We start from the raw sequence: 85,029 nt of genomic DNA, 5'->3' as shown, positions 1-85,029 counted from the left end.
TGGATCTGGTCGATTATTCCGAGGCTCGGTTCAACGAGATCGTCGCCGAGTACCGTGAATTCGCCGAGAAGCTCGACGCGAAGGACATCCGCTTCGTGCCGATGTCGGCGCTGGAGGGCGATAACGTCGTCAACCGCAGCGAGCATTTGTCGTGGTACGTCGTTGATGGCCAACCAGGTCCCGCGTTGCTTGAACTGCTGGAAACGGTCGAGGTGGCCCACGATTCGAACCTCTCAGACCTGCGCCTGCCGGTGCAGAACGTCAACCGCCCGAACCTCGACTTCCGTGGCTACTGCGGCACGCTGGAAGCGGGCATCCTGCGGCCGGGGCAAACGGTCAAGGCGTTGCCGTCGGGCAAGCAGTCGACCGTCGAGCGAATCGTGACCTACGACGGCGATCTCGAGGAGGCCTACCCCGGGCAGGCGATCACCGTGACGCTGACGGACGAGATCGATATCTCTCGCGGCGACTGGCTGGTCGCAGCGGACGCCGAAGTCGCTCAGTCGAGCGCGTTGGAGGCGGATATCGTCTGGATGCACGACACCGCCCTGGAGCCAGGGCGGCTCTACGACTTCAAGCTGGCGACGCGTGAAGTTTCCGGGCGTATTAGCGTCGACTATCAGATCGACGTCAACACGCTCGAGCACCTGCCGGTTGAGGATCAGGACTCGGGGACACTGCCCCTCAATGCCATCGGTCGCTGCCGGGTGGAACTGACCGCGAGCGTACCGCTGGATGACTACCGCAAGAGCCCGGGTACCGGTGCCTTTATCGTGATTGACCGCCTGACCAACGTGACCGTGGGGGCGGGTCTGATTCGCGGCGCGGCCGACGGGAGTGTGACCGATGGCGAAGTCGATTGGCAGGCCTTCGAAATCGAATTCAATGCCTTGATTCGAAAACATTTTCCGCACTGGGAAGCCAAGGATGTGCGAACGCTGTTGAAAGGCTAAGCGCGACGAGGGGCGTGCCACCCGGCGCGCTTTTCCGATTGCCGTACCTGATTGCCGCACCCGAGTATCGGGTGCGGCTTTTTATTAACGTCAGATTAATTAACCTGTTAACAATAGTGTCTCCCATTGCTATAGTCGCTGCGCCTTGACGGCTGCCAGGGAAGCCGGAATCGCCAGACGATCGCGGTCGCCGCAGGTCGTGGGCGTGGTGATGCAGGGAGCACCCCGGGGCACATGACAAACTCGGGAACCGGTGCAGTTCGGCGGGCTGAAAATGTCATCGCCGATCACGGGCTTATTTTGTGCAGCCCGGATCGGCAGGTTCATTGGCTTTGTCCGCATGGATGTTGTTTGCAGGAACAGAAAAATGAAAGTTTCGCCACGGTTACCTCGTGTTCTCTCTGTCATCGGTCTGGGAGTGCTGGGCAGCTACGCTGCCACCGCCAGCGCCGAGATCAATTTGGTCACACCCGACACGGGCAGCAGCTCGGCCTGGGATCAGTTCGAAGTGCAGTTCGGTGGCAGCATTCGCGCCCAGTACCTGAACCGGGTCGGCGGCGCCGATGACCACAGCTATCAGCATCGCGGCTATGACGGCGGCACGCGCTTTCGTCTGCACGTCAACTATCGGGTCGACGAAGACCTCAAGCTCCTGAGCTACGCCGAGCTGGGCGTTGATACGGCTCATGTCCTCGGTATGGACGGACACTATCAGGATGGTCACAAGACGACCGACCGGCGTCAGGTCTATGCCGGTTTCGACAGCCAACGTTATGGCCGGCTGACGTTCGGTAAGCAGAACAGCGTCTACTACGACACGGTGGGCGTGCAGACCGACCAGTGGGACTACGACCTGAAAGCGCAGGCTTCCGGCGTGGGCATCGACGGTAACTACGATGGCTCCTACCGGACGCGCAAGAGTGCCAAGTACATCTACACCTACGGTGATGCTGAGTTTTTCGCAGGCTGGGTCTTCCCCGACGACGACCTGCATCTCGACAACGATCTGGATTACCGTCGCAAGAGTGGTGGTTCGCTGGGCGTCGCCTACTCGCTGACGCCGGATCTGACGCTGACTGCGGCCTATGCCAACACGGACGCCGAGATCAAGGGGCAGGGCGATCACGAGTCCTATCGTCAGCAGACCACGGGAACGGCGATCACCTGGGCGCCGGGTGCCTGGTATCTGTCACTTGGCGGTGGCTACTACACGGATTTCGTGCCTGCCGATGACGATAGCGTCGACGACTACTTCGCCAGCGACGCCTATGGTGTCGAGTATCTGGTCAAGTACACGCTGCCGGTCGAGGGGGTGCTGGTGCGCAACGTTCAGCCCTATGTCGCCGGCGATCGCGTGAAACTCGAGGGCAATGCCGACGAGCAGCGCAACCATCAGGTGGTGGGCCTGACGACCAATTTTGCCCACGGTTTCCGCCTTGATCTGGAAAGGATCTTTGCCAATACCTCGGATGACGAGGCGGATGGTTTCCTGGCCAGGGCGCGCTACGACTTCTGACGAGACGACCGCCGAGCCGTTCGCTGCGAACGGCGGTTGGGTCTGTTGTCGTGACCGTTTCCTGACTACGCTGAAACGATAACGTCGGCTCCGTGATGCCTTTGCATCCGGAGCCGATTCCGGTTTTGGCCGCGCTCGTGCCGCGGCGTATGATGTCGCTCTCGTCGTCCCGGCGATGGCGCTCGAAAGGACAGGCTCATGCAACAGGTTAACTGGCAGCTAGATGGCATCGTCACCCAGCTTCGCGGGATGCGCGAGACGTGGCGCGCCCAGAACGGGCGGGAAAAGGAGAAGGGGTGCCGTGAGCTGCCTTCGCGGCATCGCATCCGGGATACGCTGGATCAACTGAGCGGAGCGATCTTTCCTATGCGCCTGGGGCCCTCGGATCTGCGCAAGGAGAGCGAGGATTTTTATGTCGGCCACACCCTCGACCGCGCCCTCAATGCGCTGCATGAAGAAGTCCTGCTTGAGCTGCGCTACATGGCGAGGCTGAGTGATCAGGCGAGCGCTGAAGGGCCCGCCGATCACGAAGCGACCGCCACGCAGATCATCCAGGCCTTTGCCGATAACATTCCCGCGCTGCGGCGTACGCTGGATGGCGACGTGATGGCCGCCTATTACGGCGATCCGGCGGCGCGCAGCGTCGACGAAGTGCTGCTCTGCTATCCCGGGGTGCATGCCGTGATCTATCACCGCATCGCTCACTACTTCTATCGCGCCGGTGCCGGGCTTGTCGCGCGTATCATTTCCGAGCTGGCCCATTCCGATACGGGGATCGACATTCACCCTGGTGCGCGCATCGGTGACGGCTTCTTCATCGATCACGGCACCGGCGTGGTGATTGGCGAAACCGCGATCATCGGCAACCGTGTGCGCCTCTATCAGGCGGTGACCTTGGGGGCCAAGCGCTTCCCCGCGGACGAGAAGGGACATCTGGAAAAAGGGCTGCCGCGTCACCCGATCGTCGAGGACGACGTGGTCATCTATGCCGGTGCGACCATTCTCGGACGCATTACCGTCGGGCAGGGTTCAGTGATCGGCGGTAACGTCTGGCTCACCTGCAGCGTGCCGGCCGAGAGCAATATCACGCAGGCCAACATCCAGTCCGGCCCTTGCCCCTAACCCGACGGGTGCGGCGGTGCCACTCTGCTCAGCGCGCGGGCTTGCGCGCGATCAGCGTGGCGCGGCGCGGCGCAGGGTGGCCCTCCACTGTCTTCGATCGATCCTCGGGGTCGAGGAAGTCGGCCAGCGAATGGAAGGTCATCCAGTCGGTGGCGCGCTGCTCGTCCAGCGAGGTGACGGTTTCGTCGACGCAGCGGATCGCCTCGAAGCCGCAGCGCTCGAGCCAGTGGGCGAGCGCTTTCGATGAGGGCAGGAAGTAGACATTGGGCATGCTGGCGTATCGCTCGCCCGGCATGAACACCGTCTGCGCGTCGCCTTCCACCACCAGGGTTTCCAGAACCAGCTCACCGCCCGGTCTCAGGGTGTCCTTCAGCTGCAGCAGATGCTCCAGCGGCGAGGCACGATGATAGAGCACGCCCATCGAGAAGACGGTATCGAACGCGGCGAGGCGGGCGGGAACGTCTTCGATGCCGACCGGCAGAAAGTGCGTGCGATAGTCATCGGCAGCGCCGACGAAATGGCGCACGGCCTGGAACTGGCAGTAGAAGCGCGGCGACGGATCGATCACCAGCACGAAGGCGGCGCCGGCGCCTGCCATGCGCCAGGCGTGGTAGCCGTTGCCACCGCCGACATCGAGTACTCGGCGCCCTGCCAGCGGTGACAGATGAGGTGCAACACGTTGCCACTTCCAGTCGGAGTGCCATTCGGTGTCGATGGTGAGATCGCCGAGACGGTAGGGTCCCTTGCGCCACGGCATCAGGATCCGCAGCAGATTCTCGCAGCGGCGGCGATCGGCGTCATCGAACGCGAGGTCGACCGAGACATGATCGGCGTCCAGGGTAACCTGGCGCTCCGGCGGTAGCGCCGGCAGTTTGCCGACGGCTTTCTCCCACGCCGGCAGGTCGCCATGGCGCTGGCGATCAAGACCTCGGGCAAGCTGTTCGGGCAGCGCGGCAAGCCAGCGGGTCAGGCCCTGCTCGAGAAAGGCCAGATAGAGGCGGTGCTCGGCGTCTTTCAGTGGATCGGCAACACGTTCAGTCATGAGTTGCGCTTGCCTTGTCCTTGAACGCGACCATCGAGGCGAAATTGAGATACTGGAACCAGGTCGTGATGCGGGTGAATCCCGCCGTCTCCAGCCGAGCCCGATGGGCATCCAGCGTATCCGGCACCAGTACGTTCTCGAGTGCGTTGCGCTTCTGGCTGATCTCCATGTCGCTGTAGCCGTTGGCGCGCTTGAAGTCGTGATAGCGCTCCACCAGCCAGGCGTTTTCCTGTTCGTCGGGAGCGACGATCTTTTCGGAAAGCACCAGAATGCCGCCCGGCTCCAGCGCCTTGTAGAGCTCGGCGATGACCGCGTCGCGTTCGGTCGGCGGCAGAAACTGCAGGGTGAAGTTGAGCACGATCATGCCGCTGGTGCGATACTCGATCTGCCGGATGTCCCCCTCGAGAAATTGCAGGTGGTGTTCTGGACTTTCGCTGGCAGCGGTTTCCCGCGCGCGCGCCAGCATGGCTGGCGAGAGATCCACGCCGGTTAGCGCAAACGCCTCGGGCGGCAGGCGCCCGGCCAGTGCCAGGCCGACAGCGCCGAGCGAGCAGCCCAGGTCGTAGACGTGGGCCCCGTGGCGCAGATGGCGCTCCGCAAGCAGGCCCAGCATGCCCAGGATCTGGCCGTAGCCGGGAATCGAGCGACGCACCATATCCGGGAAACAGGCCACCACCTGTTCGTCGAAGGAGAAGCTGGCCACACGATCGAGGGGTGTCGAAAAGATGGCGTCACGGTAAGATGCGTCAATCATTGCCGGTAGACCGTTCACTTTGGGAATGCGTGGAGCGAGCGGCACCGATGGCTCGCCGATGGCCTAGTGTACGTTTTGCGCGCAGCCGCTGCACGCGGCGGGCGCTCGTTCGCGGCGGCCCGGCCCTCGCTTCGCGAGACAAGGAGAGTAGAGAATGTCGATACGTGAGACCCAGGCATGGAAAGCGCTCGAGGATCAGCTCGAGAGCGGCATGCGGGACATTCACCTGAAGACGCTGTTCCAGGAGAAAGCGTCGCGCTTCGAGGACTTTTCACTGCATGCGGCGGGCATTCAGCTCGACCTGTCCAAGCAGCGCTGGACGCCCGAGGTCCGTGACAACCTGTTGGCTCTCGCCCGCGAGGCCGGCGTGCCCGAGGGGATCCAGCGGCTACTGAACGGCGAGCGCGTCAACCGCACCGAGGATCGCCCGGCGCTGCATACGGCGCTGCGGTTGCCGCGCGACGCCAAGCTCGAGGTCGAAGGCGTGGATGTGGTCGACGCGGTCCATACCACGCTCGACAAGATGGAGACTCTGGTCGACAAGCTGCTCGAGGGGCAGTGGCGAGGCGCGACCGGTAAGCCGATCACCGACGTGGTCAACCTGGGTGTCGGCGGTTCCGATCTTGGCCCGCTGATGGTGACCTCGGCACTGCCCGATTTCGAGGCCAATAGCGCACACGAGATCGCGACGCACTTCGCGTCGACCATGGATGGCTCGCAGCTGGCCGATTTTCTGGGCTGGCTCAATCCTGAAACCACGCTGTTCATCCTGTCCTCGAAGTCTTTCGGCACCATCGACACGCTCTCCAACGCCTCGACCGCGCTGGATTGGCTCGCCAAGCGACTTGGCGGCGACGAGAATCTGATCAAGCGTTTTCATTTCGTCGGGGTCTCGACCAAGCCCGACAAGATGACCGAGTGGGGTATCGATCCGGCCAACCAGCTGCTGTTCTGGGACTGGGTCGGCGGCCGCTACTCGCTGTGGAGTGCAATCGGGCTGCCGATCGCCATCCGGGTCGGCATGGACAACTTCCGTCGTCTGCTCGCCGGCGCCCACGCCATGGACGAACATTTCCGCACGGCGCCGCTCGAGGAAAACCTGCCGGTCCAGCTGGCGCTGATCGGCATCTGGAACGTCAACTTCCTCGATATCCGTTCGCACGCGGTGCTGCCCTATGACGGCCGCCTTAAGCACTTGCCGGGCTACTTCCAGCAGCTGGAGATGGAGTCCAACGGCAAGTCGGTCACCAACGACGAAGCCGTGGTCGACTACTCTACCTGCCCGGTGATCTGGGGCGAAATCGGGCCCAACGGTCAGCACGCGTTCTACCAGCTCCTGCACCAGGGAACGCAGCCCGTGGCCTGCGATTTCCTCGCACCGGTCAATCGCTACAACAATGTCGAGGACGAGCACTTCCGCGGCGACCTGATGGCGCAGCATCGGCTGGCGCTGGCCAACTGCTTCGCCCAGTCACGGGTGCTGATGCTGGGAGACGACGCGGTCAAGTCCGACACCACGCCGCCGGGCTATAAGCGCTATCGCGGCAACCAGCCGTCCAGCACCATGCTGTTCGACAGCCTCAATCCGGCGACTCTCGGTGCGCTGATCGCGCTCTACGAGCACAAGGTGTTCGTCCAGGGTGTCATCTGGGATATCGACTCCTTCGATCAGTGGGGCGTCGAGCTCGGCAAGCAGATCGCGACCGAAACCGAGGAGATCATCGCCACGCAGCAAGGACTCGACTCGCTGGATGATTCGAGCCGTGGCCTGATCGAGTCGATCTGGCGTGGCCAGCGCGACGCCTGAGCGCCGCCGGATTTTCGATATGGCGATCGACGCCCATGAGCCGCCCCGCGAGCCTGTCGAGGGGCTGCTCTACCTGCATGGTTTCAACAGCGGCAGCGCTTCCCCCAAGGCGCAATTGATCCGCGAGGCCTGCGCGACACTGGCCGCAGCGCGCGGGCAACCGCTGCGCTGCCTGACGCCACATCTTTCGCATCGCCCGAAGCAAGCGCTGGCGCAGGCCTCGGAGGCGCTGAGCGAGCTGGGTGACAACACGCTGCTGGTCGGCAGTTCGATGGGCGGTTTTCTCGCGACCTGTCTGGCCGAAGAGCATGCGCTGCCGGCGGTGCTGATCAATCCGGCGGTCAAGCCGGCACGCTTCGTGGCCGATTACCTGGGACAGACCCTGGTCAATGACTACACCGGCGAGTCGTTCATGATCGAGTCGGCGCATCACGCCGAACTGACGGCGATGCAGTGGTGCCGGATACTGCACCCCGAGCGGTATCTGCTGCTGTTGGGTAGTGCCGACGAGACGCTCGACTGCCGCGACGCTCTGCGTACCTATGCCGGTTGCCGAACGCTGATCCATCCCGGCGGGGATCACGGTTTCAGCGAACTGGCGCGATACCTGCCGGCGTTATTCGCTCACGGTGGCTGGCAGTGGTCGTCTTGAGGTGAGTCTCCACCGTCTACTATCCACTGTCTGACGAAAGGGTCTGCGACAAATTAGCGAACACTGGAAATTTGACCAGTGTTATCATGGCGCTCGACACCCTCGGCAACGAACCGACGACGTAGCGATTTCGATCCTGCATTCACGGCGAGATTCTGCATGACGCAATACAGTGCCAGCTCCATCGAGGTGCTTTCCGGCCTCGATCCGGTCCGCAAGCGGCCGGGCATGTACACCGACACCTCACGCCCCAACCATCTGGCGCAGGAGGTCATCGATAACAGCGTCGACGAGGCGCTGGCCGGTTACGCGCACGAAATTCGCGTGACCCTGCGCGAGGATGGCGGCATCGAAGTGACCGATGACGGTCGCGGCATGCCGATCGACATCCATCCGGAACATGGCGTCAGCGGGGTGGAGCTGATCCTCACGCGGCTGCACGCCGGCGGCAAGTTTTCCCAGTCGAGCTATCGCTTCTCCGGCGGGTTGCACGGGGTCGGTGTGTCGGTGGTCAATGCACTGTCGACACGCCTGGAGGTGGAAGTCTGCCGCGACGGAAGTCGTCATGGCATCGCCTTCGAGAAGGGCGATAAGGTCGAGGAGCTGTCGGTCATCGGCAGCTGCGCCAAGCGCGCGACCGGGACCGTGGTGCGCTTCTGGCCGGAAGCCGACTATTTCGATAGTGCCAAGCTCTCGCTGCCGAGGCTCAAGCACCTGTTGCGCGCCAAGGCAGTGCTCTGCCCGGGACTTAAGGTGTCGCTCAAGGAGAGCGACGGCAACGAGAGTGTCTGGCAGTACGAAGACGGCCTGCGCGACTATCTGGCCCAAGCTACCGATGGTTTCGAGGTCCTGCCGGCCGCACCGTTCACGGGCCATTTCGCCGACGAGGAGCAGGCGGTCGATTGGGCGATCCAGTGGCTGCCCGAGGGCGGCGAGCCGTTGATGGAGTCCTACGTCAACTTGATTCCGACGCCGCTCGGCGGCACCCACGTCAATGGCTTTCGCAGCGGCCTGTTGGATGCCCTGCGCGAATTTTGCGAATACCGCAACCTGCTGCCTCGCGGGATCAAGCTGACGCCGGATGACCTGTGGGAGCGTGTCTCCTTCGTGCTGTCCGTGAAGATGCTCGATCCGCAGTTCGCCGGGCAGACCAAGGAGCGTCTCTCCTCCCGTACAGTTGCCGGCTTCGTCTCCGGTGTGGTCAAGGATGCCTTCTCGCTATGGTTGAACCATCACACCGACCAGGCCGAGGCGCTGGCCGAGGTGGTGATCAACGCCGCGCAGCGGCGTCAGAAAAGCGCCAAGAAGGTGGCGCGCAAGAAGGTCACGGCGGGTCCCGCCCTACCGGGCAAGCTGGCGGACTGCTCGGGCCAGGATCCGGTCGCCAGCGAGCTTTTCCTCGTCGAAGGGGATTCCGCCGGCGGCAGTGCCAAGCAGGCGCGCAACCGCGAGACCCAGGCGATCCTGCCCCTGCGCGGCAAGATCTTGAATACCTGGGAGGTCGAGTCCGGCGATATCTACAGCTCGCAGGAGGTGCATGACATTGCCGTGGCGATCGGGCTGGATCCCGGCAGCGACGACCTCTCCAAGCTGCGTTACCACAAGATCTGCATTCTCGCCGATGCCGACTCCGATGGCCTGCACATCGCGACACTACTTTGTGCGTTGTTCGTGCGCCATTTTCCGGCGTTGGTCGACGCCGGGCATGTCTTCGTCGCCATGCCGCCGCTTTACCGTATCGATCTCGGCAAGGAGGTCTTTTACGCCCTCGACGAGAGCGAGAAGGCCGCCACGCTCAAGCGGCTCGAGGGCAAGCGCGGTACACCCAACGTGCAGCGCTTCAAGGGGCTGGGTGAAATGAGCCCGCTGCAGCTGCGCGAGACCACCATGGCACCGGATACCCGACGTCTGGTGCAGCTCACCCGTGAGCTCGACGACGGCACGCTGGAGATGATGGATATGCTGCTGGCGCGCAAGCGAGCGAGCGATCGGAAGAGTTGGTTGGAAGATTACGGCAATCTCGCCGAGATTGAGGTCTGACATGCCTGCGCTCGGCCCATACGGCGTTGAACGATGAGCGTCGAATGCTCATTGACACCCCAGTCAACTGAGCTTCGCCGCTCATCGTCCGCCTTGTCTGAGCCGCGCTCGGCGATGCCCTAGACGTTGCGATGTTGCCCATCGCGATGAGATTGCGCTGCTAAAAGGGATTCGCCGTTACAGTCTTGCTCGAAGCTCGAAGCTCGAAGCTCGAAGCTCGAAGCTCGAAGCTCGAAGCTCGAAGCTCGAAGCTCGAAGCTCGAAGCTCGAAGCTCGAAGCTCGAAGCTTAAAGGTCTAACGAGGGCGCTGCCCTCGGCGATTCCACAATCGTGAATAAGGTCAAAATCGTATGACCATGGATATTCAGGTGGCGGAAGGCGACGTCGAACGCCTTTCGCTCAAGGAGTACACCGAGAAGGCGTATCTCGACTATTCGATGTACGTCATTCTCGATCGCGCGTTGCCGCACATCGGCGACGGCATGAAACCGGTGCAGCGGCGTATCGTCTATGCGATGCGCGAGCTGTCGCTGACGGCGAACGCCAAGTACAAGAAGTCGGCGCGTACCGTCGGCGATGTGCTGGGTAAATTTCACCCTCACGGCGATAGCGCCTGCTACGAGGCGATGGTGCTGATGGCGCAGCCGTTCAGCTACCGCTATCCGCTGGTCGACGGCCAGGGCAATTGGGGCAGCCCGGACGATCCTAAATCGTTCGCGGCGATGCGCTATACCGAGGCACGTCTTTCCCGTTTCTCCGAAACACTGCTGGCCGAGCTGGGGCAGGGGACCGTCGACTGGACGCCGAACTTCGATGGCACCATGAACGAACCGGCGGTGCTGCCGTCGCGGCTACCGCATGTGCTGCTCAACGGCGGTACCGGTATCGCGGTGGGCATGGCGACCGATATCCCGCCGCACAATGTGGTCGAGGTGGTCGAGGCCACCTGCCAGCTGCTGCGACAGCCCGATGCCAGCGTCGCCGACCTGATGCAGCATGTGCCGGCGCCGGATTTTCCCACCGAGGCGGAGATCATTTCGCCGGCATCCGACCTGCGCAAGCTCTACGAGAGTGGCCGTGGGTCGGTCAAGCTGCGCGGACGCTACGTGCGCGAAGAGGGCAATATTGTCATCACCGCGCTGCCCTATCAGGTCAGCGGGGCCAAGGTCCTCGAGCAGATCGCCGCGCAGATGCAGGCCAAGAAGCTGCCGATGGTCGCCGACCTGCGCGACGAGTCGACCCACGAAACGCCGACGCGGCTGGTGATCGAGCCGCGCTCAAACCGTATCGATGTCGAAGGATTGATGGCGCATCTGTTCGCCACCACCGATCTCGAGAAGAACGTGCGCGTCAACCTCAACGTCATCGCGCTCGACGGTCGGCCGCGAGTCATGCCGCTCAACGACATGCTGGGCGAGTGGCTGCGCTTCCGGCGTGCCACGGTACGTCGGCGGACCGAGCACCGGCTCGCCAAGGTCGAGGACCGGTTGCATCTCCTCGAGGGTTTGCTGATCGCCTACCTCAATATCGACGAGGTGATTCGTATCATTCGCGAGGAGGATGAGCCCAAGCCGGCCCTTATGAGCGCGTTCGGCATTACCGAGCGCCAGGCGGAAGCGATTCTCGAACTACGCCTGCGCCACCTGGCGAAGCTCGAGGAGATGAAGATACGCGGCGAGCAGGACGAGCTCGAGGCGGAGCGCAAGCATCTCAAGGAGCTGCTCGGCAACGATGCGGCCATGACCGACCTGATCGAGAAGGAGCTGCGCGAGGCGGCGAACGCCTACGGCGATGAGCGGCGTTCGCCGCTGGTGGAGCGCGGCGAGGCCAAGGCGCTTTCCGAGGTCGAGCTGGTCGGCGCCGACCCGGTGACCGTGGTGCTCTCGGAGAAGGGCTGGATCCGAGCCGCTCGCGGCCATGACATCGATCCCGCCGGGCTGTCCTACAAGGCCGGCGACGGCTTCCATCTGGCGGCCCGCGGCAAGACCAACCAACCGCTGGTGCTGCTCGACGACGGCGGTCGCAGCTATACCCTGACGGCTCACAACCTGCCCTCTGCGCGTGGGCAGGGCGAGCCCGTCACCGGACGGATCAATCCGCCGGCGGGGGCGAGCATGGTCGGTGTCATGCTCGATCTGCCGGCAGCACGTTACCTGCTCGCCAGCGACGGTGGCTACGGTTTCGTCGTCAGGGTCGAGGACTTGCTCGGCAAGAACAAGGCCGGCAAGGCGGTGCTCTCGGTACCCAAGGGGTGCAACGTGATGCCGCCGAAGGCAATACCGGAAGGCGATGACGTTCGCGTTGCCGTGGTCTCCAACGAGGGGCGCCTGCTGGTATTCGCGCTGTCCCAGCTGCCTGAAATGGCCAAGGGCAAGGGCAACAAGATGATCGATATTCCCGGGACGCGGGCGGCCAATCGCGAGGAGTTCGTACGCGATCTGGTGCTATTGCCGGAGGGGGCTTCATTGATCGTGCATGCGGGCAAGCGCAAGCAGACGCTCAAGGCTGCCGATCTGGGCTACTACACGGGCGAGCGTGGCCGGCGAGGCAGCAAGCTGGCGCGTGGCTTTCAGAAGGTCGATCGACTCGAGGTCGAATCCTGATACGGCGAGACCGTCGCGCGGTCCGACACACGACGATCCGAGACACCACCCGATGCCAGGCCTTGCCTGGCATCAATGATGATTAACGACTGGGGGCGCCGGATGCGCCCCGGCGGGGACAATATGTCACGACGATTCGTGGTAAGGGCGACCGGGCCGGCCAGGCCGGGGCAATTGGCGGCACTGGCGACGGCACTGACGAGTGCCGACGTCACGCTGCTGGACATGAGCCAGCATGTCACCTTCGGCGAACTGACGCTGGAAGCGCTGGTGCAGAGTGGCGACGGCGTCGATGTGACCTCGCTGCTCTGCGGTGCCGGCGATGCCTGCGGGCTCGACTGCCGCGTCGAGCCGCTGTCGGAGGCCCCCCGGGTACCGGCCGCCGAGACGCCTTCGCGCTGGATTCTCACGCTGATGGGCGCTTCGATCTCCGCCGAAGTGGTGGCGGAAGTCGGGGCGTTGACCGCCGAGCAGGGGCTGATCGTCGAACGCGTGAAGCGGCTCTCCGGGGAGGAAACCACGCAGTCCGTCGCCGGCGTCTGTTTCGAATGGCGTCTGTGCGGCGATGTTCTGGATAGCGTGGCGCTGCGGGAGCGTGTGCTGGCGCTGAGCGAACGCTACGCGATCGACATGGCGCTGCAGCCGGCGACGGTTTGGCGCCGTCAGGCACGACTGGTCTGCTTCGACATGGATTCGACGCTGATCCAGGCGGAGGTGATCGATGAGCTGGCGCGGCGTCACGGCGTCTATCACGAAGTCGCCGAGGTGACCGCACGCGCCATGCGCGGTGAGCTCGATTTTCAGCAGAGCTTCCGCGAGCGCATGCGTAAGCTGGAAGGCCTGGATGAATCGGTGCTGGAAGAGATCGCCCAGTCGCTGCCGCTGATGCCCGGCGTGGAGTCGTTGATGGCACATCTCAAGCGGCTCGGCTATCGCACGGCGATCCTCTCCGGCGGGTTCACCTATTTTGCACGCCACCTGCAGGCAAGGCTGGGGTTCGACGAGATCCACGCCAACGAGTTGGTGATCCGCGACGGCAAGGTGACCGGCGAGGTGGCCGAACCGATCGTCGATGCCGAGCGCAAGGCGATGATGCTGGCCCGGATCGCGGAGAGAGAGGGCTGGGAGATGGCCCAGACGATTGCGGTCGGCGATGGCGCCAACGATCTCAAGATGCTGGCGGCGGCCGGTATGGGCGTCGCCTTCCACGCCAAGCCGCTGGTGCGTCGCCAGGCGCGACAGTCGGTGTCGGTCATGGGATTGGATGGGTTGCTCTACTTGCTCGGGTATAGCGCCGCGGAACTGGCCGAGGTCATGGCAGCTGATTAAGTTTTGTTCGCTTTCCAGGTAACATAAAGTTACTTTTAGACGATCGCCCGTATTTCACGCTATCGAGAGCCTGTCATGTCCGAGTCCGCCACCGCAGAGTCTGCCCCAGCCGAGTCCGACGCGACTGATGTCTACCACGCCAAGGCCAAGTGGGAGTGGCTGGAGCCCTTGTGTCTGGATGGTGGCGTCAACCTGGCTTTCTCGCTCGATGACGAGGCCTCCTGGCCGATCGTGCTCAACGAGGTCGAGCGGGATCGCTCGTTAGTCGTTGATGTCTCGGCCGTGCCGGCGTTGGCCGAGCCGTTGGCGCGAGGTGATGCGTTTCATCTGATCGGCCATGTCAGCGGAGCGATGGTCCGCACGGCGCCACTCGAGGTGATTGAGCGGCTGGCGGGGCGAGACGGGCGTGTTCGATTTCTGTGCAGCTATCCCGAGTATGTGAGCACGACCCATCGACGCGGCACCTTTCGGGCCGCGGTGCGTCCGGAAATGGGTGTCGTGGCGTCGCTGACCATGTCGTCGGCGCCCAATGCCGTGCCGGTCGAGGTACGCAATCTCTCGCTCGGCGGTTGTCTGCTGGCCATGCGACTGGCCGATGCGCTGGCGCTGGAGACCGATCAGGCTTTCGAGCGGCTTGACCTGCAGTTCCCCAATCGGCAGGCGCTCTCGCTACGCGGCCGGATTCGGCACGTGCGTACCGACGAAGGGTGGACGCTGGCACTGGCCGGCTGCGAATTCGACGAGCAGGCGATCGATGGCGACCGCCAGCTCTGGTACTGCGTCAAGGAGATCGAGCGTGAGGGGGCTCGCAGCGCGCTCACCGAGGATCGGCCGTTGGCGCCTTCCGGGCTGTTCCGTTCCCCTGAGGGCAAGCGTCCGGTACCGGCCAAGGGCCTTGCCGAATCCACCGATCTCCCGATTGGCAATGCTACAGCTCGCCGGCTGCAGAAGGTCGCCGATTACCTCAATGCGCAGATACTGCAACTGCAGAACGGCGGTGGTATCGCCGCCACGCTGCTGTCCCGGCAGGCCGACGTGCTGTTGACGCTCGGTGAACAAAGTGCCGATGGGCTGCTCTACGCCCTCGGTTATCTGGAGCGCGAGCCGGCATTGGTACAGCACATGCTGCGTGTCGCCGCGCGCGCTAGCGTGCTGGCGCGATCGCAGGGTGTCGACAAGGAGGCACTGAAAGCGATCACCGCGAGCGCTCTGGTGCATGATCTCGGCAAGGCGCTGCTGCCGACGGCGGTGCTGGCGAGTCCGCAGCCACTCACCTCAGCGCAGCGTCAGCAATTGGCTGGCCACGTTGCGACCGTCCTCGAGGCGCTGACCGCGTGCCGCTGGCTCGATACGGGCATCGCCGGTGAGGTGGTCGGGCAGATCAATGAGCGCTTGGACGGAAGCGGTTATCCGCAGGCCGCGACCGAAGGCGATATCGGCGATATCGGTCGCATGATGGCGGTGGTGGACGTGATCGATGCACTGACCCAGCCACGCCCGGACCGTCCTGCGTGGTCGCTGGTCGAGGCCTACCGTCACGTGCTGGGTGCGCCGGCCTGCTTCGACAACGCCTGGGCCCAGCGCTATATCCGCCGATTCGGTCTGGCGCCTGTCGGTGCTCTGGTGCGCTATTCGAGCGGTGCCCTGGCCTGGGTGCAGCACCTGGACGATCAGGGGCGGCCGTCGCAGGTCCATATGGTGCTCAATGCCAACAGCCCTCAGCGGCACCTCGATCAGGTGCTGGCGAAGAGTGATCTGGCGCAGCTCGGCCGCCTCGAGGGGCCGGTCATGCCGGCAGAGTATGGCCTGGCGCGCGTCTGAGGTACCACCGTACGCCATCGTCGCCGTGCCGACTTTTCGTGTCTGTGCTCCGCCGCGGTCGAGGCGTTCTTTCTACCGAAGGCGCCCCCGTGCGCTTATCGCGCGTGGCGTGCTTGTGTCGGCGTGAGACCGAAACACCGTCGAAAGGCGGTCGCGAAGTTGGCGGGATCGCTGTACCCCGCCAGCTCGGCAGCGATGTTCACGCTGGCACCTTGACGTAACGCCTGTTCGGCCGCTCGCAGACGTCGAATCCTCAGATGTTTCTGGAGCGAACGCCCGAAGCGCGCCTGACACAGGCGTTGCAGCGTGCTGATGCTCATTCCCAGGGTTGCCGATATCTCGCCGAGCTCCAGGCGGTCTGCCTTGCCGCTGTCGACAAATGCCCACAGGCGATCGGCCTGACGACCGCTCGGCGACGGCCTGCCCCCACCATGCAGAGCTCGCAAACCTTCTCCGGCCATCGTTAGCGCCAGCCCTTCGCGCTGTAGCCGATTGCTCCAATCCTCCGGATAGGACGGTCCGTCGAGCAGGCCGTCGGCCAGGCTCAGCAGCGCTTGGCTCGGCTGCCAGGCGATCGGTTCCAGATGCGCCGGTCGCTGCATGAAATCCCGCTCGATATCCTGCGATGCCATCCACTGCGGCGACAGCGTCAGGGTCAGGCTGCGCTCGCGCGTGTTGGCCCGTGCCTGTCGTTCGAAGGGTTCGGCCTCGGCCAAGTTGACCAGCAGGGCCGTGGGGCGTTGGCTTTCGAAAGGCAGGCGTCGTGTGCCGAAATGCACTTCCGGGGGACCGCTGAGCATCAGGATGATCTTGAGTCCTGGCGTCATCTCGGCCCGATTGCACATCGTCTGACGATTATGGATCGCCGCGTGCCGCAGCGTCAGGCCGTCGCGGAAGCGTTCAACGCCGAAATTTCCGCTGAGTAGCGCACGTCTCGAGTCGCCCTCGATTCGGTAATGGTGTCCGAGGTGGTGGGCGTGACGATGTAGGGTAGCGCGGTCAATGTCGGTATCGGTGGTGGAAGATAGTGGCTCGGACATTGGAATGGCGTGTTTTGCACCGGTTTCTGAACGTTTTGCAAAGGAGTGAAGCCTTGCGATCTGGAATAATGCGTGGCGCCGGAGTTGATTGCAACTCATTCTCATTATCATAAAGGCGCAGCGATCTATCGCGCCACGCAAGGGACACCCCGCATGACTGTTTCCTCTCCGCGGCAGGGTTGGTCTGCCGCGCTCGGCGTCGGCTTATCGATTGCCGCATTGCCCGTCTACGCACAAGCCACCAATGCCGAACTCGAGACCTTGACCGTCACCGGCAATCGCCTCTACGAGATGCTGCCATCGGAGACGACTGGCGGCTATTCGGTCGATTCGGCCACGGTCGGCACGAAGACACCTGCCGCGCTGCGCGATATTCCGCAGTCGATCAGTGTGGTGACGCGCGATGCTATCGAGGACCAGAACCTGCGGACGCTCGATGAGCTAGGGCGGCGGACGCCCGGCATGCGCGTGCTCAGCAACGATAACGGACGCTCGTCGATCTACGCGCGCGGTTATGAATACGACGAGGCGAATATCGATGGTCTGCCGGCACCGATGACCAGCATCAACGGCTCGGTACCGTCATTGGCGGCCTTTGACCGGGTCGAGATCATGCGTGGGCCTTCCGGGTTGTTCAATAGCACCAGCGAGATGGGAGGTATCGTCAATCTGGTGCGAAAGCGTCCGACGTACGACTTTCAGGGCCATACGACGGGTAGTATCGGTACTCGCGGCGAACGTCGGCTGGCGACCGATCTCTCGGGGCCGATCGATGCCGAGGGACGGATACGCGGTCGACTGGTGGTAGATCGTACCGAACACGCCGAGCTCGTCGATCACAATGACAACGAGCAGAACGACTTTTACGCGGCGCTCGATATCGATCTCGATGAGTCGACCACGCTCGGGCTCGGCTTTCTGCGCAATACCAAGGATATCGTGGTCAACAACGGCCAGCCGGTCGGCAGCGACGGTGAGTTGCGCTACGGCCGTCGCACGGCGTTCTATGGCGCGGACTGGAATGACTTCGAGAGTCGGTCCAACGACTGGATCGCCGAATTGACGCATCGTTTCGACAACGGCGGTTACGGGCGGCTGGCGGCGCGCTATTCCGACCGTAACGCCCGCTACAACTATGTCTTCGGCGGCAGCGCGCTGGATGATGACGATACGATGGCGGTGGCAGGAACCGGCAGTCGTGTCGATCAGCGCGCACTTTCGGTCGATGCCAGCTATAGCCAGCCGTTTGAGGTGCTGGGCAACGTCAGCGAGTTCGTCGTCGGCACCGATTACAAGCGCTACGATACCGAGATAGCCTCGGGCCGCTCGCGCGATGTCGCTGGCGAAAGAGTGACGCTTGAGGCGCTGAATGATCTGGCCTACGTCGACATTCTTGATGTCGCGCGTGCCTCGGGACGAGGTTACAGCCATACGGAGACCCGCCTGGAGGAGACCGGCCTTTACGCCAAGCTGACGCTGCGCCCCTGGCAGCCGCTGGCGCTGATCGTTGGCAGCCGTCTTAGCCACTACGATGTCGCTCTCGACGACAAGACGGAGGGTAGCCGCCAGACGCGAAGCGACAACGAATTGACGCCTTACGCGGGCGTGGTGCTGGATCTCGACGCTCACCACTCGCTCTACGCCAGCTACTCGCAGGTGTTCAAGCCGCAGACCGAGTACGGCGAGGATGGCGATCTGATCGAGCCGCGCGAAGGGGAACAGTATGAGGTCGGCGTCAAAGGGAGCTATTTCGGCGGTGACCTCAATGCGCGGATCAGCGCCTTCCGTCTGTATGACGAGAATCGTGCGGCGACGCCGGACGATACCGGCGCCTCCTATGTGGTGCCCGTCGGCAAGATGCGGATTCAAGGCGCCGAGCTCGAGGTGACGGGTAGCCTGACCGATCAATGGGAGCTGATCGCAGGCTACACCTATCTGGAGACGGAAGTGCAGGACGCGTCGACGACCCGCGACGACGGTGTCTTCCTGCTGATGCCGAAGAATACCCTCAATCTATGGACGCAGTACGCCTTTACCCAAGGGGCGCTGGCCGGGGTGCATGTGGGGGGCGGCATGACGGCCATGAGCGATTTCAACTCATCCAATGCCGTCGAGGCGCCGGGCTACGCAGTAGTCGATGCGATGATCGGTTATGACTTTTCGTCCGAGGTTAGCGGCCAGCTCAATTTCAATAACCTGTTTGACCGCGACTACTACAATCGCGTCGGCGGCACGAATACCTTCAACATGGTGGGCGCGCCGGCCAGCGTGGTGGCCTCGCTGCGCTATGACTTCTAGCCACATGCGCGCTTTGACAGTCGGCTGCCTGCTATCGGTAGCCGTCTGTTTTTCCATCGCTGTTTCCTCAACCGCTTTTTTCGCAACCGCCTTGGCTCAGGAGCCGACGATGGAGAACGACCCGGTCACGCTACCCGGGAGTCAACAGTGGCAGAGGCACGCCGAGGCGACCGGCCGCGACTATCTCATTCAGGTCAGCGTGCCCGATGCGCCGGTGCCGGCTAACGGCTATCCAGTGCTCTATGTGCTCGACGGCAATGCACGCTTCCCGCTCGCGGTGGCGGCGCGCGAGGCATTGACGCTGGAAAGCCCGCAGGGCGGTGTCGCGCCGTGGCTTATTGTGGGGATCGGCTATCCGGAGACACTACGCTTCGACGGTGCGGCACGTAGCGAGGACTACACACCGTCAGGAGAGGGGTTACCGATGAAGGATGCGCGTGGCCGGCCTCAGGGCGGCGCTGATCGCTTTCTCGAGTTCATCGAGGATGAGCTGAAGCCCGAGCTCGCCCAACGCTTTGCCGTGGACCGCTCGCGCAGTGCGCTCCTCGGCCACTCCTACGGTGGGCTGTTCGCGCTTCATGTGGCGCTGACCCACCCACGAAGCTTCAGTGACTATATCGCCGTCAGTCCCTCGCTCTGGTGGGGGGACAGCTACCTCTTTCGAGAGTTGGGGGAGAGGGACCGGGCGAGGGGCGAGGCGAGTCCGGCTCTACGCCTGCTGATCGGCGTCGGCGACCGGGAAATCTCGCGTCGACCGACTGCGCTTGCCACCGACACCGGCGAGTCGGCGATCCCCGCCATGCGCGACAACGCCGTTCGCATGGCCGACGCCTTGATGGATCGCTTCCCCCGCTGGCAGATCGTGTCGACGCGTTTTGCGGGCGCCGGGCATGGCGATGTGATGTGGCCCGCCATGCAAGCCGTTTGGCCCTTTCTTGACAAAAAGGAACAGGGCGATCGCGGAGCGCAGGCCGATTCTGGGCCACACTGAAACACGGACTACCGATTTCAGGAGGACCGGATGACAGCGTTTTCAGAGGCTTCGCGCTCGCCAGGGTTCATGCCGCCGCACGTGCTGGAGCGTATCGTGTCGCACGGCAATACGCGTCTGCAGCAGTGTGCGCGAACGACGCTGCAGGCGGATGCCCAGTTTCGTCTGCGTTCGGCGGTCCCCGCCGCCGCGCGACCCGCAGACAGCCATCGTCCCGGTGAGCCGGCGCGCTACATCTACGACGCCAATCAGCAGCAGCTGCTGCCAGGCGACCTGGTACGCCGCGAGGACGAGCCGGAGACGGGGGATACCGCGGTCGATGAAGCTTACCAGTGGCTCGGTGCCACGCACCGTTTCTACTGGCAGGTGTTCCGGCGAGACTCGATCGACGGCGAGGGCATGGCACTGCTGGGTACGGTTCATTACGGGGAAGCCTACGACAATGCGTTCTGGAATGGCGCGCAGATGGTCTTTGGTGACGGCGATGGAGAACTGTTCGAGCGCTTTACGGCGGCGCTGGACGTGGTCGCGCACGAGCTGACCCACGGCGTGATCGAGCGCGACGCCGGACTGATCTATGCCGATCAATCCGGGGCGCTCAACGAATCGCTGGCGGACGTCTTCGGCACGCTGGTCAAGCAGCATCACTTCGAGCAGCGGGTCGACGAAGCGGACTGGCTGATCGGCGAGGGCCTGTTGACGGCGCGGGTCAACGGGCGGGCGCTGCGCTCGATGGCCGAGCCGGGCACCGCCTATGACGATCCGGTCCTCGGGCGCGACCCCCAGCCCGGCCATATGGATGACTTCGCGCGCACCTCGTCGGATAACGGCGGCGTGCATATCAACTCCGGCATACCCAATCGGGCCTTCTACCTCGCGGCGACGCGTCTGGAGGGATATGCCTGGGAGCAGGCCGGGGTGGTCTGGTACGACGCCCTGACCGACGACTCGCTCCAGCGCGATACCGATTTCGCCGCCTTTGCTCGTCTGACTATCGCGCATGCCGGCGAGCGCTACGGCCGCGGTGGCGAGGTCGAACGCGCCGTGGCTAGTGCCTGGCGGGATGTTGGAGTGACGGCGTGAGCAGCTCGGGCTGTCCGCCTCTCGCACCAGACGCCGTGCTGGCCGTGAGCCGCGACGGCGGTTTTGCCGCGATGCCGGGCTTGAATCGAGAGCGGCGAATCGACTGCCGGACGTTGAGCCCCGCGCAGCGTCAGCGGTTGCAGGCGGTGCTGGCCGAGGTCGAGCGACAGAGCGGGCAGGAGTGTGCGCCCGGCGCCGATCGCCGTGTCTTCCGCGTTGTCCTGCTGAGTGCCGCCGGTCAACCGGATTGGGAGCGTGAGCTTGACGAGAGCCTGACCCCAAAGCAGGTGATTGGCCTCTGGAAGCTGGGCATGGCGGCGCTGGAGTCGTGAGCGTGGCTACGCCTACGGCAAACAAGCGAGCACTGACTTACCGGTAGCGTCAGTCAAACGGGAATTTTTTGCTTGGCCGAGGAACTTTGGCCAGATAGTAGACTCTCAATCAGTAGCCCAGGAAGGGCACACAGCGTAGGCCGGGCCCGTATTGGGTCCGGCTTCTTTTTGGTCGGTCGCCTGGAGACGTGGATATCGACGCGTGCCGGCCGGCCCGGTACGGGGCGGGAGGCGTTTCTGTGTGAGAGGGCGACGATGGCTGCAGATTGCCAATCGGTGGCGGTGGGCGTGGCTTGCCGCGCTGGTGGTGCCGATGCTGATTGCGTTGCTCGGGCGCCCGCTGCTAGCGCCATTAGACGGTGTCGAGACGGCGGAACAGCGGCTGCAGACGGCCTTCGAAACCCGCCAGGAGGGGTTTTGGGTCGAGGCGTCGGCCCAGGTGGTCCAATTGCTGCCCGATGATCGGGAGGGCAGCCGCCATCAGCGCCTGATCGTGGCGCTCGATAGCGGCCAGACCCTGCTGATCGCGCACAATATCGATCTGGCGCCGCGGGTGCCCGAGCTCTCGCGTGGCGATGAGATCCGATTCCGGGGAGAGTATGTCTGGAACGCTCGAGGCGGCGTTATCCACTGGACCCATCACGACCCCGACGGCAGGTATCCGGGCGGATGGCTATCGTTTCAGGGCCGTCGCTACCGTTGAGGAGCGGGGCGGCCGTGCCTGGCATGAGGTAGGCGCCTGGCATGGGGCAGCCGTTGAAATCGTCTGGCGGCGTCATGCCGGCGAAGTCAGCCGCGGACGTAACCTCGTTGTCGGCGCTTCAGCGAGGGCTTGTCGGCGTGCCAGCGTTTGGTGAGCCACCACATGCCCAGTCCGTCCAGGGTGTCGCGCAGTAGCTGCAGGGGCAGTTGACGTAGGGCGGGACGAGGCGCCTGCCGCGACGGCCGGCGATTGACGTAAAGGGTGCCGACGCGCCCGCCAGTGCGACGGATCAGCATCGGCAGGAAATGCTGCACACGGTTAACGGCGGGCAGGGTGGCAAGGACATCACGCCGTATCAGGCGCATGCCGTAGGTGCCGCTTCGGCGAGATTCGAGTCCGAACCGACGAGCCACGCGCAGCAGGCTGGCGCGCCAGCGACAGCGCGGATCGAGCGGCACGCCCTGTACCAGGGTCAGTCCGTACTGGCGGGCCTCGCAGAGCATGTCAGGCAGGTCATGCGGGTCATCGCGTCCATAGGCGTCGAGTCTGGCAACCCATTCGCCATTGACGAGCGCCACCGCTTGTCGGAGGGCTGCGTCATCGCCGATCGGCGTCGGTTGACGATAGAGACGCACACGAGGATCGGCCGCCGCCAGCGCGTGCAGCCGCTGGCCGTTGGCCGTCTCCGTGGCATCGTCGATGATCACGATATCCAGTGTCTCGGCGTGGGGCAGGGCACGAGACGCCTCGTCGATCACTGCCGGCACTCGGTGGTGGCGGTCGCTGACGATGAGGACGATCGATAGCTTGGGTAGTGCGAGCATGATGATATCCCGTGATTCCGCTTTGCGGACTTTTCATGGCCTATCCGGAGCCGTCACTATGGCAGTCATTCCTTAACGCTGACTTAGTCGCCGGGCGGTGGCGTGTTTCAGGACGTCAAGTATCAGAACATCGCGTATCAGACAGCCGTGGTTCGGGGGCTCGCTTTCCAGACAGTCGTGCCCTGGAGCCGCGTTATGTCGAATGCTCATTGGCTGACGTCGAGCGCATAGGTGGCTGACCGCAGTGAGCAGTATCGGTGCGACGTATGACAGTCGCGTGGCACCGTTGAGGGAACCTTTGTGCCCCTGAGCTGTAGAGTCAGGGACAGATATTCCGGGCCCGAGTTCGCCAGGGTTGGCGAGAACGAGAGAGAGAATCATGAGGGTGATGCTGGTTGAGGATGACCCGCTTCTGGGTGAAGGGGTCGTGGATGTGCTGCGACGAGAGCAGATGGTAGTGGAGTGGCTGACCGAAGGCCGCGGCGTGCGCGAGGCGCTCGATGAGGCGACCTTCGATGCGCTGATTCTGGATCTGGGGCTACCGGATATCGACGGTTTCGAGGTGCTCAAGCAGCTGCGGGAAAGCGAGAGTCGCATTCCCGTGCTGGTGCTGACGGCGCGCGATGACGTCGACAATCGCATTCGCGGACTGGACGGCGGCGCCGATGATTATCTGGTCAAACCCTTTGATACCGGCGAACTGCTGGCACGGCTGAGGGCGCTGGTACGGCGTAGCGCGGGGCGTGCCTCGCCGCTGGTCAGTTGCGGGGCGCTGACGCTGGACCCAGCTGCCCACGAGATTCGCGTCGACGGCGAGATCGTGGCGTTGGGGCGGCGCGAGCATGACCTGTTGGCCTACCTGATGACTCATCCGGGGCAGGTCTTCTCCAGGGATCAATTGGTCGAGGTGCTTTACGGCTGGGAAGCCGAGGTCGAAAGTAACGTCATCGAGGTCCACGTGCATCACCTGCGACGTAAGTTCGGCAGTGACGTCGTCGCCACCGTTCGCAACGTGGGCTACCGGCTGGGAGCGCTCGGTTGATCTCGATTCGCCGTTATCTGCGGCGGGTCCTGCTGATCTCGGTCACCTCGATCACCGCCATCGCCGCACTGTGGAGCTATCACGACACGCGCGATCAGATCAACGAGCTGTTCGATGCCGAGCTGGCGCAGACGACGCGCACGATGGTCGCGCTCTACTTCGAGTATCGCGGCGATCGCGGGCGAGATCCGGCACAGTTGATCCGGGATCTGCAGCTCGAGCCTGCCATCGTACCCGACAATGCCACCGATTCCCCCACCGCGCTCGGTCATCCCTACGAGAAGAAGTTAGCGTTCCAAATATGGGACGACGCGGGCAATCCGCTGCTGGGCATGCAGATGCCGGGCGTGCTGGACACGCCGACGCGGCAGCGTGGCTACCGCTATATCCGCAGCCAGTCGCACGACTGGCGGGTGTTCACACTCTACGACGAAGCGCATGGCGTCTGGGCCAGCTCGGCCCAGCGCGACGACGTGCGTGACGAACTGACCTGGCAGATCGCGTTGCGCAACCTGATGCCCCCGGTGATCGGCGTGCTGCTGGTAGCGCTGCTGATCCCGTTCGTGATCGCGCGGGGCTTCTCCCCGCTGCTGCGGATCAGCCGCCAGATCGCCTCGCGGCGGCCCAGCTATCTCGAGCCGATCGATGCGCGTCAGGCGCCCGAGGAGATCCGCGGCCTGGTCGAGGCGCTGAACGGCCTCTTCGCGCGGCTGGCGGAGACGCTGGAGAAGGAGCGTCGTTTCACGGCCAACGCGGCGCACGAACTGCGTACGCCATTGGCCGCGGTCAAGGTGCACGCGCAGAACCTGATCAGCGATACCGCAGAGGCCCGTTCGCAACGCGGCGCGCATTCGATCATCGATGGTGTCGATCGCATGACGCGCGTGGTCGAGCAGTTGCTGACGCTGTCACGACTCGAGAGTGGCCAACATATCGACCCCCAGACCGTCGACCTCGCCCGGCTGGGGCAGGAGCTCAAGCGCGACATGCAGCCGTTGAGCGAGCAGCGAGATCTTCACTTTCAGCTGGAACTGGGCGACCAGCGCGAAGTGAAGATTCACGAAAACGGGCTCTACGTGCTGCTGCGAAACCTGCTCGACAACGCCATGCGCTACACGCCGCCGGGTGGAGAGGTGCGTCTGCGCATGCGGCTCGAGGCCGACTGCCTGCAGCTCGAGGTCGCCGACAGCGGGCCCGGTATCCCCGAGACCGAGCGAGAACGGGTGTTCGAGCGCTTCGTACGCCTGGCCGGGCAGAAGACCAGCGGCTCGGGGCTCGGACTTGCCATCGTGCGCGAACTGGTCGAGCGACTCGGCGGCGAGATCCGGCTCGAGACGACCTCGCTACCGGTTGCCAGCGGGCTTAGCGTCCACGTGTCGCTGCCGCGGCGCTGAGCGACGGCTGTCAGCCCGCCTTCACAGCGGCGTCTTGCTCGCCTCGCCGGGGATTTCGCGGACCAGCCTCGGCATCAGAAAGCCCGCTAGCCGTTGGCGCAGCGCCTGGACCAGCGTACGCGCCTCGCGGTCGTCGACATCGAAGTGCGCGGCACCGGCTACCGGGTCCAGCACGTGCAGGTAGTAGGGCAGGATGCCGGCTTCGAATAGCCGCTCCGATAGCGTGGCTAGTGTCTCCACGTCGTCGTTGATGCCTCGCAGTAGCACGCTCTGGTTGAGTAGCGTGGCGCCGGCGGCCTGGAGGCGTGAGCAGGCGGCCTCGACCGCGGCGTCGATCTCCCGGGCGTGGTTGATATGCAGCACCACCACGCGCTGTAGTCGCGTGCTGCCGAGCCACGCCAGCAGGGCCGTATCGACGCGGTCGGGAATCACCACCGGCAGGCGAGTGTGGATCCGCAGCCGCTTCAGATGGGGAATCGCGTCCAGCTGTTCGACCAGCCACGCCAGACGTCGGTCCGACGAGGCGAGGGGATCACCGCCGGAGAGAATGACCTCGTGGATCGTTTCGTCTTGGCGCAGGTAATCGAGGGTGGCATCCCACTCGCGTAGGGAGGGCGCGTTCTCGGCGTAGGGAAAGTGGCGCCGGAAGCAGTAGCGGCAGTTGATCGCGCAGGTCGGACTGGCGATCAGCAGCACCCGGTTGGCGTACTTGTGGATCAGGCCCGGGCGCGGGGCATGCTCGCGCTCTTGCAGCGGATCGTCGATGAAACCGGCAACGGCACGGGCCTCGTCGCCCAGCGGCAGAACCTGACGCAGCAACGGATCGGCTGGGTCCCCCGCGCGGATGCGTGACAGATACGCTTCGGGGACGCGCACCTCGAACAGGTCATGCCCCTGCTCGGCACCGGGCAGGAGCGCCGGGTCCAGGCCGAGTCGATGGCAGAGCGTCGCGGGATCGCGAATCGACTCGCTCAGCTGGCGCTGCCAGCGGGCGCCGGACCCACCGGCTTCGACCTCTTCGCGATGCACAGCGATCGGGGTTCGGGTTATCATGCGGACCACTCGAAATCTGGGCGCCTGCCTTGCAGCAGTGCGCGGATCGGAATTTGCGTCGCGGGCGGCCCGCGAACGGTTATCAGTGAGGAATCATGGCGAACTATTCTACCAACGAATTCAAGGGTGGCCTGAAAGTGATGCTGGATGGCGATCCCTGCAACATTCTCGAGAACGAGTACGTCAAGCCGGGCAAGGGCCAGGCCTTCAACCGCGTCAAGCTGCGCAACCTGATTACCGGCCGCGTCTGGGAACGTACCTTCAAGTCGGGGGAGTCGCTCGAGGGTGCCGACGTCATGGACCTCGACATGGAATACGTCTACACCGACGGTGACATGTGGCACTTCATGAAGACCGACGGCTCCTTCGAGCAGTACGCGGTCGACAAGAAGGCGATCGGCGATGTGGAGAAGTGGCTCAAGGAGCAGGCGGTCTACACCGTGACGCTGTGGAACGACAACGCCATTGCCGTCAGCCCGCCCAACTTCCTCGAGCTGGAAGTGGTCGAGACCGATCCCGGCCTCAAGGGCGATACCGCCCAGGGTGGTTCCAAGCCGGCCACGCTCTCCTCCGGTGCCGTGGTTCGCGTGCCGCTGTTCATCAACCAGGGTGAAGTGCTAAAGGTCGATACGCGCACCGGCGAGTACGTGTCTCGCGCCTGATGCTCTCTTCGGCTCGGATCCCATGATTCGGGTCGTCGGTTCAGCGTGATCGCCGCCTGGCGACGGGGTCCAGCCCCGTCGCCGGAGTTGATGGTTACCTGACGTCAAGATGTTCCGGTCACGTCTGAGACTGGGCCTCGTTGAGGCGCTTGTCACAGGTTTCGACCAGGGTTCTCGCTAAGCGCCGTGCGTCCTCGATCCGGCGCAGGCGAACGGCCTCAAGCAGGTCTCGGTGCAGCGCCAGTGTCATTTCGATTTCGGTATCGTCGCGTCGATACGAGTTCTCGAAAAAGGTGCGTTGCACGCTCTCCAGGACACTTCCCATACGACTCATGACCCGATTACCACTGGCTCTGGCCAGCGTTCGATGGAACTCGATATCCGCCTGATTGAAAACCTCGGCGTCATGTCGATGTGCTTCCATCGTCTCCAGCGCGTTTTCCAGTTCGCCGAGATCCCGTAGGCTGGCTCGCGAGGCGGCATGAGCGGCAATCGCCGGCTCGATCAGCAGGCGGACTTCGAACCCTTCTCGCTGAAGTTCACGTTCGCTGTCCCCCTGACATGCCCACGCCCAGACGTCCTCGTCCAGCCAATCCCAGCTTGCCGTTTCCCGGATCACCGCCCCCGAGGCGGGGCGAATCTCGACCAACCCTCTGGCGACCAGAGCCTGTAGCGCTGCGCGCACCGTCGTGCGCGACACGCAGAATTGCTGGGCGAGCGCGTTCTCTCCCGGTAGGCCGGAGGCAAATTCCCCCCTGGCAATACGGCCTCCCAATTCGTGTTGCAGCGCTACGGCCTTCATATGTTTCCCCTTATGCCAGCCCATCCTGCATCGCGCTACCCGGGGGGTACATGCCCCCGGCGAGCTCTGCCTCATTCGATGGTCGTATATCTTGTAATACAGGTTGTAAGACATGGTATTACCAGATGCCGAAGGCGCCTATTAGACTCTGGTGTAACCGGTCAGGCATGCCGCGCTCGGCGATACAGCGAATTGTGAGTGGAACGAGAAGCGAGGCGCAATATGGGTTGGAGACGACAGCTGGACCGGTGGGGGCTGCCAGCTCCTCTTTTCTGGGGCTACGTGGCGGTGCTGATTTTCATGATCGGCGATGGCGTGGAATCCAACTACCTGGCCCCCTACATGGCCGGCAATGGCTTCACCCTGGATACGGCGGCCACCATCATCAGTTTCTACGGCATCACGGTAACGCTGGGTTCGTGGTTGGCGGGGGCGCTCTCCTCGCTATGGGGCCCGCGGCGAGTCATGTTGCTGGGTGGCGTCATCTGGGTCGTCTTCGAGGTGCTGTTTCTGCTGGTAGCGCTACCCGCTGAGAGTTTCGCGCTGAGTTTCCTGACCTATGGCCTGCGAGGGATTGCCTATCCCATGTTCGCCTATGCCTTTCTGGTCTGGATTCAGGCAGCGACGCCGGCCGGTCAGCGCGGCGCGGCGACCGGCTGGTTCTGGCTGGTGTTCACTGGCGGTCTGCCGACGCTGGGTTCAGCCGTGGCAATCGTCTCCATTGCAGTGATCGGCGAATATCCCACCTTCTGGCTGTCGCTGGCGTTGGTGATCAGCGGCTTCGCGATCGGGATGCTGGCGGTCAGAGAGCGCACCGGCTTTCAGCCACTGGTGGCGCGCGGTGATATGAGCATGGGCCGCGCGTTGCTGGGGGGAATCGACATCCTGGGCCGGAGGCCGCGCGTTGCGGTGGCGGGCGTGGTGCGCATCATCAACACCACGCCCTACTTCGGCTTTTTCATCTTCCTGCCCGGGTTCTTCACCGAGCAGATGGGCTTTTCGCAGTCCGGCTATCTCGGGCTGATCACCATCATGGGCCTGGTCGGGATGAGCTTCAATCCGGTCATCGGCAATCTCAGCGACCGGATCGGCTGGCGTCGCATTCTCACCTTCGTGGGCGGTCTCGGTTCTGCCGTCACCATGCTGCTGATGTACTTCGTACCGCAGTGGAGCGGCGGCAACTATCTGCTCAGCCTGGTCTTTGCCTGTCTTTACGGCATCACGCTCTGCGGCTATGTACCGGCAGCCGCGTTGATCGCCTCGCTCTGTGACGAGGAGGACAAGGGCAATGCGCTGGCGATCTACTGCCTCAGTGCCGGACTCTCCACGTTCATCGGTCCCGTGCTCTATCGCCTGCTCAACAACGTGATGGGCATGGATGGCGTGGTCTGGATCTATGCCGCGCTCTACGTCGTCAGCGCCATCCTCTCCTGGTTCTTCCTGGTGACGCCTGAAGATCCCGGCGAGCGCAGCCGTGCGGGCGCCAGCCGAACGGGAACGAACGGGCGCGAGGAAGCTAGCCGTAACCGTGAAAGCCAGGCAGCGGGGGAACAGGCATGAGTGATTACGATTACATCGTCGTCGGTGGCGGCAGTTCGGCCTGCGTGATGGCGGCCCGCCTGATTCGGGACTCCTCCGCCCGGGTGCTGATGCTCGAGGCCGGCAAGTCGAAGACCCATCCGCTGATGGACCTGCCGGCCGGCTACATGAAGTTCCTGGAGAAGGACGCCTACCTGACGATGCACGAAACGCGACCGCAGCCCTCGCTGGGCGGGCGCGGCCCGACGGTACCGCAGGCTCGCGTGCTGGGCGGTGGCGGGGCGGTCAACGCCATGGTCTACCTGCGGGGGCACGAAGCCGACTACGCCGACTGGAACCAGGCGGTCGCCGGCAGCGACATCGACTGGTCCTACGCCACCTTGCGCCCGCACTTCGTGTCCCAGGAGGACAACGACCATCTCGGCGGCGACGAGCATGGCGTGGCCGGCCCCTTGAAGGTCTCGCATCTGGGGCACTTCAGTCCCATGAGTCGCGCCTACGTCAAGGCGCTGCAGGGCATGGGCATTCCCTATACGCCGGATTTCAATGCCGGACGGCCGGGCGGCGTCGGCTTCATGCAGCACACGATCGACTGGCGGACCCGGCAGCGCTGCGGCGCCTATCAGGCATTTCTCGAGCCCGTCATGCACGACCCCCGTCTCACGGTCGAAACCGGGGCGCGGGTCAATCGGCTGATACTGGCGCAGGGGCGTGTCGTCGGCGTCGAGTACGAGCGTGACGGCAAGATTCTCGAAGTCCGCGCGACGCGGGAAGTGCTGCTGGCCGCCGGCGCCTATCAGACGCCGAAACTGCTGATGCTGTCGGGTATCGGGCCAACGGCCGCGCTCGCCGATCACGGCATCGAATGCCACGTACCGCTCGAGGGGGTGGGGGCCAATCTTCAGGACCACTACGAAGTGCCGGTCGTGGCGCGCACCCGCGGCGTGTTCGGCTATTACGGTCAGGATCGTGGCCTGAAGATGCTGAAGGCGGGCCTGCAGTATCTGCTGTTTCGCTCCGGCCCGGTGACCACCACGGGGGTCGAGACCTGTGCCTTTTTCGACCCGGCCGATGGCGGTGATCTCCCCTCCATTCAGATGTTCTGCGTGCCGACGGTCTATCTCGACCGCGATGTCATGGGGACCGATCCCGGCCATGGGGTGACGATCAACTCGTTGCTGCTGCGGCCCGCCTCGCGAGGCCGCGTGGCCCTGGCCTCGCGTGATCCGGCGGCGGCGCCAATCGTCGATACCGGTATCTATCGCGAGCCCGAGGATCTGCGTCGAACCATTGCCGGCTTCCGCTTTGCTCGCCGGGTACTGTCACAGGCGCCGGTCGCGGCGATGGTCGAGCAGGAGATCTTCCCCGGGGCCGAGGTCGAAAGCGATGACGCGATCGCCGAGCACTGCCGTCGGACGGTCAAGACCGGCTATCATCCCGTCGGCACCTGCCGCATGGGGCGTGCCGACGATCCGATGGCGGTCATCGGGGCCAATCTGCGGGTCCATGGTGTCGAGGGCCTTCGCGTGATCGATGCGTCGATGATGCCCAACATCGTTCGCGGCAATACCAACGCCGCCGTCATGGCGGTGGCCGACCGGGCCGCCGATCTCGTGCTGGCCGACCTGGCCAGGGCGGAGCCCCATGCCGAGAAGGAGATAGCGCATGTCTGAACGACTCACCACATTACGCGAACGGCTGCGCGACTGGCGGCTCGACGGCGTGCTGCTCTCGTCGCGGGAGTCCGTCGCCTGGCTGACCCAAGGGGCGACCTATCATGTCGTCGAACGTTCGGCGGTGGGGGTGGCCAGCCTGCTGGTCACCCCCGAGCAGGTCTATCTCGTCGCCCCGGACAACGAGATCGACCGCTTGCGCGAGGAGGAGCCGCATCCGTTCGAGGTCGTGGCCGCCACCTACGCCTGGTACGAGACGGCCGACGTGGCACTGGCAAGGCTAGGGTTCGATGGATCGGCTTCACGGCTCGGTAGCGATCTGCCAATGACCGGCGCCACCTGTATCGCGGAACACCTGCTGCCGCTGCGATTCGAACTCGACGCGCTCGAGCGAGAGCGGCTGTCCCGGCTCGGGCAGGACGCCGCCGGCATTGTCGAGACGATCGCCGCGAACCTGCGTCCCGGCGAGCGCGAGATCGATATCGAAGCGCGAATCCTGCACGACTGTCTCGAGGCCGGCATTCGGCCGGTCTGCACGCTGGTGGCCTTCGACGCGCGCATCGATCGCTATCCGCACCCCATCCCGACCGACGCTCGGCTTTCGCAGCGGGCGTTGCTGACCCTCGGCGCCGAACGCGACGGCTTGAATGTCAGCCTGACGCGGATGGTGCGCTTCGGCGAGGTGGAAGCCGCGCTGCTGGCGCGCTATCGTCAGGCCGCCGCCATTCATGCCGAGACCCTGGCAGCGGTTCGCCCCGGGCTGTCCTGGGAGGCGCTGTTCGCGACGATCAGTGAGGCCTACGAGCGCCAGGGTCATACCCAGGGTTGGCGGCGTCACCACCAGGGCGGGCCAGCGGGCTATGGTTGTCGTGATTTGATCCTGACGCCGACGGCTCGAGGGCAGTCGGTCGCCCATCAGGCATTTGCCTTCAATCCCACGCTGCCGGGCGTCAAGAGCGAGGATACCCTGCTGCTCGACGGCGGCGGCGGGCGTCTGGTGACGCGCACCGGCGACTGGCCGACGCTCGAGTTCGACGCCGGCGGTCGGACCTGGTCGCTGGCCGGCTGGCTGGCAAGAGAGTGAGCGTGTCGATCATCGTCATCGAAGCGGAGAGAATATGAGACTCAAGCAACGCACCGCGTTGATTACCGGCGGCGCCAGCGGCATCGGGCTGGCGACGGCCGAGCTTTTTCTGGCCGAGGGCGCGGAGGTGGCGCTGCTGGATCGTGATCGCGCGGCGTTGACTCGTGAGTGTGCGCGCCTCGAGCGGGAGAGCGGCCGGCGTGTCACCGGCGTCGAAGCGGACGTCGCCGAGGCAACGGCGGTCGCGGGCGCCGTTGCCGACGCCGAGGCGGCACTGGGGCGGGTCGATATCGTGATCCATGCCGCTGGCGTCAACGTCTTCGCCGACCCCCTCGACACCGACAGCGCCACCTGGCGCCGCTGTCTGGCGATCAATCTGGAGGGCGCCTGGCACGTGATTCAGGCGGTGCTGCCGGGCATGCTCGAACGCGAGTACGGGCATATCGTCAATATCGCTTCCGTCCATGGCCACAAGATCATTCCCGGCGCCTTTCCCTATCCTGTCGCCAAGCACGGCCTGATCGGGCTGACCCGCTCACTGGGGATCGAATACGCGGCGCGCGGCATCCGCGTCAACTCGATCTCGCCCGGCTTGATCCGCACGCCGGCGGCCCAGGCCTGGCTGGATGGGCTGAGCGAGGAGGCGCGCCACGAGCAGGCCATGCTGCTGCCGTGTCAGCGTATCGGCGAGCCGGAGGAAGTCGCCAACACCGCGCTCTTTCTGGCCAGCGACGAGGCCCGATTCATCAACGCCACCGATATCCTCGTCGACGGCGGGCGCAGCCAGGTCTACCACGCGTGAAAGCCATCGACGAACCGATCGACTGGCTGCCCAGCGCCTCGCTCGAGACTTTGCGCCAGCGGGCGCGGCTGATCGCCGAGATCCGGGCCTTCTTCGCGCGGCGTGACGTGCTCGAGGTCGAAACGCCGATTCTCGGCCACGGTGGCTCCACCGATCCGCATCTCGATTCGCTCGCGCTCGAGGCGACGACGCCTGATGGACGCGAGCGGCTGTGGCTGCAGACCTCGCCGGAATTTCCCATGAAGCGGCTGCTCGCGGCCGGTAGTGGCCCGATCTTTCAGCTGGCGCGCAGCTTTCGCGACGGCGAGGTCGGACGGCGTCACAATCTCGAATTCACCATGCTCGAGTGGTATCGGCCGGGCTGGTCGCTGACTGCGCTGATCGAGGAGTGCGAGGCGCTGATTCGCCTCGTCCTGCCCGCCGACCCCGGGCCGCTGCGGCGGCGGCGCTATCGCGAGCTGTTTCGCGAGGCGCTGTCGCTCGACCCCTTCACTGCGCCGTTGCCGACGCTGCGGGCGCGGGCCTTTGACGCTAGCGGCATGGCCATGGATGACGCCGATCGCGACACCTGTCTCGACCTGCTGATGAGCCTGGTCATCGAGCCCGATCTCGGTCGCGAGGGGCTCGATGTGGTCATCGACTATCCGGCGTCGCAGGCGGCGCTGGCGCGCAAGCGTCAGGATTCTGAAGACGGGGTCGAGGTCGCGGCGCGCTTCGAGATCTATCTTCACGGGCTGGAACTTGCAAACGGCTATGACGAGCTGACCGACGCCGAGGAGCAGGCCTCGCGCTTCGCCGCCGATAACCGACAGCGCGCGGCGCTGGGAAAGCCGATCGTCGATGTCGACCGACGCCTGGTCGCGGCGCTCGATCACGGCATGCCGGCCGGCAGTGGTGTCGCGCTGGGCGTCGACCGGCTGATTCAGCTGGCGCTGGGCAAGGCGAGTCTCGCCGAGGTGATCGCGTTTCCGACACCGCGCTGCTGACGGCGCTACAGCGCGATCGGTTTCTCCGGCCCGAAGGGCCATAGGCGAGTGATATCGTCCAGTAGCTGGCGTGCAGCGGGGGCGAGCGGCCGGTTTTGACGCACGATGACGTGGCTCTCCGCCTCGCGGAAGATGGGGTGATCGATCTCCAGCGCCACCAGCTGCTGGCGGCGGATCTCGTGCAGCAGGGCCACGTGACCGATAAAGGTCACGCCATTGCCGGAGCTCACGTACTGCTTGAGCGTCGCCAGTGAGTTGCTGATCAGGCTCGCGTGGAAGTGGCGCTTGCTCATGGTCTCGACCGCATCGATCAGCTGGCGTATGCCGAAGCCGTGTCCGACCAGGCCGAGTGGCCAGGCCAGCACGTCCTCCAGGGCCAGCGGCTGCGGACGCCGGGTCAGCGGATGCTGCGGGTGGACGATGGCGCAGAGCGGCTGGCGTGCGCTGGCGACAGCCTCGATGCCCGGCGTCAGGCGTGGGGCGTAGGCAATACCGATATGGGCCTGGCCTTCGTAGACCTGGCGGACTACCTCGTTGACGGCAACCAGATTGAGCTCGACGGTCAGTTGCGGGTGATGGGCGCAGAAGTCGTTCATCACGCCGCTCATCAGGCGGTCGCTGTAGCCTTCGCTGACGGCGAGACTGATATGCCCGCGCTGCAGGCCATCCAGCGCCGCGAGCTGGCCAAAGAGAGTTTGCTCGGCGACATCGCGCTCGCGATGAAAGTCCATCAACAGTCGCCCGGCTTCGGTGGCCCGTACGCCGCGACCGTGACGCTCCAGCAGCGGAGTGCCCAAGGCCTGCTCGAGCTGGCGGATCTGGCGGCTGATCACCGACGGCTCGATATCCAGTCGATCCGAGGCGGCGCGGATCGAGCCGGCGTCTATCGCCTCATGGAAATAGTGCAGCCAGCGCGTATTCAGCGGTGCGCTGCCTCGGGGACACTCCTGCGTCATGCCGTGCGCTCCCTGCCTTGTTGTCGATCTTGTCATTGTGGGGCGAGACGCGCGCAAAGCGGTCTCGCTGTCCGTCTTGGGCGTCTACCTGCTGGACGTCGACCCGGGTGGCCTGGCGTGATCGCCAGAGCGGATCGTCATCGACCGTCAGCAATCATCATCGTCACAGTGTTGCTTTGAAGGCAACACTTAAGATGCATCGAGTCCATTGTTTCCCCGTCAAGCTGGCTTACTCTCGAGAGAGCGAACGGTCTGTGAGCGGAAACTAATAAATGGCGCCTTGCTGCGCCGGCAACAATCCTTCCGTCCGGGTCCGGCGCGCTCATCACAATCATAAGATCGACAATGAGGTTTGCGCATGACGACTCTCTTTTCGCGTCGTTTTTCCGCCACGCGTCGCCGTCTGCTCGGCGGTGTGGCGGCGGCAACACTCCTTTCCACGACCTGTGGCGCCGTCTCGACCCTGGCCGCGATGCCGGCCGACGCCAGCACGATTCGTGCCGTCATGCATTCCGGGTTACGGGTGCTCGATCCGATCACCACCACCGCGCATATCACCCGCGATCACGGCTATATGATCTGGGACACGCTGCTGGGCATGGACGACCAGTTCCAGCCGCAGCCGCAGATGGCCGACTGGTCGGTTTCCGACGATGGCATGGTCTATACCTTCACGCTGCGCGAGGGTCTCGAGTGGCACGATGGTGGCCAGGTGACGGCTGCCGATGCGGTCGCCTCCTTCCGGCGCTGGGCGGATCGCGACGGTGGCGGCCAGATGCTGCTGGATCATGTCGATAGCGTCGAGGCCACCGACGAGCGCACCATGACATTGACGCTCTCGTCGCCGTTCGCCTATGTACTCGAACTGATGGCCAAGCCGTCATCGGTACCGCTGTTCGTGATGCCGGAACGTATCGCCAGCAAATCGCCGGACGAGACGCTGACGGTTGAGGACCAGATCGGTTCCGGTCCCTTTACCTTCGTCGCCGATGAGTACGATCCAGGTAACCGGGTGGTCTACGAGAAGTTCGCCGATTACGTGCCGCGCGAGGAGCCGGCCAGCTGGACGGCCGGCGGCAAGGTGGTCGATGTCGATCGCGTCGAGTGGATCAACATGAGCGACGCCCAGACCGCGCTCAATGCGCTCAATTCGGGCGAGATCGACTTCCTCGAGTCGCCGTCGGTGGATCTGCTGCCGGTCCTGCAGGCCAATCCGGATCTCACCGTCGAGAAGATCAACGAGCTTGGCAGCCAGACCATTGGCCGCTTCAACTTCCTTTACCCGCCATTCGACGACCCCGAGATTCGGCGCGCGGCACTGACGGCGATGAACCAGACCGACGTGCTGGCTTCGCTGATCGGCAATCCCGAGTTCTATACCACCTGTGATTCGATGTACGGCTGCCAGACGCCGCTGGCCACCGAGGCTGGGGCGCCGGAGACACTGGCGACCGGCGGCGGTACCGAAGCCGCCAGCGAGATGCTCGAGGCCGCCGGCTACGACGGCACGCCGGTCGTGATGATGCAGCCCACGGATGCGCCCACCGTCAGCCCCCAGCCGGTGATCGCCGCGCAGCTGCTGCGTCAGGCCGGCTTCCAGGTCGACCTGCAGCCGATGGATTGGCAGACCCTGGTGACGCGCCGCGCCAGCCAGCAGCCGCCGGGCGAGGGGGGCTGGAATATGTTCTTCACCAACTGGTACATCCCGGAAGTGTGGAATCCGCTGGTCAGCCCGATGCTCAATGGGCGCGGGGCGGACGGCGGCTGGTTTGGCTGGCCCGATGACGCCGAGCTCGAATCCATGCGCGAAGCGTTTGCCAAGGCCGAAAGCGACGAGGATCGCAAGGCGATTGCCGAACGCATTCAGGCGCATGCCTTCGAACAGGTGACCTACATCCCGCTGGGCGAGTACTCGATTCCGGCCGCCTGGAACAATGATCTCTCCGGCATCCTGCATTCGCCGGTCCCGGTGTTCTGGAATATCACCAAGGCCGAATGAGTCGCGGCACGGCGCACGACGCCTCGTCTGCGCCGTGCCGATGGTGGCTCGGTGGTCTCGAACTGTCGAACACCTGACGCTTTTGAACACCGGATTCTTGCGAATCTCTGGCACTTGGGGACCCGGAGCCTGCGTCGCCGAAGGCTCGGGTTCGCGCACAGGAGCATAGCCATGTTCAGCTACTGTCTGCGTCGATGTCTGGCGGCGGTGCCCGTCATGATCGTGGTCGCGCTATTCGTCTTTCTGCTGCTGCGGCTCTCGCCGGGCGATCCGGCAGCGATCATCGCCGGTGACATGGCAACGCCGGCACAGCTCGAGCGTATCCGTGCCTCGCTGGGGCTGGATCAGCCGCTCTACTTGCAGTTCTTCCAATGGACCGGCGCGCTGCTTCGTGGCGATTTCGGCACGTCGCTGATGTCCAACCTGCCGGTGACCCAACTGATGGCGCAGCGCCTGGAGCCGACGATCAGTCTTGCCCTTTTCAGCATCGTGCTGTCGGTAGTGATCGCCGTGCCGATGGGGGTGGTTGCGGCCTGGAAGCACGGCAGCCTGATCGACAAGGCGGTAATGTCGCTCTCGGTGCTCGGCTTTTCGGTGCCGGTCTTCGTCATCGGCTACCTGCTGATCAAGCTCTTCGCGATCGATCTCGGCTGGCTGCCCGTGCAGGGCTTCAGTCGCCTCTCCGAGTCGGGCTTTCTGCCTTTCCTCCAGCACGCCATCCTGCCGGCAACGATGCTGTCGACGATCTATATCGCGCTGATCGCGCGGATGACTCGCGCCAGCATGCTCGATGTGCTCGGCGAGGACTTCATTCGCACGGCACACGCCAAGGGCGCCAGCGAGAAGCGCGTGCTGTTCAAGCACGCGCTGCGTAACGCCGGGGTACCTATCCTCGAGGTCATCGGCACCGGTTTCGCTCTAATGATCACCGGGGTCGTGGTGACCGAGAGCGTTTTCAACATCCCCGGGCTGGGGCGTCTGACCGTGGACGCGATCCTGTCGCGAGACTACCCGGTGATCCAGGGTCTGATTCTGGTGACCAGCGGCGTCTACGTGCTGATCAACCTGGCGATCGATCTCTCCTACGCACTGCTCGATCCGAGGATTCGCTACCAATGAGCCCGATCTCTTCTTCCGCGCCACTGATCGGCGCGCGGCGGCTGCGACTGTGGCCCGCGCACCGTCCCGGCTGGGCCATTATCGTGGCCGGTGTCTGTCTGGCACTGATCGCGATGGCCGCCGTCCTCGCCCCGTGGCTGGCACCGCACGATCCGCTGCAGATGTCCCCGGCCTCACGGCTGCAGCCTGCCAATGACACCTACTGGCTGGGTAGCGATGCCTACGGACGCGATCTGCTGTCCCGCGTGCTCTACGGTGCCCGGGTATCGCTGACGGTGGGTATCGGCAGTGCGCTGATCGCTGTCGTGATCGGCTTGCCGCTGGGTATTCTGGCCGGCTTCTTTCGCGGGTTGGATGCCGTGGTCATGCGCGTGATGGATGGCCTGATGGCGATCCCCAACGTGTTGCTGGCGATCGCCATTGTCTCGCTCACCAGTGCCAATCTGTGGACCGTCATGGCGGCCATCACCATTCCCGAGATTCCCCGCGTGGTGAGGCTGGTTCGCTCGGTCGTGCTGTCGGCGCGCGAGGAGCCCTATGTCGAGGCGGCGATATCGCTCGGCAGCAGCCTGTCGACGGTGATGTGGCGACATCTGATGCCCAACACGCTGGCGCCGCTGATCGTGATGGCCACCTATATCTGTGCCTCGGCGATCCTGACCGAGGCGATCCTGTCGTTCCTCGGCGCCGGTCTCGGCACCGAGACGCCGACCTGGGGCAATATCATGTCCGAAGGGCGAACCTATTTTCTGATCAAGCCGTCGTTGATCTTCTGGCCGGGGCTGATGCTGTCGCTGTGCATTCTGTCGATCAACCTGCTGGGCGATGCCGCGCGCGACCGTCTCGATCCCCGGCTCAACAAGCGCGGAGGTGAACGATGACCGCCATGCAGGCCATGCCGCCGTCCCCGACTGCGCCCGCCGAGACCGTTCTCGAGCTCCGCGAGCTGGTCGTGCGGACTCAATCCAGCCCTGCCAAGACCATTCTCAAGGGGATCAGCTTCGATATCGCGGCGGGCGAAACGCTGTGTCTGGTCGGGGAGTCCGGTTCGGGAAAATCGGTCACTTCGCTCGCGATCATGGGGCTACTGCCGAAGGGCATCCTCGAGGTAGCCCGCGGCGAGATCCATCTCGAGCGTCAGGCGCTGTTGTCGGCCACGTCACGCCAGCTCCGCGATCTTCGCGCCCAGCGCGTGGCGATGATCTTCCAGGAGCCGATGACGGCGCTCAACCCGCTGATGCGCGTCGGCGAGCAGATCGAGGAAGTGCTGGTCATGCATCAACGCGGACTCTCGAGCGGCCAACGCCGCGAGCGCGTGCTCGACATGCTCGATCAGGTTCAGCTGCCGGATATCGAGCGCGTCTACGAGAGCTGGCCGCACCAGCTCTCCGGTGGCCAGCGTCAACGGATCATGATCGCCATGGCGCTGATTCTGGAGCCGCGACTGCTGATCGCCGACGAACCCACGACGGCGCTGGATGTCACCACGCAGCAGCAGATCCTCAAACTGATCAAGGCACTGCAGCAGCGCCACGGGACATCGGTGCTGTTCATCACCCACGACATGGGAGTAGTCGCGGATATCGCCGACCGAGTCTGTGTCATGCGCCATGGCGAGGTGGTCGAGACACAACCGATCGAGGCGCTGCTGCGTCATCCGCGCACCGACTACACGCGTCAGCTGCTGCAGGCGGTGCCCAGTCTACGGCCGCGACCCGCGCGCGAGGTGATGAGCCCGGAGGTGGTGCTCGAGGCGATCGAGCTGGAGATGCGCTATGGCGGGACTTCCCGCTGGCAGCGGCTGCGGGGCCAGTCCGGGACAGGCAAGCTGGCCGCGCACGATATCAGTTTCGCGCTGCGACGCGGGCGAACGCTGGGCATCGTTGGCGAAAGCGGCTCCGGCAAGTCCACCGTGGCACGCTGCGTGATGCGCATGATTGCGCCAACCGGTGGCGGCGTGAGGGTCTTGGGCAAGGACATCGCCAGTCTCGGCCGGGCTGCGCTCAAGCCGCATCGCAAGCGCATCCAGATGATCTTTCAAGATCCGTTCCGGTCGCTCAATCCCCGTCTGACGGTGGGCGCCAGCCTGATCGAAGGACCGGTCAACTACGGTACGCCGAAGGCGGAGGCGCTGACTCGTGCCGCAGAGCTACTGGCACTGGTCGGGCTACCCGAGGATGCGCTGGAACGCTATCCGCATCAGTTTTCCGGGGGCCAGCGGCAGCGCATCGCGATTGCGCGAGCACTGGCCATGGAGCCCGACGTACTGGTCGCCGACGAGGCGGTCTCCGCGCTCGACGTGTCGGTGCAGACGCAGGTGCTGGCGCTCCTTGCGGATATTCAGCAGCGGCTGGGTGTCGCGGTGCTGTTCATTACCCATGACCTGCGGGTCGCCGCCCAGATCTGCGACGAGGTGATGGTGATGCAGCAGGGCGAGATCGTCGAATACGGCCCGGCCGGCGAGGTGCTGGGCGCGCCGAAGCATGCCTATACCCAGTCGCTGATGCTGGCGGCGCCCGGGCGCCACTGGGATTTCGCGGGTTTCAAACCGCTCGATGAGGTCTACCGGGCCGAGCGTCCGGGTGTGAGTCTGGCGCGCTGACGCCAGCCGGATTGCCCGTCTCCGTCCTGTGTTGTCCTCGGCCTACGCGTCACGACGTTATCGCATCATCTAGAAGGAATGCTTCATGTCTTTACCCCGCATCGCTGTCGGTGGCTTTCTTCACGAAACCAACACCTTTGCGCCGAGCCCGGCGACGCTCGAGGATTTCCAGCGGGGTAGTGGCACGCCTCCGCTGACCGAGGGCAGGGCGATCTTCAGTGCCGTGGCGCAGAGCAACATCGGGCTCTGCGGTTTCATCGAGGCGCCCGAAGCGCAATCTTGGACGCTGGCTCCGACGCTCTGGACGACCGCTAGCCCCTCCGCCCACGTCACCGAGCATGCCTTCGAGTGCATCGCCTCGCGGCTGCTGGCCGCCATCGAAGCTGTCATGCCGTTGGATGGCGTCTATCTCGATCTTCACGGCGCCATGGTCGCCGAACACCTGGATGACGGCGAGGGCGAGCTGCTCCGTCGCGTACGGGTGCTGGTCGGCCCCGGCGTGCCTATCGTGGTGACGCTCGATCTGCACGGCAACGTCACGCCGTTGATGGTCGAGCAGGCCGATATGCTGATCGCCTATCGCACTTACCCGCACGTCGATATGGCCGAGACCGGCGCGCGCTGCGCCACTGCCATGGCATGGCTGCTGGAAAGCGGCATCCGCCCGGCCAAGGCCTTTCGCCAGCTCGACTACCTGATGCCGATCGCCTGGCAGTGCACGGCGGAGGAGCCGTGCCGTTCCCTCTATGCCGAAGTGGCGGCGATGGAGAGCGAAGCGCTGCCGTCGGTCTCGTTCTTGACCGGCTTTCCGGCGGCGGATTTCGTCGACTGCGGGCCCAGCGTCATCGTCTATGGCCTTGACCAGACCCGCGCCGACGCGGCTGCCGCTGCGCTGGTCGCGCGCATCGCGGCCCAGGAGTCGGCGTTTGCCGGCCGGGTCTATACGCCGGAAGAGGGCGTGCGCGAGGCCATGCGCCTGGCGACGGGCGCCTCGAAGCCGGTGGTGATCGCCGATACCCAGGACAATCCCGGCGCCGGGGGCAATGCCGACACCATGGGCATGCTGAAGGCACTGGTGGCGTGCGGCGCCCGGCGTGCCGCTCTCGGCAACGTTTTCGATCCCGATGCGGCTGGCGCGGCGCACGCCGCCGGCGTCGGCGCGACGATCCATGTCGCGCTGGGCGGGCGTTCCGCCATCCCCGGCGACTCGCCGCTAGAGGCCGACTTTGTGGTCGAGTCGCTCTCCGACGGATGCTTTATCGCGCCCGGGCCCTACTTCGGCGGCGGGCGGCTCGACATGGGGCCATCGGCCTGTCTGCGGGTCGGCGACGTGCGCGTCGTCGTGGTCAGTCGCAAGGCGCAGATGGCGGATCAGGCCATGTATCGCTCGGTCGGTATCGAGCCGCTCGAGCAGGCCATCCTGGTCAACAAGAGCTCGGTTCACTTTCGCGCCGACTTCGCACCGATCGCCGAGGCGATTCTGGTCTGCGCCGCGCCCGGCCCGATGGCGGTCGATCCTGCCGTACTGCCGTGGAAGCATTTGCGCCCCGGCCTGCGAACGTCACCGCTAGGTCAGCCGTTCGCGCCTGCGGCCGAGCCCGCCTGACTTGTCCGTCTGACTTTTCTGTCGATGACCTCATCCTCCACCTTTGCTCGGAGTCACCATGACGACACTGCCACGTATCGACGCGTTCACCGATGAGATGATCGAGATTCGCCACGACATTCACGCCCATCCCGAGATCGGCTTCGAGGAGCAGCGCACGTCCGGCATCGTTGCCGACTATCTGCGCCGACTCGGACTCGAGGTTCACACCGGCATCGGCGGCACGGGAGTGATCGGTATCGTCGACGGGCAGCATGGGCCGGGCAAGACGCTTGGCCTGCGCGCCGACATGGATGCGCTGCCTATGGACGAGGAGACCGGGTTGTCGTTTGCCTCCCTGAATCCCGGGCGTTTCCACGGCTGCGGGCATGATGGCCATACCACCATGCTGCTCGGGGCGGCGCGTTATCTCGCCGAGACGCGCGATTTCGCCGGGCGCGTGGTGTTGATTTTTCAGCCGGCCGAGGAAGGCCTCGGTGGCGCTCGTCGCATGATCGCCGAGGGGCTGTTCACGCGGTTCCCGTGCGACGAGATCTACGCGCTGCACAATGCACCGTATCTCGGTCACGGTCAGATTCGTGTCATGAGCGGCAAGGCAATGGCCGGCGCGGAGTTCTTCGATATCACCATTCGCGGCCGCGGTAGCCACGGCGCACAGCCCAACAATGCCCGCGATCCTATCGTCGTGGCGACCCAGCTTTCCCAGGCGATACAGAGTATCGTCAGCCGCAATGCCGATCCGCTGGATGCCGCGGTGGTATCGATCACCCAGCTGCACTCGGGGTCTGCCTACAATGTCATTCCGCAATCGGCGACGCTCTCCGGCACCATTCGGACCTTCGATGACAATGTCGCGGCGCTGATCCATGGGCGGATTCGCGAACTGGCGGAAGGGCTGGCGGTGGCCTTCGGCGTCGAGATCGAGGTCGATATCCGCAATATCTTTTCGGTGCTCGACAACGACCCGGTACAGACCGACGCGCTGGCGGCGGCGGCCAGGGATATCGTCGGCGAAACCAACGTCGCCGATCTGGAGCGCCCGGCAATGGGCAGCGAGGATTTCGCCGACATGCTCAAGGTCGTGCCCGGCTCCTACTGTTGGGTCGGGCATGCTGGCGATGTCCCGGTGCATAATCCGGCGTTCGTGCTCGACGACGGTATCCTGCCGGTCGGTGCCAGCCTGCTGGCGCGGGTGGCCGAGCGGCGTCTGAACGAGCTGGCGGACTGAACGAGTTGATGAAGGACGCAGTGATGCGCTGACGGCAGCGCTAACCGGCCGGCGGAAGAGACGCGTGCAAGGCTTAGCCCTCGACCTTGCCGCGTAGGCGTTTCTTCTGGCCGTGCTTGGTTTTCTGGTCGGCCCGTTTGCGCTTGGCGCTACGGGAGGGCTGGGGCGCGCGGCGCGGCTTGTCCCCGTAGAGGACCGGCTTGATGAGCTCCTTGAGCCTGGCCAGTGCGGCCTCGCGGTTGAGCTCCTGCGTGCGGTGCTCCTGCGACTTGATCACCACGACGCCGTCACGGGTGATGCGCTTGTCGCGCAGTGCCAGCAGCTTCTCCTTGAAGCCGGGATGCAGGCTGGAGGCGCGGATATCGAAGCGCAAATGAATCGCCGAGGAGACCTTGTTGACGTTCTGCCCGCCGGCACCCTGGGCGCGCACGGCGTGCAGTTCGATCTCGTGGTCGGGGATCGAAACGTTGCGGGAAATATCCAGCGCCATGGTGGCTCCGAGGGGTCAGTGGGTGTCGGCGCCGCCGGGCAGGGCGCCCAGCGTCTGGCCCATGCGAATCGGGCTGCCTTCCGGGTCGAAGTTGCCAAAGGCAGTTTCGCGGCCGAAGCACATGACCACGGTGGAGCCAAGCTTGAAGCGGCCCATCTCCTGACCTTTCTCGATCACGACGCGTTCATCGAAGCGGGTGGTCTGTACCTGGCCGCTCAACGGCGTGATCTGCCCGGCCCACACGGTCTCGATGGCAGCGACGATCATCGCGCCGACCAGCACCATCGCCAGCGGCCCGTGTTCGGTGTCGAAGAGGCAGACCAGGCGTTCGTTACGCGCGAACAGGCCGGGCACATGGTTGGCCGTCGCGCTGTTGACCGAAAAGAGCCGGCCCGGCACGTAGGTCATTTCGCGCAGTGTTCCGGTCACCGGCATATGCACCCGATGATAGTCCTTGGGTGACAGGTAGACCGTGGCGAAACTACCCTGACGGAAAGGGGCCGCGCGAGCCGTATCGCCGCCGAGCAGCGTGTGCAGGGAGTAGGTCTGTCCCTTGGCCTGGATCAGCGTGCCGTGCTCGATACGACCGTAGCGCGAAAGCACGCCGTCGGCGGGAGAGACAAGCTGCTCGCCGATCGGGCGCGCGTCCGGCTTTAACGCCCGAGTGAAGAAGTCATTGAAGCAGGCATAGGCGGCGGGGTCGGGCTGCAGCGCTTCGTCCATGTTCACCCCGTAGCTTTGGATGAAGCGCTGGATGAAGAGATCCTTGACCCACGGTACGCGGCTCTCGGCAACCTTGCCGATCAGCCGCGAGATCGCGTGCTGGGGCAGCGGATATTGGATTCTGGCGAACAGTTCCTGGCGATCCACGATGATGTCGGTTCCCGAAAGTGTGAAAGAGGGTGAAGCGGGCGGACAAGGTAGCGGTACCGGCCAGGCCGCGCAATAGCGTTGGTGGCCGCCTGGCACCGCGAGTCGGCGGGCCCGGCGGCGGACCGGTACGTGACCCTCAGGTTTCGACCGGCGTATCGTCGTGGTTGCCCCACTCCTTCCAGGAACCGGGGTAGGCGCGAACCTTCTCGAAGCCCAGCGCCTTGGCGGCCAGCCAGGTCAAGCCGCTGCGGTGATGGCTCTGGCAGTGGGTGGCGATCTCCTTGTCCGGTGTCAGGCCGCGCGCCTCGAGTTCGGAGATGAGCTCGGCGTAGTCCCGCAGGCGCAGCTCGCGCTGGCGGTCCATGACATCGAGCCAGTCGAAGTTGACTGCGCCGGGGATATGGCCGCGTTTGCGGTTGTCGCCCTTGGTGCCTTCGTACTCCTCCCGCGAACGCGCATCCCAGACGGCGAGCGTCGGGTCATCCAGGCGGGCCAGCAGCTCCTCGCGACGGATCTGTGCCTCGGGATTGAGGTAGGCCGCTTCATACTGGCTGGGAACGGGGGGCTTGGCATCGGTCTCGACGGGCTGGCCGTCGGCGCGCCAGGCATGAATACCGCCGTTGAGGTAGGAGTAGCGGCGATGGCCGATCAGTTCCAGCGTCCACAACAGGCGGCCGGCCCAGCCACCCCCTTCATCGTCGTAGGCGACAACATGGGTATCCGGTGTCAGGCCCAGCTCGGAGAAAAGCGCGCTCAGGGCGGTCTCCGACGGCACGTCGTTGGGGACATCGCCGCTGCCGGCCAACAGCCGCCGGTGATCGAGATAGATTGCGCCGGGCACGTGGCCGTCGCCATAGCTTTCCGGCTTGAGCGGTACGTCGACGATCAGCAGCTTCGGGTCGCCGAGGTGGTCGGCTAGCGTTGCCGAATCGATAATCAGCGGCAGGCTGGGCATTTCCGAACTCATGGCATTGGCTCCTGAAGGCGTGCAAACGTTGAGTGTCCGTGATGATGGCATAGTGCTGCGCTGCTGGCAGCCCGTACCGATGTCGACACCACGGGCGCCTCGTCGCGTACCCGATCCAGAGCGCGGCGTTCGCGGCGAGAATTGGCGGCCGGGTGGCGGCGTCGGGCGATCGATTTCGCTATACTGCGCGCCGCTCTCGACGGGGCCTATCGACGCGGAAGCGTCATGACGCCGGATCCGCATCGGTATGTCGCGTCTTTTCATAACCCGTTATTTTGTATACAAAGGGTGTTGGGTGCCGTATCGCCCGACATCACCAATAACAATCACGATGTTCAGGAGATGGCTGCGTGCTTGAAAAACTGTTTTCCCTGCGCTCGCTGAATACCACCCCGAAGACCGAGGTGCTGGCTGGCGTCGCAACGTTCCTGGCGGCGATGTACATCATCGTGGTCAACCCGTCGATCCTGTCCAACGCGGGGGTGCCCTTTGCTGGCGCGCTGACCGCGACGGTCCTGATCAGCTGCTTTGGCAGCGTGATGATGGGGTTCTATGCGCGCAATCCGGTGCTGGTCGCGCCGGGTATGGGCATCAACGCGCTGTTTACCTATACGATGGTGCTGGGCGCGGGAATTCCCTGGCAGACGGCGCTGGGCTGCGTGTTCTGGTCCGGCGTGCTGTTCGGCATTCTGGCGCTGTTCAACGTCCGCCGCTACGTCGTGGACGCCATTCCGGCGACGCTGCGTCACGCCATCGCCTGTGGTATCGGCCTGTTCATCACCGTCATCGGGCTGGTCAACGCCGGCATGCTGGTCTCCAATCCGGCCACGGTGGTCGGTCTTGGCGAGATGACGCCGACACTGGTCACCTTTCTGATCGGGCTGGGGATCACCGCGGTGCTGGTGGCCAAGCGCCTTCAGGGCGCCCTGATTCTGGGCATCGTCGCGACCACGCTGCTGGCCGTGCCGATCGGCCGCCTGTGGGGTGATGCCAGCGCCATGTCGCCGACCGGCTCGGCCACGCTGGTCAACTTTCAGGGAATCTTCGCCTGGCCGGACTTCAGCGCCATGGGGCAGGTCGACTTCCTGGGTGCACTGTCGATCGCCTATTGGCCTTTCATCTTCGTGATCCTGTTCACCACCTTCTTCGATGCCATGTCGACATTCATCGGGGTGTGCCAGGCGGGCAACCTGCTCGACGAGAACGGCGAACCGCGCAACATCCGGCGTTCGATGATGGTCGACGCGGCGTCGGCACTGGTCTCCGCGCCCCTGGGGACCAGCCCGGCCAACGCCTATGTCGAATCCGCCGCCGGTATCAGTCAGGGCGGTCGTTCCGGGCTGGTGGCGGTGGTCGCCGGCCTACTGTTCCTGCCGTTCCTGTTCCTGTCGCCGCTGCTGGCGCTGGTACCGGCGATCGCCACCGCGCCGGCACTGATCATGGTCGGCGTGTTCATGCTGTCACCGATCCGCACGATCGACTGGCAACAGTACGACGACGCCATTCCCGCTTTCGTGGCGATGCTGCTGATTCCGCTGACCTATTCGATCACCCACGGCGTAGTGTTCGGTTTCCTGACCTATGTCGTGGTCAAGGTCGGCGTCGGCAAGTCGCGCGAGGTGCGTCCGGCGATGTGGGTGCTGTTTTTCCTGTCGATCCTGATGCTGTTCGAGGGCTGACCCGGTCGGCCGGCACTCGACTAGATAGCTGTCTAGCATGAACCATCCGCTCGCCGCGTTTCGACGCGGCGAGCGGGTTTTCAGGTCAAGCTTTCGTCGGGCTGGTAGGGTTGCCGGCCCCCAGAGGGCGGGCCAGTGTCGGGCCGAGAGACGGGCGTATCCGGTGAGAGGGACGAGAGGTTTTCAGGTGTTGGCGACGTCGTCCCGAATGCGCTGAAAGCTGGCGAAACGTGCAGGATGGATATCGCCCTGTTCGACGGCCTCGAGCAGGGCGCAGCCGGGCTCTTCGCGGTGGCGACAGTCGCGGAAGCGACAGCGGCCGATGAACGGACGGAATTCGATGAAGCCCTCGGCAATCTGCTGTTCGTCGAGATGCCAGAGCCCGAATTCCCGAATGCCCGGTGAATCGATCAGGTCGCCTTCGCGAGGCGCGCCGGGTTCGCCCTGGCGCGGCAGCGGATAGAGCCGAGCGGTGGTGGTGGTGTGCTTGCCCTTGCGGGATTCCGTCGATAGCGCACCGATGCGCAGGGTCTCTTCCGGCAGCAGGCGGTCGATCAGCGATGACTTGCCGACGCCGCTCTGGCCGACGAAGACGGAGGTCCGCTCGTGCAGCTGGGCATGCAGGGCCACGAGGCCATGATCGATGCGGGCGGAGGCTTCGATCAGCGGGTAGTCCAGCGCGGTGTAGCGCGCGAGCAGCTCGCGCAGTTCGCCGCCCTCGTCCGGCAGCAGGTCGCTCTTGTTGAGCACCAGCACCGGGGCAATCCCGGTGTTCTCGGCGGCGACCAGGTAGCGGTCGATGAGATTGGGGTGGGGCACCGGCTCGGCGGCAATGACGATCAGGATCTGATCGATATTGGCAGCCACCGGGCGCATCTGGCCGCGGGCGTCCGGGCGTTCGAGCACGCTGTCGCGCTGTCCGCGGGCGACCACCACGCCGCTGCCGTCGTCGGCTTCGCGCCAGATCACGTGATCGCCGGTGACCAGCCCCTCGAGATTGGCCCGCAGGTGGCAGCGATGGCGGGTGAAGGCGTCGGTGTCGGCGGCGGGCGCCTCGACCTCCAGCGTGCGGCCGAAATGCGCCGCGACGCGACCGGCGCGTTCGGGACCGTACGTGCCAGCATCGAGCTGCTCGGCATCGCGCTGTGCCCGGCGTCCCGCGCGCTCGGCACGTTCGGCCTGGATCTTCTCGACGCGCCAGCGCTGTTGCCGTGTCAGTTTACGTCGGCTCATGGTCGGCGTTTGCCCATCCTTCGTGCCTCGGGGTGTAGAATGGCGGCATTGTAGCCCTACTGACCCGTCGTGTCCGCCCGCATGGCCGCACGACCCCCAACTGGAGTTCCTCATGTCGGCCCCTTCCGAACGCCCCGCTTCCGAACAGGCCTCAACCGAGGCCGTCGCCGAGCCGTCGCCACGCAGCGATCTGCTCGTCTGGATCGACCTGGAAATGACCGGACTCGATCCGGATCGCGAGCGGATCATCGAGGTTGCCACGCTGATCACCGACGGTGAACTCAACCTGATTGCCGAGGGGCCGGTGCTGGCCGTGCGCCAGCCGGATGCGCTGCTCGACGGCATGGACGCGTGGAACCAGAAAACGCACGGCGAATCGGGGCTGATCGAGCGCGTACGCCACAGTGAGGTCGACACCGCCGAGGCGGAGCGACGCACGCTCGCGTTTCTGGCGGCGCATGTGGCACCGGGGTCGTCGCCGGTCTGCGGCAACAGCGTGCATCAGGACCGGCGCTTCATGGAGCGCGAGATGCCGGCGCTGAACGATTTTTTCCACTACCGCAATCTCGACGTGTCGACCCTCAAGGAGTTGGCCAAGCGCTGGAATCCCGCCGCGGCGAGCGGCTTCACCAAGCGCAATACCCACCAGGCGCTTGATGATATCCGCGAGTCGCTGGCGGAGCTGAAGCACTATCGCGACACCTTCCTGAAGCTGGCGTAGTCGGTTACACGACGCGCCCGAAACCGAGCCGATACGTTCGGGGGCGGGAAGCGGCGCCTGTCGGTCGCTCAGGCGCTGGCGATGCGCGCCGCGCGCTTGGCGGCCTGCTCCGCCAGCGCCCAGCGCACGTGTTCGCGCACCAGGTCGGAAGGGTAGGCTAGGCGCGCGCGCAGCGCGTGCTCGACGCGCTCGCTCCACGGCGCATTGCCGAGACCGATGGCCAGATTGCGCAGCCAGCGCTCGTAGCCGATGCGGCGAATCGGGCTGCCTGCCGTGCGCTGGAGGAACTCCGGTTCGCTCCAGGCAAAGAGGTCGAGCAGTTCGGCGCGGTCGAGGTCGTGGCGCGGCGCGAAGTCCGCCTCCTGGCTGACCCGGGTGAAGCGCGTGAACGGGCAGAATAGCTGACAGTCGTCGCAGCCATAGACGCGGTTGCCCATGGCGCGACGAAACTCCTCGGGGATGCTGCCGTGCAGTTCGATGGTGAGATAGGAGATGCAGCGGCGGGCATCGATGATCTTGTCGTCGACGATGGCATCGGTCGGGCAGGCCGTCTGGCAGCTCGAGCAGGAGCCGCAGTGTTCGCGCTCGAAGGGCGGGTCCACCGGCAGCGGCAGGTCGGTATAGAGCTCGCCGAGGAAGAACAGCGAGCCGGCCTTGGGATTGAGCAGCATGGCGTTCTTGCCGAACCAGCCCAGCCCCGCCTTCTGCGCCAGCGCCCGCTCCATCACGGGGGCGGAGTCGACGAAGGCGCGATAGCCGATATCGCCGACTGCCTGTTCGATGCGCCGCGCGAGCTGATCCAGCCGCTTGCGGATCAGCTTGTGGTAGTCGCGCCCCAAGGCATAGCGTGAAACGTAGGCCTTCTGCGGCTGTCCCAGCGTGCGGGTGGTCTCGACTTCCGGCGGCAGATAGTCCATCCGCGCGCTGATCACCCGCAGGGTGCCCGGCACCAGCTCTGCGGGTCGGGTGCGCTTGGTGCCGTGGCGGGCCATGTAGGCCATCTCGCCGTGGTGGCCCGTGTCCAGCCAGCGCTGCAGATAGCGTTCGTGGGTCGCCAGGTCGGTGTCGGTAATGCCGACGTCCTGGAAACCCAGTTCGCGCCCCCACTGCTTGATTTGCTGGGCGAGTGTGTCGAGGTCTATCGATGTTGGCTCGGACATACGCGGGTCATGCAAGGATAAGAGGGCTGACAACCGATAAGGCGGACACGTCATGCGGAAACGGGCCGATGAAGCCGTAGATGACCCGATCGGGTGCGCTACCCTACACCACAATCTCGTTGACGGCACGGGGCAACCGACAATCCCGCCGGCCGCCACGTCAAACCGCCACCTTTTGCAGGAGCCAAGATGAACACCTCGTTCTCTCGCCATCCACTGTACCTCGCCGAGCAGGTCCGCGACATGGATCGCCGACTGATGACTCAGGAAGGGGACGGCTTTGCGCTGATGCAGCGAGCGGGTCAGGCGGCCTATGACGCGCTGCGGGCACGCTGGCCGCAGGCACGTCATCTCTGTGTTCTCTGCGGTGGCGGCAACAATGGCGGTGATGGCTATATCGTGGCAGCGCTGGCCGCGGCCGAGGGGCTAGCGGTCGATCTGGTGGCACTGAAGCCGGTCGAGGCGCTGAAAGGTAATGCTCGCCGCGCCGCGATGATGGCGCTGGCCTCGGGCCTGGAGCCGGTGGCGTGGGCATCCTCGCTCGAACTGGCGGGCGACGTGATCGTCGATGCCATGCTGGGCACCGGTGCCACGGGGGCGCCGCTTGAGCCGTTCGCCGCGGCGATCGCTCGTCTCAACGAGCCGGTGTCGAGCCTGCGTCCTGTCGCCGACGTCGCCAATGCCAGCGAGGCGAGACGGCCGGTGTTGGCGATCGACGTGCCGTCGGGTGTCGACGTCGACACCGGGCACGTCGAGGTCGACGCGGTGCGGGCGACGCTGACCGTGACCTTCATCGGCGACAAGTTCGGCCTGCATACCGGTGCTGCACTCGATTACGTGGGCGACGTGGTGTCCTGTGCGCTCGGGGCGACGCCGGCGGCATGGCCGGACCTCGAGCCGGTCGCCTGGCTGCAGTCGCGATGGGAGATTGCCCATGCCTTGCCGCCGCGACGGCCCAGCAGTCACAAGGGCAGCCAGGGACACGTGCTGGTGATTGCCGGGGCACCGGGCATGGGCGGGGCGGCGCTGATGACCAGTGAAATGGTGGCTCGAGTCGGTGCGGGCAAGGTGAGTCTTGCCACCGATGTGAGCCACGTGTCAGCGAGCCTGACGCGTTTTCCGGAAGTCATGGCGCGAGGCGTTCGTGGCACCGCGGACTTGGCGGCGCTGGTCGATGCCGCCGACACGCTAGCTGTAGGACCCGGGCTCGGCACCGGTGCCTGGGGCCAGGCGGTGCTCGCCTGCGCGCTGAAGGCGGGCAAGCCCTGCGTGGTCGATGCGGATGCCCTCAACTTGCTGGTCGATCACTGGCCGACGCTGCAACGCGACGACTGGGTGTTGACGCCGCATCCCGGCGAGGCCGCGCGGTTACTCGGCTGGCAGACCGCCGAGGTGCAGCGCGACCGGCGCGGGGCGGTGATCGAACTGCAGCGTCGCCGTGGCGGGACCGTGGTGCTCAAGGGGGGCGGTTCGCTGGTCTACGACGGCGACCGGATGGCGCTGTGCCCGTTCGGCAACCCCGGCATGGCGAGCGGCGGCATGGGAGATGCGCTGACCGGTATCATCGCCGGGCTGATGGGGCAGGTCGAATCGCCGGCTCAGGCCGCGCGCACCGGTGTGCTGATTCATGCGCTGGCGGCCGACATGGCGGCCGGCGACGGGGGCGAGCGTGGTCTGCTGGCAAGCGATCTGGCATCCTATGCGCGACGTTTGGCCAACCCTTGAATATTGAAGCCTCATGCCGATCTTTCTTCATGACGAAGCCGCCCAGGTCGAACTGGGTGCACAGCTCGCGCGCGCGCTAGGCGGCAGCGGACAGGTCCACCTGATCGGCGATCTCGGGGCCGGCAAGACAACTCTGGCTCGCGGCGTGCTGCGCGCCTTCGGCCACACCGGTGCGGTCAAGAGCCCGACCTACACCCTGGTCGAGCCTTACGAACTGGGTGCGGTGCGTGTCTACCACTTCGATCTCTACCGGCTCGGCGATGCGGAGGAACTCGAGTTCATTGGCGCCCGCGATATGCTGGGTGACGATGCCTTGAGTCTGATCGAGTGGCCCAGCCGGGGGGACGGTTGGCTGCCGACGCCCGACCTGGAGCTCTACCTGGCCCTGGCCGGGACGGGGCGACGCGCCATGGCGGTTGCCCATACGCCCAAGGGGCGCGAAGCGCTGGCCGGATTGCCGGCCGACCTGAGTCACAAGGATGATGAATGTTGACAGAAGTGGAAGCCGTGCCTGCGGATGGCACCGACAAGCCTGATGGCCTGCGTTGCCTGGGCATCTGGATGCTGATGGCCAGTCTGATGCGTGCGCTACTGGCCGGCTGGCGGCGGCAGGCCCTGCTGGCTCTGACCGCGCTTGTGGCCATCGTTGCCTCGGCCAGCGCGCAGGCAGTCGAGGTGGATAACATGCGGCTATGGTCGGCGCCGGACCATGTCCGGCTGGTGTTCGACATGTCCGGGCCGGTGAATGCCAACGTCTTTACGCTGGCCGATCCGGATCGAGTCGTCATCGATCTCGATGGCACCGATCTCGATTTCGATATCGGCCAGCTCGATCTCGACGACAGCGCCATCGATCAGGTGCGCACCGGTGTTCGAGAGAGTGGCGGTCTGCGCGTGGTGCTGGACGTCAATCGCCGCGTGGCGCCCCAGAGTTTCACGCTGGCGCCCAATGAGCAGTACAGCGACCGCTTCGTGGTCGATCTGAACTATCCCGGCGAGAGCGCCGTGAGCGATCCGATCGATCCGATCGAAGCGATGGTTCGCGATCAGGAGATGGCGGCGCAGCGTGCCCAGGCTGAAGCCTCGGCCACCGGTCAGGCGCCCGACCCGCAGGAGGCCAGGGTCGCCGCGCAGCCGCATCCCAAACGAGACATCATCGTGGCCGTGGACGCCGGCCATGGCGGCGAGGATCCCGGAGCGACTGGCCCCAGCGGCACTCGCGAGAAGGACGTGGTGCTCGATATCGCGCGCAAGCTCAAGGCGCGTTTCGACCAGACGCCTGGTTTCAAGGCGATCATGACCCGGGATGGCGACTACTATGTCGGCTTGCGCCAGCGCACCCTGATCGCGCGACAGCAGAAGGCAGATTTCTTCGTCTCCATTCACGCCGACGCCGTGCGCAGCAGCCAGCCTTACGGCAGCTCAGTGTATGCGCTGTCGCAGGGCGGTGCCTCGTCGGAGACGGCGCGCTGGCTGGCCGCCACGGAGAACGAGTCTGACCTGATTGGCGGGGTCGACGGTAATCTGAGTCTCGATGACAAGGACGAAGTGCTGCGGGGAGTGCTGCTCGACCTGACCATGACAGCGACCATGAACGATTCGCTCGCCACCGGTGGCCAGGTACTCGACCAGCTTGGCCGGATCAACAAGTTGCACAAGTCGAGCGTGGAACAGGCCGGTTTCGTGGTCCTGAAGTCGCCGGATATCCCTTCGCTGCTGGTGGAGACCGGGTTTATATCCAACCCGCGCGAGGAGGCGCAACTACGTTCTTCCTCGCATCAGGCCGAGCTGGCGCAGGCGGTCTATTCCGGTGTGGTAGCGCATTTCCGCCAGCACCCGCCGCCCACCAGCCTGCTGGCGTGGCAGCGAGATCAGGGGCGGGGTGGGGCAAGCAACGAATATCGGGTGCAGTCCGGCGATACCCTGTCTCAGGTGGCTGCCAGCCATGACATCACGATGCAGGCATTGAAACAGGCCAACGGTCTGGATAGCGATATCCTGCGCGTCGGCCAGGTGCTGACCATTCCATGAACACGAGCGCCGTCGGGTGGCATGTCGGCAGCGAACGGGAGGCGATGATGGCCGAGTCTTCAAGGATACACATCCTCGATCCCCGGTTGGCCAACCAGATTGCCGCCGGCGAGGTGGTCGAGCGGCCGGCCTCGGTGGTCAAGGAGATCGTCGAGAACGCCATCGATGCCGGCAGCCGGCGAATCGAGGTCGAGCTGGAAGCGGGTGGTACCCGTCTGATCCGGGTTCGCGATGACGGGCATGGCATCGACGAGAGCGACTTGCCGCTGGCGTTGTCGCGGCACGCGACCAGCAAGATCGCTTCACTCGAGGATCTGGAGGACGTCGCCAGCCTCGGCTTTCGCGGCGAGGCGCTCGCCTCGATCAGCTCGGTGTCGCGACTGGAATTGATCTCGAACATAGGCGAGTCGCCCGCCGAGGGCTGGCGCGTCGTCGCCGAAGGGCGTCAGATGGCGCCGCGCGTCACGCCGGCGCCGCATCCGCGTGGCACGTCGGTGCTGGTTCGCGACCTATTCTTCAACACGCCGGCACGGCGAAAGTTCCTGCGCACGGAAAAGACCGAATTCGGTCATGTGGAGGAGGCTTTTCGCCGGCTGGCGCTGTCGCGCTTCGATATCACCTGGCTGTTGCGCCACAACCAGAAGGTGGTGCACCAGCTTCCGGGTGTCGGCGAGGATCAGGCGGGCCACGAGCGGCGGATCGCGGCGCTGCTCGGCAAGCGCTTTCTCGAAGAAGCGCTGCATCTCGACCTGGAAGCGACGGGACTGCGTCTATGGGGTTGGGTGGGGTTGCCCACTCACTCGCGCGCCCAGGCCGACCAGCAGTACTTCTTCGTCAACGGGCGTATCGTTCGCGACCGCCTGGTCGCACATGCCATTCGCCAGGCCTATCGGGATGTGCTGTTCCACGGTCGCCACCCGGTCTTCGTGCTCTACCTGGAGCTCGATCCGCGCGTCGTGGATGTCAATGTCCACCCCACCAAGCACGAAGTGCGCTTTCGCGACGGTCGGCTGGTGCACGACTTCCTCTTTTCCAGCCTGCATCGCGCGCTGGCAGAGGTGAAACCCAATGCCGGCACGCCATCCGAGGAGGGCGAGGCCGCCGCGACCGCTGCCGTCGAAGCGGAACGCCCGGCGGGGTCGCCGGCGCCGGACTGGCAGCAGCAGCGCATGGCCCTGGCCGAGCAGCAAGAGGCACCTGCTGCGGGGGGCGGCTATTCGGGATCGCCCGCCGGCGGGCAGGCGCGGCCGCCGGCGCAGCGCATTCGTGAATTCATGGCCGGTTACCGGGCGCTGCATCCCGACCATGAGCAGACACTCCTCACGCCGCGGGAGGGCGGGGTCTCCAGCCCGGGCGGCGAGGCGGCGGCAACGGCGCGCCGGGAGCAGCCCGCCGCACCGGTGACTACCTTGCCGGAGGGCGACGAGACGCAGGCGCCGCCGCTGGGGTACGCCGTCGCGCAATTGCATGGCGTCTACATCCTGTCGCAGACCGAACGGGGCATGGTGATCGTCGACATGCACGCGGCGCATGAGCGCATCGTCTACGAACGCATGAAGCAGCAGGTTCATGCTGGCGCGCTCGATGCCCAGCCATTGCTGGTGCCCGTTTCGCTGGCCGTGAGCGCGGGCGAGGCGGAGACGGCCGAGCAGGAGCGGGAGGCGTTTCTGCGTCTCGGCGTCGAGCTCGATGCGGCCGGGCCGGAGACGCTACTGATTCGGCAGGTGCCAGCGCTGCTCGCCGATGCCGACATCGAGCCGCTGGTGCGCGATATGCTGGCTGATCTGGAACGCTTTGGCCGCTCCAACCGGCTGGAGGCGCAGATCAACGAGTTGCTCGGTACCATGGCCTGTCACGGCAGCGTGCGTGCCAATCGGCAGCTCACGCTGCCCGAGATGAACGCGCTGCTGCGCGACATGGAACGCACTGAGCGCAGCGGCCAGTGTAACCATGGTCGTCCAACCTGGACCGAGCTCTCGATGTCGCAGCTCGACAAGCTGTTCCTGCGCGGGCAGTGAGGCAGTCTGACGGTCCCCGGCGCGCGAAACCGCCAATCACCCTATGCCACGAGCCCCGACGCGGCTCGCCATCACCTCCCGGGAGAGGCTCGCTTGACTCAGGACACCCGCCCGCTGGCGGTCATGCTGCTAGGCCCGACGGCCTCTGGCAAGACGGATAGCGCGATCGAACTGCATGAGCGTTTCGGCTTCGAGCTGATCAGTATCGATTCCGCGATGGTCTATCGCGGCATGGATATCGGTACTGCCAAACCGACCGCGAGCGAGCTCGCGCGAGCGCCCCATCGATTGATCGACATCCGTGATCCCGCTGAAACCTATACGGCGGCGGATTTCCACCACGACGCGCTCACCGAAATGACCCGTATCACCGAGTGCGGCAAAACGCCGCTGCTGGTCGGCGGCACCATGATGTATGCCAAGCGCCTGGTCGACGGTGTCGCCGAGATGCCTGCGGCCGACCCGATGACGCGCGAGCGGCTTCGCCTGCAGGGCGAAACACGCGGCTATGAGGCGCTCCACGCGGATCTCGAGCGGATCGACCCGCAAGCGGCAGCAGCGATCCACCCGCGCAATCGCCAGCGCCTGATCCGCGCGCTGGAGGTCTTTGAGCTGAGCGGGATCCCGCTCAGCGAGCACTGGCGCCGCCAGCCGTCACAAAACTTTCCCTGGCGACTGCTGTCCATAGCACTCGCACCCGCCGATCGTCAGATATTGCACGCGCGCATCGCGCAGCGTTTCGACGCCATGCTCGCGGAGGGTTTCGTGGAAGAGGTGGCCGCGCTGAAAGAGCGTGGGGACCTGATCGCGGATCTGCCCTCGATGCGCAGTGTCGGTTACCGGCAGGTGTGGGAGTATCTCGAGGGTGCCTGCGATTTCGCGACCCTGCGCGAGCGGGGCATCGCGGCGACGCGCCAGCTGGCCAAACGTCAGCTGACCTGGCTGCGGCGCTGGCCGGATCTGCATCGCGTCGACGCCTGTGCGGCAGATGCGCGGGCACAGATCGCGAAAATCGTGCGTGACCCCGGGAGTTAGCGTAAAATGTTGGGCTTAGTCACGAGGGTCGCAGGTGACAGCACATGTCACCGCATGATGCCGAATCAGAACGACTTGTCGCCCAACTAAAACAGCAACATTCATAACATTATTAGGGAGAGCAACATGTCCAAAGGACAGTCCCTTCAGGATCCGTACCTGAACATTCTGCGCAAGGAGCGCATCCCGGTTTCCATTTTTCTTGTCAACGGCATCAAGTTGCAGGGCCAGATCGAGTCTTTCGATCAGTTTGTCATCCTGCTGCGCAATACCGTGAGTCAGATGGTTTACAAGCACGCCATTTCGACGGTCGTGCCGTCCCGTAACGTCCGGTTGCCGCCTCAGGACCCCAATGCTGCAGCACCCGGGCTCGAGAACTGAATCGAGAGGTTGTGATTGTTTTTCGAACGTCCCGACGCCGGCGAAACGGCGATTCTGGTCCATGTGGACTTTCAGGACGAGCAGGAGCGCGAGGATCCAGGTGAACTGCTGGAGCTGGTGCGCTCTGCCGGGGCGGAGCCGGCGACCCTGATTCAGGGTAGCCGGCGCCGTCCCGACCCTCGCTCCTTCATTGGCAGTGGCAAGCTCGACGAGGTCAAGACCGCCCTCGAGACGCACCACGCCGAACTGGTTATTTTCAATCATGCCCTGTCTCCTTCTCAGGAGCGCAATCTCGAGCGCACGCTGAAATGCCGCGTGCTCGATCGCACGGGCCTGATTCTCGATATCTTCGCGCAGCGCGCCCGAACTCACGAAGGCAAGCTCCAGGTCGAGCTGGCTCAGCTCGAGTACATGTCGACACGTCTGGTGCGCGGCTGGACCCACCTCGAGCGTCAGAAGGGCGGTATCGGTCTTCGCGGTCCGGGTGAAACCCAGCTCGAAACCGACCGACGCTTGCTGCGTGGTCGCATCAAATCGATTCACAAGCGGCTCGACAAGGTGCGCAAGCAGCGCGACCAGAATCGGCGAGCCAGGGCGCGCGCCGAGGTGCCGAGCGTCTCGCTGGTGGGCTACACCAACGCCGGCAAGTCGACGCTGTTCAATGCCATCACCGCTGCTGAGGTCTACGCCGCCGATCAGCTCTTTGCCACGCTGGACCCGACGCTGCGCCGTCTTGAGGTGCCGGATGTCGGTGAAGTCGTGCTGGCGGATACGGTCGGCTTCATTCGCCATCTGCCGCACAAGCTGGTCGAGGCTTTCCAGGCAACGCTGCAGGAAGCCACTGAAGCGAGTCTGATCGTGCATGTGATCGACGCTGCCGATCCGGATCGCGAGCTCAACGTGGCGCAGGTCGACAGCGTGCTGTCCGAGATCGACGCCGACGACGTGCCGCGACTGCTGGTGATGAACAAGATCGATCTGATGGGGTCGTCGCCGCGCATCGAGCGTGACGAGCAGGGGCGGCCGCAGGTCGTCTGGCTCTCGGCGCGTCAGGGCGAAGGGCTCGAGCTCTTGCGCGAAGCGCTTGGTGAGTGGCTGGCGGAGGATATCCTCGATATCCGCTTGACGCTGACGCCGGAGCAAGGTCGACTACGAGCGGCACTACACGAATTACAAGCGGTTCGCGACGAGGCGTTCGACGAGCGAGGCCGTTCCTGTCTGGAGATTCGCTTGCCCCGACGGGAGTTTATGCAGATGATGGCCCGCCTGGGCGAACGCGCCGAGGACTATTTGCCCGCTTCAGAACAGACGCCGGTCGCCGACTGGGAACAGGTCTGAGGCGAGAAGACATTCGCAGGGGAGCTTCGCGATCCGCTCGACGGGTCCGAATGACGCGGGGCAGAAACGATTCGCCATCAGGCCGACCATCGTCTCCGCACGCCAGCGCAGTGCTGCCACGGCGGCTCGTGCTCCCAATGCTCGACGCAACGCTTTGACTGCATCAGTGGAGACTAGGTATGGCTTGGAACGAGCCAGGTGGTGGCAACAACCAGCAGGATCCGTGGAGCGGTGGAGGGGGCCGCCGCCCCAACGGTAATGGTGGTAATAACGGCAACGGCAACGGCAATCAGGGACCGCCGGACCTCGATGAGGCGTTGAAAAAGTTTCAGGACAAGATCAATCGGGTGCTCGGCGGGCGCGGCAAGCGCGGCGGATCCGGTGGCGGTCGCAACGATGGCGGCGGCGGCAAGCGCAATCCCTTCGTGCTGCCGGTGCTGGTGCTGATCGTGGCGGCGGTCATCTGGGCGGCCTCCGGCTTCCATCTGATCGACCAGTCCGAGCGTGGCGTGGTGTTCCGCTTCGGCAAGTACACCTCGACGCTCAACCCCGGCCTGCACTGGAATCCGCCGATCGTGGATCAGGTCGAGAACGTCAACGTGACCAGCATCCGTTCTGCCAACCAGAGCGACTCGATGTTGACCAGCGACGAGAACATCGTGCGCGTCAGCGTCTCGGCCCAGTACGTGGTCAACGACGCGCATGCGTTTCTGGTCAACGTCAACCAGCCGGAGCTGACGCTGCAGAACGCCATGGATTCCGCGCTGCGTCAGGAAGTCGGCAACATGCCCCTGCAGGAGATTCTGACGACCGGACGTGACCGTCTGGGGCAGCGTGTCTTCGACCGTCTCGGCGCCTATATGGATGCCTATGGCACAGGCCTGCGCCTGCAGACGATCAACGTCGAGTCGACGTCGCCGCCGGATCGCGTCCAGGACGCCTTCGACGACGTTATCCGTGCGCGCGAAGAACGCCAGCGTTCGATCAACCAGGCCAATGCCTACCGCCAGGCGGTGGTGCTGGAAGCGCAGGGTCAGAAGCAGCGCCTGCTCGAGGAGGCTGACGGCTACAAGGCTGCGACCGTCTCCGACGCGACCGGTCAAACCAATCGCTTCAACTCGCTGCTGGGTGAATATCAGCAGGCGCCGGAAGTGACGCGCCAGCGTCTCTATCTGGATACCGTCAGCCAGGTGCTGAGCCGCACGCCCAAGGCGCTGGTCGATCTCGGGGACAGTGACGCCGTCACGGTGCTTCCGCTCAACCAGATGCAGGCGGGAGGTAGCGGCAGCAGCGGTAGCTCGTCCTCGATGAGCATGCAGCAGCTTGAACAGATTTCACGGCAGGTGGTCGATCACATGAACAGCAGCTCGCAGCAGCAGTCGCGGAGTTCCAGCCTGCGGGAGGGCCGTTAATGTTTAACAACAGAGCCCTGATCGGCGTCATCGTCCTGGCGCTGCTGGCATGGTTCGCCAGCGCCAGTTTCTATGTCGTCAACGAGACCGAGCGCGCGATCAAGCTACGCTTCGGCGAGGTGATCGAGAACGATATCGGCCCCGGTCTGCACTTCAAGCTGCCGGTGTTCAACACCGTGCGCATCTTCGACGTGCGCGTCCAGACCGTCGATTCCAGCGCTACGCGCTATCTGACGGCGGACTCCAAGGCCGTCATTGTCGACTCCTTCGTCAAGTGGAAGATCGCCGATCCGCGTCAGTTCTACGAAGCGACCCGTGGCAATATTCAGGTCGCCGAAAACCTGATCGCGCCGCGGACCGACGAAGCCCTGCGCAACAAGTTCGGCCAAACCGAGATGTCCGACATCATCCAGGAGCGCATTGCCGCCGAGAGCGACAATCAGCAGCTGGTGGGCGAGGACAAGGGGGCGGACACGGTCGAAGGCGCGCGCGAGGAACTGATGGTCGAGCCGGTGGAGCAGCTTGACGCGGCGATGCGCGACGAGCTCGGGGTGCATATCCTCGATATCCGCGTGAAGCGCATCGAACTGCCGACCGAGGTCACGCAGGCGGTCTATGAACGCATGAACTCCGAGCGCGAGCAGGCGGCGCGGACCTATCGCGCCGAGGGCTCGCAGCAGGCCGAGGCGATTCGCGCCGATGCCGATCGCCAGCGTCAGGAGATTCTAGCCAGCGGCCGTCAGGAAGCGGAGACCACACGCGGTGAGGGTGACGCGCAGGCCGCCCAGATCTACGCCAGCGCGTACCAGGCGGATCCCGAGTTCTTCCGCTTCTATCGCGCGATGCAGGCCTACCGCGAAAGCTTCAGCGGCGAGGGCAAGGATCTGCTGGTGCTGAGTCCGGAAAGCAGCGAGTTCTTCCGCTATCTGGGCGATCCGACGCCAGAAGCGGGAGCCTCCCCGCGCTGACACCCTGAAAACCACTGCCCGCGGGATTTCCCCGCGGGCATTTCGTGGTACCATCTTATCGCCGGGTCTTGCCCGGCTTTTTTGTGCGACACGGGCTGGCAGCCAGGCCAGACCGGTCGGCAAGGCCTTTTCCGGGATGGCGGGTGTCTCTCGCCACCGATGATTACCGACTTACCGCTTGGCAGGACAGGCTCATGACGATCGCTGACCGCTGGTTGCTTCCCGACGGCATGGACGAAGTGTTGCCGCCGCAGGCAACCCGGATGGAGGAGTTGCGTCGGACGCTGCTCGACCTGTACGACCGCTGGGGCTATGACCTTGTCATGCCGCCGCCGGTGGAATTTCTCGACTCACTGTTGACCGGCACCGGTACCGACCTCGATCTGCAGACATTCAAGCTGACCGATCAACTGACCGGACGCATGATGGGTGCCAGCGCCGACGTGACGCCGCAGGTCGCCCGCATGGATGCTCACTCGCTCAAGCGTCAGGGCCCGGTTCGCCTGTGCTACTGCACGACGGTGCTGCGCGCGCAGGCGGACAAGCATCAGGGTGGCCGCAGCCCGATGCAGGTTGGCGTCGAGCTGTTCGGGCACGCCGGACTCGAGGCTGATATCGAGGTGCTGCGTCTGGCGCTCTCGAGTCTCGAAGCGGCCGGAGCCCGTGAGCTGCATCTCGCGCTCAGCCATATCGCGATCTACCGCGAGCTGATCCGTGCAGCGGACTGTGGCGACGAGGTCGAGCGCGCGCTGTTCGAGGCGATCGAGCGCAAGGCGTTCACGCGGGTCGATGAACTGGTGGCGGCGCATATCGCCGATCCCGCGCTGGCGCGCATGCTGGCCGAACTGCCACGCCTGCACGGCGGCGCCGAGATTCTCGAGCACGCCCGTCTGGCGCTGGCGGAAGCGCCGGCGGCGGTACACGCGGCGCTGGACCAGCTGGTGCGCCTGCATCGTGGTGTGGTCAGCGAGCATCCCGAAGTGTCGATCTACTTCGATCTGGCCGAGCTGAGAGGCTACCAGTACCACACGGGGATGGTGTTTGCGGCCTACGTGCCGGGCTATGGCCAGGCGCTGAGCAAGGGTGGTCGTTACGACGATACCGGTCAGGCTTTTGGCCGTGCCCGACCTGCCACCGGATTTTCCATGGATCTCAAGCAGCTGGCCACGCTGGCGGAGCGTGAGCCGCCGGTGAACGGGATCTGGGCGCCCGGGGATGAGGATGTCGCCCTGAGCGAGGCGATCAACCGTTTGCGCGGGCAGGGCGAACGAGTGATCCAGGCGTTGCCCGGGCAGCATACCGGCCCCGGCGCGCACCGCTGCGACCGCCACCTGGTCTGGCGCGAGGGAGAGTGGCAAACCGAGCCGCTGAATTGAGGCGACGGTGGCTGCGAGCCAGCGCCGCCAGGGTAATTTGATCGCGACGAACTGATCGAGAGACGAGAGCAATGGGCAAGAACGTAGTCGTATTGGGTACCCAGTGGGGCGACGAGGGGAAAGGCAAGGTCGTCGACCTGCTGACCGAGTCCGCGGCCGCCGTGGTGCGCTTCCAGGGCGGGCACAATGCCGGTCACACGTTGGTCATCGACGGCCAGAAGACCGTCCTGCACCTGATTCCTTCCGGCGTCCTGCGCGAGGACAAGACCTGTGTCATCGGCAATGGCGTCGTGCTGTCGCCCGAGGCCCTGATCGACGAGATCCAGACACTCGAGGCGAAGGGCGTGCCGGTTCGTGAACGCCTGCGCCTGTCTCCGGCCTGTCCGCTGATCCTGCCGTATCACGTACGCCTCGATCAGGCGCGCGAGAAGGCTCGCGGCGTGGCCAAGATCGGTACGACCGGTCGTGGCATCGGTCCTGCCTACGAGGACAAGGTCGCGCGTCGTGGCCTACGCCTCGGCGACATGCTGCATCGCGAGCGCTTCGCGTCCAAGCTGGGCGAGGTTCTGGACTACCACAACTTCGTGCTCACGCGGTATCACGGCGAGACGGCTGTCGATTTCCAGGAAGTTCTGGATCAGGCCATGGCCTTTGCCGAAGAGTTGCGTCCGATGGTGTGCGACACCGTTTCTCTGGTGCACGACATTCGCAAGGCCGACGACAATATTCTGTTCGAAGGCGCGCAGGGTTCGCTGCTCGATATCGACCACGGTACCTACCCCTACGTCACCAGCTCGAACACCACGGCCGGCGGCACGGCCACCGGTTCCGGCGTCGGCCCGCTCTACCTGGACTACGTGCTCGGTATCACCAAGGCCTATACCACGCGTGTCGGTTCCGGCCCGTTCCCGACCGAGCTGTTCGACGAGTTCGGTCGTCACCTGGCCGAGAAGGGCCACGAATTCGGCGCGACCACCGGGCGTGCCCGGCGCTGTGGCTGGTTCGACGCGGTGGCGCTGCGCCACGCGGTGCAGATCAACTCGGTATCGGGTATCTGCCTGACCAAGCTCGACGTGCTGGATGGTCTGGAAAACATCCGTGTCTGCGTCGGCTATCGCAGCAAGGATGGCGAAACCATCGACAACCCGGTCGACTCGGAAGGCTACGAAGTGATCGAGCCGGTCTACCATGACTTGCCGGGCTGGAGCGAATCGACCATCGGGATCCGTAGCGCCGACGCGCTGCCGGCGAACGCACGTGCCTACATTGCTTTCCTGGAAAAGGAAGTGGGGACGCCGATCGATATTATCTCGACGGGGCCGGACCGCAACGAGACGATCGTGCTGCGTAATCCCTTCGACTGAGTCGTTCCGCCAGACGGTTTGTCAGCAAGCCGAACCGAGAAAACCCCGCTGTCGAAACAGCGGGGTTTTTTATTAGCTGAACAACTGACCGGATTGTATCCGCACTCGCCGGTTGCACGCGGGAAACGTGGCTTCTGTGAAGGCCCGAATTATCAGGGATCGTGCGTCACTGCAGGGATAGCGCTACACTTCCGGGATCGTACGTCACTTCAGGGATAACACGTCACAAGGTTGCCGCCGGCACTGGCGTCCTCACCCGTTGCCCAGCGCCATCACCGTTTCGGCGGGGCGGGCTTCCGCGGCCAGCCAGTTTGCGATCAGGTGGTTCGCCAGGGCCTGTCGTTCCCCCAGCAAGTCATGGCGTCGGGCGGCGGCCAGGTTGGCCAGCGCGATCTCCGGCGCAAAAGCGTGCAGCTCATCGTAGGGCCAGTTTTCGGGCGCCGCTGCGTGTTCGGCGACCCAGCGATAGGCGGCGGCCAATCGCTCGCGGGCGTTGCCCTCGGGCCAGTCGAGATCCATGGCCGCCGCTTCATCGAGCAGTATCGACCAGGCCTCGAGGTTGAAGTTGACGTAGTGCCAGGGGCGGGTGCGTTCCAGCTCGAGCGGCTGGCGACCGTCTGGCCCGAACTGCGCGTCCAGCCTCTGGCTGGCGCGCTGCAACTGTTCCTGCGCCAGTTTCGGGCGGTCCAGAAAGCGCGCGAAGGCGACGACCTGAGCGTCGTACCAGGTGCCGTGATTGTTGGACTCGTCAGCCTCGTCGCGGCCATTGTCGCTGCGTTGCAGCCAGTCCAGGTAATCCGCATACCAGCTATGTAGTCCGGCTAGCGTCGTCGGCGTCATCGCGTCAGCGGGCGTCAGCCGCTCGATCGCCGCCGCCAGATCGATCAGCAGACGACTTTCGATAATGCCAATGCCGCGCCCGTCGACCCGCCCGGGGATCGCCTGGGCGTAGCGCAGGTTGGGGTTCATGCGGGTCTCGGGGTCGAGAAACCAGTGCTCGAGTTGTGCCACGGCGCGGTCGGCGTAGTGTGGGTCCCCGCTGAGCCGGTAGCCCCACGCTAGCGCATCGACGGTATCGATGAAGTCGATCAGCCGTTGCTTGTCCGTGGCGTCGCCGCGAGTCGCCGGATTGTATTCACCATCGCGGCGCTCGTAGGGCAGGCCATCCGGGCGATCGGGATCCGGCCACCAGTAGGGGGCGAAGCTGAAGTAGTCGTGCGGGTCGCCGCTGGCGGCCAGCCGAGTCTTGTCGACCACGCTATCAAGCGGCGTCGCCAACGCGTCACGCGCCTCGAGCAACAGACGCGCGCTGGCGCCCAGCTCGGCCGCGTTGACTATGGCGCTTTTTGCCATCGCCAGGTCGCCGCCGTTTGCCGTGTCCCCGGCCGCCAGGGCCGGGAATTGGGCGAAGAGTCCCAGGGTCAGCAACAACCAGACGCGGGATCGTGCTGCCCGGCGTCTGGCGGCGGCGCGCCCGCTGCGGTCTCCGAGCATCAAGAAGACGCTCCTTCGCTGGCCGCTTCGGCGACTGCCGGGTCTTCGAGCAGGTCCTGCAGGGTGTCGATGGCGGTCTCGCTGTTACCTTCCATCACGCCGTCGAGCCAGACCATGGCCTGCTGCTGATTGACATACTCGATGCCACGCGCCTGCAGATACGCCTGCGCCATGGAGAGGCGAGCGGACTGGTGTCCCTGGCGTGCCGCCTCGACCAGCAGCTCGGCGCCTTTGTGAGGGTCCCGCGGCAGCACTTCACCACTGAGGTAGGCACGGCCCAGTGCGGCTTCGGCGCCGGCGTGACCGGTCTCGGCGGCTTCGGTCAGCAGCCGTTTCCCTCGCTCGACATCCTGGCTCACGCCACTGTCGCCCTGCAGGTAGGCGGAGCCGAGTGCTGCCTTGGCGGAAACATTGCCGCGATCGGCCGCACGTGTCAGCCATGTCAGACCCTGATCGGTATCGCGGTCGACGCCGTTGCCTTCGAGATAGGCCTTGCCGAGTACGCGCTGGGCGTTGTCATCGCCGCTTTCGGCCGCGCGTGTCAGATAGCGAATACCGCGGTCGGGATTGGCGCTGACACCATGACCGTAGAGGTAGGCCTCGCCAAGCGTGACCCCGGCGGAGCCATGGCCCGCGTTAGCTGCCTGGGTTAGCAGACGTACGCCGCGCTGCGGGTCGGCCGGCACACCGCGGCCGTTCAGCAGCATCTCGCCAAAATCGGCCTGAGCGCCGATATGACCGGCATTGGCGGCGCGCTCGAGATAGTCTGCCGCGCGTGAGGGGTTGGCATTCACGCCCAGGCCATCGGCATACATGCGGCCGAGCGATGCCATGGCGGAGGGGTGGCCGGCATCGGCTGCCCGAGTCAGCCACTGTCTGGCGCTGGCGTAGTTGGCACGCACGCCGCGGCCGTACAGATAGGCACGACCGAGATCGGTCATCGCGGGTACCTCGCCCATGCGCGCGGCGCGGATCAGGTCATCGATGTTGCCCTGTTCACCGCTGGCCCGGTAGGTGCGTGCGAGCGCCTGACGGGCGGAAGGATGGCCTGCCTGCGCGGCGCGTTGCAGCCAACGTTCGGAGCGGGCTAGATCGGGGGCGACACCGACACCTTCACGATAGGCGCGGCCGAGCACGACCATGGCGTAGTCGTCGCCCTGATCGGCGGCTTCCTCAAGCAGGCTGATACCTTGGCCGCTGCCACCGGGAATCGTGCCCTCAAGATAGCCCTGACCGAGCCGTGTCTTCGATGTGGTATCGCTCGGATCCTGCTCGATGGCGCGGGTCAGCCACTGTTTCGCCTTGGTTGGATCCTGCTGCAGGACGGTGCCGTCCAGGTAAGCCGTGCCGAGTGTGCGGGCCGCGCCGCTCTGTTGCTGGTTGGCAGCATCGGTCAGCAACGCTACACCGTGTACCGGATCGGCGGCGACACCCTCGCCCTTGAGATAGCTTTCGCCGAGACGGACCGTAGCGTAAGGGTGCCCGAGACGATTCGCGCGCTCGAGATAGTCGATACCGCGCTGCGGCTGCGGTGGCACCTGCTCGCCGTCCAGATAGAGGTTACCTAGCAGGGCCATGGCGTAGGCGTCGTTGTGCTCGGCAGCCTGCTCCAGCAGCTGGACGCCACGGGCGGAGTCCTGTTCCAGGACGTCGCCCTCGACATAGGCGTTGCCGAGCGTGCGCGAGGCATCCACCTGTCCGCGTTCCGTAGCGCGCGAGAGCCAGCGCTTGGCAAGCGTCGCGTCCGGCGCGACCTGGCCCTGGCCGAGGTAGGCCTGGCCGAGCCAGTAGGCGGCGTCGGCATTGCCGGCTTCCGCTGCCGTTTCGAGCAGCGCCAGCCCACGTGACGGGTCGGATTTCTCGATCAGTAGGTGACCGGCGGCGGCCTGGGCGTCGGGTTCGCCGCTGTCGGCGGCGCGCGACAGCCATTGCTCCTGACGTGCCGGCTGCGGCAGCAGGCCATCGTCTGCATACAGTCGTGCCAGTGCCAGCATGGCACCAACATCGCCGTTCTCGGCACGAGTGGTCATAACCCGGGCGTAGCGTTCGGCGTAGTCGTGGGCTCGCGTCGTATCGGTCTCGAACGCGCCACCCGGCGCGTAATTGTCGGCCAGGGCGCGCAGCGCGCGTGGTTCATTGGCGGAGGCGGCCTGCTCGAGCTGGTCGCGCGCCGCCTCCACGTCTCGCGAAACACCGTCAGCGGCGAGCTGCATTTCGGCCAGCTCGATACGCGCGCTGGGGTTGCCGTCGTGGTCGACGGCCTGCTGGAACAGGTTCCAGGCCAAGGCGGGGTCGCGTTCGACGCCGTCGCCGGCACGATAGAGACGACCCAGCTTGAGCGAGGCGTTGTCGAGCCCGCTGAATTCGTAGGGAACGGCCAGGCGGTAGTAGTGAGCGGCGAGTTGCGGATCGCGCGGTACGCCCTTGGCTTCGTCGTAGATGCTGCCTAGCTCGTAGTTTGCCTCGGGATGCGTCTGGGCCATCGGTTTGAGCAGCTCGATGGCTTTCAGTGCCTGGCCGGAGGCTTCCAGTTCACGGATATAATCCATCCGGTTCCAGTCGCTCGAGGGCATCGACTCGACATAGTGATGCGCAAACAGCTCGCGATCTTCGGGATCGATCGGTTGCTGCAGTTGGCTACCTGATGTGGCACAGGCACTCAGGATCGCGGCGGACGCCAATCCCAGCAGGAAGCGTGGCGCGATTGACGCGAACGTCTTGGCCGTCGACCGTGTTTGGGTTGTTGGGTGACGCTTGGTCTTCGACAGCGTTTCGGGTGTCGAGAATGTCTGGGTCGTCATGGGTATCTCTCCTGTCGGTATGGCCCGCGTCTTCCTTGGGGCGGGCCGGTATCAGGGATCCTGCGTATCCGCCTTCAGTGCCGTTCGATACCGGCGAGCCGGTCCGGCTCGGCGTCGGGAATGGCTCGGCGTTGCGCGCCCGGGTCCATGAAATAGAAGGTGGCGTAGCCACCCGCACTGCGATTGTCGAGTGGCCGCCGCGGACGCACGTACTCGGACAGCCGCAGATCGTCGCGGTGGCGTAGATAGATCTCCATCCATGCCAGGTATTGGGCGTCATCAAGGAAACCGCGGTACTGGGCATGTGTGGCGAGGTCGCCCAATGCCGCCGGATCCTCGAAAGTATCGAGGACGAACTGCACGGCGTCGTCGATGGTGTGACCGTGGCGCTCGAGCGCGAACAGGTCGTAGCCCTGGCGATAGGCCACCTGCATGATGTTGACGAGATAGATCAGGGCATAGTTCTGGTAGTGGCTTGCTCGTCGGCCTCTAGCCATCTCCAGCGGAAAGGCGCCTTCTGGGGTCATGTCGCTCAGCGCCGAGTAGACGGCACTGACGCCGAACTGGAAAAGCTCGTCATCTTTTGTCAGCACACCGATCATCGAGGCGTAGAGCGCACGACGGTAGAAGTGGTTGTTGCAGCAATCGCCCTTGCCGCCGCGGATCGACGAGTGGGTCCACGCCAGGCGGTTGAGCCAGCGGTCAATGCGCTCGATCGCCTGGGGTCGATCGTCAACCGCCGGCCGCGCGATGGAGTAGGCGAAGGCGGCGGCAAAGATCAGCGACTCCGTCGAATACCAGGCCTGCGGATCGTGACGCGAGTAGTAGAAGCTGGCGATGGCATCCTGGCGCGCCCATTTATCCAGGAATCGGACGAGGCAGTCGGCGTAATAGCCATCGCCGCTGGCCACATAGGCACCGGCCAGGTTGGTCACGGCGTCCTCGAACTCGAACAGCGGCACCGAGGCCAATTCCCAGGCTTCCGGGGACGGGTAGTACCCCGGGATGCGAATGACGCCGTCCAGCGGCGGCTTGGCCAGCATCTGGCGGCAGCTGGGACCGCGGGCCAGCTGGGCGCTACGGTTCAGCAGAATATCGTTGTCCGTCTTGTCGAGCAGCGCCATGCGGGCCTCCACATCGAAGTAGGAGGCGTCGGGCGCGGTAACAACATACGATGACAGGTCCAACTGCTGACGCTGTTCGTAGGTCATGGCGTGCGCCGGCATCGCCAGCCCGAGCAACATGGCGCTTAGCAGAGGCGCCATGCCGTCGCGTGAGAGGCTTTTGCGCGACGCGATTGTGCGTAGGCGGCCGACCTTGGTTCGCGGCGGTATCGGGCGCGTGGCGCGCCGTGGCGCGACCGGCCCCGTGCTAAGGGCGCCTAGCGTCCTGCGAATCGGATTGCGCAGTGCGCCGCCGAAACCCGGGCGACGCGGCCGCGATCGTAGTTTGGTTTTTTCGTTCCCTGACATGCGTTTCTCCCTGCGTTCTTCTAGCTGCCTGACGCTGTACGGCTTGGTGAAGCCCTCCTTCTTAATACTCCGCGAGCTCGCGCGGCACGCCATCTTCGCTGGGTTTCGGCTCCGGCAGCGCGCGTTCCTGCGCGTCGGGATCCATGAAATAGAGCGTGGCGTAACCGCCGGCGCTACGGTTGTCGATCGGCCGTTTCTGGCTCACGTAGCGTGAAATGCGCGCGTCGTCGCGGTGATCTAGGTAGATCTCCATCCACGCCAGGTACTGCTCGTCGTCGAGGAAACCGCGATACTGGTTATGCGTGGCCAGATCACCGAGCGCGGCCGGATCGTCGAAGGTATCCAGCGCGAACTGCACACCCTCATTGATGGTGTGGCCGTTGTACTCCAGCTCGAACAGGTCGTAGCCCTGTCGGTAGGCGACCTGCATGATGTTGACGAGGTAGAGCAGGGCGTAGTTCTGGTAGTGGCTGGCGCGGCGGCCGCGAGCCATTTCGCGGGGCAGGGCGCCATTGGGCAGCATGTCGCTCAGCGCCGAGTAGATAGCACTGACACCGAACTGGAACAGCTCGTCGTCGTCGGTGAGCACGCCGATCATGCTGGCGTAGAGCGCACGCCGGTAGAAGTGGTTGTTGCAGCAACTGTTTTCGCCGCCGCGGATCGATGAGTGCCGGTGCGCGAGCTGGTTGAGCCAGTGATTGATGCGGGTGATCGCCTCGGGGCGCTCGTCGGCAATGGCGGGGCGGACGATCGAGTAGGCCATGGCCGCCGCAAACATCATTGACTCGGTCGAGTACCATGCTTGCGGGTCGCGGCGGGAGTAGTAGAAGTCGCTCAGCGCGTCCTGGGTCGCCCACTTGTCCAGAAAGCGGACCACGCAGTCGGCGTAGTAGTCATCGCCACTGGCGACGTAGGCGCCAGCCAGGTTCGACATCGTGTCCTCGAAATCGAACAGCGGTTCGGAGGCGAGCTCCCAGGCTTGGGGCTGCGGATAGTAGCCCGGGATACGGATGACGCTATCCAGGGCGGGGGTCTGCAGCGCCTGCTGACAGCTGAAACCGTGTTGCAACTGATCCCGGTTGTACTGCAGCAGGTCGTTGTCGGTCTGGGCCAGCAGTGCCATGCGTGCGTCGACGTCGAAATAGGACGCGTCGGGATCGGTCACGGTGTAGCGCGAAAGATCCAGCTCCTGGCGTGCCTCGTAGGTCATGGCACTGGCAGAAAAGGAAAGCCCGAGCAGCGCCATTGCCGCCAATAGGGCGACGAGACGTCTTGGGTTCGAAAATGACATCCGGTTCATGAAGGTCGACTCCCTGTCGAGTGGGCGATCACGCCTGCGGCGTCATCAGCATGAAGTCGGCGAAATCGACGGTTTGATCGCGCGGTGTGCGCCAGTCGCTGCCGTGGCCGCCGAAGAAGGTCGAGAACATCAGGCCGTCGATATGCACCTGGTCCGTGGTGCGATAGACGATGCCGTGCTGTTCGAGGATGGGCTGGCCATCGATCCAGACCCGGGCGATGCCGTCATCGCTTTCGGGATCGTTCAGTACGATTTCCTGCTCTATCGTCACCCATTGGCCGGGCGTGAAGTGCCAGGCGCCGCGACCGACCGATTCGCCGTAGTCGGCATCCTTGTTGGCGACATACTCGTAGAGTTCGCCCTGTCCTTCTTTGCGCCACATGAAGCGCATCGAGAAACCGTTCTCGCCGGTGACCTCGTCGCCGCCGGTCGGGCCGTCACCGCCGTAGAGCCCCGGCAGCTTGCCGCCCTTGACGAAGTCAAAGCCGGACTCGAAGCGCACCCGATAGCGCAGGCAGGCACGATCCGTCTGACGCAGTGCCGGCGTCGGCACGACGAAGCCGGCGCCACCTTCGGCAGCGTCGCTCGGCGAGGAGCTGCCTTCGGGGTAGCGAACACGCAGTGCAGGGCCTTCCAGGCCGCTGTTGCCGGTGCCGAGGATGCTCAGGTTCTGCTCGCCCCAGCGTCGCTGGGCGCCGAGCGTGTCCTTGGCCCAGGCGGCCAGGTCGCCTGCGGCGGCACCGAGCGGCAACGTCGAGACCGGCGTATAGCGGGTCGAGCAGGCCGACTGCTGCGGTGTCATCAGCGCGTCATCGTCCGACGCTTGGACGGACGGCGAGAGCGTACCGAGCCCTGCCAGCGCCATTGCGATGACACCGGCCTTGAGCCGGGGGCGGCCGGCGTGGCGCGACGGCGTCGCGCCGAGCGTGTTGTGCGGCGAGAATCCAGTCATGCTTGTCTCCTTGCGAATGCCGTTTGTCGATGGATCGGGCCGGGAATGGCCAGGCCGGGGCCGAATAGCGGCCCCGGCACTGCCGATCAGTTCATCGCACTCTGCAGGCGCTCGGTGGCTTCGCCCCACAGCGACTGAACGCCCTGGAACACGGCGCGGCCGGCCTGATAGGTCCATTCGGCGGCGGTGTCGAGCATCGGGGCTTCGGTGAAGCGGACGTCGACCGGCGTGCCGACGGCACCGGCGGGCAGCGGCTCTTCCGGGACCAGCAGGACGCTGGCCACGTTCTGCTGCTGGCGCACCCAGTCCGGGAAGCCGGCACGCGGCTGGCGTTCGACGTCGAGGGCGACGCTGCGGACGCGCGCCGGGATCGGTTCTGAGGCGTTCGGCAGCGCAATGTAGGCTTGCTGGTGGCTCTCGATGTCGCCGATATCGTCCATGTGCACCAGCGCCTCGACCATCACGTCGTTGTCGTGCGTGCTGACCAGCGTCATGACGCGGTCGCCTTCGTTGACGTAGGTACCGCCGGCGGCGCTGAGCGCCCAGGCCACTTCACAGTTGCACGGGCTGTAGATGGTGTTGGCAGAGACCCGCGACTGATAAGCATCGATGCGCGAGCTCTCGTAGTCGCGAGCGGTCTCGAACTGCTCGACGCGGGTCTGCGCGATTTCGGGCGGTAGCGTTTCGTAGCCCATGTCGCCTTGGCCCGGGTTGGAGGAGGTGGCGACGCTGACATCACCGCCGCGGGCCTCATCGAGGCTTTCCTGCAGGTTGTCGACCAGACGGTTGTTGTAGTCGAAGGAGGCCTGCGCGAGCAGCAGATCGTTCTGCAGCTCGGCGTTATTGACCTGGATCAGCGGCTGGTCGCGTTCGACCTGATCGCCCGCGTTGAGCTGCAGGTTTTCCAGCTGCCCGGCGCCCGGTGCCAGGATATCGGTACGCGGCGCCGTCACCGCGGCGAAGCTGGGCTCGATCAAGAACACATTGCGGTAGATCGTGGCGGCGACCACGGCGGTCAGCACGCCAGCGGCCACCAGGAGCGCGGTGTAGCGGAATACCGGCACGCGGCGCTTGGGTTGGCGCGCGGGGGTTGCCACGTTGGCCTGGCGTTTGCGCGGGGTTTGCGGATCTTCCTGATCGACCAAGCCCTCGAGGCTGACGTGACGCCCGCTCATCTGTGCGCGAATGACGCGACGCAGGATCTCGCGCTGGTTGGGATCGAGCTCGGTGAATTCGAACGCCATGCGCTGATGGTTCGCTTCGCCGAGTTCCCGCAGCGGGCGAGCCTTGGCGGAGAGGCTTAGCTCGACACCACTGGCAGTCAGCATCAGTGCGACGGTAATCTCGCGGTCCTGTTCGAAATGCAGCGAGGTGAAGGCGGAGAAGCCGCCCATCGACAGGTCGTACCCCTTGACCACCCGGTCGTCGCCCAGGCGGACGTTGAAGGGCATCTCGACGCGGACGTGGCGGCGCTCGTCGCGACGCTCGTGACGCAGTTGATCCGAATCCTTGCTGGCGTCGTTGAATTGATCCGACATGATAAGTTCTCCTTGGATATCCCTGACTTACCGGCCGTTCTGGGCCAGCGTCTCGTCGTCCTTGCGGGGGGCCTGCGCGAGCGATAGCTCAAGCTCGGTCAGGTGAATCTTGTGGTCGGCGACCTGCAGCTCACAGGGCGAGTCCGACTGGCACGCCAGGTGTCCGGCGCTGGCCAGCGTGTCGCCGGCCGCGCTGATCCGCTCGGCCATGCCGGGGTCCACGCTCAGCCGCGTTGGCTGCTCGGCGTCGCCGAAGCCTCGCCAGCCGTCGGCACGAATGCGGTCCAGCGTGGCCACGCGCTCGGGAAAGCTGTCGTCCAGATGGAAGCGGCCGCTCGGCAACTGCACCTCGCCATTCAGCGGTGTATCGGTCAGCGTCAGGGCGAGCCAATAACTGTCGCCGTGCGGCGCGTTCTCGGCGCTGGCCGGCTCTTCGCCGGTCATGGCGGCGACCGAGAGGCGGTCAGCCGGTGCCATCACGCCACCGGCCACGGCGAGCACGAACACCAGTGCGCCGAAGTAGAGAGCGTGGATCAGGTGGCCACCGAGGCGCTGGCGGCGAACGGCGCGGGGATCGTCCGGCTCGCCGGCGGAGATGCCCTGGCGCGACCATTTCTGGCGGTTGAAGCGGAAACTGACGTAGGTCTTCAGAATCGCGCCGCTCAGCTGGTTGTAGTAAAGCATCGGCACCCATAGGGGGCTCCAGCGGCCGCGCTGGGCGGCCAGGACGAGGCTGGTCACGCCGCGCGTCATCAGGATCCACAGCAGATAGGCGAAGATGAACGAGGGCCGCACGAACAGAGTCAGCAGAATGGCGATGGTCGGGCCGATCAGGGTGGTCCACATCGACAGGCGCTGATCGACCAGGCTCCACCAGGTGAACCAGCCCATCGGCTTCGGGCCCAGCTCGATGGCGCGGCCGTTGGTGCGCAGCATGTTGCCGAACCAGCGGCGCATCAGGTCCTGGGTCGACTTGAAGAAGCGATTCCGCTCGGGCAGCTCTTCGAACCCGGTGACATAGACATCGGGCAGATAGAGCATCTTCCAGCGATTCTTGAGCAGCCAGTACCAGGTCGACTTGTCGTCGCCGGACAGAAACTTGAAGTTGCCAAAACGCCAGTGCTCGACGTGGTCGTTCTCGACCAGTTCGATAAAGTCGTCGCGAGTGGCCAGGTCGGCGCGGAAGGCGCTGTAACGTCCGGTCAGCACGAGCAGGCGCTGGGAGACCGACGTCGAGCTCATGACCAGATGACGTTGCGCGTAACGCAGGTCATACCACTCCTTGGTGGCGTCGTCGCCGATCACGACCGCGTTATTGTTGGTGGTGATCGCACCCAGATCCTCCTGGGCGAGGAAGAAGGAGAGCGAGCGCTCGAGCGTGCCGGGCTCGATACGGATATCGCCATCCATGCTCACCAGCAGCGACCGCGATGTCGGCATGCAGCGGGAGATCGCTCGCAGCACTTCGGCCATCGCCGAGCGCTTGCCGTCTCCTTTCTGGAACATGTAGCGGATGCTGATATTGTCCGGCCAGCCGTGTTCATCCATCACCTGGTCGATAATATCGACGTCGCTGCGATCGGCGATCGCGGCGAAGATCGTGGTCGGCACGCCGTAGCGGGCGGCGTCGCGAATCAGCGCATCGTAGACGGCAAAGGTGACCTCGGTCTCGATGCGAAACGAGGTGCATAGGATATAGAGCGCATCCGGCGTCTCCTGGGCTCCGGCCAGATCGGCGGCGGCGCGCAACCGCGGAAACATCCGGCGGTTGTACCAGACCGAACGCACGGCCTGGACGGCCCACCAGGAGTATCGCCAGACGCCGATCAGACCGACGGCCAGAATGAAACTCTTGGAACCGGGATGGAATACATCGCCCGGTAGGTGGGACACCAGCAGCACGACCAGTGCCATGATCAACAGCATCACCGTGATTTCGGTGGCGGTCGAGGCGCGACTGGGTCGGGCGCTTGTATAGTTGATCTCGCTCATCGGGATGTCCTTGGCGTATGTCCTCTGAGGCGTTCCTTGCGCGCGTGCGTTCAGAGAGCGAGGAACGCACGATCCCGGCTGGTGGCGCAGGGCGCCACCAGCTTGGTCTCTATCGTTCGGGATGCCGGCGGCAGGGCCACCGGCGTGCATCAGAGGGTGTAGGCCACGCTAGGTGCGCTGCGCTCGACCGACGCGGCTGGCGCTGAGACATTCGACTGCGGCAAGTGCAGTGAATCGGCGCGACCCACGGCGAAGTAGAGCAGCCCGGCGGCGCGGACGCTTTCCGGATTGAAGAGGTTGCGGCCGTCAACGATCGCCGGTGTCGTCAGCTGCTCGCGCAGGCGGCGGAAGTCGACCGTACGGAAGGCTTTCCACTCGGTGCAGATGACCAGGGCGTCGGCACCTTCAAGGGTGTCGTCGCGGCGCTGGGTCAGCACCAGGTCGTCGCGGTCGCCGTAGATACGTCGGCACTCCTTCATGGCCTCCGGATCATAGGCACGTACCTTGCCACCGGCCGCCCAGACCGACTCCATCAGCTCGCGGCTCGGCGCTTCGCGCATATCGTCGGTATTGGGCTTGAACGCCAGGCCCCAGACCGCGATGGTCTTGCCCTTGAGGTCGCCATCGAGCGCCTGGGAGAGCTTGGTGAACAGACTGGTCTTCTGGCGGTAGTTCACCGCTTCGACGGCGTTGAGAAGCTCGGCTTCGTAGTCGACGGTGCTGGCCGTCCGCGCCAGCGCCTGGACGTCCTTCGGGAAGCAGGAGCCACCGTAGCCGCAGCCCGGATAGATGAAGCTGTAGCCGATGCGCGGATCGCTGCCGATACCGCGACGGACGTTCTCGACGTCGGCGCCGAGGCGTTCGGCCAGATTGGAGACCTCGTTCATGAAGCTGATCTTGGTCGCCAGCATGGCATTGGCGGCGTATTTGGTCAGCTCGGCGCTGCGGATGTCCATGAACATCAGCTTTTCCTGGCGCCGGTTGTACGGGGCGTAACACTCGCGCATGAGCGGTTCTACCCGCGGCGAGTCGCAGCCTATGATGATGCGGGCGCCCTGGGAGAAGTCCTCGACGGCAGAACCTTCCTTGAGGAACTCCGGGTTCGAGCAGACATCGAAAGCGATATCCACGTCGCGGGCCGCGAGGCGACGTGCGATGGCGTCGTTGACGCGATCCGCCGTGCCGACGGGCACCGTCGACTTGTCGATTACCAGCTTGTACTCCTGCATGTGCTCGGCGATCGTGTCGGCGACGCTCAGCACGTACTTGAGATCGGCACTGCCGTCTTCATCCGGCGGTGTGCCGACGGCAATGAACTGCAGTGTGCCGAAGCTGACGGCTTCGGCCGGATCGGTGGTGAACAGCAGGCGCTCTTCGGCGACATTCTGTTTGACCAGCGTCTCGAGGCCGGGCTCGTAGATCGGGACAATGCCGTTCTTCAGTCCTTCGATCTTGCTGCTGTCGACATCCATGCACATGACTTCGTGGCCGGCATCGGCCAGACAGGTACCCGTTACCAGGCCCACATAGCCCGTTCCAAAGATGGTAATCCGCATGATGGCTCTCCTTGCTGGTTTCGTATCGTTACTGTTCAGCGTCGTGAAGCGGCGCTTCCGACGTGAACGATCGAACTGCCTGATCACTGGCAATCACTTCGCGGGACGCGTTGTTCGTCACCCGATGCCCGGGGTGTCGCCGGGCGCGGTGTGCAGGGTATTCGACGTTACCTATCTTCAAGAAAACCCGGCCGGCTGCGGCCGGATTTTTATAAATCATTGAATTGATAGAGCTTGTCGGCTTTTTTTCTTTTACCGACGGTGACGAACGGCGTTCCCGAAATGTCCTGAGCAACGTTAGGTAGAAAGTTTACGAGGGTCCAATTCGGCAATTTCTGATGTAGTGCTGCGTGCAAGGTTCCTGCGATGGTAGTGCACTGAGGGTCACCTCAGACCGACGTCTAATGTCTCCAAATGCCGACAGGGAAAAGCGCTAAAAAGCGCTTAATGTAACTTTGTGAATCCATAAGGTGAGTTTTAGAATCAAATATTTCCAAGTTTTGTTTTTTGTTGCCTTTTGCATTTTTCGTATTCAGACGCCGAGAAATGAAAGTTGAAAGTGATTCCTGTTTACCGTTGTTACATTAGCGGATGTCGATCGACCTTTTTTCTGAGCGAGGGCGTTCTGTCTGGGTAAGCAGGTCGTGCTGTGGTTTGGCCTCGGGTTTTCGCTAGAGTGGCTGTTGCCGTGAAAGGCCATCGGTGTGGCGGGGAGGGCCGATATGAGCGCGCTTGAGCGCGACCCGTGGGCTCGCCAGGGTTCACAGTCACGCCCAAAGAGGACTAAAATAGTCCTATATCGCAGCTGTCAGGATCGAACGGGGCATCGCCGTATGCTGAAACTCTCGAAATTGACGGATTACGCCGCAGTGATCATGGCGCAGATCGCGCGAGATCCCGGGCATGCCCACACGGCGTCTGAACTGTCGCAGTGCGTGAGCCTGCCGCAGCCGACGGTGGGGAAGACGTTGAAGATGCTGTCTCGGAGCGGGCTTCTCGTTTCCCGCCGCGGCGCGCACGGGGGGTATGTGCTGTCTCGGGCGCCGGCGGATATCACCGCGAGCGATATTATTGCCGCCATCGAAGGGCCGATCGGCATGACCGAGTGCAGCCATGCCGATGGTGATTGCGAGCTGCAGGAGACCTGTGGCGTGGCGGACAATTGGCAGCGCGTGTCGCTGGCGATCCGGACCTTGCTGGAGGGGGTGACCCTGGCCCATCTGGCGCAGTCCAGCCCGATCAAGCTGCCGGTGCAGCTGCCGATCCAGAGCGTGACCTTGCCTTCGGCCGTGAAGGCGTGACGACACACGACGTGACGAGACATTAAGAGGGCGCGACGACGCGGCGGCTGCAGGCGCCCAGGATCGTGTTCTCGCCACAAGACTCTCGGTGGAGAGGAGAGAAGACCATGGCTAGCGAAGAGATGGAGCAGTTGGTTCGTCGCGAATACAAGCAAGGATTCGTGACGGATATTGAGAGCGATACCGTGCCGCCCGGCCTGGACGAGAGCGTCATCGCCTTTATTTCCCAGAAGAAGGAAGAGCCGCAGTGGATGCTCGAGTGGCGACTCGAGGCCTACCGCCGTTGGCTCGACATGACGCCGCCTTCGTGGGCGCACCTCGACTATCCGCCGATCGACTATCAGGCGATCTCTTACTACAGCGCGCCGAAGAAGCCCGAGGATCGCCCGCAGAGTCTGGACGAGGTCGATCCCAAGTTGTTGGAAACTTACGAGAAACTGGGGATCCCGCTGCACGAGCGCGCGGCATTAGCTGGCGTGGCGGTGGATGCGGTCTTCGACTCTGTGTCGGTGACGACCACCTTCAAGGAGAAGCTGCACGAGGCGGGCGTGATCTTCTGCTCGATCTCCGAGGCGATCCGCGAATATCCCGAACTGGTTCGCCAGTATCTGGGCACGGTCGTGCCGCAGTCGGACAACTTCTTTGCCGCGCTCAATTCGGCGGTCTTCACCGATGGCTCCTTCGTCTACGTGCCGGAGGGCGTGACCTGCCCGATGGAGCTGTCTACCTATTTCCGGATCAACGCCGCCAACACGGGCCAGTTCGAGCGCACGCTGATCATCTGCGACAAGCAGGCCCAGGTCTCCTATCTGGAAGGTTGCACGGCGCCGCAGCGTGACGAAAACCAGCTACACGCCGCAGTAGTCGAGCTAGTGGCGCTGGAAGATGCCTACATCAAGTACTCGACGGTACAGAACTGGTATCCCGGCGACGAAGATGGCAAGGGCGGCATCTACAACTTTGTCACCAAGCGTGGCGACTGCCGCGGCGATCGCTCGCGCATCAGCTGGACCCAGGTCGAGACCGGGTCGGCGATCACCTGGAAATACCCTTCCTGCGTACTGCGCGGCAAGGAGAGCATCGGCGAGTTCTATTCGGTAGCGGTGACCAATGGCCGCCAGCAGGCCGATACCGGGACCAAGATGATTCATATCGGCGAGAACACCCGCTCGACGATCATCTCCAAGGGTATCGCTGCCGGTCGCAGTGACCAGGCCTATCGCGGGCTGGTCAAGATCGGGTCGCGAGCGAAGGGCGCGCGCAACTATACCCAGTGCGATTCGCTGCTGATCGGCGATCAGTGCGGTGCGCACACCTTCCCGTATCAGGAGATCGGCAACTCCACGGCGACTGTCGAGCACGAAGCGACGACCTCCAAGATCGCCGACGACCAGCTCTTCTACTGCCGCGCGCGCGGTATCGACGAGGAGGACGCCGTCAGCATGATCGTCAACGGCTTCTGCAAGGACGTCTTCCAGGAGCTGCCGATGGAGTTCGCCGTCGAGGCGGAAGCGCTGCTCAACGTTACGCTCGAAGGTTCCGTCGGCTGACGCGCTCGCGCGATCTCGCCACTCACGCTTTTTGTCGCGGCCGCCGTGGCGGCCCGTATCGTCTCAAGGTATTCACATGCTCGAAGTCAAAGATCTTCACGTCACCGTCGAGGACAAGGCGATCCTCAAGGGCCTCAATCTGACCGTCAATGCTGGCGAAGTTCACGCCATCATGGGCCCCAACGGTGCCGGCAAGTCCACGCTCTCCGCCGTGATCGCCGGCAAGGATGGCTATGAGGTCACCCAGGGCACGATTCTGTTCGAAGGGCAGGACGTGCTCGAGATGGAGATCGAAGAGCGCGCCCGCGCCGGTCTGCTGCTCGGTTTCCAGTACCCGATCGAAATTCCCGGGGTCAAGAACATCTATCTGCTGAAGGCGGCGCTCAACGCGGCGCGTGCCGCGCGGGGCGAAGGCGAAATCCCGGCGCCCGAGTTCATGAAGCTGGTGCGCGAAAAGAGCGCGCAGATGAAGATGGATACCAGCTTTCTTCAGCGCGCCGTGAACGAAGGCTTCTCCGGCGGCGAGAAGAAGCGTAACGAGATTTTGCAGATGCTGGTGCTGCAGCCGAAGCTCGCGATGCTCGACGAGATCGACTCCGGACTCGATATCGATGCCATGAAAGTCGTTGCCGAGGGTGTCAACTCTCTGCGCAGCGCCGATCGTGCCATTCTGATGGTGACCCACTATCAGCGCCTGCTGAATCATATCGAACCGGACCGGGTTCACGTACTGGTCGACGGCCGTATCGCCAAGAGCGGCGACAAGGATCTGGCGCTCGAGCTTGAAGCCCGCGGTTATGACTGGGTGCTGGAGGAGTCTGTCGCATGAGTGCACCGGAACGCTTTCTCGAGCGGCTGACCGCCCGGCGTGCCGAGGACCCTAGCTGGGTTGCGGCAAGACGCCAGGCCGGGGCGGCACGTTTCGAGGCGCTCGGGTTTCCGACCCGGCGTGACGAGGAGTGGAAATATACCGACGTACGGCGGATCGCCGAAGGCGACTTCGCACTGGCCACCGATGCCGGCTACGACGCCGAGGGTTTCGAGGTGCAGCGGCTCGAGCTCGACGCCTACCGTCTGGTGCTGGTCGACGGGGTCTTCAGTGCCGAACTTTCCCGTCTCGAAGGGCTGCCGGCCGGGGTGGTCGTCGAGCCGCTGTCGCAGGCGCTCGCCGACAATCACGAAGCGGTCGGTGGTTCTCTGGGCCGACTCGCCGGCGTCGATTTCTCGCCGTTCACGGCCTTGAATACAGCGTTCGCCGATGAAGGGGTCGTCGTGCGTCTGTCCCCCGGTACCGTGGTCGACAAGCCCATCTACGTGCTAATGCTTTCCCGCGCCGGCGGGCAGCCGGTGATGAGTCACCCACGTGTCTTGATCGAGGCCGGCGCTCGCAGCGAGGCCACGGTGGTCGAGCATTACACCGGTGAGCCCGAGGCGGCCAACTTCACCAATGTGGTGACCGAGGTGCTGCTGGAGCGCAGTGCGATCGTCGATCACTACAAACTGCAGGAGACGGGCTCCAGCGATATGCACGTGGCCAGCATCCACGTCGAGCAGGCCCGCGATAGCCGTTTTGCCTCGTTCAATCTCCACCTCGGCGGCGCGCTGGTGCGCAACGATCTGGTGGCCGATCTCAATGCGGAAGGCGCGGAAACCACCTACAACGGGCTGTTCTTCGTGCAGGGTCGGCAGCATGTCGATAACCACACGCTGGTCAACCACAATGCGCCGCGTACGTTCTCCAACGAGAACTACAAGGGCATTCTCGACGAGCGCTCGCACGGTGTCTTCAACGGCAAGGTCTTCGTCAAGAAGGATGCGCAGCAGATCGAGGCGTACCAGAACAACGCCAACCTGCTGCTTTCCGATCGTGCCGAGATCGACACCAAGCCGGAACTGGTGATCTACGCCGATGACGTCAAGTGCTCGCATGGCGCGACCACCGGTCAGCTCGACGAGGAAGCGGTCTATGCCTTGCGCACCCGCGGAATCGACGAACCCATGGCGCGTGCGCTGCTGACGCTGGCATTTGCCGGCGAAGTGATGGAGCGGGTCAAGCTCAACGCCGTGGCCGAGCGCGTGGAGCGGGCGGTGGCGGGTCGACTGCCGGAGCGGTTCAATCTGGCGGATCTGGTCGAGACCGCCGAGGCGGTTCAGGAGTCCTGAGATGACCGCGATCACCGACCTGACGCTGGATCTGGCAGCGGTGCGCCGCGACTTTCCGATTCTCGAGCGGGAAGTCCATGGCAAGCCGCTGATCTACCTCGATAACGCGGCCACTAGCCAGACACCGACCGCGGTCATCGATACGCTCGATGACTACTATCGGCGCTACAACGCCAACATCCATCGCGGTCTTCACACGCTGGCGGACGAGGCGACGGCGGCCTACGAAGGCGTTCGCACGACCGTGCAGCGTCATTTGAACGCCTTCGAACCGCGTGAGATCGTCTTCACGCGTGGGACCACGGAGGCGATCAATCTGGTCGCCAACAGTTGGGGGCGTGCCAACCTCAAGGCGGGCGATGAGGTCGTCATCTCGCTGATGGAGCACCACTCCAACATCGTGCCGTGGCAGCTGCTTGAGCGCGAGCTGGGCATCGTGATCAAGGTGATTCCGGTCGACGAACGCGGCGTGCTCGATCTGGCGGCCTATCGTGCGCTGCTTGGCGAGCGCACGCGCCTTGTCTGCGTCAATCATGTCTCCAACGCGCTGGGTACGATTAACCCGGTAGCCGAGCTGGCCCGGGAAGCGCATGCGCATGACGCGTTGATTCTGGTCGACGGCGCGCAGGCGGTGCCGCACCAGGCGGTCGACGTCCAGGCGCTGGATGCCGACTTCTATGCCTTTTCTGGTCACAAGGTCTACGGGCCGTTAGGCGCCGGGGCGCTCTACGCCAAGGCGTCGATCCTGGAGGCGATGCCACCCTGGCAGGGCGGCGGCGAGATGATCTCGCGCGTCTCCTTCGACCGCGGCACCGAGTTTGCGGCCATTCCGCACCGCTTCGAAGCGGGCACGCCGGCCGTGGCCGACGTGGCTGCCATGGGCGCGGCGCTGGACTGGGTCAACGCGCTCGGCATCGAACGGCTCGGCGCTTGGGAGCAGTGGCTGCTGGACCATGCCACCCAGCAGCTCGAGCGCATCGACGGCCTCCGGATCATCGGCACGGCCCCGGAGAAGGCGAGCGTCATCTCGTTCGTGGTCGACGGGGCCCACGCTCAGGATATCGGCCTGCTGATCGATCAGCTGGGTATCGCGATCCGTACTGGCCATCACTGTGCGCAGCCGGTGCTGGCCCAGTTCGGTGTCGAGGCGACCTGTCGCGCGTCACTGGCCGTCTACAACACGCCGGAGGAGGTCGATGCCTTCGCCGAAGGGCTGCAGCGCGTGCTGGGCATGCTGCGCTGAACCGGGCGAGCAACCAGGAGTGACGATGGATTCCTTGAATGGGCTCTACAAGGGGCAGGAGATGCCCCTGCAGCGGGATGTCGAGGTCATCTCGATTCCGTTCGGCAAGACCATCACCCTGCCCGAGGATAGCGTTGTCGCGGTGATGCAGGCTAAGGGCAGTTCGGTCAGTGTCAGCTACGAGGGGCGCCTCTACCTGATCGAGGGTCACGATCTCGACGCCTTGGGGCTGGCGGCGCTGGAACGACCGACGCTCGCTCCCGACGCGTCCGAGGAGGCAATGGAAGCGTTTGTCTGGGATCAGCTGCGGACCTGTTTTGATCCGGAGATACCGGTCAATATCGTTGACCTCGGGCTGGTCTACGGCTGCCGTATCGAGCGCTTGCTCACGGGAGAGCGGATGGTGACCATCCGCATGACGCTGACGGCGCCGGGATGCGGCATGGGGGATGTGATCGCCGAGGATGCGCGTCGCAAGATCCTCGGCGCACCGCAGTTCGCCAAGGTCCACGTGGAAATCGTTTTCGATCCTCCCTGGAGCCGTGAGATGATGAGCGAAGAGGCGCGGCTGGAACTTGGCATGTTCTAATCGTTGCTTTCGCAAGCCCTGCCGTACAGCGAACGTACCATGCTGACTGACACGCTCGAGCTTTACCTTTCTGATGAAGGCGGTCCACGGAGGCCGCCTTTCGTCGTCCTGATTGTCGGGCCCGGCTGGCGGGAGCGCGCATGCGGCGGTTGATGCGCTGGCTATTCATTGGCCTGCTTGGCGGCGGCACGCTGGTCATCATCGGCGTGCTGGTCATCAATCTGTGGGTGCTGATCAAGACCCAGGGACGTATCGAGCACGAGGTGCCACTGTGTCGCAGGGCACCGGTCGGGCTGGTCTTCGGCACCGCGCAGTGGCTGCGCGAGGGCGGGGCGAACCCGTACTATCAGGCGCGTGTGGAAACGGCCGCCGAGCTGATCCGCCTGCGGCGCATCCAGCATCTGCTGCTCTCCGGCGACAACCGCACGCGTTACTACAACGAACCGATCAGCATGTGGCGATCGCTGCGCCACCGGAATGTCGACGATGCGCGCATGACACTCGACTACGCCGGCTTCAGTACCTTCGATAGCGTCGTGCGCGCGCGGGAGGTCTTCGGGGCCGAGCGGCTGATGCTGATCTCGCAGTCGTGGCATCTGCCACGGGCGCTGTTTATCGCCGACGCCCTCGGCATCGAGGCCACCGGCTGTGCGGTGCCGGAAGGGCGGGCGGAGGGGGAGTGGCGTCTGCGGCTGCGTGAGTGGCTGGCGCGGGCCGCGACCTTTGGCGATCTCTATCTATGGCGGCGTGAGCCTTACTTTCTGGGCCCGCTGGAACCGATCGAGCTGTCGTCTCCCTGAAACCATCCGAGGCCGACGGCCTGCACCTGATCAACCGGCGCCAGCGAGCG

The 85,029-nt window shown here is 64.5% G+C and carries 68 protein-coding genes; 48 read left to right on the top strand and 20 right to left on the bottom strand.

What is annotated here, in order from left to right:
* The 3 genes from MC381_RS06495 to epsC all read left to right on the top strand — a co-directional run.
* Positions 1 to 953 (top strand): elongation factor 1-alpha C-terminal domain-related protein (locus tag MC381_RS06495; RefSeq protein ID WP_445380964.1); only part of this gene is annotated, 953 nt, incomplete at its 5' end.
* Positions 954 to 1,320: 367 nt separating this feature from the next.
* The gene (locus MC381_RS06490; RefSeq protein WP_251976910.1) at positions 1,321 to 2,469 is read left to right on the top strand and encodes a porin; all 1,149 of its coding nucleotides are present in this window, start codon (positions 1,321 to 1,323) and stop codon (positions 2,467 to 2,469) included.
* Positions 2,470 to 2,667: 198 nt separating this feature from the next.
* Positions 2,668 to 3,591 (top strand): serine O-acetyltransferase EpsC, encoded by a 924-nt coding sequence (gene epsC, locus MC381_RS06485; RefSeq protein WP_251976909.1) that lies wholly within the window; start codon positions 2,668 to 2,670, stop codon positions 3,589 to 3,591.
* 28 nt (positions 3,592 to 3,619) lie between these two features.
* On the opposite strand, the gene cmoB is transcribed toward epsC, so the two are convergent.
* Both cmoB and cmoA read right to left on the bottom strand, forming a co-directional pair.
* Positions 3,620 to 4,633 (bottom strand): tRNA 5-methoxyuridine(34)/uridine 5-oxyacetic acid(34) synthase CmoB, encoded by a 1,014-nt coding sequence (cmoB, locus tag MC381_RS06480; RefSeq protein ID WP_251976908.1) that lies wholly within the window; start codon positions 4,631 to 4,633, stop codon positions 3,620 to 3,622.
* Positions 4,626 to 5,387, bottom strand: a complete 762-nt coding sequence (cmoA, locus tag MC381_RS06475) for a carboxy-S-adenosyl-L-methionine synthase CmoA (RefSeq protein ID WP_251976907.1) — start codon at positions 5,385 to 5,387, stop codon at positions 4,626 to 4,628. The genes cmoB and cmoA overlap by 8 nt, the downstream gene beginning before the upstream one ends.
* Before the next feature lie 154 nt (positions 5,388 to 5,541).
* Here cmoA and pgi point away from each other — a divergent pair, with 154 nt between their 5' ends.
* From pgi to MC381_RS06445, 6 genes are all read left to right on the top strand, one after another.
* Positions 5,542 to 7,194 carry a glucose-6-phosphate isomerase gene (pgi, locus tag MC381_RS06470; protein WP_251976906.1) on the top strand — a complete coding sequence of 551 codons (1,653 nt, stop codon included), beginning with the start codon at positions 5,542 to 5,544 and terminating at the stop codon, positions 7,192 to 7,194.
* 19 nt (positions 7,195 to 7,213) lie between these two features.
* Positions 7,214 to 7,846, top strand: a complete 633-nt coding sequence (locus MC381_RS06465) for a YqiA/YcfP family alpha/beta fold hydrolase (RefSeq protein ID WP_251976905.1) — start codon at positions 7,214 to 7,216, stop codon at positions 7,844 to 7,846.
* A 159-nt stretch (positions 7,847 to 8,005) separates the two neighbouring features.
* A complete protein-coding gene (gene parE, locus MC381_RS06460; protein ID WP_251976904.1) occupies positions 8,006 to 9,886 on the top strand; it encodes a DNA topoisomerase IV subunit B in 1,881 nt (626 codons plus the stop codon).
* 350 nt (positions 9,887 to 10,236) lie between these two features.
* Positions 10,237 to 12,489 (top strand): DNA topoisomerase IV subunit A, encoded by a 2,253-nt coding sequence (gene parC / locus MC381_RS06455; RefSeq protein WP_251976903.1) that lies wholly within the window; start codon positions 10,237 to 10,239, stop codon positions 12,487 to 12,489.
* A 123-nt stretch (positions 12,490 to 12,612) separates the two neighbouring features.
* Positions 12,613 to 13,818, top strand: a complete 1,206-nt coding sequence (serB, locus tag MC381_RS06450) for a phosphoserine phosphatase SerB (RefSeq protein WP_251976902.1) — start codon at positions 12,613 to 12,615, stop codon at positions 13,816 to 13,818.
* 75 nt (positions 13,819 to 13,893) lie between these two features.
* The gene (locus MC381_RS06445; protein WP_251976901.1) at positions 13,894 to 15,639 is read left to right on the top strand and encodes an HD domain-containing phosphohydrolase; all 1,746 of its coding nucleotides are present in this window, start codon (positions 13,894 to 13,896) and stop codon (positions 15,637 to 15,639) included.
* A gap of 95 nt (positions 15,640 to 15,734) precedes the next feature.
* On the opposite strand, the gene MC381_RS06440 is transcribed toward MC381_RS06445, so the two are convergent.
* Positions 15,735 to 16,679, bottom strand: a complete 945-nt coding sequence (locus tag MC381_RS06440; protein WP_251976900.1) for a helix-turn-helix transcriptional regulator — start codon at positions 16,677 to 16,679, stop codon at positions 15,735 to 15,737.
* Positions 16,680 to 16,832: 153 nt separating this feature from the next.
* Between MC381_RS06440 and MC381_RS06435 the strand changes: the two genes are divergently transcribed.
* The 5 genes from MC381_RS06435 to MC381_RS06415 all read left to right on the top strand — a co-directional run bounded on the left by MC381_RS06435 (position 16,833) and on the right by MC381_RS06415 (position 22,086).
* Positions 16,833 to 18,977 (top strand): TonB-dependent siderophore receptor, encoded by a 2,145-nt coding sequence (locus tag MC381_RS06435; RefSeq protein ID WP_251976899.1) that lies wholly within the window; start codon positions 16,833 to 16,835, stop codon positions 18,975 to 18,977.
* A 109-nt stretch (positions 18,978 to 19,086) separates the two neighbouring features.
* Positions 19,087 to 19,968: an alpha/beta hydrolase gene (locus MC381_RS06430; RefSeq protein WP_251976898.1), complete on the top strand. Its 882-nt coding sequence runs from the start codon at positions 19,087 to 19,089 to the stop codon at positions 19,966 to 19,968.
* A gap of 30 nt (positions 19,969 to 19,998) precedes the next feature.
* Positions 19,999 to 21,051: a M4 family metallopeptidase gene (locus MC381_RS06425; protein WP_251976897.1), complete on the top strand. Its 1,053-nt coding sequence runs from the start codon at positions 19,999 to 20,001 to the stop codon at positions 21,049 to 21,051.
* The gene (locus tag MC381_RS06420) at positions 21,048 to 21,383 is read left to right on the top strand and encodes a protealysin inhibitor emfourin (RefSeq protein ID WP_251976896.1); all 336 of its coding nucleotides are present in this window, start codon (positions 21,048 to 21,050) and stop codon (positions 21,381 to 21,383) included. The genes MC381_RS06425 and MC381_RS06420 overlap by 4 nt, the downstream gene beginning before the upstream one ends.
* A gap of 241 nt (positions 21,384 to 21,624) precedes the next feature.
* Positions 21,625 to 22,086, top strand: a complete 462-nt coding sequence (locus tag MC381_RS06415) for a DUF3465 domain-containing protein (protein WP_251976895.1) — start codon at positions 21,625 to 21,627, stop codon at positions 22,084 to 22,086.
* Between the two features lie 86 nt (positions 22,087 to 22,172).
* Here MC381_RS06415 and MC381_RS06410 read toward each other — a convergent pair whose 3' ends face one another.
* Positions 22,173 to 22,910, bottom strand: a complete 738-nt coding sequence (locus MC381_RS06410; protein ID WP_251976894.1) for a glycosyltransferase family 2 protein — start codon at positions 22,908 to 22,910, stop codon at positions 22,173 to 22,175.
* A gap of 379 nt (positions 22,911 to 23,289) precedes the next feature.
* Between MC381_RS06410 and MC381_RS06405 the strand changes: the two genes are divergently transcribed.
* Positions 23,290 to 23,952, top strand: coding sequence for a response regulator transcription factor (locus MC381_RS06405; protein ID WP_251976893.1), 663 nt, complete (start codon positions 23,290 to 23,292; stop codon positions 23,950 to 23,952).
* Positions 23,949 to 25,346, top strand: coding sequence for an ATP-binding protein (locus MC381_RS06400; protein WP_251976892.1), 1,398 nt, complete (start codon positions 23,949 to 23,951; stop codon positions 25,344 to 25,346). The genes MC381_RS06405 and MC381_RS06400 overlap by 4 nt, the downstream gene beginning before the upstream one ends.
* Before the next feature lie 21 nt (positions 25,347 to 25,367).
* Here MC381_RS06400 and epmB read toward each other — a convergent pair whose 3' ends face one another.
* Positions 25,368 to 26,399 carry an EF-P beta-lysylation protein EpmB gene (gene epmB, locus MC381_RS06395; RefSeq protein ID WP_251976891.1) on the bottom strand — a complete coding sequence of 344 codons (1,032 nt, stop codon included), beginning with the start codon at positions 26,397 to 26,399 and terminating at the stop codon, positions 25,368 to 25,370.
* Between the two features lie 95 nt (positions 26,400 to 26,494).
* On the opposite strand from epmB, the gene efp reads away from it, so the two are divergent.
* Complete coding sequence (efp, locus tag MC381_RS06390; RefSeq protein WP_189445465.1) at positions 26,495 to 27,061, top strand: elongation factor P; 567 nt, start codon at positions 26,495 to 26,497, stop codon at positions 27,059 to 27,061.
* Positions 27,062 to 27,179: 118 nt separating this feature from the next.
* Here efp and MC381_RS06385 read toward each other — a convergent pair whose 3' ends face one another.
* Complete coding sequence (locus MC381_RS06385) at positions 27,180 to 27,863, bottom strand: FadR/GntR family transcriptional regulator (protein WP_251976890.1); 684 nt, start codon at positions 27,861 to 27,863, stop codon at positions 27,180 to 27,182.
* A 222-nt stretch (positions 27,864 to 28,085) separates the two neighbouring features.
* Here MC381_RS06385 and MC381_RS06380 point away from each other — a divergent pair, with 222 nt between their 5' ends.
* The 5 genes from MC381_RS06380 to epmA are packed head-to-tail and all read left to right on the top strand — an operon-like array spanning position 28,086 to position 33,947.
* A complete protein-coding gene (locus MC381_RS06380) occupies positions 28,086 to 29,423 on the top strand; it encodes an MFS transporter (protein WP_251976889.1) in 1,338 nt (445 codons plus the stop codon).
* Positions 29,420 to 31,075, top strand: coding sequence for a GMC family oxidoreductase (locus MC381_RS06375; RefSeq protein WP_251976888.1), 1,656 nt, complete (start codon positions 29,420 to 29,422; stop codon positions 31,073 to 31,075). Before MC381_RS06380 ends, MC381_RS06375 begins: the two co-directional genes overlap by 4 nt.
* Positions 31,068 to 32,159, top strand: a complete 1,092-nt coding sequence (locus tag MC381_RS06370) for a M24 family metallopeptidase (RefSeq protein ID WP_251976887.1) — start codon at positions 31,068 to 31,070, stop codon at positions 32,157 to 32,159. Before MC381_RS06375 ends, MC381_RS06370 begins: the two co-directional genes overlap by 8 nt.
* 34 nt (positions 32,160 to 32,193) lie before the next feature.
* Positions 32,194 to 32,961, top strand: a complete 768-nt coding sequence (locus tag MC381_RS06365; RefSeq protein WP_251976886.1) for an SDR family oxidoreductase — start codon at positions 32,194 to 32,196, stop codon at positions 32,959 to 32,961.
* Positions 32,958 to 33,947, top strand: a complete 990-nt coding sequence (gene epmA / locus MC381_RS06360) for an EF-P lysine aminoacylase EpmA (protein WP_251976885.1) — start codon at positions 32,958 to 32,960, stop codon at positions 33,945 to 33,947. The genes MC381_RS06365 and epmA overlap by 4 nt, the downstream gene beginning before the upstream one ends.
* 5 nt (positions 33,948 to 33,952) lie before the next feature.
* On the opposite strand, the gene MC381_RS06355 is transcribed toward epmA, so the two are convergent.
* On the bottom strand, positions 33,953 to 34,903 hold the full coding sequence (locus MC381_RS06355; RefSeq protein ID WP_251976884.1) for a LysR family transcriptional regulator: 951 nt from the start codon (positions 34,901 to 34,903) through the stop codon (positions 33,953 to 33,955).
* 358 nt (positions 34,904 to 35,261) lie between these two features.
* Here MC381_RS06355 and MC381_RS06350 point away from each other — a divergent pair, with 358 nt between their 5' ends.
* The 6 genes from MC381_RS06350 to MC381_RS06325 all read left to right on the top strand — a co-directional run bounded on the left by MC381_RS06350 (position 35,262) and on the right by MC381_RS06325 (position 43,457).
* Complete coding sequence (locus MC381_RS06350; RefSeq protein WP_251976883.1) at positions 35,262 to 36,902, top strand: ABC transporter substrate-binding protein; 1,641 nt, start codon at positions 35,262 to 35,264, stop codon at positions 36,900 to 36,902.
* A 171-nt stretch (positions 36,903 to 37,073) separates the two neighbouring features.
* Positions 37,074 to 38,021, top strand: a complete 948-nt coding sequence (locus MC381_RS06345; RefSeq protein ID WP_251976882.1) for an ABC transporter permease — start codon at positions 37,074 to 37,076, stop codon at positions 38,019 to 38,021.
* Positions 38,018 to 38,902, top strand: coding sequence for an ABC transporter permease (locus MC381_RS06340; RefSeq protein ID WP_251976881.1), 885 nt, complete (start codon positions 38,018 to 38,020; stop codon positions 38,900 to 38,902). Before MC381_RS06345 ends, MC381_RS06340 begins: the two co-directional genes overlap by 4 nt.
* Positions 38,899 to 40,623: an ABC transporter ATP-binding protein gene (locus MC381_RS06335; protein ID WP_251976880.1), complete on the top strand. Its 1,725-nt coding sequence runs from the start codon at positions 38,899 to 38,901 to the stop codon at positions 40,621 to 40,623. Before MC381_RS06340 ends, MC381_RS06335 begins: the two co-directional genes overlap by 4 nt.
* Positions 40,624 to 40,708: 85 nt before the next feature.
* Positions 40,709 to 42,229, top strand: a complete 1,521-nt coding sequence (locus MC381_RS06330; protein WP_251976879.1) for a M81 family metallopeptidase — start codon at positions 40,709 to 40,711, stop codon at positions 42,227 to 42,229.
* Positions 42,230 to 42,287: 58 nt separating this feature from the next.
* Entirely contained in the window at positions 42,288 to 43,457 is a 1,170-nt protein-coding gene (locus MC381_RS06325) for a M20 aminoacylase family protein (RefSeq protein ID WP_251976878.1), read from the top strand.
* A gap of 73 nt (positions 43,458 to 43,530) precedes the next feature.
* Here the strand turns inward: MC381_RS06325 and arfB are convergent, their stop codons facing one another.
* The 3 genes from arfB to MC381_RS06310 all read right to left on the bottom strand — a co-directional run bounded on the left by arfB (position 43,531) and on the right by MC381_RS06310 (position 45,787).
* Positions 43,531 to 43,947, bottom strand: a complete 417-nt coding sequence (gene arfB / locus MC381_RS06320; protein ID WP_251976877.1) for an alternative ribosome rescue aminoacyl-tRNA hydrolase ArfB — start codon at positions 43,945 to 43,947, stop codon at positions 43,531 to 43,533.
* 15 nt (positions 43,948 to 43,962) lie between these two features.
* Positions 43,963 to 44,817, bottom strand: a complete 855-nt coding sequence (asd, locus tag MC381_RS06315; protein ID WP_374708155.1) for an archaetidylserine decarboxylase — start codon at positions 44,815 to 44,817, stop codon at positions 43,963 to 43,965.
* Between the two features lie 139 nt (positions 44,818 to 44,956).
* The gene (locus MC381_RS06310; RefSeq protein WP_251976876.1) at positions 44,957 to 45,787 is read right to left on the bottom strand and encodes a sulfurtransferase; all 831 of its coding nucleotides are present in this window, start codon (positions 45,785 to 45,787) and stop codon (positions 44,957 to 44,959) included.
* Positions 45,788 to 46,137: 350 nt separating this feature from the next.
* Here MC381_RS06310 and MC381_RS06305 point away from each other — a divergent pair, with 350 nt between their 5' ends.
* Positions 46,138 to 47,466 (top strand): NCS2 family permease, encoded by a 1,329-nt coding sequence (locus MC381_RS06305; protein WP_251976875.1) that lies wholly within the window; start codon positions 46,138 to 46,140, stop codon positions 47,464 to 47,466.
* Between the two features lie 183 nt (positions 47,467 to 47,649).
* Here the strand turns inward: MC381_RS06305 and rsgA are convergent, their stop codons facing one another.
* Entirely contained in the window at positions 47,650 to 48,699 is a 1,050-nt protein-coding gene (rsgA, locus tag MC381_RS06300; protein ID WP_251976874.1) for a small ribosomal subunit biogenesis GTPase RsgA, read from the bottom strand.
* A 112-nt stretch (positions 48,700 to 48,811) separates the two neighbouring features.
* On the opposite strand from rsgA, the gene orn reads away from it, so the two are divergent.
* On the top strand, positions 48,812 to 49,420 hold the full coding sequence (gene orn, locus MC381_RS06295) for an oligoribonuclease (protein WP_264297415.1): 609 nt from the start codon (positions 48,812 to 48,814) through the stop codon (positions 49,418 to 49,420).
* A 68-nt stretch (positions 49,421 to 49,488) separates the two neighbouring features.
* On the opposite strand, the gene queG is transcribed toward orn, so the two are convergent.
* Complete coding sequence (queG, locus tag MC381_RS06290; protein ID WP_251976873.1) at positions 49,489 to 50,580, bottom strand: tRNA epoxyqueuosine(34) reductase QueG; 1,092 nt, start codon at positions 50,578 to 50,580, stop codon at positions 49,489 to 49,491.
* A 189-nt stretch (positions 50,581 to 50,769) separates the two neighbouring features.
* On the opposite strand from queG, the gene MC381_RS06285 reads away from it, so the two are divergent.
* From MC381_RS06285 to MC381_RS06235, 11 genes are all read left to right on the top strand, one after another.
* Positions 50,770 to 52,305 (top strand): NAD(P)H-hydrate dehydratase, encoded by a 1,536-nt coding sequence (locus MC381_RS06285; protein WP_251976872.1) that lies wholly within the window; start codon positions 50,770 to 50,772, stop codon positions 52,303 to 52,305.
* Positions 52,306 to 52,318: 13 nt separating this feature from the next.
* Positions 52,319 to 52,798, top strand: coding sequence for a tRNA (adenosine(37)-N6)-threonylcarbamoyltransferase complex ATPase subunit type 1 TsaE (gene tsaE / locus MC381_RS06280; RefSeq protein ID WP_251976871.1), 480 nt, complete (start codon positions 52,319 to 52,321; stop codon positions 52,796 to 52,798).
* 86 nt (positions 52,799 to 52,884) lie between these two features.
* Entirely contained in the window at positions 52,885 to 54,336 is a 1,452-nt protein-coding gene (locus MC381_RS06275) for an N-acetylmuramoyl-L-alanine amidase (protein WP_251976928.1), read from the top strand.
* A gap of 47 nt (positions 54,337 to 54,383) precedes the next feature.
* Entirely contained in the window at positions 54,384 to 56,354 is a 1,971-nt protein-coding gene (gene mutL / locus MC381_RS06270) for a DNA mismatch repair endonuclease MutL (protein WP_251976927.1), read from the top strand.
* A gap of 123 nt (positions 56,355 to 56,477) precedes the next feature.
* Positions 56,478 to 57,389 (top strand): tRNA (adenosine(37)-N6)-dimethylallyltransferase MiaA, encoded by a 912-nt coding sequence (gene miaA, locus MC381_RS06265; protein WP_251976926.1) that lies wholly within the window; start codon positions 56,478 to 56,480, stop codon positions 57,387 to 57,389.
* 126 nt (positions 57,390 to 57,515) lie between these two features.
* The gene (hfq, locus tag MC381_RS06260) at positions 57,516 to 57,770 is read left to right on the top strand and encodes an RNA chaperone Hfq (RefSeq protein ID WP_251976870.1); all 255 of its coding nucleotides are present in this window, start codon (positions 57,516 to 57,518) and stop codon (positions 57,768 to 57,770) included.
* Between the two features lie 15 nt (positions 57,771 to 57,785).
* The gene (gene hflX / locus MC381_RS06255; protein ID WP_251976869.1) at positions 57,786 to 59,108 is read left to right on the top strand and encodes a ribosome rescue GTPase HflX; all 1,323 of its coding nucleotides are present in this window, start codon (positions 57,786 to 57,788) and stop codon (positions 59,106 to 59,108) included.
* A gap of 179 nt (positions 59,109 to 59,287) precedes the next feature.
* Positions 59,288 to 60,520, top strand: a complete 1,233-nt coding sequence (gene hflK, locus MC381_RS06250) for an FtsH protease activity modulator HflK (RefSeq protein WP_251976868.1) — start codon at positions 59,288 to 59,290, stop codon at positions 60,518 to 60,520.
* Positions 60,520 to 61,488: a protease modulator HflC gene (hflC, locus tag MC381_RS06245; RefSeq protein ID WP_251976867.1), complete on the top strand. Its 969-nt coding sequence runs from the start codon at positions 60,520 to 60,522 to the stop codon at positions 61,486 to 61,488. The genes hflK and hflC overlap by 1 nt, the downstream gene beginning before the upstream one ends.
* Before the next feature lie 194 nt (positions 61,489 to 61,682).
* On the top strand, positions 61,683 to 62,864 hold the full coding sequence (locus MC381_RS06240; protein ID WP_251976866.1) for an ATP phosphoribosyltransferase regulatory subunit: 1,182 nt from the start codon (positions 61,683 to 61,685) through the stop codon (positions 62,862 to 62,864).
* Positions 62,865 to 62,935: 71 nt separating this feature from the next.
* Complete coding sequence (locus tag MC381_RS06235; RefSeq protein WP_251976865.1) at positions 62,936 to 64,228, top strand: adenylosuccinate synthase; 1,293 nt, start codon at positions 62,936 to 62,938, stop codon at positions 64,226 to 64,228.
* A 252-nt stretch (positions 64,229 to 64,480) separates the two neighbouring features.
* Here MC381_RS06235 and MC381_RS06230 read toward each other — a convergent pair whose 3' ends face one another.
* From MC381_RS06230 to MC381_RS06195, 8 genes are all read right to left on the bottom strand, one after another.
* Entirely contained in the window at positions 64,481 to 65,722 is a 1,242-nt protein-coding gene (locus MC381_RS06230; RefSeq protein WP_251976864.1) for an alginate lyase family protein, read from the bottom strand.
* Positions 65,722 to 68,523, bottom strand: a complete 2,802-nt coding sequence (locus MC381_RS06225; RefSeq protein ID WP_251976863.1) for a tetratricopeptide repeat protein — start codon at positions 68,521 to 68,523, stop codon at positions 65,722 to 65,724. Before MC381_RS06225 ends, MC381_RS06230 begins: the two co-directional genes overlap by 1 nt.
* A gap of 74 nt (positions 68,524 to 68,597) precedes the next feature.
* Complete coding sequence (locus tag MC381_RS06220) at positions 68,598 to 69,788, bottom strand: alginate lyase family protein (RefSeq protein ID WP_251976862.1); 1,191 nt, start codon at positions 69,786 to 69,788, stop codon at positions 68,598 to 68,600.
* Positions 69,789 to 70,056: 268 nt separating this feature from the next.
* Positions 70,057 to 71,295: an alginate lyase family protein gene (locus tag MC381_RS06215; RefSeq protein WP_251976861.1), complete on the bottom strand. Its 1,239-nt coding sequence runs from the start codon at positions 71,293 to 71,295 to the stop codon at positions 70,057 to 70,059.
* Positions 71,296 to 71,323: 28 nt separating this feature from the next.
* On the bottom strand, positions 71,324 to 72,247 hold the full coding sequence (locus tag MC381_RS06210) for a polysaccharide lyase (protein ID WP_251976860.1): 924 nt from the start codon (positions 72,245 to 72,247) through the stop codon (positions 71,324 to 71,326).
* A gap of 86 nt (positions 72,248 to 72,333) precedes the next feature.
* Positions 72,334 to 73,785, bottom strand: a complete 1,452-nt coding sequence (locus MC381_RS06205; RefSeq protein ID WP_251976859.1) for an alginate biosynthesis protein Alg44 — start codon at positions 73,783 to 73,785, stop codon at positions 72,334 to 72,336.
* A gap of 27 nt (positions 73,786 to 73,812) precedes the next feature.
* Positions 73,813 to 75,777: a glycosyltransferase gene (locus MC381_RS06200; protein WP_251976858.1), complete on the bottom strand. Its 1,965-nt coding sequence runs from the start codon at positions 75,775 to 75,777 to the stop codon at positions 73,813 to 73,815.
* A gap of 149 nt (positions 75,778 to 75,926) precedes the next feature.
* Positions 75,927 to 77,333 (bottom strand): UDP-glucose dehydrogenase family protein, encoded by a 1,407-nt coding sequence (locus MC381_RS06195; protein WP_251976857.1) that lies wholly within the window; start codon positions 77,331 to 77,333, stop codon positions 75,927 to 75,929.
* Positions 77,334 to 78,166: 833 nt separating this feature from the next.
* Here MC381_RS06195 and MC381_RS06190 point away from each other — a divergent pair.
* The 7 genes from MC381_RS06190 to MC381_RS06160 all read left to right on the top strand — a co-directional run bounded on the left by MC381_RS06190 (position 78,167) and on the right by MC381_RS06160 (position 84,979).
* Positions 78,167 to 78,634: an SUF system Fe-S cluster assembly regulator gene (locus MC381_RS06190; RefSeq protein WP_251976856.1), complete on the top strand. Its 468-nt coding sequence runs from the start codon at positions 78,167 to 78,169 to the stop codon at positions 78,632 to 78,634.
* 107 nt (positions 78,635 to 78,741) lie between these two features.
* Positions 78,742 to 80,184 (top strand): Fe-S cluster assembly protein SufB, encoded by a 1,443-nt coding sequence (sufB, locus tag MC381_RS06185; RefSeq protein WP_251976855.1) that lies wholly within the window; start codon positions 78,742 to 78,744, stop codon positions 80,182 to 80,184.
* 76 nt (positions 80,185 to 80,260) lie between these two features.
* Complete coding sequence (gene sufC, locus MC381_RS06180; RefSeq protein WP_251976854.1) at positions 80,261 to 81,013, top strand: Fe-S cluster assembly ATPase SufC; 753 nt, start codon at positions 80,261 to 80,263, stop codon at positions 81,011 to 81,013.
* Complete coding sequence (sufD, locus tag MC381_RS06175) at positions 81,010 to 82,347, top strand: Fe-S cluster assembly protein SufD (RefSeq protein ID WP_251976853.1); 1,338 nt, start codon at positions 81,010 to 81,012, stop codon at positions 82,345 to 82,347. The genes sufC and sufD overlap by 4 nt, the downstream gene beginning before the upstream one ends.
* A gap of 1 nt (position 82,348) precedes the next feature.
* Positions 82,349 to 83,590, top strand: a complete 1,242-nt coding sequence (locus tag MC381_RS06170) for a cysteine desulfurase (protein WP_251976852.1) — start codon at positions 82,349 to 82,351, stop codon at positions 83,588 to 83,590.
* A 25-nt stretch (positions 83,591 to 83,615) separates the two neighbouring features.
* Complete coding sequence (sufT, locus tag MC381_RS06165) at positions 83,616 to 84,179, top strand: putative Fe-S cluster assembly protein SufT (RefSeq protein ID WP_286009646.1); 564 nt, start codon at positions 83,616 to 83,618, stop codon at positions 84,177 to 84,179.
* A 140-nt stretch (positions 84,180 to 84,319) separates the two neighbouring features.
* Positions 84,320 to 84,979, top strand: a complete 660-nt coding sequence (locus MC381_RS06160; protein ID WP_251976850.1) for a SanA/YdcF family protein — start codon at positions 84,320 to 84,322, stop codon at positions 84,977 to 84,979.
* Positions 84,980 to 85,029 lie beyond the last annotated feature (50 nt).

Origin of the sequence: Salinicola avicenniae, from assembly GCF_023736115.1 — a bacterium.
Classification (GTDB): Bacteria; Pseudomonadota; Gammaproteobacteria; order Pseudomonadales; family Halomonadaceae; genus Salinicola; species Salinicola avicenniae.
This window is presented reverse-complemented; position numbering and strand designations above follow the sequence as displayed.

Excerpts from the sequence above, each read along its gene's own strand:
- MC381_RS06215 (WP_251976861.1), bottom strand. The coding sequence starts at position 71,295 with ATGAACCGGATGTCATTTTCGAACCCAAGACGTCTCGTCGCCCTATTG.
- hfq (WP_251976870.1), top strand. The coding sequence starts at position 57,516 with ATGTCCAAAGGACAGTCCCTTCAGGATCCGTACCTGAACATTCTGCGC.
- hflC (WP_251976867.1), top strand. The coding sequence starts at position 60,520 with ATGTTTAACAACAGAGCCCTGATCGGCGTCATCGTCCTGGCGCTGCTG.
- miaA (WP_251976926.1), top strand. The coding sequence starts at position 56,478 with ATGCTGCTAGGCCCGACGGCCTCTGGCAAGACGGATAGCGCGATCGAA.
- MC381_RS06220 (WP_251976862.1), bottom strand. The coding sequence starts at position 69,788 with ATGGCGCCTCTGCTAAGCGCCATGTTGCTCGGGCTGGCGATGCCGGCG.
- MC381_RS06160 (WP_251976850.1), top strand. The coding sequence starts at position 84,320 with ATGCGGCGGTTGATGCGCTGGCTATTCATTGGCCTGCTTGGCGGCGGC.
- MC381_RS06355 (WP_251976884.1), bottom strand. The coding sequence starts at position 34,903 with ATGACGCAGGAGTGTCCCCGAGGCAGCGCACCGCTGAATACGCGCTGG.
- MC381_RS06430 (WP_251976898.1), top strand. The coding sequence starts at position 19,087 with ATGGAGAACGACCCGGTCACGCTACCCGGGAGTCAACAGTGGCAGAGG.
- MC381_RS06205 (WP_251976859.1), bottom strand. The coding sequence starts at position 73,785 with ATGTCGGATCAATTCAACGACGCCAGCAAGGATTCGGATCAACTGCGT.
- MC381_RS06410 (WP_251976894.1), bottom strand. The coding sequence starts at position 22,910 with ATGCTCGCACTACCCAAGCTATCGATCGTCCTCATCGTCAGCGACCGC.
- orn (WP_264297415.1), top strand. The coding sequence starts at position 48,812 with ATGTCGGCCCCTTCCGAACGCCCCGCTTCCGAACAGGCCTCAACCGAG.
- cmoB (WP_251976908.1), bottom strand. The coding sequence starts at position 4,633 with ATGACTGAACGTGTTGCCGATCCACTGAAAGACGCCGAGCACCGCCTC.
- MC381_RS06285 (WP_251976872.1), top strand. The coding sequence starts at position 50,770 with ATGAACACCTCGTTCTCTCGCCATCCACTGTACCTCGCCGAGCAGGTC.
- MC381_RS06350 (WP_251976883.1), top strand. The coding sequence starts at position 35,262 with ATGACGACTCTCTTTTCGCGTCGTTTTTCCGCCACGCGTCGCCGTCTG.
- MC381_RS06490 (WP_251976910.1), top strand. The coding sequence starts at position 1,321 with ATGAAAGTTTCGCCACGGTTACCTCGTGTTCTCTCTGTCATCGGTCTG.
- MC381_RS06275 (WP_251976928.1), top strand. The coding sequence starts at position 52,885 with ATGCGTGCGCTACTGGCCGGCTGGCGGCGGCAGGCCCTGCTGGCTCTG.
- MC381_RS06310 (WP_251976876.1), bottom strand. The coding sequence starts at position 45,787 with ATGAGTTCGGAAATGCCCAGCCTGCCGCTGATTATCGATTCGGCAACG.
- hflK (WP_251976868.1), top strand. The coding sequence starts at position 59,288 with ATGGCTTGGAACGAGCCAGGTGGTGGCAACAACCAGCAGGATCCGTGG.
- rsgA (WP_251976874.1), bottom strand. The coding sequence starts at position 48,699 with ATGAGCCGACGTAAACTGACACGGCAACAGCGCTGGCGCGTCGAGAAG.
- sufC (WP_251976854.1), top strand. The coding sequence starts at position 80,261 with ATGCTCGAAGTCAAAGATCTTCACGTCACCGTCGAGGACAAGGCGATC.
- sufD (WP_251976853.1), top strand. The coding sequence starts at position 81,010 with ATGAGTGCACCGGAACGCTTTCTCGAGCGGCTGACCGCCCGGCGTGCC.
- MC381_RS06375 (WP_251976888.1), top strand. The coding sequence starts at position 29,420 with ATGAGTGATTACGATTACATCGTCGTCGGTGGCGGCAGTTCGGCCTGC.
- parE (WP_251976904.1), top strand. The coding sequence starts at position 8,006 with ATGACGCAATACAGTGCCAGCTCCATCGAGGTGCTTTCCGGCCTCGAT.
- MC381_RS06190 (WP_251976856.1), top strand. The coding sequence starts at position 78,167 with ATGCTGAAACTCTCGAAATTGACGGATTACGCCGCAGTGATCATGGCG.
- MC381_RS06235 (WP_251976865.1), top strand. The coding sequence starts at position 62,936 with ATGGGCAAGAACGTAGTCGTATTGGGTACCCAGTGGGGCGACGAGGGG.
- MC381_RS06365 (WP_251976886.1), top strand. The coding sequence starts at position 32,194 with ATGAGACTCAAGCAACGCACCGCGTTGATTACCGGCGGCGCCAGCGGC.
- MC381_RS06345 (WP_251976882.1), top strand. The coding sequence starts at position 37,074 with ATGTTCAGCTACTGTCTGCGTCGATGTCTGGCGGCGGTGCCCGTCATG.
- MC381_RS06170 (WP_251976852.1), top strand. The coding sequence starts at position 82,349 with ATGACCGCGATCACCGACCTGACGCTGGATCTGGCAGCGGTGCGCCGC.
- sufT (WP_286009646.1), top strand. The coding sequence starts at position 83,616 with ATGGATTCCTTGAATGGGCTCTACAAGGGGCAGGAGATGCCCCTGCAG.
- MC381_RS06440 (WP_251976900.1), bottom strand. The coding sequence starts at position 16,679 with ATGTCCGAGCCACTATCTTCCACCACCGATACCGACATTGACCGCGCT.
- sufB (WP_251976855.1), top strand. The coding sequence starts at position 78,742 with ATGGCTAGCGAAGAGATGGAGCAGTTGGTTCGTCGCGAATACAAGCAA.
- MC381_RS06210 (WP_251976860.1), bottom strand. The coding sequence starts at position 72,247 with ATGACTGGATTCTCGCCGCACAACACGCTCGGCGCGACGCCGTCGCGC.
- MC381_RS06385 (WP_251976890.1), bottom strand. The coding sequence starts at position 27,863 with ATGAAGGCCGTAGCGCTGCAACACGAATTGGGAGGCCGTATTGCCAGG.
- MC381_RS06200 (WP_251976858.1), bottom strand. The coding sequence starts at position 75,777 with ATGAGCGAGATCAACTATACAAGCGCCCGACCCAGTCGCGCCTCGACC.
- MC381_RS06230 (WP_251976864.1), bottom strand. The coding sequence starts at position 65,722 with ATGCTCGGAGACCGCAGCGGGCGCGCCGCCGCCAGACGCCGGGCAGCA.
- MC381_RS06380 (WP_251976889.1), top strand. The coding sequence starts at position 28,086 with ATGGGTTGGAGACGACAGCTGGACCGGTGGGGGCTGCCAGCTCCTCTT.
- MC381_RS06405 (WP_251976893.1), top strand. The coding sequence starts at position 23,290 with ATGAGGGTGATGCTGGTTGAGGATGACCCGCTTCTGGGTGAAGGGGTC.
- efp (WP_189445465.1), top strand. The coding sequence starts at position 26,495 with ATGGCGAACTATTCTACCAACGAATTCAAGGGTGGCCTGAAAGTGATG.
- MC381_RS06240 (WP_251976866.1), top strand. The coding sequence starts at position 61,683 with ATGACGATCGCTGACCGCTGGTTGCTTCCCGACGGCATGGACGAAGTG.
- mutL (WP_251976927.1), top strand. The coding sequence starts at position 54,384 with ATGGCCGAGTCTTCAAGGATACACATCCTCGATCCCCGGTTGGCCAAC.
- MC381_RS06435 (WP_251976899.1), top strand. The coding sequence starts at position 16,833 with ATGACTGTTTCCTCTCCGCGGCAGGGTTGGTCTGCCGCGCTCGGCGTC.
- MC381_RS06465 (WP_251976905.1), top strand. The coding sequence starts at position 7,214 with ATGGCGATCGACGCCCATGAGCCGCCCCGCGAGCCTGTCGAGGGGCTG.
- MC381_RS06370 (WP_251976887.1), top strand. The coding sequence starts at position 31,068 with ATGTCTGAACGACTCACCACATTACGCGAACGGCTGCGCGACTGGCGG.
- arfB (WP_251976877.1), bottom strand. The coding sequence starts at position 43,947 with ATGGCGCTGGATATTTCCCGCAACGTTTCGATCCCCGACCACGAGATC.
- serB (WP_251976902.1), top strand. The coding sequence starts at position 12,613 with ATGTCACGACGATTCGTGGTAAGGGCGACCGGGCCGGCCAGGCCGGGG.
- epmB (WP_251976891.1), bottom strand. The coding sequence starts at position 26,399 with ATGATAACCCGAACCCCGATCGCTGTGCATCGCGAAGAGGTCGAAGCC.
- MC381_RS06425 (WP_251976897.1), top strand. The coding sequence starts at position 19,999 with ATGACAGCGTTTTCAGAGGCTTCGCGCTCGCCAGGGTTCATGCCGCCG.
- MC381_RS06225 (WP_251976863.1), bottom strand. The coding sequence starts at position 68,523 with ATGACGACCCAGACATTCTCGACACCCGAAACGCTGTCGAAGACCAAG.
- parC (WP_251976903.1), top strand. The coding sequence starts at position 10,237 with ATGACCATGGATATTCAGGTGGCGGAAGGCGACGTCGAACGCCTTTCG.
- cmoA (WP_251976907.1), bottom strand. The coding sequence starts at position 5,387 with ATGATTGACGCATCTTACCGTGACGCCATCTTTTCGACACCCCTCGAT.
- MC381_RS06195 (WP_251976857.1), bottom strand. The coding sequence starts at position 77,333 with ATGCGGATTACCATCTTTGGAACGGGCTATGTGGGCCTGGTAACGGGT.
- MC381_RS06330 (WP_251976879.1), top strand. The coding sequence starts at position 40,709 with ATGTCTTTACCCCGCATCGCTGTCGGTGGCTTTCTTCACGAAACCAAC.
- MC381_RS06445 (WP_251976901.1), top strand. The coding sequence starts at position 13,894 with ATGTCCGAGTCCGCCACCGCAGAGTCTGCCCCAGCCGAGTCCGACGCG.
- tsaE (WP_251976871.1), top strand. The coding sequence starts at position 52,319 with ATGCCGATCTTTCTTCATGACGAAGCCGCCCAGGTCGAACTGGGTGCA.
- MC381_RS06340 (WP_251976881.1), top strand. The coding sequence starts at position 38,018 with ATGAGCCCGATCTCTTCTTCCGCGCCACTGATCGGCGCGCGGCGGCTG.
- MC381_RS06335 (WP_251976880.1), top strand. The coding sequence starts at position 38,899 with ATGACCGCCATGCAGGCCATGCCGCCGTCCCCGACTGCGCCCGCCGAG.
- epsC (WP_251976909.1), top strand. The coding sequence starts at position 2,668 with ATGCAACAGGTTAACTGGCAGCTAGATGGCATCGTCACCCAGCTTCGC.
- MC381_RS06325 (WP_251976878.1), top strand. The coding sequence starts at position 42,288 with ATGACGACACTGCCACGTATCGACGCGTTCACCGATGAGATGATCGAG.
- pgi (WP_251976906.1), top strand. The coding sequence starts at position 5,542 with ATGTCGATACGTGAGACCCAGGCATGGAAAGCGCTCGAGGATCAGCTC.
- queG (WP_251976873.1), bottom strand. The coding sequence starts at position 50,580 with ATGTCCGAGCCAACATCGATAGACCTCGACACACTCGCCCAGCAAATC.